The organism is Streptomyces sp. NPDC001848, from assembly GCF_042891915.1.
GTDB lineage: Bacteria > Actinomycetota > Actinomycetes > Streptomycetales > Streptomycetaceae > Streptomyces.
The window spans coordinates 1-115343 of record NZ_JBIATP010000009.1; the positions used below are offsets into that span (position 1 = coordinate 1).

Annotated in this window: 100 protein-coding genes, 1 tRNA gene, 1 pseudogene and 1 riboswitch (1 of these 103 running past the window's edge); of the genes and pseudogenes, 62 read left to right on the top strand and 40 right to left on the bottom strand. The window is 69.3% G+C overall.

Going from position 1 to position 115343, the window contains the following annotated elements; genetic code table 11:
* Positions 1–1221: 1221 nt before the first annotated feature.
* Positions 1222–1704 carry an SCO5717 family growth-regulating ATPase gene (locus tag ACFYZJ_RS19435; RefSeq protein ID WP_388569513.1) on the bottom strand — a complete coding sequence of 161 codons (483 nt, stop codon included), beginning with the start codon at positions 1702–1704 and terminating at the stop codon, positions 1222–1224.
* A 163-nt stretch (positions 1705–1867) separates the two neighbouring features.
* Between ACFYZJ_RS19435 and ACFYZJ_RS19440 the strand changes: the two genes are divergently transcribed.
* The 9 genes from ACFYZJ_RS19440 (at position 1868) to ACFYZJ_RS19480 (ending at position 9897) form a co-directional block, all read left to right on the top strand.
* Entirely contained in the window at positions 1868–2227 is a 360-nt protein-coding gene (locus ACFYZJ_RS19440) for a hypothetical protein (RefSeq protein WP_388569515.1), read from the top strand.
* A complete protein-coding gene (locus ACFYZJ_RS19445; RefSeq protein WP_388569518.1) occupies positions 2224–2505 on the top strand; it encodes a hypothetical protein in 282 nt (93 codons plus the stop codon). Before ACFYZJ_RS19440 ends, ACFYZJ_RS19445 begins: the two co-directional genes overlap by 4 nt.
* The gene (locus ACFYZJ_RS19450; RefSeq protein WP_388569521.1) at positions 2502–3905 is read left to right on the top strand and encodes an FtsK/SpoIIIE domain-containing protein; all 1404 of its coding nucleotides are present in this window, start codon (positions 2502–2504) and stop codon (positions 3903–3905) included. The genes ACFYZJ_RS19445 and ACFYZJ_RS19450 overlap by 4 nt, the downstream gene beginning before the upstream one ends.
* Before the next feature lie 51 nt (positions 3906–3956).
* Complete coding sequence (locus tag ACFYZJ_RS19455; protein WP_388569523.1) at positions 3957–4724, top strand: DUF2637 domain-containing protein; 768 nt, start codon at positions 3957–3959, stop codon at positions 4722–4724.
* Between the two features lie 149 nt (positions 4725–4873).
* Entirely contained in the window at positions 4874–6331 is a 1458-nt protein-coding gene (locus tag ACFYZJ_RS19460) for a replication initiator (protein WP_388569526.1), read from the top strand.
* The gene (locus ACFYZJ_RS19465) at positions 6328–6534 is read left to right on the top strand and encodes a helix-turn-helix domain-containing protein (protein WP_266499569.1); all 207 of its coding nucleotides are present in this window, start codon (positions 6328–6330) and stop codon (positions 6532–6534) included. Before ACFYZJ_RS19460 ends, ACFYZJ_RS19465 begins: the two co-directional genes overlap by 4 nt.
* The gene (locus tag ACFYZJ_RS19470) at positions 6528–7922 is read left to right on the top strand and encodes a tyrosine-type recombinase/integrase (RefSeq protein ID WP_388569530.1); all 1395 of its coding nucleotides are present in this window, start codon (positions 6528–6530) and stop codon (positions 7920–7922) included. The genes ACFYZJ_RS19465 and ACFYZJ_RS19470 overlap by 7 nt, the downstream gene beginning before the upstream one ends.
* Positions 7923–8362: 440 nt before the next feature.
* Complete coding sequence (locus ACFYZJ_RS19475; protein ID WP_388569533.1) at positions 8363–9130, top strand: DnaB-like helicase N-terminal domain-containing protein; 768 nt, start codon at positions 8363–8365, stop codon at positions 9128–9130.
* A gap of 476 nt (positions 9131–9606) precedes the next feature.
* On the top strand, positions 9607–9897 hold the full coding sequence (locus ACFYZJ_RS19480; protein ID WP_388569535.1) for a hypothetical protein: 291 nt from the start codon (positions 9607–9609) through the stop codon (positions 9895–9897).
* A 342-nt stretch (positions 9898–10239) separates the two neighbouring features.
* On the opposite strand, the gene ACFYZJ_RS19485 is transcribed toward ACFYZJ_RS19480, so the two are convergent.
* Positions 10240–11742, bottom strand: coding sequence for a trypsin-like peptidase domain-containing protein (locus ACFYZJ_RS19485; protein WP_388569538.1), 1503 nt, complete (start codon positions 11740–11742; stop codon positions 10240–10242).
* Positions 11743–12042: 300 nt separating this feature from the next.
* On the opposite strand from ACFYZJ_RS19485, the gene ACFYZJ_RS19490 reads away from it, so the two are divergent.
* From ACFYZJ_RS19490 to ACFYZJ_RS19500, 3 genes are all read left to right on the top strand, one after another.
* On the top strand, positions 12043–12852 hold the full coding sequence (locus tag ACFYZJ_RS19490; RefSeq protein ID WP_388569541.1) for a glycerophosphodiester phosphodiesterase: 810 nt from the start codon (positions 12043–12045) through the stop codon (positions 12850–12852).
* 216 nt (positions 12853–13068) lie between these two features.
* On the top strand, positions 13069–13611 hold the full coding sequence (locus ACFYZJ_RS19495) for an ATP-binding protein (RefSeq protein ID WP_388569544.1): 543 nt from the start codon (positions 13069–13071) through the stop codon (positions 13609–13611).
* Between the two features lie 248 nt (positions 13612–13859).
* Complete coding sequence (locus tag ACFYZJ_RS19500; RefSeq protein WP_388569546.1) at positions 13860–14840, top strand: DUF5926 family protein; 981 nt, start codon at positions 13860–13862, stop codon at positions 14838–14840.
* Between the two features lie 268 nt (positions 14841–15108).
* On the opposite strand, the gene ACFYZJ_RS19505 is transcribed toward ACFYZJ_RS19500, so the two are convergent.
* The gene (locus tag ACFYZJ_RS19505; RefSeq protein WP_388570305.1) at positions 15109–15615 is read right to left on the bottom strand and encodes a hypothetical protein; all 507 of its coding nucleotides are present in this window, start codon (positions 15613–15615) and stop codon (positions 15109–15111) included.
* Between the two features lie 137 nt (positions 15616–15752).
* A complete protein-coding gene (locus ACFYZJ_RS19510) occupies positions 15753–16418 on the bottom strand; it encodes a bifunctional DNA primase/polymerase (protein ID WP_388569549.1) in 666 nt (221 codons plus the stop codon).
* A gap of 492 nt (positions 16419–16910) precedes the next feature.
* On the opposite strand from ACFYZJ_RS19510, the gene ACFYZJ_RS19515 reads away from it, so the two are divergent.
* Both ACFYZJ_RS19515 and ACFYZJ_RS19520 read left to right on the top strand, forming a co-directional pair.
* Positions 16911–18437, top strand: a complete 1527-nt coding sequence (locus ACFYZJ_RS19515; RefSeq protein WP_388569551.1) for a SpoIIE family protein phosphatase — start codon at positions 16911–16913, stop codon at positions 18435–18437.
* A gap of 102 nt (positions 18438–18539) precedes the next feature.
* Positions 18540–20015 (top strand): aminopeptidase P family protein, encoded by a 1476-nt coding sequence (locus ACFYZJ_RS19520; RefSeq protein WP_388569554.1) that lies wholly within the window; start codon positions 18540–18542, stop codon positions 20013–20015.
* A gap of 244 nt (positions 20016–20259) precedes the next feature.
* On the opposite strand, the gene ACFYZJ_RS19525 is transcribed toward ACFYZJ_RS19520, so the two are convergent.
* Entirely contained in the window at positions 20260–20715 is a 456-nt protein-coding gene (locus tag ACFYZJ_RS19525; RefSeq protein WP_388569557.1) for an ATP-binding protein, read from the bottom strand.
* Positions 20716–20966: 251 nt separating this feature from the next.
* Here ACFYZJ_RS19525 and ACFYZJ_RS19530 point away from each other — a divergent pair, with 251 nt between their 5' ends.
* From ACFYZJ_RS19530 to ACFYZJ_RS19570, 9 genes are all read left to right on the top strand, one after another.
* Entirely contained in the window at positions 20967–21779 is an 813-nt protein-coding gene (locus ACFYZJ_RS19530) for a hypothetical protein (RefSeq protein ID WP_388569561.1), read from the top strand.
* Positions 21780–21959: 180 nt separating this feature from the next.
* Entirely contained in the window at positions 21960–22691 is a 732-nt protein-coding gene (locus ACFYZJ_RS19535; protein ID WP_388570306.1) for a YcnI family protein, read from the top strand.
* A 105-nt stretch (positions 22692–22796) separates the two neighbouring features.
* Positions 22797–23471: an SCO family protein gene (locus ACFYZJ_RS19540; protein WP_388569564.1), complete on the top strand. Its 675-nt coding sequence runs from the start codon at positions 22797–22799 to the stop codon at positions 23469–23471.
* On the top strand, positions 23468–23950 hold the full coding sequence (locus ACFYZJ_RS19545; RefSeq protein ID WP_388569567.1) for a copper chaperone PCu(A)C: 483 nt from the start codon (positions 23468–23470) through the stop codon (positions 23948–23950). Before ACFYZJ_RS19540 ends, ACFYZJ_RS19545 begins: the two co-directional genes overlap by 4 nt.
* Positions 23951–23996: 46 nt before the next feature.
* A complete protein-coding gene (locus tag ACFYZJ_RS19550) occupies positions 23997–26135 on the top strand; it encodes a copper resistance CopC/CopD family protein (RefSeq protein ID WP_388570307.1) in 2139 nt (712 codons plus the stop codon).
* An 8-nt stretch (positions 26136–26143) separates the two neighbouring features.
* Entirely contained in the window at positions 26144–27391 is a 1248-nt protein-coding gene (efeB, locus tag ACFYZJ_RS19555) for an iron uptake transporter deferrochelatase/peroxidase subunit (RefSeq protein WP_388569569.1), read from the top strand.
* Positions 27392–27463: 72 nt separating this feature from the next.
* Entirely contained in the window at positions 27464–28396 is a 933-nt protein-coding gene (gene pheA, locus ACFYZJ_RS19560; protein ID WP_388569572.1) for a prephenate dehydratase, read from the top strand.
* Positions 28397–28930: 534 nt separating this feature from the next.
* On the top strand, positions 28931–30208 hold the full coding sequence (gene serS / locus ACFYZJ_RS19565) for a serine--tRNA ligase (protein WP_388569574.1): 1278 nt from the start codon (positions 28931–28933) through the stop codon (positions 30206–30208).
* Positions 30205–31041, top strand: a complete 837-nt coding sequence (locus ACFYZJ_RS19570) for an HAD family hydrolase (RefSeq protein WP_388569577.1) — start codon at positions 30205–30207, stop codon at positions 31039–31041. Before serS ends, ACFYZJ_RS19570 begins: the two co-directional genes overlap by 4 nt.
* Positions 31042–31057: 16 nt before the next feature.
* Here the strand turns inward: ACFYZJ_RS19570 and ACFYZJ_RS19575 are convergent.
* The 6 genes from ACFYZJ_RS19575 to ACFYZJ_RS19600 all read right to left on the bottom strand — a co-directional run bounded on the left by ACFYZJ_RS19575 (position 31058) and on the right by ACFYZJ_RS19600 (position 35376).
* A tRNA-OTHER gene (locus tag ACFYZJ_RS19575) sits at positions 31058–31159 on the bottom strand.
* Between the two features lie 276 nt (positions 31160–31435).
* Positions 31436–31675 (bottom strand): hypothetical protein, encoded by a 240-nt coding sequence (locus tag ACFYZJ_RS19580; RefSeq protein WP_388569580.1) that lies wholly within the window; start codon positions 31673–31675, stop codon positions 31436–31438.
* 202 nt (positions 31676–31877) lie between these two features.
* Positions 31878–32597: an ABC transporter permease gene (locus ACFYZJ_RS19585; protein ID WP_388569582.1), complete on the bottom strand. Its 720-nt coding sequence runs from the start codon at positions 32595–32597 to the stop codon at positions 31878–31880.
* Between the two features lie 10 nt (positions 32598–32607).
* Positions 32608–33519 carry an ABC transporter ATP-binding protein gene (locus tag ACFYZJ_RS19590; protein ID WP_388569585.1) on the bottom strand — a complete coding sequence of 304 codons (912 nt, stop codon included), beginning with the start codon at positions 33517–33519 and terminating at the stop codon, positions 32608–32610.
* On the bottom strand, positions 33516–34424 hold the full coding sequence (locus ACFYZJ_RS19595) for an ABC transporter permease (RefSeq protein WP_388569588.1): 909 nt from the start codon (positions 34422–34424) through the stop codon (positions 33516–33518). Before ACFYZJ_RS19595 ends, ACFYZJ_RS19590 begins: the two co-directional genes overlap by 4 nt.
* On the bottom strand, positions 34414–35376 hold the full coding sequence (locus ACFYZJ_RS19600) for an ABC transporter ATP-binding protein (RefSeq protein WP_388570309.1): 963 nt from the start codon (positions 35374–35376) through the stop codon (positions 34414–34416). Before ACFYZJ_RS19600 ends, ACFYZJ_RS19595 begins: the two co-directional genes overlap by 11 nt.
* Before the next feature lie 299 nt (positions 35377–35675).
* On the opposite strand from ACFYZJ_RS19600, the gene ACFYZJ_RS19605 reads away from it, so the two are divergent.
* The 4 genes from ACFYZJ_RS19605 to ACFYZJ_RS19620 all read left to right on the top strand — a co-directional run bounded on the left by ACFYZJ_RS19605 (position 35676) and on the right by ACFYZJ_RS19620 (position 40147).
* A complete protein-coding gene (locus tag ACFYZJ_RS19605; RefSeq protein ID WP_388569590.1) occupies positions 35676–37430 on the top strand; it encodes an SDR family oxidoreductase in 1755 nt (584 codons plus the stop codon).
* A 214-nt stretch (positions 37431–37644) separates the two neighbouring features.
* On the top strand, positions 37645–38205 hold the full coding sequence (locus tag ACFYZJ_RS19610) for an RNA 2'-phosphotransferase (RefSeq protein ID WP_388569593.1): 561 nt from the start codon (positions 37645–37647) through the stop codon (positions 38203–38205).
* A 74-nt stretch (positions 38206–38279) separates the two neighbouring features.
* A complete protein-coding gene (locus ACFYZJ_RS19615) occupies positions 38280–39182 on the top strand; it encodes an LLM class flavin-dependent oxidoreductase (RefSeq protein WP_388569595.1) in 903 nt (300 codons plus the stop codon).
* 77 nt (positions 39183–39259) lie between these two features.
* The gene (locus ACFYZJ_RS19620; protein WP_388569598.1) at positions 39260–40147 is read left to right on the top strand and encodes an HAD hydrolase family protein; all 888 of its coding nucleotides are present in this window, start codon (positions 39260–39262) and stop codon (positions 40145–40147) included.
* Positions 40148–40193: 46 nt separating this feature from the next.
* Here the strand turns inward: ACFYZJ_RS19620 and ACFYZJ_RS19625 are convergent, their stop codons facing one another.
* The 5 genes from ACFYZJ_RS19625 to hisC all read right to left on the bottom strand — a co-directional run bounded on the left by ACFYZJ_RS19625 (position 40194) and on the right by hisC (position 48760).
* Positions 40194–41258 (bottom strand): M23 family metallopeptidase, encoded by a 1065-nt coding sequence (locus ACFYZJ_RS19625; RefSeq protein ID WP_388569601.1) that lies wholly within the window; start codon positions 41256–41258, stop codon positions 40194–40196.
* Positions 41259–41349: 91 nt separating this feature from the next.
* The gene (gene cydD, locus ACFYZJ_RS19630; RefSeq protein ID WP_388569604.1) at positions 41350–44853 is read right to left on the bottom strand and encodes a thiol reductant ABC exporter subunit CydD; all 3504 of its coding nucleotides are present in this window, start codon (positions 44851–44853) and stop codon (positions 41350–41352) included.
* A gap of 53 nt (positions 44854–44906) precedes the next feature.
* Positions 44907–45926, bottom strand: a complete 1020-nt coding sequence (gene cydB, locus ACFYZJ_RS19635) for a cytochrome d ubiquinol oxidase subunit II (protein ID WP_388569607.1) — start codon at positions 45924–45926, stop codon at positions 44907–44909.
* 20 nt (positions 45927–45946) lie between these two features.
* Positions 45947–47455, bottom strand: coding sequence for a cytochrome ubiquinol oxidase subunit I (locus tag ACFYZJ_RS19640; protein WP_388569609.1), 1509 nt, complete (start codon positions 47453–47455; stop codon positions 45947–45949).
* 225 nt (positions 47456–47680) lie between these two features.
* Positions 47681–48760, bottom strand: a complete 1080-nt coding sequence (gene hisC, locus ACFYZJ_RS19645; RefSeq protein WP_388569611.1) for a histidinol-phosphate transaminase — start codon at positions 48758–48760, stop codon at positions 47681–47683.
* Between the two features lie 409 nt (positions 48761–49169).
* Between hisC and ACFYZJ_RS19650 the strand changes: the two genes are divergently transcribed.
* The 4 genes and pseudogenes from ACFYZJ_RS19650 to ACFYZJ_RS19665 form a co-directional block, all read left to right on the top strand.
* Positions 49170–50282 (top strand): LacI family DNA-binding transcriptional regulator, encoded by a 1113-nt coding sequence (locus ACFYZJ_RS19650; RefSeq protein WP_388569613.1) that lies wholly within the window; start codon positions 49170–49172, stop codon positions 50280–50282.
* Between the two features lie 239 nt (positions 50283–50521).
* Positions 50522–51631 (top strand): metallophosphoesterase, encoded by a 1110-nt coding sequence (locus ACFYZJ_RS19655; protein WP_388569615.1) that lies wholly within the window; start codon positions 50522–50524, stop codon positions 51629–51631.
* Between the two features lie 192 nt (positions 51632–51823).
* The gene (locus ACFYZJ_RS19660; RefSeq protein ID WP_388569618.1) at positions 51824–52690 is read left to right on the top strand and encodes a hypothetical protein; all 867 of its coding nucleotides are present in this window, start codon (positions 51824–51826) and stop codon (positions 52688–52690) included.
* A gap of 104 nt (positions 52691–52794) precedes the next feature.
* Positions 52795–52915: pseudogene (locus ACFYZJ_RS19665) on the top strand (AraC family transcriptional regulator); the annotation flags it as partial.
* A gap of 118 nt (positions 52916–53033) precedes the next feature.
* Here the strand turns inward: ACFYZJ_RS19665 and thiC are convergent.
* A complete protein-coding gene (gene thiC / locus ACFYZJ_RS19670) occupies positions 53034–54830 on the bottom strand; it encodes a phosphomethylpyrimidine synthase ThiC (protein WP_388569620.1) in 1797 nt (598 codons plus the stop codon).
* A riboswitch (TPP riboswitch) is annotated at positions 54823–54979 on the bottom strand. It overlaps the preceding gene by 8 nt.
* Positions 54980–55050: 71 nt before the next feature.
* On the opposite strand from thiC, the gene ACFYZJ_RS19675 reads away from it, so the two are divergent.
* Complete coding sequence (locus ACFYZJ_RS19675) at positions 55051–56457, top strand: YibE/F family protein (protein WP_388569622.1); 1407 nt, start codon at positions 55051–55053, stop codon at positions 56455–56457.
* A gap of 99 nt (positions 56458–56556) precedes the next feature.
* On the opposite strand, the gene ACFYZJ_RS19680 is transcribed toward ACFYZJ_RS19675, so the two are convergent.
* The 4 genes from ACFYZJ_RS19680 to ACFYZJ_RS19695 all read right to left on the bottom strand — a co-directional run bounded on the left by ACFYZJ_RS19680 (position 56557) and on the right by ACFYZJ_RS19695 (position 58921).
* On the bottom strand, positions 56557–56994 hold the full coding sequence (locus ACFYZJ_RS19680) for an SsgA family sporulation/cell division regulator (protein WP_059127372.1): 438 nt from the start codon (positions 56992–56994) through the stop codon (positions 56557–56559).
* Positions 56995–57093: 99 nt separating this feature from the next.
* Positions 57094–57819, bottom strand: coding sequence for an IclR family transcriptional regulator (locus ACFYZJ_RS19685; RefSeq protein ID WP_388569625.1), 726 nt, complete (start codon positions 57817–57819; stop codon positions 57094–57096).
* A gap of 369 nt (positions 57820–58188) precedes the next feature.
* Positions 58189–58401 (bottom strand): DUF5326 family protein, encoded by a 213-nt coding sequence (locus tag ACFYZJ_RS19690; protein WP_388569628.1) that lies wholly within the window; start codon positions 58399–58401, stop codon positions 58189–58191.
* 202 nt (positions 58402–58603) lie between these two features.
* Complete coding sequence (locus tag ACFYZJ_RS19695; protein ID WP_103837260.1) at positions 58604–58921, bottom strand: cupin domain-containing protein; 318 nt, start codon at positions 58919–58921, stop codon at positions 58604–58606.
* Positions 58922–58981: 60 nt separating this feature from the next.
* Between ACFYZJ_RS19695 and ACFYZJ_RS19700 the strand changes: the two genes are divergently transcribed.
* From ACFYZJ_RS19700 to ACFYZJ_RS19725, 6 genes are all read left to right on the top strand, one after another.
* Complete coding sequence (locus tag ACFYZJ_RS19700; protein WP_388569631.1) at positions 58982–59362, top strand: phage holin family protein; 381 nt, start codon at positions 58982–58984, stop codon at positions 59360–59362.
* 5 nt (positions 59363–59367) lie between these two features.
* A complete protein-coding gene (locus tag ACFYZJ_RS19705) occupies positions 59368–59859 on the top strand; it encodes a low molecular weight protein-tyrosine-phosphatase (protein WP_388569633.1) in 492 nt (163 codons plus the stop codon).
* Positions 59856–61010, top strand: a complete 1155-nt coding sequence (locus ACFYZJ_RS19710) for a cystathionine gamma-lyase (protein WP_388569635.1) — start codon at positions 59856–59858, stop codon at positions 61008–61010. Before ACFYZJ_RS19705 ends, ACFYZJ_RS19710 begins: the two co-directional genes overlap by 4 nt.
* Positions 61011–61269: 259 nt before the next feature.
* Complete coding sequence (locus ACFYZJ_RS19715; protein ID WP_388569637.1) at positions 61270–62175, top strand: LysR family transcriptional regulator; 906 nt, start codon at positions 61270–61272, stop codon at positions 62173–62175.
* Positions 62176–62332: 157 nt separating this feature from the next.
* Complete coding sequence (locus tag ACFYZJ_RS19720; protein WP_388569640.1) at positions 62333–62815, top strand: NUDIX domain-containing protein; 483 nt, start codon at positions 62333–62335, stop codon at positions 62813–62815.
* 132 nt (positions 62816–62947) lie between these two features.
* The gene (locus ACFYZJ_RS19725) at positions 62948–63814 is read left to right on the top strand and encodes a GNAT family N-acetyltransferase (protein WP_388569642.1); all 867 of its coding nucleotides are present in this window, start codon (positions 62948–62950) and stop codon (positions 63812–63814) included.
* Between the two features lie 71 nt (positions 63815–63885).
* Here ACFYZJ_RS19725 and ACFYZJ_RS19730 read toward each other — a convergent pair whose 3' ends face one another.
* A complete protein-coding gene (locus tag ACFYZJ_RS19730) occupies positions 63886–65094 on the bottom strand; it encodes an MFS transporter (protein WP_388569646.1) in 1209 nt (402 codons plus the stop codon).
* A gap of 139 nt (positions 65095–65233) precedes the next feature.
* On the opposite strand from ACFYZJ_RS19730, the gene ACFYZJ_RS19735 reads away from it, so the two are divergent.
* Together ACFYZJ_RS19735 and ACFYZJ_RS19740 are read left to right on the top strand one after the other, a co-directional pair.
* Complete coding sequence (locus ACFYZJ_RS19735) at positions 65234–65692, top strand: MarR family winged helix-turn-helix transcriptional regulator (protein WP_388569648.1); 459 nt, start codon at positions 65234–65236, stop codon at positions 65690–65692.
* A 53-nt stretch (positions 65693–65745) separates the two neighbouring features.
* The gene (locus ACFYZJ_RS19740; protein ID WP_388569651.1) at positions 65746–66198 is read left to right on the top strand and encodes a GNAT family N-acetyltransferase; all 453 of its coding nucleotides are present in this window, start codon (positions 65746–65748) and stop codon (positions 66196–66198) included.
* A 79-nt stretch (positions 66199–66277) separates the two neighbouring features.
* Here the strand turns inward: ACFYZJ_RS19740 and ACFYZJ_RS19745 are convergent, their stop codons facing one another.
* Complete coding sequence (locus ACFYZJ_RS19745; RefSeq protein WP_388569654.1) at positions 66278–67663, bottom strand: serine hydrolase domain-containing protein; 1386 nt, start codon at positions 67661–67663, stop codon at positions 66278–66280.
* Between the two features lie 75 nt (positions 67664–67738).
* Positions 67739–69214, bottom strand: a complete 1476-nt coding sequence (gene dnaB, locus ACFYZJ_RS19750; protein ID WP_388569658.1) for a replicative DNA helicase — start codon at positions 69212–69214, stop codon at positions 67739–67741.
* Between the two features lie 459 nt (positions 69215–69673).
* On the opposite strand from dnaB, the gene ACFYZJ_RS19755 reads away from it, so the two are divergent.
* Positions 69674–71011, top strand: coding sequence for an MATE family efflux transporter (locus ACFYZJ_RS19755; RefSeq protein WP_388569661.1), 1338 nt, complete (start codon positions 69674–69676; stop codon positions 71009–71011).
* A 128-nt stretch (positions 71012–71139) separates the two neighbouring features.
* Here the strand turns inward: ACFYZJ_RS19755 and rplI are convergent, their stop codons facing one another.
* The 4 genes from rplI to rpsF form a co-directional block, all read right to left on the bottom strand.
* Entirely contained in the window at positions 71140–71586 is a 447-nt protein-coding gene (gene rplI / locus ACFYZJ_RS19760) for a 50S ribosomal protein L9 (RefSeq protein WP_388569664.1), read from the bottom strand.
* Between the two features lie 18 nt (positions 71587–71604).
* On the bottom strand, positions 71605–71841 hold the full coding sequence (gene rpsR, locus ACFYZJ_RS19765; RefSeq protein WP_003949403.1) for a 30S ribosomal protein S18: 237 nt from the start codon (positions 71839–71841) through the stop codon (positions 71605–71607).
* 43 nt (positions 71842–71884) lie between these two features.
* Positions 71885–72451 (bottom strand): single-stranded DNA-binding protein, encoded by a 567-nt coding sequence (locus ACFYZJ_RS19770; protein WP_388569667.1) that lies wholly within the window; start codon positions 72449–72451, stop codon positions 71885–71887.
* Between the two features lie 76 nt (positions 72452–72527).
* Positions 72528–72818 carry a 30S ribosomal protein S6 gene (gene rpsF, locus ACFYZJ_RS19775; protein WP_014673750.1) on the bottom strand — a complete coding sequence of 97 codons (291 nt, stop codon included), beginning with the start codon at positions 72816–72818 and terminating at the stop codon, positions 72528–72530.
* A gap of 276 nt (positions 72819–73094) precedes the next feature.
* Between rpsF and ACFYZJ_RS19780 the strand changes: the two genes are divergently transcribed.
* The 3 genes from ACFYZJ_RS19780 (at position 73095) to ACFYZJ_RS19790 (ending at position 75847) form a co-directional block, all read left to right on the top strand.
* Positions 73095–73415, top strand: coding sequence for a hypothetical protein (locus ACFYZJ_RS19780; protein ID WP_388569670.1), 321 nt, complete (start codon positions 73095–73097; stop codon positions 73413–73415).
* A gap of 159 nt (positions 73416–73574) precedes the next feature.
* The gene (gene femX, locus ACFYZJ_RS19785; protein ID WP_388569673.1) at positions 73575–74693 is read left to right on the top strand and encodes a peptidoglycan bridge formation glycyltransferase FemX; all 1119 of its coding nucleotides are present in this window, start codon (positions 73575–73577) and stop codon (positions 74691–74693) included.
* A gap of 122 nt (positions 74694–74815) precedes the next feature.
* Positions 74816–75847 carry an alanine racemase gene (locus ACFYZJ_RS19790; protein WP_388569675.1) on the top strand — a complete coding sequence of 344 codons (1032 nt, stop codon included), beginning with the start codon at positions 74816–74818 and terminating at the stop codon, positions 75845–75847.
* Positions 75848–75954: 107 nt separating this feature from the next.
* On the opposite strand, the gene ACFYZJ_RS19795 is transcribed toward ACFYZJ_RS19790, so the two are convergent.
* Entirely contained in the window at positions 75955–77463 is a 1509-nt protein-coding gene (locus ACFYZJ_RS19795; protein WP_388569678.1) for a glycosyltransferase family 87 protein, read from the bottom strand.
* A 129-nt stretch (positions 77464–77592) separates the two neighbouring features.
* Complete coding sequence (locus tag ACFYZJ_RS19800; RefSeq protein WP_388569680.1) at positions 77593–80250, bottom strand: transglycosylase domain-containing protein; 2658 nt, start codon at positions 80248–80250, stop codon at positions 77593–77595.
* A gap of 375 nt (positions 80251–80625) precedes the next feature.
* Here ACFYZJ_RS19800 and ACFYZJ_RS19805 point away from each other — a divergent pair, with 375 nt between their 5' ends.
* The 4 genes from ACFYZJ_RS19805 (at position 80626) to ACFYZJ_RS19820 (ending at position 84451) form a co-directional block, all read left to right on the top strand.
* On the top strand, positions 80626–81306 hold the full coding sequence (locus ACFYZJ_RS19805) for a helix-turn-helix transcriptional regulator (protein ID WP_388569683.1): 681 nt from the start codon (positions 80626–80628) through the stop codon (positions 81304–81306).
* Between the two features lie 43 nt (positions 81307–81349).
* The gene (locus ACFYZJ_RS19810) at positions 81350–82432 is read left to right on the top strand and encodes an inositol-3-phosphate synthase (protein ID WP_388569685.1); all 1083 of its coding nucleotides are present in this window, start codon (positions 81350–81352) and stop codon (positions 82430–82432) included.
* 74 nt (positions 82433–82506) lie between these two features.
* Positions 82507–83769, top strand: coding sequence for an MFS transporter (locus ACFYZJ_RS19815; RefSeq protein WP_388569688.1), 1263 nt, complete (start codon positions 82507–82509; stop codon positions 83767–83769).
* Between the two features lie 115 nt (positions 83770–83884).
* Positions 83885–84451: a hypothetical protein gene (locus ACFYZJ_RS19820; protein WP_388569691.1), complete on the top strand. Its 567-nt coding sequence runs from the start codon at positions 83885–83887 to the stop codon at positions 84449–84451.
* A gap of 107 nt (positions 84452–84558) precedes the next feature.
* Here ACFYZJ_RS19820 and ACFYZJ_RS19825 read toward each other — a convergent pair whose 3' ends face one another.
* Positions 84559–86031: a CCA tRNA nucleotidyltransferase gene (locus ACFYZJ_RS19825; protein ID WP_388569693.1), complete on the bottom strand. Its 1473-nt coding sequence runs from the start codon at positions 86029–86031 to the stop codon at positions 84559–84561.
* Positions 86032–86273: 242 nt separating this feature from the next.
* Here ACFYZJ_RS19825 and ACFYZJ_RS19830 point away from each other — a divergent pair, with 242 nt between their 5' ends.
* The 7 genes from ACFYZJ_RS19830 to trxA all read left to right on the top strand — a co-directional run bounded on the left by ACFYZJ_RS19830 (position 86274) and on the right by trxA (position 96287).
* Entirely contained in the window at positions 86274–88700 is a 2427-nt protein-coding gene (locus ACFYZJ_RS19830) for a DUF6049 family protein (protein WP_388569696.1), read from the top strand.
* A gap of 45 nt (positions 88701–88745) precedes the next feature.
* Positions 88746–91073, top strand: coding sequence for a murein biosynthesis integral membrane protein MurJ (gene murJ / locus ACFYZJ_RS19835; protein WP_388569699.1), 2328 nt, complete (start codon positions 88746–88748; stop codon positions 91071–91073).
* A gap of 118 nt (positions 91074–91191) precedes the next feature.
* Positions 91192–92916 (top strand): protein kinase family protein, encoded by a 1725-nt coding sequence (locus tag ACFYZJ_RS19840; protein ID WP_388569702.1) that lies wholly within the window; start codon positions 91192–91194, stop codon positions 92914–92916.
* A gap of 194 nt (positions 92917–93110) precedes the next feature.
* Positions 93111–93821, top strand: a complete 711-nt coding sequence (gene sigM / locus ACFYZJ_RS19845) for an RNA polymerase sigma factor SigM (RefSeq protein ID WP_388569705.1) — start codon at positions 93111–93113, stop codon at positions 93819–93821.
* Positions 93818–94753: an anti-sigma factor family protein gene (locus ACFYZJ_RS19850; protein ID WP_388569707.1), complete on the top strand. Its 936-nt coding sequence runs from the start codon at positions 93818–93820 to the stop codon at positions 94751–94753. Before sigM ends, ACFYZJ_RS19850 begins: the two co-directional genes overlap by 4 nt.
* 187 nt (positions 94754–94940) lie before the next feature.
* Positions 94941–95912 carry a thioredoxin-disulfide reductase gene (trxB, locus tag ACFYZJ_RS19855; protein ID WP_388569710.1) on the top strand — a complete coding sequence of 324 codons (972 nt, stop codon included), beginning with the start codon at positions 94941–94943 and terminating at the stop codon, positions 95910–95912.
* Between the two features lie 42 nt (positions 95913–95954).
* Positions 95955–96287 (top strand): thioredoxin, encoded by a 333-nt coding sequence (gene trxA / locus ACFYZJ_RS19860; RefSeq protein ID WP_388569712.1) that lies wholly within the window; start codon positions 95955–95957, stop codon positions 96285–96287.
* Between the two features lie 89 nt (positions 96288–96376).
* Here the strand turns inward: trxA and ACFYZJ_RS19865 are convergent, their stop codons facing one another.
* The 9 genes from ACFYZJ_RS19865 to rpmH form a co-directional block, all read right to left on the bottom strand.
* Complete coding sequence (locus tag ACFYZJ_RS19865) at positions 96377–96994, bottom strand: GNAT family N-acetyltransferase (RefSeq protein WP_388569715.1); 618 nt, start codon at positions 96992–96994, stop codon at positions 96377–96379.
* A gap of 324 nt (positions 96995–97318) precedes the next feature.
* Positions 97319–98422: a ParB/RepB/Spo0J family partition protein gene (locus tag ACFYZJ_RS19870; RefSeq protein WP_388569718.1), complete on the bottom strand. Its 1104-nt coding sequence runs from the start codon at positions 98420–98422 to the stop codon at positions 97319–97321.
* On the bottom strand, positions 98419–99492 hold the full coding sequence (locus ACFYZJ_RS19875; protein ID WP_388570311.1) for a ParA family protein: 1074 nt from the start codon (positions 99490–99492) through the stop codon (positions 98419–98421). The genes ACFYZJ_RS19870 and ACFYZJ_RS19875 overlap by 4 nt, the downstream gene beginning before the upstream one ends.
* Positions 99493–99806: 314 nt before the next feature.
* Entirely contained in the window at positions 99807–100523 is a 717-nt protein-coding gene (rsmG, locus tag ACFYZJ_RS19880) for a 16S rRNA (guanine(527)-N(7))-methyltransferase RsmG (RefSeq protein ID WP_388569720.1), read from the bottom strand.
* A gap of 118 nt (positions 100524–100641) precedes the next feature.
* The gene (locus ACFYZJ_RS19885; protein ID WP_388569723.1) at positions 100642–101154 is read right to left on the bottom strand and encodes a protein jag; all 513 of its coding nucleotides are present in this window, start codon (positions 101152–101154) and stop codon (positions 100642–100644) included.
* A 15-nt stretch (positions 101155–101169) separates the two neighbouring features.
* A complete protein-coding gene (yidC, locus tag ACFYZJ_RS19890; RefSeq protein ID WP_388569725.1) occupies positions 101170–102459 on the bottom strand; it encodes a membrane protein insertase YidC in 1290 nt (429 codons plus the stop codon).
* Between the two features lie 3 nt (positions 102460–102462).
* Positions 102463–102816: a membrane protein insertion efficiency factor YidD gene (yidD, locus tag ACFYZJ_RS19895; RefSeq protein WP_388569728.1), complete on the bottom strand. Its 354-nt coding sequence runs from the start codon at positions 102814–102816 to the stop codon at positions 102463–102465.
* On the bottom strand, positions 102813–103187 hold the full coding sequence (rnpA, locus tag ACFYZJ_RS19900) for a ribonuclease P protein component (protein ID WP_388569731.1): 375 nt from the start codon (positions 103185–103187) through the stop codon (positions 102813–102815). The genes yidD and rnpA overlap by 4 nt, the downstream gene beginning before the upstream one ends.
* An 18-nt stretch (positions 103188–103205) precedes the next feature.
* On the bottom strand, positions 103206–103343 hold the full coding sequence (gene rpmH / locus ACFYZJ_RS19905) for a 50S ribosomal protein L34 (RefSeq protein WP_003956500.1): 138 nt from the start codon (positions 103341–103343) through the stop codon (positions 103206–103208).
* Positions 103344–103768: 425 nt separating this feature from the next.
* On the opposite strand from rpmH, the gene dnaA reads away from it, so the two are divergent.
* The 7 genes from dnaA to gyrA form a co-directional block, all read left to right on the top strand.
* A complete protein-coding gene (gene dnaA, locus ACFYZJ_RS19910) occupies positions 103769–105703 on the top strand; it encodes a chromosomal replication initiator protein DnaA (RefSeq protein WP_388569733.1) in 1935 nt (644 codons plus the stop codon).
* 1010 nt (positions 105704–106713) lie between these two features.
* On the top strand, positions 106714–107844 hold the full coding sequence (dnaN, locus tag ACFYZJ_RS19915; RefSeq protein WP_366025289.1) for a DNA polymerase III subunit beta: 1131 nt from the start codon (positions 106714–106716) through the stop codon (positions 107842–107844).
* A 177-nt stretch (positions 107845–108021) separates the two neighbouring features.
* Entirely contained in the window at positions 108022–108897 is an 876-nt protein-coding gene (gnd, locus tag ACFYZJ_RS19920; RefSeq protein ID WP_388569735.1) for a phosphogluconate dehydrogenase (NAD(+)-dependent, decarboxylating), read from the top strand.
* 52 nt (positions 108898–108949) lie between these two features.
* Complete coding sequence (gene recF, locus ACFYZJ_RS19925) at positions 108950–110071, top strand: DNA replication/repair protein RecF (RefSeq protein ID WP_388569737.1); 1122 nt, start codon at positions 108950–108952, stop codon at positions 110069–110071.
* Between the two features lie 50 nt (positions 110072–110121).
* On the top strand, positions 110122–110655 hold the full coding sequence (locus ACFYZJ_RS19930; RefSeq protein ID WP_388570312.1) for a DUF721 domain-containing protein: 534 nt from the start codon (positions 110122–110124) through the stop codon (positions 110653–110655).
* Between the two features lie 362 nt (positions 110656–111017).
* Positions 111018–113102 (top strand): DNA topoisomerase (ATP-hydrolyzing) subunit B, encoded by a 2085-nt coding sequence (gyrB, locus tag ACFYZJ_RS19935; protein ID WP_388569740.1) that lies wholly within the window; start codon positions 111018–111020, stop codon positions 113100–113102.
* A 42-nt stretch (positions 113103–113144) separates the two neighbouring features.
* Positions 113145–115343: the 5' portion of a DNA gyrase subunit A gene (gene gyrA / locus ACFYZJ_RS19940; protein WP_388569742.1), read on the top strand. It continues 396 nt past the right edge of the window; the window shows 2199 of its 2595 coding nt (coding positions 1–2199); it begins with the start codon at positions 113145–113147; its stop codon lies beyond the right edge, outside the window.

Consider the following 115343-nt stretch of genomic DNA (forward strand, 5'->3'; position numbering starts at 1 on the left):
CGGCTCAAGCCGCGCCCACTGGTCGTTCGTCAGATCACCACGCCCCACGACAGATGATCATTCACGACCAAGATCGACTTTCGCAACACACCCTAGTCGGGTTGCTTCCTGGCCTGGCTGCCCGCCTTGGCGTTGCTGCGCGCTGAGCGGGTGGGGGCCGCCGGAGCGGTGGCGGAGACAGGGAGCGGCGGCGGCCCGTGGCCGCCAGCGCGCGCGGGCCGCCGTAGGCGGGCCGCCTTGATCCAGTAAAGAAACTCTGAACAGCTCCGCTGCGCTGGGCTCCTGGCCGGTCATGCGGCCATGCGCTGTCCCGCCTCCCCACCCGATCCAAAGCTTCGACGCCGTTACGGCACTTATGGCGACATTGATGCCGGTTTGTTCTGGCGGTCGGCGGAATCTATCCACAGGCAGGGGATTGCAGGATGCGTGTGTGCGGATGGCCGGGGCTTACGAGGCCACTGCGTGACCTTTTCGTGACCTAGGTCGGCCACTGGTGGTCGATTTCGTGGTCGGGGGTGAGTGCTGAGGTGATTTCTGCCCGGCGACTGTCACACCGACCGGATTTCCGACACCTGTAGCAGACGAGTACGGGCCCTCATCCTGACCCAAAGCCGGAGACGTAGGAGTGACATGGATCACGGAAATGGGTGTCACACCGCTGCGGATTTCGACACCTCTATTGGCGTTCCTCGCTACACGGAGCGGCGGAATATAGCACGGAAGTGCCGGTTAGCGAAACCGGCGATTCTCCGGACTATTGATGCTCCGGAGCGACGACTGGAAGGACGAGTGGCGTGCACGCACGGAGGCGCGAGTTCCCGCACAACGGGATGCGGAGGAATCCGAAGGACGGCTTCTGCCCGCCCTGCGGGAGCGCGGCACCGCTCGCCCCCTGCGTGTCCGGTCCGGCATGTAGACCTAACTCAACAGCCGCTATGACGGCTTGCCGAGTGGTACGGGCAAGCCCAGTTCCGGCGGTGGATGACCGCTGGGCAAGCCCTCGGCGATTGGCTGGACACAAGACGCAACAACGGCACGGCAGCGAACGGGGAGAGATGACCGAGCAGATACGGAAATCAGGAAGGGAGCTGGTCAGCATTCACGGCCGGGAGGCGGCAGAGGCATCCGCACTGCTTCAGGAAATTGGCGCCATGGTGGCGCGGCTCGGCCGCGAGGCAAGGGAAATGCGGAAAGAGGTCGCCCGGCTCAGGACTGCGGCGGCTAGGACGGGGGCTGCTGAGCCTTCTTCAGAGCCTCGACTTCCCGGCGCAATTCCTGATGCTCCGCGCTGAGTGCTCGGATCTCGTCGCGCAAGGTGGTGAGAAGCTCGGCGAGGGTGGGCCCGGCGGATTCGTCGCCCGGATTGCCCTCGCCGGCCTCCTCGTCCGGTTCACCCTTGCCCTTATTGGCCAGGTACCAGGCGGGCGGGTTGTAGTCGATAGTGAACTCACCCGTGTGGTCGGCGACGTCGGCGACGAAGCTGCCCCGGCCGTGGATGGTGTAGATCAGCCCTTCGTCCCGCAGCACGTTCAGGGCGCTTCTGGCCGTCATATTGGCCACGCCGAAGCGCTCTTGCAGCTCGCGAACGGAGGGCATCTGCTGGCCGGGCTTGAAGCGGCCCTGTTTGATGTCGCGCCGAAGCTCGTCGGCGGCGTGTTGATACGGCGGCCGGCGGTCCTGCTTCTTGTCTGGCGCGGGAGTCATGCCCTCAGGGTAGCGACTCCTAGCTGCCCTAGCACACCCCACTGACATAGGTCTCTACACACCTAGCTCACCCTTGTGACTTGACAGTGCTAGGTCACCGAGGTTCTATAGATCATCCCCCGCCAACCCCCGGCGGAGCAACTACCGAAAGGACGTAACACCCATGGCTCGTATCCGTGTTGGCCTGCTCCCGTCCGCGTCGTTCATGGTCGGCAACCTGCCGGTGCCGAAGTACGCGGACGCCGAGAAGACGCAGTTCGCCGTGGACCGTGAGACCGGCGCGAAGCTGTTCGTGGTCACCCTCTTCTTCATGGAGGACGACCGCGCCGAGGCCATGAAGATCACGGTTCCGGAGACCGGTCTCCCCAACGGCCTCAAGCCGGGTGTGCCGGTCATGCCGGTGGAGCTGTTCGCCACCCCGTGGGCCCGGATCTTCAACGGTCAGCTTTCGGACGGCATCGCCTACCGCGCTGAGCGCCTGGACCTGGTCGGCGGCGCCGCTCCTACCACTGACGCGGCGTGAGCACCCTCGACAGCGCCCGTTACCGCCGCGACCTTCGACTTCGGAGCGTCGCGACGGTGTGGGAACGCGCTGGATGCGCGCCCGCTTCGGCCCTCCGCCACGCGGAGATCTGCCTGAGCCTGGCCGATCACGCTAACCGGGTTCGCATCGTCGCGGAAATGTGGGAACGCCACGGGTTCCCACCCGCGGACGCGGTCCAACGCGAGGAAATCTGCCTGATCCTCGCGGCCCCCGAGCCGACCGACCCGAACCAGAATCAGAGGAGGAAAGCAAAGTGAACGACGTAGGTGAGGCGCTGGGCTACGCCCCGCTCCTGGTCGGCGTGGGCCTGTCCACCGTCGCCGTATGGGCGGTGTGGTGGGTGGTCCGCTACCTGCGGGCCGACGCCATGACCCGGCAGTCCATCCGGCAGGCCGTGCGTGTACGGCGGACCTGGAAGCGGCTCGCGCAGATGCTGAAGCTGTGCGCCACGGACAAGATGCCGACCGCGCTGGCCTCGCTGGCGAACACGGACGGCAAGCCCATCAAGCCCCGCATCCTGGTTCCCACGCTGAAGGTCACGCATGACGCGTACGGCGTGATCGCGCGGGCGGGCTGCCTGCCCGGGGTCGGCCTGGAGCAGTACCAGAAGGCGGCCCCGCATCTGGCGGACGCGTGGCGGTGCACGCGCGTGGCGGTCACCCAGGACGAGCCGGGATCAGTCGTCATCCGTGGTGTGTGGCTCGATCCGCTGAAGTTCCCCACCGAGCACCGTCCCACGGGCACCGTGCCGGAGAAGGTGGCCCAGTGGGAGCTGGGCGTGGACGAGTACGCACAGCCGGTGGCCGTCGACCTGCGGCAGGTGCCCGGCGTGACCGTGGCCGGCCTTCCCGGCAAGGGCAAGACGTCGCTGATCAACCGGCTTCTGTCGGACTGGGCACCCGCGCCGTGGGTTCAGTTTGCCTGCGCGGACGGCAAGGTGTCCGCCGCGTACGAGGGGGACTACTACGCCTGGGTACAGCGCATGTTCGCCTTCGTCGGCGATCACCTCGAAGAGGCCAACAAGCTGTTCAAGCACCTGGTGGACCTGCGGCGCAAGCGCTCCGCCCTAGTCCTCGATGTACTCGGGGTGAAGTCCATGTGGGATGTGGGTCCGTCCGAGAAGTGGCCGCTGGTCGTGCTGATCGTGGATGAGGCGCACACCTACTTCCGCGACCACAAGGGCAGCGACAAGAGGACGAAGGAACTCGCCGCTCTCGCCGCCGACAACGCCCGGCTCGTGGAAGACCTGGTCAAGAAGGGCCGCTCGGTGGGCATCCTCGTCATCCTCGCCACGCAGAAGAGCACGGGCGATGCGATCCCGACCTTCATCCGCGACGTGTGCCCCGTGGGCCTGAGCTTCGCGCAGAAGACCGCCGAAGCTGCCGTGGCGGCTCTGGGGGAGGACATCCGGGACTGGCCGGACGCCAACCCGATCAACCTTCAGGACCCGACATATGTCGGCGTCGCCTCGATGAACCACCAGTCGCAGCCCGGCTTCACCCGCATCCGCACGCCGTACGTGCCGGACGCGTGGGCTGAGGAGATCGCGCACGCCACCAACCACCTGACCGCCGACCCGGCCGACCTGCTCCCGGCCGTCGACCTCACCAAGAAGGACCCGGACGACGACGGCACCGTGTCGCCCGTGGCGGCCTGACCCCCACACGTCTGAGCACCTGCGAGCAACCGGAAAGGAGGTGAACCCCCAATGTCTGAGGACCGGATCACCCAGCGCACCGTGACCGTGGTCATGGGTATCATCGCCGCCCTGGCGTTCGTCTTCTCCTTCGGCAACGTCTGGGCCCTGGCCCTGCGCCTGGGCGTCCCCGCTCCCATCGCACCCCTGATCGCCCCCATGGTTGACCTGTCGGTGGTCGGGCTCCTGGTCGCCCTGCGCTACCTCTCCCTGCGGGGCGTCCCTCACGAGCAGATGAAGGCGGCCACCCGCCTCATGCACGTGTCCGGACTGCTGACACTGGCCCTCAACATCGCCGACCCCATCGTCGCCGAGCACTACGGCCGCGCAGCCGTGGACGCCGTGGCCCCGGTGCTGCTCCTCGGCTGGGGAGCGGTCGGCCCGCAGCTCCTGCGCTCCTTCCACGCAGTCACCACCGATGCAGCCGCCCCGGCTGTCGAGACGGAACCGGTCCAAGAGCCCGCCCCGACCCTGGTTGCCGAGACGAAGCCCGCCCCGGCCTCCGTCAAACCGGAATCCGCGCCGACGCCTGCACCACCCGTCACGCCGGAACCGGCCCCGGTCGCCACGCCCAGCGCTCCGGCGCTCGTCGTCCCTGCCCCTGCCCCTGCCCCTGCCCCTGCCCCTGCGGCCAAGGTGCCTGAGCCGCTGCTCGCCGAAGCACGCTCAATCGCCGCGTCCCACCGCGCCGAGCACGGCGAACCCATCACGGCGGCCCAGCTCAAGAGGCGACTCGGCATCGGCCTGCCCATGGCCACCGCCCTCCACGCCGCCCTGTAGAGCCGCGCTCCCCCGCCGGCCTCCCGGCATCTCCCACCCTCGCCCGTCCCTGGGCCCAGTCCGTCATGCCTGCGGGCAGCAGCCCGAGCGCACTGTTCGCTACTGCCCGCAGGTCCCACCCTCGCGCCAGAGAGGAGACCCCGCCACTCATGCGCCGCCCCCTCGACCTGCGCCACGTGATCAGCCCCGGCCTGCGGGACCTGATCGAACTGGCCAACACCCACGACTTCGACCGCGTACAAGAGCAGGTCCGCAACCTGCACGGCTGCACGAGCCCTATCAACCTCCACGGCTGGACGATCACCACCGACCAGACCACCAAGGAAGTGGTCCGCTCCTACCGCTCCGAAGACGAACCCTCCGGACGCCTGCTGACCACCTGCGGCAACCGCCGCGCCTCCCGCTGCCCCGCCTGCTCCCGCGTCTACGCCGCTGACACCTACCACCTGATCAAGGCCGGACTATCCGGCGGCAAGAACGTCGCCGAAACCGTCCGTGACCACCCCCGCGCCTTCGTTACCCTCACCGCCCCCTCCTTCGGCCCCGTCCACCGCAACACCGACAGCGCGGGCAAGTCCCGCCGCTGCCGCTGCGGCACCCAGCACGGCGACGACGACCCGGCCCTGAGCACCCCGCTGAACCCGGCCACCTACGACTACGCCGGGGCCGTGCTCTGGAACGCGCACGCCGGACAGCTCTGGGCACGCTTCACCACCTACCTGCGCCGCGCCCTGGCCAAGCACTTCGGCATCACGCAGAAGGCGCTGAACTCCGCCCTGCGCGTCTCCTTCGCCAAGGTCGCCGAGTACCAAAAGCGCGGCCTGGTCCACTTCCACGCCGTGATCCGCTTCGACGGACCCGACGGCCACACCACCGAGCCCCCTGCCTGGGCCACCTTCGATGCCCTCAAGGCTGCCGTGGGCCTGGCGGTCAAGCGTGCCCGGCTCACCGTCGAGTCCGACTCCATCGGCGAACGCGTCATCGCGTGGGGCCGCCGGTTCAAAGTCGACCCCATCACCGCCCTGGGCGACGGCGAACTCACAGACTCCAAGGTCGCCGGATACGTCGCCAAGTACGCGACCAAGAACGCTGAGGGCGCGGGCACCGTGGACCGCACCCTGATGTGCCGCCCGTGCGCCGGACGCGGCTACCTGCGCGGCCCCGATGGCTTCCACGACCGGTGCCCCGACTGCGACGGCACCGGACAGGCCGAACCCATCAAGGCCCTGCCCGTCCAGCAGCACGTACGCCAGATGATCCGTACAGCCTGGGACCTCGGCCACCTGCCGGAGTTCGCCGAACTCAAGCTCTGGAAGTGGGCTCACATGCTCGGCTTCCGCGGCCACTTCTCCAGCAAGTCCCGCGCCTACTCCACCACCCTCGGCGCACTCCGCGACGTACGCCGCGCCTGGCGCCTCGCCCGGGCCGAAGCCGCCCGGGCCCGCGCCGGCCACCCCACCACCGACGAGACCACCCTCGTCACCACCTCCTCCTGGACCTACCTCGCCAGCGGCTACCGCCCCGGCGAAGAACTGCTCGCCGCCCAGGTCCGCCACGACCTCAACCAAGCCGACCGCATCAAGACCGAAGGGGAGCCCTGGCTGTGACCACTCCGACCAAGGCCGACAGGCAGACGCTCAAACTGGGGGAAGCGCTGGCTGAGATCGGGGTGTCCCGCGCCGCCTTCTACCGCATGCGTGCTCGGGGCCAGGCTCCGAGGCACCTGAAACTCCCCAACGGGCAGATCCGCATACGCCGGGCCGACCTCGACGCCTGGTTCGACTCCTGCGAGGTGCGGGAAGCGTGCTGACCTACGACGTGCAGATCTGGGGCATCCGCAAGCGGTCCGACCGTGTGGCGGCCTATCAGCTCCGCTGGCGGGTCGGCCTCCGGCCCTTCTCCAAGAGCTACAAGATCAAGGCTCAGGCTGACGGTCGGCGCTCGGAGCTGCTGGCCGCCCTGCGCAACCGCGAGCAGTTCGATACGGAAACCGGCCTGCCCGCCTCGGAGGTGCAGGCGCTGAACTCCACCACCTGGTACGCCCACACCCGCGCCTATGCGGAGATGAAGTGGCCCGGTGCCTCGGCCAAGCATCGCGCAAGCATCGCTGACACACTTGCCACCATTACGCCGAAGCTGGTCAAGGACAACCGTGGGGCCCCGGCTCCCAAGGTGCTCCGCATCGCCCTCTACTCGTGGGTCTACCGCTTCGTCCTCGGCGACGACGGGACGCTGAAGCCCCGTGTCGACGTGGAGGAAGCACCCGCCGACATCGTGGCGGCGCTGGACTGGATCAGTCGGAAGTCCGTCGATGTCACCGCCCTCAACACGCCCTCCGTGGTGCGTACGGCGCTCGACGCTCTCAAGCTGAAGCAAGACGGCACGGCCGCTGCCGAGAACACGGTGAATCGCAAGCGGACGGTCTTCAGCAACTGCCTTCGGTACGCGGTTGAGCGGGAGCTGCTGACGACGTTGCCCCTCGACAAGGTCGACTGGACCCCACCCGAGACTGACGACGAGATCGACTTCCGGTTCGTCCCAGGCCCTAAACTGGCGAAGGCGCTGATCGACGCTGTGGGCGAGCAGGGGGCACGCGGACGGCACCTGATGGCGTTCTTCGGCTGCCTCTACTACGCGGCCAACCGTCCTGGGGAGGCGGCCAATCTCCGGGAAGATGACTTCACCTTGCCCGAAGAGGGCTGGGGAGAGGTGCTGCTGTCGATGAGCACGCCCCGCGTCGGCTCCGGGTGGACCGACACGGGCGAGTCGTTCGATACGCGCGGCCTGAAGAAGCGGGCCCGCAAGGCAACCCGGCCCGTCCCGATTCCCCCCGTCCTCGTGCGCCTGGTCCGCGAGCACATCAAGGAGTTCGGTACGGCTGAAGACGGCCGGCTGTTCCGTGCGGCCCAGGGCGGCGGCCTGCTGTCCAAGGAGTATGGGGAGGTCTGGAAAGCGGCTCGACTCGCGGTGCTGACCGAAACTGAAGCGGCTTCCCCCCTGGCTGACGTGCCCTATTCCCTGCGCCACGCGGGCGTCTCGCTTTGGCTTGAGTCCGGCGTCTCTCCGGCAGAGGTCGCACGCCGGGCAGGTCACAGCATCGCAGTCCTGTTCCGCTTCTACGCCAAGGCGATTCACCGCAACCAGCAGCGTTCGAACGAGCAGATCGAGCGGGCGCTCGACGCTGCCGACGAGGAGTAAGCCAAGTTCGAAGCACAGACAGCGCCACCTCTGCCCGCATCAGGGCGAGGTGGCGCCTTCACCTCCTGCGGTGCCCCCACCGACTTGATTGAGACTCACCCGAGTTTCGAGGACAAGCCTGCCCGGTAGGCGGACTACTTCCGTAGAAGCTCGTGTAGAAGAGTCACCACCGCGACGGCTGTCCCGAGCGCTGCCCCTATGGCCGGGTGTTCCAAGACCAAGTAGACCGTGAAGACCCCAACGAACATGAGCAGAAGAGTGCGCGTGCTGATCTGATCCATTTACCTCTCCAAGTAGATGCCTTGGACTCAGCGTCAGCAGTAGTCGGCGTCAATTGACGGCTTCTGACAGTCGTTCGTGATCTTTTACAGTGCCTGACAGTTCATGACGCTAGGTGACATCATGGGTAGGCCATGTGGGGGGAGCCAGGGGGGTAACACATGCCGCAGTGGCTTAGGCCAGAGCTTCCTGAAGGACCTCTCCGGGTCTTCAACCGCGAGCTGCATGAGCTGCACGGCAAGGCGGGATACCCCTCGGCCCGAAAGCTCTACCTAGCCGTAGGGAAGGTCGTCAGCCATACGAACATCCACCACGCCTTCGTCAAGCCCACTCTGCCATCGTGGGGCGTGGTTGAAGTGGTTGTGGAGCAGCTAGCTCACCAAGCCCGACCCCGGCTTTCATCTGAAGCCGAGGTCAACCGCTTCAAGGCTCTATGGGACCAGGCCCATGCTGCAGTCTCGGACCCGCCGGCGCCGACGAGAAGTCCGGAGCCGCAGTCAGCGAGCGAACATGGGTCCTCACCGGACACGGATCGCCCAGCCCTGACGGCCGGTGCCTTCTTCAGCAACCGAAACGCTCTGATCTTCCAGGCGATCGTTGATCTCCATCGAGCGGGTGGGCCGGTAGGCGTGCCACAAGTCGCTGCAGAGCTCAAGCGACGCGGACAACTCGAACTGTGCGGCGGTGAGGACTATCTGTTCGAGTGCGTGAAGGTCGCCATCAAGGGAGCCTACGAAGCGGGCGTGAGCATGCATGAGTTCGGCGTCCTGAACGCGCAGAAGGTCCGTGCAGCCGCAGACGCTCGCGAGCAGCTGATGGGCTCGCTGATTGAGCCGGTCCCAGACGTCGACGCCATGCAGAGGGCAGCGGACCGGGTAGGCAAGTTGCATCCGTATCGGGCGGCCAAGCAGACAGGGAAAACCACGTGATTCAGGAGCCCTGCTCCTGAATCACTCGATCAACGTGATCGTGCCCCGACGCGCTGACGACCTCGAGTCTGCGGCCTCGCCCCGCTTCAGCGGGGAGCGATGTTGTGGCGTTTCTGCAGTTCAATGCCGAATTGCCTTGATCCGAGCCATAGTTACCAGGTAGTGCGCTAGACTTGAGATGTGCCCACGGTGGAGCTGCGAACTCCTGTGAGCACCAAGCAAGATCACTCTTGCCGTTATTGGTCTGTGATCCGCACTCGATGTGCGGGGAGTTCCAGGTCAGTGGGCGGGCTGTCGAGTGGGAACTGAATCCCACTCATCCGATGTCGGCCAGCCGTAGCGGTGTGGGGTCGCGCTTGCCCACAGCTTTCATCTTGATCACCAAGTTACTGATCCACGGCAGGACTCAAGCCCTGCCGACTGAGATACCCGGCGATACGTCGGACGCAGGGCTTCTCAGTTCGACCACTCACGCAGTGGCCGAGCTGACGAGTGCCCTGCGCATGAGCCACGGCTCGGTCACGTTACCTGGAAGGGTACTGAGACCGTTGGACACGGCCGTGACAATCGCCATCACCACTGTGGCCGCGATTCTCATCGCGCTGAAGACCACTCTGGATCAGCTTTCGGGCCTGCTCGAATCGGCTGCCCAGACACGCGACGCATGGCGGCGTTTCCGCGACAAGGAGGCCGAGACGTCGCAGAGCAACGAGACCAACGAACAAGCTCCCCCGACGGACGCTGGGGAGCCACCTGCCGCCGCGTAGTCCGTTGGGACGTCTCTGCCTCTTCAGATCGTGGAACCTCGGTCCACGCCTGGTCCACACGCAGTGATCCACAATGCGACAGAGCTGAATCAAGTGAGACAGGCCTCACCTAAAAGGGGTGTCTCTCGTGTGAGACACCCCTTCTGGCCTGCACGCTTATGACCTCTGCGGAGGCGGTGGATCCGAGCCCTCGGGGACGCTTTCACGTCCCCACGTTTTTCAAGACCGTTCCCTTAGGCCGCTCGGGCAACCCACCTCGGCCCCGGTCCACCTGGAGCGGGGCGGGACCAGCCTACCGGTCCCCGGCGGTGCTCGTTCGGGCCACCTGGCTCACGGAGCGGGTCAGTTGTCGCCGACGCGGGAGCCGAGGGTCAGTTGGACCGTGTGGGTACTGCCGCCGCGCTGGTAGGTGATCGTCACCTGGTCGCCGGGCTTGTGGGTCCAGATCGCGCCGATCAGGGTCGGGCCGCTGTCGATCACCGTGTCGTCCAACTTGGTGATCACGTCGCCCGGCTTCAGACCTGCCTTGTCGGCGGGGCCGCCCGACTCGACCGCGGCACTGCCGTTGGTGCCCTGGTCGGTGATCTTCGCGCCGCCGGAGGAGTCGTCCAGCGAGACCGACGCGCCGATCTTCGCGTAGACCGGCTTGCCCGTCGCGATCAGCTGCTGGGCGACGTACTTCGCCTGGTTGATCGGGATCGCGAAGCCCAGACCGATCGAACCGGACTGGCCACTGCTGCCGAACCCGCCGTTGCTCGTGGACTGGATCGCCGAGTTGATGCCGATGACCGCGCCCTGGCCGTCCAGCAGGGGGCCGCCGGAGTTGCCCGGGTTGATCGAGGCGTCCGTCTGCAGGGCGCTCATGTACGACGCCTTGCTGCCGGAACTGCCGTCGCTGGAGGCCACCGGACGGTGCTTGGCGCTGATGATGCCCGAGGTCACCGTGTTCGACAGGCCGAAGGGCGCGCCGATGGCGATCGCCGGATCGCCGACCTCCACCTTGTCCGAGTCGCCGAGGGCGAGCGGCTTGAGGTCCGACGGGGCGTTCTTGAGCTTGATGACGGCCACGTCGTAGCCCTGCGCGTGACCGATGATCTCGGCGTCGTACTTCTTGCCGTTGGGGAACGTCGCCGTGAGCTTGCCGCCGTCGACCGCGTCGGCCACGACGTGGTTGTTGGTGATGATGTGGCCCTGCTTGTCGAAGACGAAGCCCGTGCCCGTGCCCCCCTGGCCGTTGGTGGACTCTGCCTCGATGGTGACCGTGCTCGGCAGCGCCCTGGCGGCCACGGCGGCGACCGTGCCGTTGTCGTGCTTCACGTCGCCGCCGCTGGTGGCGGCGGAGACCGTCGTGGAGCCACTGGAGTCGTCGTTCTTGGCCAGTTGGTAACCGATGCCGCCACCGACACCCCCCGCGACCAGCGCGGCGACGAGGATCGCGGCGACCAGGCCGCCGCGCCTGTTCTTCGGCTTCGGATCGGGGTTCTGGTACGGGGCGCCCCAGGGGTCGCCCGCACCGCCGCCCGCGTGGTACGGGGTGGCCGGCGGAGGCGGCGGCCAGCCGGACTCGGGGGCGGAGGAGGTCAAAGGGTGGCCCGGCGGCACCGGCGGGAGCTGTGCGGTCGGCGCGCCCTCCGGCTGCGGCGCACCCTCGGGCCTCGGCGGCTGCGGAGCGCCAGGCGCGAACGGCGCGTCCCCCGCGGGCGGAGTGCCGCCCGCGCCCGGGGTGCCTGCCGAGGGCGCCTGACCCTCGGGGGCGTCGTGCGGCGCGGAAGCGGGAGCGTCCACCGGCACGGGGGGTGCAGACGGGGCCGGGGGTACCGCAGTGCCCTCGTTCTCGGTGCTCACAGCTCTTCTCCTCGTTCCACGGCTGTCTTCTCGATCGCACTCGGCAGCACCCGGCAGCACTCGCTCACCCACGCGCGGCGCCGGGCGCTTCTCAGCTGTGCATGTCCCTTTGTACGCCGTCAAGCTTTTCCCACCGGACGTCAGGGGACCGTAAGCGGTGCCTGTGGGTCCACGGTCACCCTTTATAGCGGTTTATAAAGGACTGGTGCGAACAAAAATCTGCATTCCCGACACCTCGCCGATTCCCTCACGTCGCCCTCCCCGCCCACGCCTACCCCGTGACGGTGGGACGATGACGCGGTGAACCACGCACGACAGCACCAGGTTCAGGTCGTCGCCCACCGCGGGGCCTCCGAGGACGCCCCCGAGCACACCCTGGCCGCGTACAAGAAGGCGATCGAGGACGGTGCCGACGCCCTCGAGTGCGACGTCCGGCTCACCGCGGACGGACACCTCGTCTGCGTCCACGACCGGCGTGTCAACCGCACGTCCAACGGGCGCGGCGCCGTCTCCGCCCTGGAGCTCTCCGAGCTCGCCGCGCTGGACTTCGGCTCCTGGAAGAGGAGCGACGAGGAGCCCGACTGGGAGCACCGGCCGCAGGACCCCGAGGACACCTCGGTGCTCACCCTGGAACGGCTGCTGGAACTCGTCGCCGACGCCGGGCGGCCCATCGACCTCGCCATCGAGACCAAGCACCCGACGCGCTGGGCCGGACAGGTGGAGGAGCGGCTGCTGCTCCTGCTGAAGCGGTTCGGCCTGGACGCCCCGCAGTCCCCGAAGAAGTCGCCGGTACGGATCATGAGCTTCTCGGCGCGGTCGCTGCACCGGGTGCGGGCCGCCTCGCCCACGTTGCCGACGGTGTACCTGCTGCAGTTCCTCTCGCCCCGGCTGCGGGACGGGCGGCTGCCGGCGGGCGTCCGGATTGCTGGGCCGTCGATGCGGATCGTGCGCACCCACCCGGCGTACGTCGAGCGGCTCAAGCGGGCCGGTCACCAGGTGCACGTGTGGACGGTGAACGAGCCGGACGACGTCAACCTCTGCCTGGAGCTGGGCGTCGACGCCATCATCACCAACCGCCCGCGCGCGGTGCTGGACCGGCTCGGTCGCTGAGCGGGGCCGACCTCCGCCACGGAACGTTTCTTCGTCGATTTCTCCGCGGGATGCCCAATATGGGGCGAAACCAGCAACGGCGATGACAGGGAGTGCTCCGGCGCGTTCGCTACGTGTTCGATCGTGTCGAGTGCATCACCCCATGTGTACGGACGGTTTCCGGTCCGGTCACTCGGGGCATTCACACCGTGGCGTGGGGCAAAGGAGGTCTCGGGGGTGGCGTTGGTGGTGGCACAGGAGGTGCCCACGTCGTCGAGCATGGCCGTACCCCATGGTCCTGCGGGCGTGGGGGAGGCAAGACACCGGATGCGCGATCAATTGCGCACGGGTGGCGTGTCGGAATCGGTCATCGACGATGCTGTATTGATCCTTTCGGAACTGCTCAGCAATGCGTGTCGGCACGGCAGACCACTCCGCGACAGCCTGACGGGGGACGGGGACGTGCGCGCCGCGTGGCGTGTCGACGCCTCCGGGCGGCTCACGGTCGAGGTGACGGACGGCGGCGGCCCGACCCGTCCGGTTCCGGCGACCCCTTCGGTGACCGCGCACGGCGGCCGGGGGCTGAACATCATCAGGGCGCTCGCCAAGGACTGGGGCGTACGGGACGACGCCCACGGCGAGGTCACGGTCTGGGTCGTCGTCCAGGACGACACCGGCTCGGCCCGCCGCAGCGAGGACTTCGCCTCACGGGTCACGGCACCGGCGGTGTCGCAGATACCCGGCCTGGACTTCGGGGACGCGTTCGACGACCTGGACTGAGATGGTCGGGGACGTCGACGGACACCGCGTCCGTACCGGGTGGGGCGCGTAGGGGGACGATCCACGGGACGATCCACCCAACCCCCGCGTGCCGCCGGCACCTACAGGGACGATCCCCTGCCCACCCCCCGATCCGCGTACCGCCAGGTGGACCCTTCGGTGCGTTGTCCACAGGATCCCGTCGGGGCTCGTACGAGCGGCTAGGCTCGCGACCGTACGAAACGAGCCGTAACCGGGAGACACCCACGATGGCCAAGAAGCGACCCCAGACCCAGGCCAAGCGCCCGCAGCCCACGGACGGTGCCCGCGCCGATGGGGACGTCCCGGTCGTCGGCGGCCGGGAGCCCTGCCCCTGCGGCAGCGGCCGCCGCTACAAGGCCTGTCACGGCCGTGCCGCCGCGCACGCGGTGACCGAGCTGGTACAGCGCCCGTTCGAAGGCCTGCCCGGCGAATGCGACTGGGTGGCGTTGCGGGAGCTGGTCCCGGCGGCCACCGCCGAGCTGAAGCTCCGGGCCGGACTCCCCGAGGGCGTCCCCTCGGTCACGCTCGCCACGGTCCTGCCGATGGCATGGCCGGCGCTGCGCCGCGACGACGGCTCGATCCTGCTCGGCCTGCAGAACGACACGGCGTCGGGCGACATCAGCCGCGACCTCGCCGACACCCTCCAGCGCGCCCTCACCGCCGATCCGGGCACCCCGGTGCAGGGCCGCCGGCCGCCCGCCGACGGCCCGCGCCTGCAGGACCTGCTGGACCCCGAGAGCCCCTTCGAGCCGGTGGTGCACAGCGGCTTCGAGTTCTGGGTCCCGGACCCGGAGAACGCGACGCCGGAGGTGGCCGCCTCCCTGGAGCGGGCCAACGCCGCCGCGATCCCCACCGTGCGGCTGACCGGCGTGGACGCCGCCTACTGGTGCCAGACCCCCGAGAAGAACCACCTACGGTGGGTCATGCCGCATCCCGAGGAGCGGCTTCTGGACGCTCTCGCGCGGCTGCACGCGGCCGGCCGGTCGAGCCTCGGCGAGGGCACGCGCCTGGTCGGCTCCTTCCGCGCGCACGGGCTCACGGTGCCGGTCTGGGACCTGCCGAGCGACATCGGCGCGGAGGACGTGGAGAAGCCCGCGGCCGAGTTCGCCGAGCGTCTGGCCACCGCGCTGGCCTCCGAAGCGCCGCTCACCGCCGACGAGCGCCGAGCCCGCGGCGGGCTGACCAACCGACAGGTCACGCTCAGCTGACGCACGGCTCCGGCCCGGCCGCCCGGTCGGGCCGGGGTGGTCGCGGACCACGGCCGACCCCAGGTGACTCCTGTCACAAGTCCCCGCTGTGATCGGCCAATCCGTGTCCGAATAGCCGAGATCGAATTTGCGAACAGCCGATCTCTTGTTACCGTTCCAGTAGCCCGGTTGCTGGTGCATCCCCCGTCGCCAGCAACCGGGTCTTTCCATGTACGGGTGCGCGCGGCACAGCGGGCCACGATGTCAACTGTCGTACAGCGCCAGCGAGTTAGTGTCCGCTCGGGGCCGTCTGGTCGCTTCCCGAGCGCAGCAGCAGCGGTCCGCTCCCGTCGCTCCGGGAGAACTCCGCGACCGCCGAGTACGCCCCCATGTCGCCCGCCACACGCTGCCGTGGCGTGTCACAGACCGCCGGGTCGTCCGCGGCGTCCACCGCGCAGTGCATCTCCACGCTGCGCCCGCCCGGCGCCATGAAGCTCAGGACTCCGGTCAGCCTCTCGCCGGTGGCGTTGCGGTAGTAGGTGCGCGCCCAGGTGTCCCGCCCCTGCGTCAGCACACACGTCTGCGCCTCGATGCCGTCACCGGAGGAGAGTTGGGGGCCGCAGCGGGCGGCGGTGGCGAGCCCGAGGCCCAGCAGCCGGGGCCGGGACAGGACGGGGCGCTTGGCGTCCTCGTGCACGGGCGAGCGGTCCGCGTCGCCGACCGGTCCGGCGGATGCCACGGCGAGCGGCAGCGCGATGACGGCCGCCACCACGCCCAGGAGCGCGAGCAGCCGCATCCTGCCGGACTGGGGCCGATCATCGGCCCGCGTGCCCGTCCCCAACCCCCGTTTCCCGTGTCCCCCAGGACGAATCAGCATGAGGCCGAAGATATCGGCCGATCACGGGCGTCCGGTCCGTCGCGCGCCCGACACCCTCAGAACTCGGGCGCGCTCACACCCGTACGAGTGAGGGCGTCCACGACCGCGTCCACCACGGCCTCCACGTCGGGCACCCAGGGCGAGGCGGAGCCGGGCAGCGGCGCCCGCCCCCAGCGGATCCCGCCGTGGCCGGTCTCGGACGGGGGCAGCGCCAGGTAGCCGCCCTCGCCGTGGAAGCGCAGCGAGCCGGGGACGAAGTCCTTGGCGTACAGCAACTCGCCCAGCTGCTCCATGGAGTACGGCGCCACGAGGATCGCCCAGCGGTGCGGCGCCGCCACGACCGGGCCGAGGCGCATGCCCTTCCGGTCGAGCGCGGCCAGGGCGCGCGAGGCGGCGAGGGCGGGCAGGCTCACCGCGCAGGGCGCCCGGCCCCCGGTGGCCAGCACGATCGGCGCGGTCGGCCGGTTGGTCCACCACCAGCGCACCATGCGCTCGTCGGTGGTCGCCGCCAGCAGCCCGGGATCGAACGGGTGCGCGCCGGGCACCGTGCACTCCGGGTCGGGACACCCGCAGCGGGCACGCCCCTGCGGGTCCGGTGCCACACCCGGGAGTACGGGCCACTGCCATTCGGTCGCGAAGGTCAGGGCCGCGCTGATCAACTCAGGCCTCCCGTCGTTCCGCCTGGACAGGAGCCTGCGTCGCCTTCCGAGGATCTCGCGCATGAGCGCTCGTTCCTTTCCGTTGCACGCCGGCAACACCGAGGACCACATCACATCATGTGTCGATCATGGGTCGATCACTTCACTGTGCGTACCTGCTGGCGCATCACACCCCTGTCCTGGACAAGGGGAACCCCTATGGGCCGAGCGTTGGCTGCGTCCGCGTCCATACTGCGCCCACCACAAGCATGGGCCTGGCGTGGGGTGGCGGCGCCTGGCGCTTTACCGTCCCGCTCTTACTCGCCGCCTCCACCACGGGAGGATGGGGCTCGGCCGTCGGTGGTTATGACGCCCGGTTGCGGTGCCAGGTTCCGGGTGGCCCCCAACCACCCCTGGCCTTCACCGAGTACGTACCCATCACGACCGCTGTGACGCTCCGTTGAACAAGCCCAGTCGACCGCAATACGACGTTCCCTGAGGCTATTTTAAGCCAACTTTGCTGTGCCGTAAGGGGGAAGAACCTGCATCGCGGACACCAGGAATCCCAGCAGGACAATGCTGGACATCCCCTCCTTAGTGCGTGTACATGTGGAGCCACCGCTAGCGGCGCAGATTGACATGGGGGTTTGCGATGCTATCGAGCGATACGCTCCGGCCCGAAAGCCGGACGACATGAACGCCCCTCACCCTCCGAAAGTGGCCGGAATCGATTCAACGGTTCCCCCGCCCACCCACACTGTCGCGCCGACGCCTGCCGCCACGGAAGCCCCCTCGGCCGCCCCCTCCGCCTCCATTGGCCCTCCCGCCCCCGCAGCACTCCTCCAGGACCGGCTCGCCGGCTGGGTCTCCGATCTGACGACGCTCCACGAACTCACCGAACGCCTGGCCCGCACCGGCTCCCTCGCCGAAGCGCTCCAGGAACTGCTGCGCGCCGGAGCCGCCCTGGTGGGGGCCCGGCGCGGTCTCGTCGTACTGGAACCGCGCGACGGGCTGGGCCCGGACACCACGATCGGCCTGGGCCTGGGCCGCGCCGACCTCGGGCACATCGAGACGGTGCCGCGCAGCTCCCTGTCGTACGGCAGGATCCTCGACGGGCTGCCCGGCGGGGAGCGCGGGATCGCCCAGCCCGACCTGTTCACCGAGGACGGGCTCGACCCCCGCCACCGCGAGGTCGCCGTCCGCCTCGGCTACGCCGCGAGCTACGCACTCCCCCTGTCCACCGAGGCCGCCGGCCGCCTCGGCGCCGTCGTCTGGCTCTACGACGAACCCGCAGAACCGGTCGAACGCCAGCGCCACCTCGCCGGTCTGTACACCCGCTACGCCACCGAGCACCTGGCGCGCATGGTGGAGATCGAGCGCACGCGCGCGTGCATGGCGACGATCGCCGAGGAGCTCCTGCCCACCCGGCTGCCCCGCATCCCCGGCGTCCAGCTCGCCGCCCGCCGCCGCACGAGCCCACGCGGAGGCGGCGACTGGTACGACGCGCTGCCACTGCCCGACAGCGCGCTCGGCCTCGCCGTCGGGTCCGTCACCGGCTCGGGGCCGGGCGCGGTCGCCGCGACGGGCCGGCTGCGGGCCTCCCTGCGCGCGTACGCCGTGATGGAGGGCGAGGACCCGGTGGCGGTCCTCTCCGACCTCGAGCTGCTGCTCAGGCTCACCGAGCCCGCCCGCTCGGCCACCGCCCTGTTCGCGTACTGCGAGCCCGCGCTGCACAAACTGACGCTCGCCGGTGCCGGGCACAGCCCGCCGCTGGTGATCGGCCCCAGACGCACCGAGTTCGTGGAGACCTCGCTGTCGGCGCCGCTCGGCATGCTGGCCTGCTGGGAGGCGCCGAGTGTCGAACTGACCGCGGAGCCCGGCGAGACCGTGCTGCTCTACACCGACGGGCTGCTCCGGCGCACCGGCGACCCCATGGACCGCGCCTTCGCCCGGCTGCACGCGGCGGCCACGAGCGTACCGAGGCCCCTGCGCATCGACCCGGGAGCGGTCGCCGACCACATCCTGCGGACGGTGCTCCCGGACGGGCTCGGCGAGGCCGACAGCACGGAGGACGTGGTGCTGCTGGCGGCCCGCTTCGAGTGAGCCGCCGCCCACGCGGTGTGACGCTCTCTTCCTGCCCCGGTCCCCCTTCCGTACGACCGTACGATGGGGGGTGGCCCAGTGCCGTATCCAAGGAGGATGACCGTGGCGGACGAGCTCACCCCCGAGACCCCGGCGACCCCGGAGGCCGTGGAGGAGACCGAAGAGCCCATCAAGCAGCGCAAGAACGGCCTGTACCCGGGCGTGTCCGACGAGCTGGCCGAGAACATGAAGTCGGGCTGGGCCGACACCGAGCTGCGCGACCCGGAGCCGATCGCCCAGGCCGCCGAGACCGCCGCCCGCCGCACCGCGCTGTCCGCGCGCTTCCCGGGTGAGCGTCTGGTGATCCCCGCGGGCAACCTGAAGACCCGTTCGAACGACACGGAGTACCCCTTCCGTGCCTCCGTGGAGTACGCGTACCTCACCGGCAACCAGACCGAGGACGGCGTCCTGGTCCTGGAGCCCACCTCCGACGGTCACCGGGCGACCCTCTACCTGCTGCCCCGCTCCAACCGGGAGAACGGCGAGTTCTGGCTCTCCGGCCAGGGCGAGCTGTGGGTGGGCCGCCGCCACTCGCTCACCGAGGCGGAGAAGCTGTACGGCATCCCGGCCTCGGACGTGCGCGAACTGCCTCAGAAGCTGAAGGAGGCCACCGGCCCGGTGCGCGTGGTGCGCGGATACGACGCGGACGTCGAGAGCGCGCTGCACGACAAGGTCACCGCCGAGCGGGACGAGGAGCTGCGGGTCTTCCTCTCCGAGATGCGGCTGGTCAAGGACGCGTTCGAGATCGGCGAGCTGCAGAAGGCGGTCGACTCGACCGTGCGCGGCTTCGAGGACGTGGTGAAGGTCCTCGACAAGGCGGAGGCGACCTCGGAGCGCTACATCGAGGGCACGTTCTTCCTCCGGGCGCGCGTGGAGGGCAACGACGTCGGCTACGGCACCATCGCCGCCGCCGGACCGCACGCCTGCACGCTGCACTGGGTGCGCAACGACGGCCCGGTCCGCTCCGGCGACCTGCTCCTGCTGGACGCGGGCGTGGAGACGCACACGTACTACACCGCCGACGTCACCCGCACACTACCGATCAGTGGCACCTTCGGCGAGATCCAGAAGAAGATCTACGACGCGGTGTACGAGGCCCAGGAGGCCGGTATCGCGGCGGTGAAGCCGGGCGCCAAGTACCGCGACTTCCACGACGCCGCGCAGCGCGTGCTCGCCGAGCGGCTCGTCGAGTGGGGCCTGGTCGAGGGCCCGGTGGAGCGGGTCCTGGAGCTGGGCCTGCAGCGCCGCTGGACCCTGCACGGCACGGGCCACATGCTCGGCATGGACGTCCACGACTGCGCGGCCGCGCGGACCGAGACCTATGTGGACGGCGTCCTGGAGCCCGGCATGGTGCTCACGGTGGAGCCGGGCCTGTACTTCCAGGCCGACGATCTGACCGTCCCGGAGGAGTACCGCGGCATCGGCGTCCGCATCGAGGACGACATCCTGGTCACCGAGGACGGCAACCGGAACCTCTCGGCGGGCCTGCCGCGCCGCTCCGACGAGGTCGAGCGGTGGATGGCGTCCCTGAAGGACTGACCCGCGAACTGCCGCACGAGCGTCGGGAGCGGAGGGCCGGGTACCCAAGCTGCTTGGGTACCCGGCCCTCTGTACGGGTCCGGTGTCCCTCGGCTCGGTTCCCCGGTCACGGCGGGTGAGCCGGAGAACGGCCACAGAGGTGGCACGTCCGGCCCCTTGACGTCGAGTTGGTCGAGCACGCGCTCGTGCGACGGCGTCAGGACCTAGCCGTGAAGAACCCCCCGCAGCACGGTCCCGCAGGGCACTACACCGCCATCAGCGGGGAGTCGTTGCGCCACTTGAGGATCTTGTCGAAGCTCACCACCGCGCCGCCCCGGCCCGGCTTGTTGCCGATGTGCACGTGGTCGGCGAGTTCCTCGATGAGACCCAGGCCACGACCGTGCTCGGCATCCGCGCGCACCGGGCGGGTCACCGTACGAGGTCTGCCGGCGGGGAAACCCGGCCCCGAGTCGGCGACTTCGATGCGGCACTTCTCGCCGTCGAGGTAGGCCGTGACCCGGTACGCCTCCGACACACCGCCGTGCGCGGTGTCGCCCCCGTGCTCGACCGCGTTGGCGCAGGCCTCGCTCAGGGCGACGGAGAGGTCGTAGGAGATGTCCGGGTCGACGCCCGCGGTCTCCATCGTGCCCAGCAGGAGCCGTCGGGCGAGCGGCACGCTCGCAGCTTCGCGCCGCAGATGGAGTGACCACCAGATGCTCATGCTCCAGCCTCCTGGCCGCGGCTCGACATACCGATACGTATTGCCACGAGTGCCGGGGGACAATCGCCCGATTGTCGACTTCCCGCCCGTTCGGCGGATGCGCGGCGGCGGGCGTCGGGTGTATCGGGGAGGGCTCGGGAACGGATCACCAGAACGTGATCTTCCGGATTACTGGTCTGATTACCACATTTACGTCATCTTGCGGACCTGCCGTACGGCCCCGCCGAGGCCAGTGGGATGATGAGGCCGCCATGAGTGCCCCCCACCCGCGCACGGCGCGCACCGGATGCGATCTCCGGATTCTGCGGGCCGCGGTGTTCGCCGCGGTCTGCGTCGTGCTGGCCGCGGCCGGGCACTCGCTCGCCTCCTGCGCCACGGTTCCGCTGTGGACCCTGGGCGCCGGGCTGCTCGGCGTGTTCGCCGTCGCCGCCCTGCTCGCCGGGCGGGAGCGCTCGCTGCCGGGCATCGCGGCGCTTCTCGCGGTGGGCCAGGTGGTGCTGCACACGCTGTTCGGGCTCGGTCAGCACTCCGGCGCCATGGCGTCCAAGGCGATGTCCACGGCCGACGCGGCACTCGTGGCCCGCGCCGCGCACCTGTTGTGCGGCGCCACCGCGGCGACGATCTCCCCCGCGCACGCCCAGAAGATCCTCTCCGACGCGCGGCTCGTGCCGGTGACGGGCACGGCCGCGGCGCGCCACCCGGCCGACGCCCTGGCGTCCGACGGCTCATGGTGGTCGGTCCTGCCGTCGGTGCCCATGCTGCTCGCGCACCTCCTCGCGGCCGTCGCCGCCGGGTGGGTGCTGCGCCGGGGGGACATGGCACTGCTGCGGCTCATGCGGCTGTCGGCGCACGGGGCCGCGGAGGGGGCTCTCGTACGATCCCTGCGCTCGTCGCTCGCCCTCACGCGCGCCCTCCTTGCCGGGCTTCCCGGCGCGCCCGACGCGGGGCCGCGCGCCCCGCGCACCGCATTCCTGCTGCCACCGAAGCCGCGCACGACCACGCTGCAGCACACGGTGATCCGGCGCGGACCGCCCTCCCCCACTCCGTTCGTCCTCGCTGCCTGACGCGACCGCACCACTCCACCCGTCGGTACGGGAGAGGCTGCCGTCGCGCGGCACGCGCGCGTGCCCGCGCACAGGGACCGGCCACGGCCGCGATCCGCCTGCGCACGCGCATCTCTCCTCGTCAACGGACTCTCACCCGAAGTGGAGTGGTCTCAAGCCATGAAGGCCATCAAGGGTTCCCTGAAGGGCTCCCGCATCGCCGTCGCCGGTGCCGCCGCCGCATCCGCCGTCCTCGTCCTGTCCACGCCCGCCTTCGCGCACGTGACCGTGCAGCCGGAGGGCCAGGCCGCCAAGGGCGGTTACGCGGTCGTCGACTTCAAGGTCCCGAACGAGCGGGACAACGCCTCGACCACCGAGGTCGAAGTCACCTTCCCGACCGAACACCCGCTGGCCTCGGTGATGCCGGAGCCGGTCGACGGGTGGAAGGTGCAGGTCACCAAGTCCAAGCTCGCCAAGCCGCTCACGCTGCACGGCCGGCAGATCGACGAGGCGGTGACCAAGGTCACCTGGAGCGCCACCGGCAAGGGCATCGAGCCGGGCTACTTCCAGAAGTTCCCGCTCTCCGTGGGCCAACTGCCCGAGGACACCGACCAGCTCGTCTTCAAGGCCCTCCAGACGTACTCCAACAACGAGGTGGTGCGCTGGATCGAGCCGCAGAAGCAGGGCCAGGAGGAGCCCGAGAATCCCGCCCCGGTGCTCGCGCTGGCCTCCGCCTCATCCTCCGGCCACCACGGCTCCACGGCCGAGGACACCTCCGCCACCACGTCGCCCGCCAAGGACACCGCCGCCGACACCTCCTCCGGCGGCACCGACACCACCGCCCGCGTCCTCGGCGTCGTCGGCATCGTCGTCGGCGCGGCAGGCGTGGCGTACGCCGTCCTGGCCGGCCGCCGGCGCACCACCGACGCCTGAGCTCCGTCTCGCTCCGGGCACGCGCAGGGGTCGTACGACCACGCCGTGACGCGACACGTGCGGCCCCGGCGCACCCGTAAGCACTCACATCTGGGACATTTCTCTATGCGCACCAAGAAGACCTTCGCGGCGGCCACGCTCCTCGCCACCGCCGCGCTCACCCTCACCGCCTGCGGGTCCGGTGACAGCGGCGACAAGCCGATCGCCGTCGTCTCCGCCGAGGCCGGCTCCGACAAGGCCGGAACGGTGCTGGACCAGCCGTTCGAGAAGCCGGACCTCGTCCTCACCGACACCCACGGCAAGAAGTACGACCTCCGCGCTCAGACCAAGGACAAGCCGACGCTGATCTACTTCGGCTACACGCACTGCCCCGACGAGTGCCCGCTGACCATGAACAACCTCGCCGTCGCCAAGAAGGAGGTGGAGCGGAGCAAGCAGCTGACCCAGGCGCAGAAGGACTCGCTGCGGATCGTCTTCGTCACCACCGACCCGGAGCGCGACACCCCCGCGGCGCTCGGCACATGGCTCAAGGGCATCGACCCTTCCATCGTCGGCCTCACCGGCGACTTCTCCACCATCCAGGCCGGCGCCCGCACCCTCGGCATCAGCATCGAGCCGCCGAGGAAGGACAAGGACGGAAAGATCGTCTCCACCCACGGCACCCAGGTCGTCGCCTTCTCCCCGAAGACCAACGGCGGTTACGTGGTCTACGGCCAGGACGCCACCGTCGACGACTACATCCGCGACATACCCAAGGTCATCAAGGGGGAGAACCCGTGAGGCGCCGCCTCGGCGGCCCCGCCGCGATGCTGGCGGCGGGGATGGTGCTCGCCGGCTGCGGCGGGCTGGTCCTCGCCGGCTGCGGCGGCTCGGGCGGCTCCTCCGCCAAGCCGGAACTGAGGGTCACCGGCGCCTACATGCCCCAGCCCGTCACCGCCGACATGGCGGCCGGCTTCTTCACGGTGACCAACTCCGGCGGCGCCGACACCCTCACCTCCGTCACCAGCGGCCTCGCCGGCGACGTCACGCTGCACTCCACCAAGGGCGGCGCGATGGAGGAGGAGAAGTCGTTCGCCGTGCCCGCGCACGGTGAGCTGGACTTCACCAGCGGCGGCAACCACCTCATGTTCGAAAAGCTCACCCGCAAGCCGAAACAGGGCGACAAGGTGTCCGTACAGCTGCACTTCACGAAGTCCGGAACGGTCACCGTCGAGATGCCCGTGAAGCCGGCGACGTACAACCCCAAGACCGGCCACTGAGGGAGGCATCACCGTGACGCAGGCCATCGCTCCCGGCGGGCGCGCCGTGCCGAACACCATCCATGCGGCGCCCCGGCGCACGGTCCGCGTCCGCGCGGCCCGCCTGCTGCTGACGCTGCTGCTCGCCGTCGCGGGCGGGCTGTTCGCCGGGGCGGCACCTGCCTCGGCGCACGCCGCACTGCTCGGCAGCGACCCCGCGCAGGGAGTGGTGGTCGACAAGGCGCCCACCCAGGTCACACTCACCTTCTCCGAGCAGGTCGCGTTCTCCGACGGATCGCTGCGCGTCCTGGACCCCCGGGGGCAGCGCGTCGACACCGGAAAGCCGGCCAACCTCAGCGGCACGACCTACGGCGTGCAGATGCGACCGGGGCTGCCGAACGGCACCTACACCGTCACCTACCAGGTGGTGTCCGCCGACAGCCACCCCGTCTCCGGTGCCTTCACCTTCTCCGTCGGCGCCCCGTCCGCGACCACGGTCTCCGCCTCGAGTCCGACCGTGGGCGGCGGGGTCGTCGGCACCCTCTACGGGATCGGGCGGTACGTCTCCTACGCCGGATTCATCCTGCTGATCGGCGGAGCAGCCTTCGTACTGGCCTGCTGGCAGCGGGGCGCCGGGGTGCGGGCCGTGCAGCGGCTCGTGGTCTCCGGGTGGGTGGCGCTCACCTCGGCCACCCTCGCGCTGCTGCTCCTGCGCGGCTCGTACACCGGCTCGGGCAAGGTCGCCGACATCTTCGACCTGTCCCTGATCGGGCAGGTGCTGCAGACCAAGGCGGGGGCGGCGCTGGTGTCCCGGCTGCTGCTGCTCGCGGCCGCGGCGCTGTTCATCGCGGTGCTGTTCGGGGCCTATGTGCGGCGGGACGCGGAGGAGGCGGCCGCCGATGCCGATGGCGCCGCCGATGGCGATGGCGACGCCGGTGCCGGGCAGGGCGCGGGGGAGGTTGCCGCCGACCCGTCCGCCGAGAAGCGGGACCTCACCTTCGGACTCGCCATCGGCGGAACCGTCATCGCGGCAGGGCTCGCCGCGACCTGGGCGATGGCCGAACACGCCTCCACCGGCATCCAGACCGGCGTCGCCATGCCCGTCGACGTCCTGCACCTGCTGGCGGTCGCCGTCTGGCTGGGCGGACTCGCCACGCTGCTCGTCGCGCTCCACCGGGCGCCGTCGATCGGGACGGCGGCCGTACGGCGCTTCTCGCGCATCGCGTTCGGCAGCGTGGTGACGCTGGCCGCGACCGGTGTCTACCAGGCCTGGCGCCAGGTCGGCTCGTGGTCGACGCTGACCGGGACGACGTACGGGCAGCTGCTGCTCGTCAAGGTGGGCCTGGTCGCCGTCCTGGTCGGGACCGGATGGATCTCGCGCCGGTGGACGGCACAGCTGGCGGACGCACCGACCGACGTCGCGACGGACGCGGCCCGGAAGAAGCCGGCGACGGTCGCGGCGCAGACGTCGGGGTTGGGGTCGGCGTCGGCGTCGGGGTCGGGGTCGGGGTCGGACAAGGAGATGTCAGCCGAGCAGACGTCGGCCACAGCAAGCGGGTCGGAAGCCTCCGGCCCGGAAGGCGCCTCCCGTCCGGCCGGGTCCTCCGGCAAGGCGTCCGCGGGGGCCGGTGACCCCGAGCGCGCCGCCCAGCTCGCCCGGCAGCGGGCCGCCATGGCCGCCGCACGTGCCAAGCGGGTCCGGGACGCCGACCCCTTCCGTTCCGGGCTGCGCCGCACCGTCCTCGCGGAGGCGGCCGTCGCCGTCGTCCTGCTCGCCGTCACCACCGCACTGACCACGACCGAGCCCGGGCGCACGGAAGAGGCGGCCAAGGCGGTCACCGCCTCCTCCGCGTCCCAGCGCTCCGGATCCCTGTCGCTGAAGATCCCCTTCGACACCGGCGGCCAGGACGGCAAGGGCACCGTGCGGCTCACCCTCGACCCGGCCCGCGTCGGCGGCAACGTGATGCACGTCTATGTGACACGGCCGAACGGCAACGCCTTCGACGTCCCCGAGGTGAAGGTCGCCTTCACGCTCCAGGCCAAGAGCATCGGACCGCTGCCGATCGCCCCCGACCACATCGCCACCGGCCACTGGTCGGCCAGCGGCGTGCAGATCCCCATGGCGGGCGACTGGAAGATCGAGGTGACCGTGCGGACCTCCGACATCGACCAAGTGACCGTGAACAAGAACGCGCAGATCGGCTGAACCCCACGATGCCTGACCAGTCCACCGACACCACCTCCAGAGGGGCCATCACCCGGCGGCGGCTCCTCGGCACCGCGGGCGCCACCGGCCTCGCGCTCGGCGCCGCGGGCGGGGCTGCCGGATACGCCGCCGCGCCCGCCGCCACAACCGCGCCGCTGACCTCGCTGGGCGCGGACCGGGCGATGTTTCACGGGAAACATCAGCCCGGCATCACCGACGCCCTCCAGGCCCGCGGCCATCTCGTCGCCTTCGACCTGGCGGCGGGCGCCGGCCGCAAGGAGGCCGCCGCACTGCTGCGCCGCTGGTCCACCACCGCCGAGCGGCTGATGGCGGGCGAACCGGCCGCACACGACGACACCGACGTCGCCCGTGACGCCGGCCCCTCGTCCCTGACGATCACGTTCGGGTTCGGACACAGCTTCTTCTCCCGTACGGGACTGGAGAAGCAGCGCCCGGACGCCCTGGACCCGCTGCCCGACTTCTCCTCCGACCACCTCGACAAGTCCCGCAGCGACGGCGACCTGTGGGTGCAGATCGGGGCCAACGACGCGCTCGTCGCCTTCCACGCCCTGCGCGCGATCCAGAAGGACGCGGGCGGCGCGGCCCGGCTGCGCTGGCAGATGAACGGCTTCAACCGCTCGCCGGGCGCGACCGCGCACCCCATGACCGCCCGCAACCTGATGGGCCAGGTCGACGGCACCCACAACCCCAAGCCCACCGACGCCGACTTCGACCAGCGCATCTTCGTCCCCGCGTCCGGCGACCCGGCGTGGATGGCGCACGGCTCCTACGCCGTCGTCCGCCGCATCCGCATGCTCCTCGACGACTGGGAGAAGCTCTCCCCCAAGGCCCAGGAGGAGGTCATAGGCCGCCGCAAGTCCGACGGCGCACCCCTCAGCGGCGGCACCGAGACGACCGAGATGGACCTGGAGAAGACCGGCGCCGACGGCAAACTGGTCGTGCCGATCAACGCGCACGCACGGATCACCCGGCCCGACCAGAACGGGGGCGCGGCGATGCTCCGCCGCCCCTTCTCCTACCACGACGGTTTCGACGCGGACGGGACGCCGGACGCGGGCCTGCTGTTCATCTGCTGGCAGGCGGACCCGCTGCGCGGCTTCGTCCCCGTGCAGCGCAAGCTCGACCGGGGGGACGCGCTGTCGCAGTTCATCCGCCACGAGGCGAGCGGCCTGTTCGCGGTGCCGGGCGGCGCGGCACAGGGGGAGTACGTGGGGCAGCGGCTGCTGGAGGGGTAGGCGAGGCGCTCGATCGGGGGCCGTTTCCACAGGCGTGGGCCGAGCCTCGGCACGGCGCATTAGGGTGAGGGCATGCCAGCCAGCTATGCGTATCTCGGTCCCGAGGGCACCTTCACCGAGGTCGCCCTCCGTACGCTGCCCGAGGCCGCGACCCGTGAGCTCGTCCCGATGGTGTCCGTCCCGGCGGCACTCGACGCCGTCCGCAGCGGCGAGGCCGAGGCCGCCTTCGTGCCGATCGAGAACTCGGTGGAGGGCGGCATCACGACCACGCTCGACGAACTGGTCGCGGGCGAGCCGCTGATGATCTACCGCGAGGTGCTGCTGTCGATCACCTTCGCGCTGCTGGTCCGCCCCGGTACGAAGCTCTCCGAGATCAAGACCGTCACCGCGCACCCCGCCGCACAGCCTCAGGTGCGCAACTGGCTGAAGGCCAACCTCCCGGACGCCGTCTGGGAGTCGGCCGCCTCGAACGCGGACGGTGCCCGCCTGGTCCAGGAGGGCCGCTACGACGCGGCGTTCGCCGGCGAGTTCGCCGCCGCCCGCTACGGCCTTCAGGCGCTGGAGACCGGCATCCACGACGCGGAGAACGCGCAGACGCGGTTCGTGCTGGTCGGCCGGCCCGCCAGGCCCGCGGCACCGACAGGCGCGGACAAGACCTCCGTCGTGCTGTGGCAGCGTGACGACCACCCCGGTGGGCTGCGCGATCTGCTGGGTGAGTTCGCGGTGCGGGGCATCAACCTGATGCTGCTGCAGTCGCGCCCCACGGGAGCCGGCATCGGGAACTACTGCTTCTGCATCGACGCCGAGGGCCATATCTCGGACCGCCGGGTCGCCGAGGCGCTGATGGGACTGAAGCGGATCTGTCTGCAGGTGCGGTTCCTCGGCTCGTACCCGCGTGCGGACATCAAGCCGGAGGCGGTGCGACCCCCGCTGCCGGGGACGTCGGACGACGAGTTCGTGTCGGCCTCGGACTGGGTGGCGCGCTGCCAGGATGGCAGGTTCTAGGGGCGTCTCGTCCTACCTGCTGATTTTTCTTGTCCACAGGAGTTATCCACAGCCCACTTTCTTGATCTGGGGATAAGTCGACAGGGTAGGGCCAGCGAGTCGACAAATCGGTCTGCGGACCCCCCGTCCGTCCACCGTCACGTACGCCACAGTTGTCCACCCGTTTCTTTCGATCAACCCTTTGGGACGACCCTTTTCCACCCGAAAGTGCGGGTGATGGGGGTTTGGACCAGGAATTCTCCGCTCCCGGCAGGCCTTTCGGAATGATCACTTCCGGCGTCCACAGATCTTCCGCACAGCCTGTGGATAACCCTCCGGCGCCTGTGGACGCCTGTGGACAGGCGCACCCCAAATCCGGTTCACCACAAGGAAGTCGGGTCAACGAAACCCCTCACGGTCTGCCTCATTCCGGCGACCGGCCCTCTTTTATTGACACCTACTGACACCTACCGTAATTGCCCCATAACGGAACCATGCCCTGCGGATCGGAATACGCGGTCGTGTCCCGGAACCTGGCACCGGTAGCCTTGAGGGGTGATTGACCTTCGCCTGCTCCGTGAGGACCCCGACCGTGTTCGCGCCTCCCAGCGCGCCCGTGGTGAGGACGTCGCGCTCGTCGACGCCCTCCTCTCCGCCGACGAGCGGCGCAGGTCGTCCGGCGTCCGCTTCGACGAACTCCGCTCCGAGCAGAAGGCGCTCGGCAAGCTGATCCCCAAGGCCACCGGGGACGAGAAGGCCGAGCTGCTGAAGAAGGCGAGCCAGCTGGCCGCCGACGTCAAGGCGGCCGACGCCGAGCAGCACGAGGCGGACGAGGAGACCAAGCGGCTCCTGCTCCAGCTGGGCAACCTGGTGCACCCCGACGTCCCGGTCGGCGGCGAGGAGGACTTCGTCGTCCTGGAGACACACGGCACCATCCGCGACTTCGCCGCCGAGGGCTTCGAGCCCAAGGACCATCTGGAGCTCGGCGAGGCGCTCGGCGCGATCGACGTGGAGCGCGGCGCGAAGGTCTCCGGCTCGCGCTTCTACTACCTGACCGGTGTCGGCGCGCTGCTGGAGCTGGCGCTCGTCAACGCGGCGATCGCGCAGGCCACCGAGGCCGGGTTCACCCCCATGCTGACGCCGGCCCTGGTCCGCCCGCGCGCCATGGAGGGCACGGGCTTCCTCGGCCAGGCCGCCGAGAACGTGTACCACCTGGAGAAGGACGACTTCTACCTGGTCGGCACCTCCGAGGTCCCGCTCGCGGCGTACCACATGGACGAGATCATCGACGCGGACAAGCTGCCGCTGCGCTACGCGGGCTTCTCGCCGTGCTTCCGCCGCGAGGCCGGCACCTACGGCAAGGACACGCGGGGCATCTTCCGCGTGCACCAGTTCGACAAGGTCGAGATGTTCTCCTTCGTCGACCCGGAGGACGCCGAGAACGAGCACAAGCGGCTCCTGGAGTGGGAGAAGCAGTGGCTGACCTCGCTGGAGCTGCCGTTCCAGGTCATCGACGTGGCGACCGGTGACCTCGGCGCGTCGGCGTCACGGAAGTACGACTGCGAGGCCTGGATCCCGACCCAGGGCAAGTACCGCGAGCTGACCTCGACCTCCAACTGCGACACCTTCCAGGCGCGCCGGCTCTCGGTCCGGATGCGGGACGGCAGGAAGGTCCAGCCGCTGGCGACGCTGAACGGCACACTGTGCGCCGTGCCGCGCACCATCGTGGCGATCCTGGAGAACCACCAGCTGGCCGACGGCTCGGTGCGGGTGCCCGAGATCCTACGGCCTTACCTGGGCGGGCGGGAGCTGCTGGAGCCCGTGGCCAAGTGAGCGCGGGTGAGGATGCCGGTTTTCCGTCCACGTTTCCCCACCAGCTGATCGCGACCGACCTCGACGGGACGCTCCTGCGCTCCGACGAGACGGTCTCGGAGCGCACCCGTGAGGCGCTCGCCGCGGCCACCGCGGCGGGCGCCGTGCACATCGTGGTCACGGGACGCTCGGTCCCGTGGACCCGCTACATCCTCGACGACCTCGGCTACCGGGGCCTCGCCGTGTGCGGTCAGGGGGCGCAGGTCTACGACGCCGGCGAGCACCGCCTGCTGACGTCCGTGACCCTGGACCGGCAGACAGCGGGACTCGCCCTGGCCAAGATCGAGGCGGAGGTCGGCCCGCTGCTCTTGGCGGCGAGCCGGGACGGCCTGGACGGTGAGGTCCTGGTCGGCCCCGGCTACCGGGTTCATGACGGGCCGCTGCCGTACCAGCCGATCAAGGACGCGGCGGAGTTGTGGTCGGCGCCGTTGAACAAGGTCTACCTCCAGCATCCGACTCTGAGCGACGACGAACTCGCCGAGGCGGCGCGACAGGCCGCCGGCGGTCTCGTCGGGGTGACCATGGCGGGCGAGGGCATCGTGGAGATCCTCCCCCTCGGCCTGAGCAAGGCGACGGGCCTGTCACTGGCGGCACGCCGCCTCGGGGTGAAGGCCGCGGAGACGATCGCCTTCGGCGACATGCCCAACGACATACCGATGTTCGCGTGGGCGGCCCACGGTGTGGCCATGGCCAACGCGCACGCGGACCTCAAGGAGGTCGCGGACGAGGTGACGCTGAGCAACGACGGGGACGGCATCGCGGTGGTACTGGAGCGGTTGCTGGAGCAGGCGTAACCGCAACAGCTTTGCGCGGAGGATGCGCGGATCGAACGCGCGCGGGTTGACCCCGACCACGGCTTGCTTGTGATCGAACACAGCGCAAGCCGGTGCCTTACCACTCGGCCAATCCTCCGGGTGGGCGGCCCACGCGATGCTGATCGCGTGCTCGAAGCGGCCGCCCCGGGCAGCTCCCCGTGCGGGGCGGACTCGACGGAGCGGGTAACTACTCCGGAGCCTGCCGCGGGCTGCCCTGTCGGGAGCTCGGCGTACTGTCGTGCGTGGACATCGCCCAGCTCCTCTCCCAGAACGTGGCGCCGGGGTGATCCGGCGTCGTGGTCATCACCACTGTGCCCGGTCGCCGCATCGGGCGCCACCGAATAAAGGCCGGGAAGTCGGCGTCCTGCGACCGCTACCGGCGCCGCCACCTGCGGCGCCGCGCCTTGCTGAAGAACCAGCCGGCGGGCGGCTCGTCGGAACGCCACGGCTGGGGGGCAGGCGCCTCGTTGCGCCAGCGCGCTGCCAGCATCCGGGCACGCGCGGACGGTTCCCTGGTCGACGCGGACCGTATGAAGTCCTCGTCGAACACGACACCGTCCCATGCGTCGCCGGTCTCACCCGGCCCGTCACCCCGTGGAACCTGAGCAGTCATCCCCGGTCCTTTCCCCTGCCGTGCATCCCCTTTGCCCAGTGTGCCCAGGCAGGTGTGAAACCGCCGTCAGAAAAGCCTTCGGAAAAAGGAAGAAGAACGGCCTGTTCCCGAGGGCCCCGGGGAGAGGGGAAGGTGCGGCCCGTCGCGGACCGCACCCCACCGGAGCCCACCACGGGCTCCGGCTGGAGCCCCGCGGGGACCGTCACTCCTCGCCCGCCAGCGTCAGCGTCCGCAGCTTCTGCCCCGCGTACCAGGTGGCGGCCACGGTCACCACGATCAGCAACACCGTCGCGGTGGGCAGCCCCACGTCCGAGGTGACCAGGGAGCTGTCGGAGACCTTGTGGGCCACGGCCAGGGACCACTGCTGGACGCTGAGCGTGCGCGCCCCGGAGACCAGCGAGCCGAACAGCGCCTCCCACACCAGCGCATAGACCAGGCCGAAGACCACCGCGTGCCGGCTCACCGTGCCGAGCAGCAGGAACAGCGCGGCGTAGGCGATGGAGGAGACCAGTGCCGCCACGGTGTAGGCGACCGCTATCTGCTGGCCGTTGCCGTTGAGGATCAGGCCCGCGACGAACGTCGGCAGGGCGGAGAACGCCATGGTGACGGCGATCGCGACGATCAGCTTGGTGAAGATGATCGTGGGCCGCTTCACCGGCTTGGCCAGCAGGTACACCACCGAGCCGTCGTCGATCTCGGGTCCGATGGCGCCGGTGCCCGCGATGACGCCGATGATCGGAACCATGGTGGCCAGGGCGAACCCGCCGAGGACGTCGTGGGCGACCTGGTCGTCCGCGCCGGTCAGCGCCCGGATGACAGCGGAGATCACGATCAGCAGGACGGGCAGCGCGCCGAGGATGAGGGCCCGGCGGCGGCCGAGCAGGCCCCGGTAGGTGAGCCGGGCGACTGTGGGGTCGTACATCTTCGGCCTCCTACGCCGCGACCAGGTACGAGAAGACGGACTCGAGGGACTCGTCGGACGGCGAGACGGTGAGCAGCCGGATGCCGTGCTCGCGCGCGACCTTCGGCAGCAGCGTCGTGAACCGGCCGAAGTCGATCGCCTGGATGCGCAGGGCGCCTTCGGTGAGGTCGACTTCGATACCGGACGTCGACGGGTCGGCGATCAGCGCGGCGGCGAGTGCCCGGTCGTCGCTGGAACGCACCAGATAGCGGTGCGGGCGGTCGGTCATCAGGCGGCGGATCCTGCGGAAGTCCCCGCTCGCCGCGTGCCGTCCGGCGACGATCACCTCGATGTGCGAGGCCAACTGCTCGACCTCTTCGAGAATGTGGGACGAGAACAGCACCGTGCGGCCCTCGGCACCCATGCGCCGCAGCAGCTCCATGAGGTGCATGCGCTGGCGCGGGTCCATCCCGTTGAACGGTTCGTCGAGCAGCAGCAGCGAAGGGTCGTGCACGAGGGCGGAGGCCATCTTCACGCGCTGCCGCATGCCCTTGGAGTACGTGGAGATCTTCCGGTCCTGCGCGTACTCCATCTCGACGGTGGCCAGCGCCCGCTGGGCGGCCTTGGCGCCCAAGCCGTGCAACTCGGCGTTGGCGACGACGAATTCGCGGCCCGTGAGGAAGTCGTACATCGCCTCCCGCTCGGGGACGATGCCGATGTGCCGGTAGATCTCCTCGTTGCGCCACACCGGCTGCCCGTCGAGGGTGACCGAGCCGGTGGAGGGGGCGAGGAAGCCGCCCATCATGTTGATGAGCGTGGACTTCCCGGCGCCGTTGGGACCCAGCAGGCCGGTGACTCCGGGGCCGATGGTCATCGTGACGTCGTTGACGGCGACCACGTTGCCGAACCAGCGGGAGACGTGATCAATGGTGAGGGAGCTCACAGTCCCACCTTTCGGTAGCGGCGTGTCAGCAGTCCGTAGCTGCCGGCGATGAGTCCGAGGGTGACGAGGAGGAAGACGACTCCCTGCGCGGCCGAGGGTCCCTGCCCGCCGGGGAAGGAGGAGGTCGCGCCGAGGAAGGCGGTCTGCACCCCGTCGATGAGGGTGATGGGCGAGAACAGGCCCATCCACACCAGTGCCGTGGAGTTGCCCGAGTGGACCTCCGCTATCGCCTGGATGGTGGAGACGGCTCCGTAGGAGATGGTCAGCACGGCGATGACGGCCGCGATGCCGAAACCGCGCCGGGGCGTGGCCGCCGCGATGACGAGGCTGATCCCGGAGAACAGCAGGGAGAGCAGGGCCACGGAGACCAGTCCCTCGGCGAATCCCTTGGTCTGGTGGGCGAAGTCCAGCTTGGCGAGCAGCGCGCCCACGTAGAGGACGAGCAGGGGTGCAGCCGTCAGGATGAACATCGCCGAGGCCAGCGCCGCGTACTTGGCGCGGACGTAGTCGGCGGTCTCGATGGGGCGGGAGAAGTACAGCGGAACGGTCTTGAAGCGCAGGTCGCGCGAGACCGCCTGGGGCGCCTGCGAGGCGACGTACAGGCCGATGAGGGCCTGCATGATGATCGCGTAACGCGTGTACTCGACGGGCAGGTCCTTCGCCTTGGTGGCGACCGCGACCGCCACCATGATCAGCGCCGGGGCGCACATCACGACGAACAGCAGCATCGGCAGCACCTTCGACTTCACCGAGCGGCCGAGGCCGTAGGCACCGCGCAGGGACTGCGAGTACAGCGAGCGGCGGGCGTAGGCGCGGCCCAGCCGCGGGCCGTCGTACGAGCGGTAGCCGATGTTGTGGATCCGGGTCTGCTCGGCCTGATGGGCCAGGGGCTGCTCAACCGCCATGACCGACCGCCTCCTTCCGCTGTGCGTCGCTGTCCGTGAAGACCTCCGCGATGTGGTGCCTGCGCTGCTCCATACGGACCAGGCCGAGGCCCAGGTCGGCGACGACGTCCCGGACGAGGTCGTACGTCTGCTCGCCCTCCGCGGACAGCAGCAGGATGTGGCCGGAGCCCGGCAGGCTGCTGCCGTCCTGCGTGGTCACCCCGCGCGCCAGGAGCGCGTCGCGCACCGCGCGGGTGCCGTCCGGGTACTCGTCGGAGTCGGTCACCTCGATCGCGAGGGTCGTGGTGGTCTGGGTGAAGTCCCGGGTGGAGCTGGAGCGCAGCAGCTTGCCGCCGTCGATGACGACGACGTGGTCGCAGGTGCGTTCGAGCTCGCCCAGCAGGTGCGAGGTGACCAGGACCGAGATGCCGAAGTCGGTGTACACGCGGCGGATCAGGCCGAGCATCTCGTCGCGGCCGACCGGGTCCAGGCCGTTGGTCGGCTCGTCCAGGAACACCAGCTGCGGGTCGTGGACCAGGGCCTGGGCGAGCTTCACACGCTGCTTCATGCCGGTGGAGTAACCGCCGATGGGACGGTAGCGCTCCTCGTACAGGCCGACGTGGCGCAGGGTGTCCGCGGTGCGCTCACGGGCGGCGGCCGGGGGCAGGCCGGACATACGGGCCATGTGCACGACGAACTCGGTGGCCGACACGTCGGGCGGCAGACAGTCGTGCTCGGGCATGTACCCGACGCGCTCGCGGATGGCGCCGCCCTTGGTGGCGACGTCGAGGCCGAGCACCTCGGCGCGGCCCTCGGTGGCGGGGGACAGACCCAGCAGGATCTTGATCAGGGTGGACTTGCCGGCTCCGTTCGCTCCGACGAGTCCGGTCACGCCGGGTCCCACGTCAACGGAGAGCCGGTCGAGCGCGGTCACCCGGGGGAACCGCTTGCTCAGGCTTTCGGTCGCGATCACAGTCACGTCATCGACAGTAGTGACGCGGACCACTGCCGTCGTCAGACCGCAGAGTTGTCTGTGGGTCAGCCTCGAGTATTACGGGCCCGTAAGGGTCACCCTCAGGTCGAACGGTCGACCGGTCGAACGGGCGGATGGCGGGGGGCGGGCGCAGGGTGGCGGGGGGCGGGTGGCTCAGGGTGCACATCGCGGCGGTTTTCCACAGGCCGCAGGGCCACTGTTGACGCCACCTCTAACAACTGCGACATTCGCCGGTGTGAGGTGACGGAACCGGTACGAGTGACGGAAGAGGGGGACGGGTGGCTCTCACGGGGGCGCGCGAGCGCCGGGTGCGGACGGGTGGGATCGAGCTGTGCGTGGCCGAGCTGGGCGACCCGGCGCGGCCCACGGTGGTGCTCGTCCACGGCTACCCGGACAGCAAGGAGGTCTGGTCCCAGGTGGCGGCCCGCCTCGCCGCCCGCTTCCACGTCGTGCTCTACGACGTCCGCGGCCACGGCCGGTCGACGGCGCCGGAGCCGCTGCGCGGCGGTTTCACGCTGGAGAAGCTGACGGACGACTTCCTGGCGGTCGCCGACGCGGTCAGCCCCGGCCGGCCCGTCCACCTGGTGGGGCACGACTGGGGCTCGGTCCAAGGCTGGGAGTTCGTCACCGCCGGGCGCACCGAGGGCCGGGTCGCGTCGTTCACCTCGATGTCAGGACCGTCCCTCGACCATCTCGGACAGTGGATCAAGCGGCAGGTCCGCCGGCCGACCCCGCGTCGCGTCGCCCGGCTGCTGGGCCAGGGTGCCCGATCCTGGTACGTCTACCTGCTGCACACCCCCGTCCTGCCGGAGCTGGCCTGGCGCGGACCGCTCGGCAGAAGCTGGCCCGCCATCCTGCGCCGAGCCGAGCGACTGCCCGTCGGCGACCACCCCGCCCCGTCGCTTCCCAGGGACGCGGCCAACGGCGCCTGGCTGTACCGGGACAACATACGGCCCAGGCTGCGCCACCCGCGCTCCGACGCGTACGCGCACGCGCCCGTGCAGCTCATCACGCCGCTGGGGGACGCGTTTCTCTCGGAGCACCTCTACGACGAACTCGAGCGGTGGGCACCGCGGTTGATCCGCCGAATACTTCCGGACCAGCACTGGATCCCGCGCACCCGTCCCGACCAAGTGGCCGCCTGGATCGCGGGGTTCGTGACCGCCGTGGAGAGCGGACGTTCGGCGCCCGTGGGGAGCGGGCGGTACGCGGAGCGGTTCGGTGGACAGCTCGTGCTGGTGACCGGCGCGGGCAGCGGCATCGGGCGGGCCACGGCGGTCGCGTTCGCCAGGGCCGGAGCGCGGGTGGTGGTGGTCGACCGGAACGGCGAAGCTGCCGCCCGGACAGTCGAGTTGGCCCGGCGCGGCGGTGCTCCGGAGGCCTGGGCAGAGACGGTCGACGTCTCCGACGAGCAGGCCATGGAGAAGCTCGCCGAGAAGGTCGCCGCCGTGTACGGGGTGGTCGATGTGCTGGTGAACAACGCCGGGATCGGTCTGTCGGGGTCCTTCTTCGACACCACCGCGGAGGACTGGCGGTCGGTCCTCGACGTCAACTTGTGGGGCTTGGTCCATGGTTGCCGGTTGTTCGGCAGGCAGATGGCCGAGCGTGGGCAGGGCGGCCACATCGTCAACGTCGCGTCGGCGGCTGCCTACCAGCCCTCGAAGGTGCTGCCGGCCTACAGCACGTCCAAGGCAGCCGTCCTGATGCTCAGCGAGTGCCTGCGCGCGGAGTTGGCCGGGCGCGGCATCGGAGTGTCGGCCATCTGTCCCGGCTTCGTGCACACGGACATCACGTCGACGGCGCGGTTCGTGGGCGTGGACCCGGAGGAGGAGAGGCGACGGCGGAAGAGGACCAACCGGCTCTACGGACTGCGTGGTTACCGGCCGGAAAAGGTCGCCGACGCGATTCTTCGGGCGGTGGTACGCAACCAGGCGGTCGTACCGGTCACTCCGGAGGCGCGGGGTGCGCGGCTGTTGTCCCGTGTCGCGCCAAGGCTGTTGCGCGCGATCGCACGGATCGATCCGCCACTGTGACCGGCGGACCAGGGGAGTTGGCGAACCTACATATTCCGCCGTCCGGTTCGGCAAGTCCGCCGCATATGCAACTTACTTGACGAATACGGCGAAGACGGCGACCAGTTGTCCACAGAACCGCCAATTCCCCTGTGGATAAGCAGGGTTGGCTGTGGACCAAACCTCGGGAACAAAAACAGGTGCGTGATCCGTGTCTCTCCCGCACGCTGGAAAGATGACAGAAGGGAATGACGACAGACGTACCGTGAAGGTGTCGAAGTACCTCTCGAAGCACCTGCGGCACCAGCCGGAGCACATCGGGATCAGGCTGGAGGACGGCGGCTGGGTGGAGATCGACACGCTGCTCGCCGCGGCGACCGCCCACGGCTTCCCGATCACCCGCGAAGAACTGGACCGGGTGGTCGCCACCAACGACAAGAAACGCTTCGCGATCGAGGGCACCCGCATCCGCGCCAGCCAGGGCCACAGCGTCGACGTCGACCTGGGGCTGCCCCCGGCGTCCCCGCCCGCGTACCTCTACCACGGAACAGCGGCCCGCAACCTGGACGCGATCCGTGCCGAGGGCCTGAAGCCCATGGGCCGGCACGATGTGCACCTCTCCCCGGACCGCGAGACCGCCACCCGCGTCGGCGCCCGCCGCGGCCGCCCGGTGGTGCTGGCCGTGGACGCCGCCGCCATGCACCGCGACGGCCATGTCTTCCACCTCAGCGAGAACGGGGTGTGGCTCACCAAGGCCGTACCGCCGCACTACCTGCGTTTCCCAGAGAAACGCTGACTCGCGGCTGCGATTCCGGGCCTTTCTGATCAATCTCGGCCACGAGCACTTCCCGGCTCCCTTACGCTCGACGCATGAGTCTGCGTCTGAGCACAGTGATCCTTCCGTACGTCCGCTGGCACGAGGGCGGGCGTTCCGCCTGGCAGCGTGCGGAGCAGCTCGGGTTCCACACCGCCTTCACCTACGACCACCTGTCGTGGCGGTCCTTCCGTGACGGCCCCTGGTTCGGCGCCGTACCGACGCTGACGGCCGCCGCCGCCGTCACCGGCCGGCTGCGCCTCGGCACCCTGGTGACCTCGCCGAACTTCCGGCACCCGGTCACCCTCGCCAAAGAGCTGATCTCCCTGGACGACGTCTCCGGCGGCCGGATCACGCTGGGCATCGGCGCGGGCGGCACCGGCTTCGACGCGACCGCGCTCGGCCAGGAGCCATGGACCCCGCGCGAGCGCGCCGACCGGTTCGGCGAGTTCGTCCCGCTGCTCGACCGGCTGCTCACCGAGGACTCCGTCACCCACCAGGGGACGTACTACTCCGCGCACGAGGCGCGGAACATCCCGGGCTGCGTGCAGCGCCCGCGGCTGCCCTTCGCGATTGCCGCGACCGGCCCGCGCGGCCTGAGGCTCGCCGCCCACCACGGTCAGGCATGGGTGACGACCGGCGACCCGAAGCTGTACGAGACCGGCACCCCTCAGCAGTCGCTGGGGGCCCTGCGCGCGCAGAGCGAGAAGCTGGCCGAGGCCTGCGCCGCGGTCGGCCGTGACGTGGCGGAGCTCGACAAGGTCCTGCTCACCGGCTTCACCCCGGACCGCAACCGCCCGCTTCAGTCCCTGGACGCGTTCGTCGACTTCGCCGGTCGGCACGCGGAGCTGGGCTTCACCGACATCGTGATCCACTGGCCCATCCCCGACTCCGACTTCGCGGCGGACGAGAAGGTCTTCGAGCAGATCGCCACGGAGGCCCCGGCGAAGCTGGGCTGAACATGACGGGAGGTGACGGCGCTGGTGAGCAGTGTCACCACTCAGGTGTGCGGGGTGCCGCACGGCCGTGCGGGCATATGCGCCAGAATGGGCCGGTGACCTCAGCGACCCGACAGCCCGAGACCCCGGCCTTCACCGTCCCGCCCCGGCTGATCGCGACCGACCTCGACGGCACCCTGCTGCGCGACGACAAGTCGGTCTCCGAGCGCACCGTCGCCGCGCTGGCCGCCGCGGAGGAGGCCGGCATCGAGGTGTTCTTCGTCACCGGCCGCCCGGCCCGCTGGATGGACGTCGTCAGCGACCACGTCCACGGTCACGGACTGGCGATCTGCGGCAACGGCGCGGCCGTGGTCGACCTGCACGGCGGCCCCGGCACCCACCGCTTCGTCAAGATCCGCGAACTGGCCCGGGAGAACGCGCTCGACGCCGTACGGCTGCTGCGGGACGCCGCACCCGGCACGGTGTACGCCGTCGAGCAGACCTACGGCTTCTACCAGGAGCCGGCGTACCCGAAGCTGCACATGGAGATCCCGGACCTGCTCGCACCCGCCGAGCAGCTGCTGGCACCGGACGCCCCCGGCGCCCAGGAGCCGGTGCTCAAGATCCTCGCCTACCACCCGGAGCTGGACCCGGACGCCTTCCTCTCCCTGGCCCGGCTCGCCGTCGGCGACCGCGCCACCATCACCCGGTCCAGCCCCAGCGCCCTGCTGGAGATCAGCGGCCCGGGCGTCTCCAAGGCGAGCACCCTCGCGCTGTGCTGCGCCGAGCGCGGCATCTCCCACGAGGAGGTCGTCGCCTTCGGTGACATGCCCAACGACGTGGAGATGCTCACCTGGGCGGGACAGTCCTACGCGATGGGCAACGCCCACCCGGACGTGATCGCCGCCGCGTCGGGGCGTACGGTCGCCAACAACGACGACGGGGTGGCCGTGGTGATCGAGAGGATCCTCGCGCAGCGGTCGTAAGCCGCCGGGACCGGGCCCCGGACGGCGGTTCACTCGGGTACCGCCCTCACAGTCGTACGCCCCGTGCCGTCAGCCACGGCACCGGATCGATGCCCGACCCCCATTCCGGAGTGACCCGGACCTCGAAGTGCAGGTGCGGACCGGTCGAGTTGCCCGTCGTGCCGGACTGAGCGATCCACTGGCCGGTGGCCACCAATTCCCCCTGGCCGACGGTGACAGCGGCCAGATGGGCGTACTGGGTGAAGTAGCCGCCCGGGTGCTGGAGCACGACCTCCATCCCGAAGGCGCCGCCGCACGCCACCCGCACCACCTTCCCGGCGCCGACGGCCCGCACCGGGGTCCCGATGGGCACCGCGAAGTCCTGGCCGGTGTGCCGATGCGCCCAGTGATCGCCTCCGCTGCCGAAGGGAGCGGACAGTCTGTACGACTCCACGGGCGCGTTCCAGGCGCGCGCCGTCCTCTGCGGCGGTCCGCCCAGGTGGACGGCGCCCCGGCACGATCCCGTGGCGGCGGCCGCATCGGCCTGTCTCTGCAGGATCTGTCGTGCCTCCTCCAGCTTCGCCTGCACGGTCCGATTCCTGTCCGCCAACTCGGCGTTCCGCTTCTGCAGCCGCCGCGACTGTGCCGACGCCTCGGCGAGGTCCGCGGCGAGGCGGTCCTCCACCAGGTGGATACCGGCGACCGCGTTCGCGCCCGCACGATCCGCTCCGGCGAGCGAGTGCTGACCTCGCATCAACTTCAAGGTGGCGTCGGGGAGGAGTGTCCGCGCCACATACGGGGGAGCGCCGCTCTGGTGGTACTGGGCGGGCGCGATCAAACCCGGATCCCCGCGCCTCCGGTGGAGGGCCGCGTTCCTCCGGCGCTCCCGTATGAGGAGTCTCTCGTCACGGCGCGCTCGGGCACGCTGCTTCTCGGCCTCCCTGCGCCCGGTCCCGTACTGCCGCGCCACCTCGGCGGCTTCCTGGTACAGCCGTGCCACCCGTAGGGCGGCGGACGAATCGGCACCGTCGCTCCCCGTCCCGCCCCCGGCCACGGCGGACCGCCCCAGGATCGTGGCGACCGCGGACAGCACAACCGAAACGAGCAAGGCCCGCCTGCGCGATGACTGCATGTCAACGATCGTGACCCGTGTCGCGGGCCGGGTCCTGTTGACGTCCTGCGCCTGGAGGAACGGGCGGCCTCGGATGGCCCAACGGGGTCCCTCACCCGGCTCCCAGCAGGTCCCCCTGGGCCTCCCGCTCCAGCATCTCCCGCAACGGCCCTTCCGCCGCCGCGAGCTCGGCATAGCCGCCCCGCTGGACCACCCGGCCGTCCGCGAGGACGATCACCTCGTCGACCTCCTCAAGACCGGCCATCCGGTGGGTGATCAGCAGGGTGGTACGGCCCTCGGTGGCGGCGAGCAGGTCCGCGATGAGCGCGTCCGCCGTCGGCAGGTCGAGGTGTTCCGCGGGCTCGTCGAGGACCAGGACGGGGAAGTCGGCGAGCAGGGCGCGGGCCAGGGCCAGCCGCTGCCGCTGACCGCCGGACAGCCGGGCGCCGTGCTCCCCGATCAGGGTGTCCAGCCCGTCGGGCAGCCCCTGCACCCAGTCCAGGAGCCGGGCCCGCGCGAGCGCGCCGCGCAGTTCCGCCTCCCCGGCGTCCTTCCGTGCGAGCAGCAGGTTCTCCCGCACGGAGCTGTCGAAGAGATGGGCGTCCTGCGCGCACAGCCCGACCAGGCGCCGTACGTCGTCGCCGTCGAGCGTGTGGGCGTCCGTGCCGGCCAGCGTGTAGGAGCCGGCGTCCGCGTCCAGGAACCGCAGCAGAACCTGCGCGAGGGTCGTCTTGCCCGCGCCCGAGGCACCGACCACGGCGACCCGGCGGCCCTGTTCGAGGGTGAGGTCGAAGCAGCTGAGCGCGTCCCGCTGTTGCCCGTCGTACCGGGCGGTGAGCCCCGCAAGGACCAGGGGGAAGGGCGACGAGGGAGCCGACTGCGGCCGCTCGGGTTCGCGCACGGGCTCGGGGGCGTCCAGCACCTCGTGGACGCGCTCGGCGCTCCGCCGCACCCGCTGGCGGTGCTGCACGGCGAGCGGCAGCCCCAGGACCGCCTCGAACGCGGCCAAGGGCGTGAGCACCAGAACCGCCATGACCACCCCGCCGAGCCGCCCCTCGGCGACGGCCTGTGCGCCCACGAGGGCGGAGGCGGCGACGGTCAGCCCGGTGACCAGCGCGGTGAGCCCGTCGCCGAGCGCCGTCGCGGTGGCGGCGCGGGAGGCGATGCGGGTCAGCACGGCGTCGGCCTGCCGTGTCCGAGCGGTCCGCTCCGGCAGCGCACCGGCGACCGTCAACTCGGCCGTTCCGGTCAGCAGCTCGGCCACTCGGGTCGCCAGCACACCCCGGGCGGGCGCCAGCCTCCGTTCCGCCCGGCGCGCCACGGCCCCCGTCACCAGGGGGGTCCCCACGCCGGCCGCGAGCAGCCCAGCAGCGAGGACGGCACCGGCCTCGGGCAGCAGCCAGGCGGTGAAGCACACGGAGCCGGCCGACACGATGAAGGCGGCCCCCGCGGGCAGCAGCCAGCGCAGCCAGTAGTCCTGAAGCGCGTCCACATCGGCGACCAGCCGTGACAGCAGATCGCCCCGCCGGGTTGTGCGCAGTCCCGCCGGGGCCAGCCGCTCCAGGCGCCGGTAGACGGCGACGCGGGTGTCGGCCAGCATGCGCAGGACGGCATCGTGGGACACCAGGCGTTCCGCGTACCGGAACACGGCCCGTCCGATCCCGAACGCCCGCGTGGCCGTGACGGCGACCATCAGGTACAGCACCGGCGGCTGCTGGGAGGCCCGCGAGATCAGCCAACCGGAGGTGGCCATCAGCCCCACCGCGCTGCCGAGCGCGAGGCTGCCGAGCACCAGGGCGAGGGCGAGCCGCCCACGACGGGGTCCGGCCATGGCACGCACGCGGGCGAGCACGCCACCGCCCCGCACCGGGGTCGGGGCGGGGGCCGACTCGCCTTGGGCAGGCGGCGGACTCACCGTCTCCCGGCGCTGCCGCGGGTTCGGGCCGCCCGGCGCGAGGTGGCCCGACGTGGTGTACTGCTCCCCCTCCAGCCGCACCACCCGGTCCGCCAGCCCCAGCAGTGCCGGCCGGTGCACCACCAGGAGGACCGTCCGGCCGATGGCGAGCCGGCGCACCGCTTCCACGATCTCCGCCTCGGTCGCCCCGTCCAGGGACGCCGTCGGCTCGTCCAGCAGCAGCACCGGCCGGTCGGCGAGGAACGCCCGGGCCAGCGCGAGCCGTTGCCGCTGCCCGGCGGACACTCCGGCCCCGTCCTCGCCGAGCACCGTGCGGATCCCCTCGGGCAGCGCGTCCACGAACTCAAGCGCCCCAGCGTCGTCCAGCGCCCTCCGCACCGCGGTGTCGTCCGCGTCCGGCCGCGCCAGCCGAACGTTGTCGGCGATCGTGCCCGCGTACAGGTGAGGCCGCTGCGGCACCCAGGCGATCCGTGAACGCCACTCCTCCAGATCGGCCGAGGCGAGATCGACTCCCCCGACCCGTACGCGCCCTTCGGTGGGCGGCACGAACCCGAGCAGGACGTTCAGCAGGGTGGACTTGCCTGCCCCGCTCGGTCCGACGAGAGCCACGGTCTCACCGGGTGCCACCGTCAGCGACACCTCGGACACCGCGGCGGACGACCGCCCGGGATAGCGGACGGTCACGCCCTCGAAGACGATCGGCCCGTCCGCAACGCGCCGCTCCCCGGGGGCCGGTACCGGAGTCTCCAGGACCGCGAAGATTTCCTCGGCTGCGGAAAGCCCTTCCGCAGCCGCGTGGTATTGGGTCCCCACCTGCCGCAACGGCAGATACGCCTCCGGGGCCAGCACCAGGATGACCAGCCCGATGTACAGATCCATGTCGCCGTGGACGAGCCGCATACCGATCTCCACCGCGACGAGCGCGACCGAGATGGTGGCCAGGAGTTCCAGTGCGAAGGACGACAGGAAGGCGATGCGCAGCGTCCGCATGGTCGCCTGCCGGTACTCCCCGGTGATCCGCTTGATCGACTCGGCCTGGGCCTTGGCCCTGCCGAACACCTTGAGCGTCGGCAGTCCGGCGACCACGTCGAGGAAGTGCCCGGACAGCCGGGACAGCAGCCGCCACTGGCGGTCCATCTGGGACTGTGTCGCCCAGCCGATCAGCATCATGAAGAGGGGGATCAGGGGCAGTGTGCCGGCGACGATCGCCGCCGAGACCCAGTCCTCGGTGACGATCCGCGCCAGCACCGCCACCGGCACCACCACCGCGAGCCCCAACTGCGGCAGGTAGCGCGAGAAGTAGTCGTCGAGGGCGTCGACTCCCCGCGTGGCCAGAGCGACCAGCGAACCGGTGCGCTGTCCGTCGAGCCACCCGGGACCGAGGGCCCCGGCCCGCTCGAGCAGCCTTGCCCGTAGCTCCGACTTCACCGCCGCGCTCGCGCGGTGGGCGGAGAGCTCGGTGAGCCAGGACACCAGGGCGCGTCCGACCGCCACGGCCACCAGAAGCAGCAGAGGTGTGCGCAGCTCCACGACCGCCTGGTGGTGCTGGAAGGCACCGACCACCACCTCGGCGATCAGCATCGCCTGGGCGATGACCAGGGCCGCTCCGAGGGCGCCCAGGCTGATGACCGCCCCGAGGAAGAAGCGCGTGGCCCGAGCGTAGCGAAGCAGTCGCGGGTCGATGGGTTTCACGTGAAACATGCCCTTCGGTCCTGGGCGGGGTGTTTCACGTGAAACACCCCGCCCCACCGGATTCAGTGCACGGCGCCGGCGGAACCGTCGACGGCGATGTGCTGTGTGCCGATGCGCTTGCGGAAGACCCAGTAGGTCCACCCCTGGTAGAGCAGGACGATCGGCGTGGCGATCCCGGCGCACCAGGTCATGATCTTCAGGGTGTAGGGGCTCGACGAGGCGTTGCTCACCGTCAGGCTCCAGTCCGCGTCGAGCGTGGACGGCATGACGTTCGGGAAGAGCGTCAGGAACAGCATGGCGACTGCGGCCACGATGGTGATCCCGGAGAACGCGAACGACCATCCCTCACGGCCCGCCTGGTTGGCTGCGAGCGCCGCCACGAGCGCGGCCACCGCCAGAACCATGGCGACCAGGCTCTTGCCGTTCCCCTGATCGATCTGGGCCCAGGCAAGGAAGAGAAGCGCCAACCCAGCTGTCACCAGCCCGACGCCCAGGGCCAGTTTCCGCGCCCGCTGCCGGATATCCCCGACGGTCTTCAGTGCCGTGAACACCGCCCCGTGGAAGGTGAACAGGGCCAGCGTGACCAGGCCGCCGAGGAGCGCGAACGGGTTGAGCAGGTCCCAGACATTGCCCACGTACTCCATGTGCTGGTCGATCTTCACGCCCCGCACGATGTTGGCGAAGGCCACGCCCCACAGGAACGCCGGGATCAGGGAGGTCCAGAAGATCGCGTTCTCCCAGTTGCGCTGCCAGTGCTCCTCAGGCCGCTTCGCCCGGTACTCGAAGGCGACACCGCGCACGATCAGACAGACCAGGATGACCAGCAGCGGCAGGTAGAAGCCGGAGAAGAGCGTGGCGTACCACTCGGGGAAGGCGGCGAACGTGGCGCCGCCCGCGCTGAGCAGCCATACCTCGTTTCCGTCCCAGACCGGGCCGATGGTGTTGATCAGCACCCGACGCTCGGGGCGGTTGCGGGCCAGCAGCTTGGTGAGGATGCCGACTCCGAAGTCGAAGCCCTCCAGGAAGAAGTAGCCGATCCAGAGGACCGCGATGAGGACGAACCAGACGTCGTGAAGTTGCATGGTGTGAGCGCTCCCTCGGCCTAGTACGAGAAGGCCATCGGCTTGTCGGCGTCCCGGGAGTCGCCGCCGAGCCTGGTGGGCGGGTTGAGATCGGACTCGGTGAGCTCGGGCGGTCCGGCCTTGACGTACTTCGTCAGCAGCTTCACCTCAACGACGGCGAGGATCGCGTAGAGCACGGTGAACACGGTCATCGACGTGATGACCTCGCCCTGGGAGACACCGGGGGAGACGGCGTCACGGGTGCGCAGCACGCCGTAGACCACCCAGGGCTGACGGCCCATCTCGGTGAAGATCCAGCCCCAGGAGTTGGCGATGAGCGGGAAGACGAGGGTCCAGATCGCGACACGCCAGTACCAGGTGGTGAGCGTCGGGCCGAGCGCCTTGTTCCGGAAGAGGACCAGATGGGGCACCTCGTCCTCACCGACCCGCAGATGCTGCGGCAGCAGGAACTTCTTGCGGGTCAGCCAGAGTCCGGCCAGGCCGATGGCGAACGACGCCATGCCGAAGCCGATCATCCAGCGGAAGCCCCAGAAGGTGACGGGAATGATGGGGCGGTAGTCGCCGGGGCCGTACTTCTGCTGCTCGGCCTTGTTGGTGTCGTTGATACCCGGGACGTAGGAGGTGAAGTCGTCGTCGGCCAGGAACGACAGCAGGCCGGGGACGGACAGTTCGACGGAGTTGTGTCCCTTGCTGACGTCGCCGTAGGCGAAGATCGAGAACGGCGCCGAGTTCTGGCCGTCCCACAGGGCCTCTGCGGCGGCCATCTTCATCGGCTGCTGCTTGAACATGACCTTGCCGAGGACGTCACCGCTCACCGCGGTGAGCAGGCCGGCGATGACGACGGTGACCAGTCCGAGCCGCAGCGAGCTCTTCATCACGGGGACGTGCTTCTTGCGGAGAAGGTGGTAGGCGGCGATGCCGACCATGAAGGCGCCGCCGGTGAGGAAGGACGCGGACAGGGTGTGGAAGACCTGGGCGAGCGCCGTGTTCTGGGTCAGGACGTGCCAGAAGTCGGTGAGTTCGGCGCGGCCCTTCGCCTTGTTGATCCGGTAGCCGACGGGGTGCTGCATCCAGGAGTTGGCCGCCAGGATGAAGTACGCCGACAGGATCGTGCCGATGGAGACCATCCAGATGCAGGCCAGGTGGAGCTTCTTCGGCAGCTTGTCCCAGCCGAAGATCCACAGCCCGATGAAGGTGGACTCGAAGAAGAAGGCGATGAGGGCCTCGAACGCGAGTGGGGCACCGAAGACGTCCCCGACGAAGCGGGAGTAGGCGGACCAGTTCATGCCGAACTGGAACTCCTGGACGATGCCGGTGACGACACCCATCGCGATGTTGATCAGGAAGAGCTTGCCCCAGAACTTCGTCGCCCTGAGGTACCCCTCCTTCTCCGTCCGTACCCACGCGGTCTGCAGGCCGGCCGTCAGCGCGGCGAGCGAGATGGTGAGCGGGACGAACAGGAAGTGGTAGACGGTCGTGATGCCGAACTGCCATCGCGCCAAGGTCTCCGGCGCCAAAGCTATGTCCACGTCGTCCTTCTCCTTACGTCGCCGTGGTCACGCGGCAGTTTGCCCGGCTTGCCCCACTCAACATGGGAACAATCAGGCTCGCTTGTGAACGCGTTCACATTCACAAGCAATTATGACGCATGGCGGTGAGGAGCCGGAGAGGTGGGGGGTCCCCAAACGGGACTGGGCGGCATCTGGCACAATCCCGGGCCCCGCTCGTGCGGGACCCAGGAGGAGCCGGCGGGACTACAGCTCCTTGTGGAAGCCCTCCGCCACCTTCACGAAGATGTCGTTCGCCTCGGCCTCGCCGATCGTCACGCGCACCCCCTCGCCCGGGAAGGGCCGCACGACCACGCCGGCCTGCTCGCAGGCGGCCGCGAAGTCCACCGTGCGCTCCCCCAGCCGCAGCCAGACGAAGTTCGCCTGCGTCTCCGGCACCGTCCAGCCCTGGGCGCGCAGCGCGTCGACCACGCGCGTGCGCTCGCACACCAGCGACCCGACCCGGCCGAGCAGCTCGTCCTCCGCGCGCAGCGAGGCGATCGCCGCCTCCTGCGCCAGCTGGCTGACACCGAACGGCACCGCCGTCTTGCGCAGCGCCGCGGCCACCGGCTCATGCGCGACCGCGAAGCCGACGCGCAGCCCGGCGAGGCCGTACGCCTTGGAGAAGGTGCGCAGCACGCACACGTTCGGCCGCTTGCGGTACAGCTCGATGCCGTCCGGCACCTGAACGTCGCGGATGAACTCGCGGTACGCCTCGTCCAGCACCACCAGCACGTCGCCCGGCACGCGGTCCAGGAAGCGCTCCAGCTCCGCCCGGCGCACGACGGTACCCGTCGGGTTGTTGGGGTTGCAGACGAAGATCAGCCTGGTGCGGTCGGTGATCGCGTCGGCCATCGCGTCCAGGTCGTGCACATCGCCCTCGGTCAGCGGCACCTGCACCGCTGTGGCACCGCTGATCCGGGTGATGATCGGGTACGCCTCGAAGGACCGCCAGGCGTAGATCACCTCGTCGCCCGGGCCGCTCGTGGCCTGCAGCAGCTGCTGGGCCACACCGACCGAGCCCGTCCCGGTCGCGAGGTGCGACTGGGGCACCCCGAAGCGCTCCGACAGCTCGCTCATCAGGCCCGTGCACGCCATGTCCGGGTAGCGGTTGAAGGACGCGGCGACCGCGGTCACCGTCTCCATCACGCCCGGCAGCGGCGGGTAGGGATTCTCGTTCGAGGACAGCTTGTAGGCCACCGGGCCGCCGGCCGCGGCGGGCTTGCCGGGCTTGTAGGTGGGGATATCCTCCAGCTCGGCACGCAGCCTCGGGCTCGTCTCGCTCACCGCAGTCCTCCTCGCGCACACCACCGGCTCGTGACCGCCACCGGCATCCAATGCTTCTCACCTTATGAGGATTCGGCGCCGCTGCGAATGGGCTGTGGACAACCGCTCCGTCCCCTGTGGATCACGGGATGAAGGCGCGTGGGCCCAGGGGGCGCGTCGCCCCCTGTCGCACGCGCCGGTGGCTCACGCCGTGGCGCGCATCCCCCGTGCAGGTGAGTTGAGACCTCTTCGCAATAAGGCCACCGGGACAGGCCCATACGGGCCGTCGCGCCATCTATTGACCTTAGATCGTTCAAGTCCCTTGCATTCCCAGGCACTTGACCATTTTCGATCATGCAGAAACGTCACTGTCAACGGGTGCATATGCGTCCGCACTACCCCACCACATGAGCCCTACTATCGGCTCGCCATGACAGCAGCAGGGAAGCACCAGGTGAGCCGGGCAGAGACCTCCCGCCGAGGCAGCCGGCCGGGCCGGGCGGGCATCAGAGACGTGGCCGCCGCCGCCGGGGTCTCCATCACGACCGTCTCCGACGCCCTCAACGGCAAGGGCCGGCTGCCGGACGCCACCCGACGCCACGTCCGCGAGGTCGCCGACCGACTGGGCTACCGGCCCTCGGCCGCGGCCCGCACCCTCCGTACCGGAAAGTCGGGCCTCATCGGCCTGACCGTGACGACGTACGGGGATGAACCTTTCACCTTCACCGAGTTCGCGTACTTCGCGGAGATGGCCAGAGCCGCCACCTCCGCCGCGCTCGCCCGGGGATACGCCCTGGTCATCCTGCCCGCGACCTCTCGCCACGACGTGTGGTCGAACGTCGCCCTGGACGGCACGGTCGTCATCGACCCCTCCGACCACGACCCGGTGGTCACCGAGCTGGTCCGGCAGGGGTTACCGGTTGTCTCCGACGGCCGCCCGGCCGGCTCGCTCCCGGTCACCGCCTGGGTCGACAACGACCACGAGGCCGCCGTCCTCGGCATCCTCGACCATCTGGCCGAGGCGGGCGCCCGTCGCATCGGGCTGCTGACCGGCACCACGACGGACACGTACACGCACCTGTCCACGACCGCCTACCTGAACTGGTGCGAGCGCGTCGGACAGGACCCGGTCTACGAGGCCTACCCGGCCCACGACCCGTGCGCGGGCGCAGTCGCCGCCGACCGGCTGCTGGCCCGCCCGGACCGCCCCGACGCGGTCTACGGGCTCTTCGACCCGAACGGCACCGACCTGCTCGCCGCCGCACGCCGGTACGGCCTGCGCGTCCCCGACGACCTGCTGCTGGTGTGCTGCAGCGAGTCCGCCGTGTACGCCAACACCGAGCCTCCCGTCACCACGCTCTCCCTCAAACCGCGCCGGATCGGCACCGCGGTGGTCCAGCTCCTCATCGACGCCATCGAGGGCGTCCAGCCGGAGCAGCCGGTCGAGCAGGTGATACCGACGGAACTGATCGTGCGTACGTCGTCCGAGCGACGCCCGCCGCGTACCACGGTCAGCCCGCCCCGGTCGCCCGAACAGAGGTAGCCCGCCCAGGGCCCGCAGGGGCCCGCGGGTGACGTACCAGTCGTCCGCGGGCGGCCGGCGGCCGGGACACCGGCGGGGAAACCCCCGCCCATTTAGGGCGAAAGCCGCAGTGAACTGGAGGGCTTCCCCGATTCACCACCCCTGGGTCATCACATGGCGCGATCCGCATTCCTATGATGGGCCCACGACACCGCGGGCCGCTGCGACCAGGCAGTCCGATGCGGTGCAGATGCGGCGCGATGGTGGAGGGGTCGATGACTCAGGGGGCCGGTCAGGGACCCGAAGTGGAGCGGACGGCGACATTGCGCGACTTCCGGGTACCCGCGTACGTGCACGAAGCCGGTCCGTACGCGCAGAGCACGCCGCCCGACCAGGTCGCCGGAGCCGTCGCCGCCCCGGAGGCCCACCCCCACCCTTACTCCGACGCGTACACGCCCACCGAACGGGACCTCCCTGTCATCAACCGCGGTGACACGCTCCACGTGAACGTCGCCCCCACGTCCGCGCCCGCTCCGCAGTCCGGGGACGGCCCCGGTCCGCTGTTCGTCGTCGGGGACGTGCACGGCTACCTCGACCAGCTCGTGGCGGCGCTCCAGGAGAAGGGCCTCATCGACGCCGAGGGGCGCTGGTGCGCCGGCACGGCGCGGCTGTGGTTCCTCGGCGACTTCACCGACCGCGGGCCCGACGGCATCGGCGTCATCGACCTGGTGATGCGGCTGTCCGCGGAGGCGGCTGCGGCCGGCGGCTACTGCAAGGCGCTCATGGGCAACCACGAGCTGCTGCTGCTCGGCGCCAAGCGGTTCGGCGACACGCCGGTCAACTCCGGCGCGGGCACCGCCACCTTCCAGGCGGCCTGGCTGCTCAACGGCGGACAGAAGACCGACATGGACCGACTGCAGGACCACCACCTGCAGTGGATGGCCCGCCTCGACGCGGTCGAGGAGGTCGACGGACACCTGCTGGTCCACTCGGACACCACCGCCTACCTCGACTACGGCGACTCCATCGAGGCGGTCAACGACACCATCCGCGAGACGCTCACCCGCAACGACGCGGACGAGGTGTGGGACCTCTTCCGCAAGTTCACCAAGCGCTTCTCCTTCCGCGACGAGGGCGGCGCGGACGCCGTACGGTCTCTGCTGGACACCTACGGCGGCAGGCGCATCGTCCATGGCCACAGCCCCATTCCCTACCTCCTCGGCGAGGTCGGCTCGGAGGACGGCGAGGACAGCGCGGGTCCGGTGGTCGAGGGGCCGCACATCTATGCGGACGGGCTGGCGATCGCGATGGACGGCGGCGTGACCATGGCCGGGAAGCTGCTGGTCCAGCAACTTCCGCTGGATATCTGAGTCCTCGCCGGACAGGCGTCCCCCGACGCAGGACCGCGCAGAAGAGCGCAGGCCGGGGCCATTTTCCGGAAACCCCCTGTCACCGCGCGCCGTCGCCGCTCTACCATCGGCTTATCCGTAGCAGGCTCCCCTCCGTTTCTGCCCGACGGCTCGTCAGCATGCCGAGCCCCAAGCCCTACGGAGCATCGGGGGATGCACATGAACAGCGTTCCGCAGCACCTGCTGAGCGAGGACCGCCAGGACTACGAGCGGATCCTCGATGAGGCGCTGCGCTCCGCACCACACCGCCCGGATCTGGCCGCTGTGGGTCAGCGGCTGAACCCCGAACAGTTGCGCACCATGGCGCTGAACGCCACCGCCCTCATCACCGCGGCGGCGGCCACCGAGTACCAGCACTACGTCACGGTCCGCGAGGAACTGCGCCGACCGGCGCCGTCCACCCCGATCGTCCAGGACAGCACGTCCGGCTCCCCGGAACCGGACCTGGACGCCCTGGGGCTCGCAGCTGCCGTGGGAGAGGCCGCCGCGGGCGCCGGGACCGGGGCCGTCATCGCCGTCCTCGCCCCCTTCCTCGCGGGTGCCGCCGCGGCGATCTTCCTGCTCGTGGGGTACATCCTCAAGATGGTCAAGCCCGATCAGGCGTTCGCCCGGACACTCCTGACCACCGGCTGGGTCTTCGGCGCGGTGACCGCGGCGTCGATCCTGGTCGCCGCGATCGGCCTGCTGCTCACCGCCCTGCGCAACAGCTCCTCGAGGCAGGACGCGGACGCGTCGGGCACGTTGACGACGGAGGTGGCCCGGGCCAGGGAGGCCTGGCACGATGCGCTGCTGGAGCGCGGCATCCTGCCGTTCCTCCGTGAGGCGCTCAGCGACCCGGGCACGGCCGCGATGACCCGGAAGGCACCGGAGACGACCGCCGGCCGCATCCCGCACCTCGGCTACGACCGCCCGGGGTTCAGCAGCCCCGACAGCGGCCCGGCCACCGGTACGCGCCCCAGCTTCACCAGCCCGGACTTCACGAGCCCGGACTTCGGGGGGCCGGAGCACAAGCCTGAGTGACGGGGCCGGCCGACGACCGGCCCCATCGGACAAGTCCCCAGCCGGAACGCCCACCACCGGACCGTGACTCCCACAGCGGCGGGCCTGGACGGCTGCACCATGCCACGGAATGGTTCCCCATCCAACCCGTATGCGAGCCGGCCGGGGCCCGAGATCCTGCGCACCCGGCCGTCGCAGGACGGCCCGGAATCGGACACGCGGCTGTGGGCCCCGGTGGAACGGGCCGCTGTCCGACGGCTGTGCGCCCGGCGGTCCGTGTCGACCCCAAGGGGCTCGACACGAACCGCCGGGAGACACCGAACGCCTGCGGCGTCCCGAGTCGGCGCCCCGATCGGCCCCGGCGTCAGTCGGCGATCGGGAGGTACACCCGGTTCCCCGCCTCCGCGAACTCCTTCGACTTCTGGAGCATTCCCTCGGCGATCTCGTCGGCCGTCGCGCCCTCGGCGACATCACCGCCGAACCGCTCCGTGATGCTCTGACTGATCTTCATCGAGCAGAACTTCGGCCCGCACATCGAGCAGAAGTGGGCGGTCTTGGCCGGTTCCGCCGGGAGGGTCTCGTCGTGGAAGTCGCGGGCCGTGTCCGGGTCGAGGGCCAGGTTGAACTGGTCCTCCCAGCGGAACTCGAAGCGCGCGTCGGACAGCGCGTCGTCCCACGCCTGCGCACCCGGGTGGCCCTTGGCGAGGTCGGCCGCATGCGCGGCGATCTTGTAGGTGATCACGCCGGTCTTGACGTCGTCGCGGTTGGGCAGGCCCAGGTGCTCCTTGGGCGTGACGTAGCAGAGCATGGCCGTACCCCACCAGGCGATCATCGCGGCGCCGATACCGGAGGTGATGTGGTCGTATGCCGGCGCGATGTCGGTCGTCAGCGGTCCGAGCGTGTAGAACGGTGCTTCATCGCAGATCTCCTGCTGAAGGTCGATGTTCTCCTTGATCTTGTGCATCGGGACATGCCCCGGGCCCTCGATCATGGTCTGTACGTTGAAACGCCGGGCGATCCGGCCGAGTTCCCCGAGCGTGCGCAGTTCCGCGAACTGTGCCTCGTCGTTGGCGTCCGCGATCGAGCCGGGCCTGAGGCCGTCGCCCAGCGAGTACGTGACGTCGTAGGCCGCGAGGATCTCGCACAGTTCCTCGAAGTTCTCGTACAGGAACGACTCCTTGTGGTGGGCGAGGCACCACGCCGCCATGATCGAGCCGCCACGCGAGACGATGCCGGTCTTGCGGTTCGCGGTCAGCGGTACATACGGCAGGCGCACGCCCGCGTGCACCGTCATGTAGTCCACGCCCTGCTCGGCCTGTTCGATGACCGTGTCCTTGTAGATCTCCCAGGTCAGCTCCTCGGCCTTCCCGTCGACCTTCTCGAGGGCCTGGTAGAGCGGAACCGTGCCGATCGGCACGGGGGAGTTGCGCAGTACCCACTCACGCGTGGTGTGGATGTTGCGGCCGGTGGACAGATCCATGACCGTGTCAGCGCCCCAGCGGGTCGCCCAGGTCATCTTCTCGACCTCCTCCTCGATGGAGGAGGTCACCGCGGAGTTGCCGATGTTGGCGTTGACCTTCACCAGGAACCGCTTGCCGATGATCATCGGTTCGATCTCGGGGTGGTTGACGTTGGCCGGGAGAACCGCGCGGCCTGCCGCGATCTCCTCGCGCACCACCTCCGGGGACACGTTCTCCCGGATGGCGACGAACTCCATCTCGGGCGTGATCTCGCCGCGGCGTGCGTACGCCAGTTGTGTCACCGCCTTGCCGTCGCGGCTGCGGCGCGGCTGACGTGGCCGCCCCGGGAACACCGCGTCGAGGTTGCGCAGTCCACCCCGCGGCGAGGTGTGCTTGATCCCGTCGTCCTCGGGGCGAACCGGACGGCCCGCGTACTCCTCGGTGTCACCGCGGGCGGTGATCCAGTTCTCCCGCAGCGGGACCAGGCCCCTGCGGACATCTGTCTCGACGAGCGGATCGGTGTACGGGCCGGAAGTGTCGTACAGCGTGACGGACTTCCCGTTGGTGAGGTGCACTCGACGGACCGGCACGCGCAGGTCGGGGCGTGAGCCCTCGATGTACGCCTTGTGCCAGCCGATGGACTGTCCGGCCTCCTGGTCGCCCTCAACGGAGGCAGGCGTGCGTACGTCCTTGTTGGTCATGTGACCTACTCCCTACGCCGGCATTACCCGGTAACAGGTTCAGCGGTCGACGCAGCGGTTTCCGCCCGTCGATGTTCCACGTGAAACATCGCGTCTGCGGAGGTCAGCGCCCTCTCAGCCCGGTGCTCCGAGCTCCCGCGTGTGCAAAGGTCCTCCCACGCTAGCGTCTCTTTGCGCGGGCTGAACAGTGGGCCTCATGCCTTCTTGCGATGATGCCTCGGTGACCACGACACAGCATCCGCCCCCCTACCCACCGCCCGACCCGCCCCATGGCCACCGCCAGGGCGACGGACACGGCCCCGGACAGAGTGCCGGCCATGGGCATGCACCGAGCGGTGGGCACGGCCACTCCCACAGTCATGGTCCGGCGGCCCCCGTGTCGCGGCACCTGCGCAGGGTCATCGCCGCGATCCTCATCCCCTTCACGGCAGCCGTGGTGGTCGGTCTCGTCGTGCTGTGGCCCGGCGGCGTGCCGTCGCACAAGCGCACCGGCGTCGGATTCGACCGGCAGACACAGCAGGCCACGGTCACCAGGGTGGTGCAGGTGGACTGCAAGTCCGTGAACGCCTCGGGCGACACCCCGACCGGCGACACCTCCACCGCCGAGGGCTCCTCGGCCCAGCAGCAGTCGACCGGCACCTGTAAGAAGGCGACGGTCCGCGTCGACACGGGCAAGGACCAGGGCCGGACGTTCACGGAGATCGTCCAGCCGGACCAGTCACGGCAGTTGCATCAGGGCGAGAAGGTCGTGGTCGCGTACGAGCCGTCCGCCCCCAGGGACCTGCAGTACTCGGTGGCCGATGTGAACCGCAAGGTCCCCATGGCGCTGCTGGCCGGCATTTTCGCCGTGGCCGTGGTGGTCGTGGGGCGGATGCGCGGTGTGATGGCGCTCATCGCCCTGGCCGTCAGCTTTCTGGTGCTGAGCCTGTTCATCCTGCCGGCGATCCTTCAGGGCTCGAACCCGCTGCTCGTGGCCGTGGTCGGCGCCAGCGCCATCATGCTGATCGCCCTCTACATGTGCCATGGGCTCTCGGCGCGCACCTCGGTGGCGGTGCTCGGCACGCTGATCTCCCTGTCCCTGATCGGTGTGCTCGGATCCCTGTTCATCGGCTGGGCGGCGCTGACCGGCAACACCGACGACAACACGGGCCTGATCCACGGCCTGTATCCGGGGATCGACATGAGCGGCCTGCTGCTGGCCGGCGTCATCATCGGCTCGCTCGGTGTCCTCGACGATGTGACGGTGACGCAGACGTCGGCGGTGTGGGAGCTCCACGAGGCGAACCCCTCGATGGGCTGGCGTGGTCTGTACCGTGCGGGCATTCGCATCGGCCGCGACCACATCGCATCGGTCGTCAACACGCTCGTCCTGGCGTACGCGGGTGCCGCTCTACCTCTGTTGCTGTTGTTCTCGATCGCGCAGAGCAGCGTGGTCACCGTCGCCGACAGCGAGTTGGTCGCGGAGGAGATCGTGCGCACGCTCGTCGGTTCGATCGGCCTGGTCGCCTCGGTGCCCGTGACCACGGCGCTGGCCGCCCTCGTGGTCGCCGCCGACCGCTCGGACCGGTCCGCCGCTCCGGCCGCCGTACCGGCCCGCAGTGGACGGGGGAGGCGCCGCAGGCACTGAGGGCGCCCGAGCGCTGGAGGCCGCACCGCAGAAGCGTTACGGCACCCACCGCGCCCCACGCGCCGCCGCGAGGAACCGTTACAGCACGGAAGCACGGCCTCAGCCCGCGCTCTGCTCCTCGGCCAGGATCCGGTCCAGCGCCTCGTCCAGATGGGCGTCGAAGTCGGCGAGGGAACCCTCCTGGCCGAGCGGCACCAGCTTGTCCGTACGGTCCAGGAACGCGACCAGCGGCACCGCCCCGGACCGGAACAGCGCCCGGTCGGCACCCACCTGCAGCCGGATCAGCACATCGCCGAAGGTGTCCGGCTCGGCGGGCGCGATGTGCACATCGCCGTCGCCGCACGGCCGGCCCACCCCGTCGACCAGCAGCTCGCGCCCGAACGCCCAGGTCACGGGCGCGTCCCCGGGCAAGTGGAAGGTCAGCCGCACGGCATAGGGATCACAGGTCTCGTAACACAGCTCCACCGGAATGCGGAACGAGAGCTCCTCCGAGACGAGAAAACTCATCATCACCTCTGCCTGTACCGACTCGCGCATCGTCTACCCCGTCAGTAGCCGTGGACTGGCCAGGAAGCGTCCCCTGACACCTGCTGGAAGTTTGCTGAACGTACATGGCAGATCACAAGGAGTGAGTTTTCAGATGCTGATAGAGAGGGCGAGTGTCCCGAGCATGCGTCCGATCTCCTCGCGCAGTCGGTGTGCGAGCGGCAGCAGCCGGTCGGCCTGACAGGACGGCAGGGAGATCGCAACCGTTGCGGTCGTCGGCCCCGCGGTCAGGGGAATCGCGGCACAGACCGTCCCGAGCGCGTACTCCTGGCGCTCGATCGTGGGTTCGGTGTGCTGCAGGCGCTCCAGCCGGTGGAGGAACGCGCGCTCGTCATGGACGGTGTACGGCGTGATCGCCCGAACGGGGTAGCGGTCGAGGTGGTCTCGGCGGGCCTCCTCATCGAGTTGGGACAGCAGGCACTGGCCGATCGCATGGGCGTGCCCGGTTTCCCGGAAGTCGGCCCACTCCTCGACCGCCGGGTGCCCGGATGTGTCGGCGACGCCCAGGATCTCGATCTCGCCCTCGCGATAGACCGCGTAGTACACGGGGACACCGATGGAATCACGCCATTGTGCGAGCACGTCGTCCACCATGCTGCGACGTTTCTGCTGGGCTGCGCGGGCACTCAGCCGCTCGGCCGCCTCGCCGAGGAAGAACAAGCCCTTCTCGCGGCGCAGATAGCCCTCGTGAGTCAGGGTGCGCAACAGGTGGTAGGCCGTGGGCAGTGCCAGGCCCACCTCGCGGGCCAGTTGTTTGGCGGTGGCTCCGTACGGGCGTCCGGCGACGGCTTCGAGCAGGCGCATCGCGCGCTGCACGGATCCGATGAGGGTGGTGGAGGGCGGTTGCGCGGGCGGAAGAGGGGGGTGTGCCTCCCCCGGTGAGGTCCGTCGCTGTGCGGGCGGGGCGGTTGAGTCTGCGGATGCGGTACCAACCGTGGCCAAAGATCACTCCCGGAGCGCGAGGGCGGCCTCCCGTGCACGGACACGGGAGGGAAGGCGCCGCGCACGGTGCTCTGCCGCGCGCGAGTTCCGGACTTTAACGGTCCGTCACCGCGGTCCGACGGCGTCACCGGGAAAACTTCCCTCCCCCGAGGGAACGTCCCGCTCCCTGTTACCACTCGCCCCCTGGCCCCTCGGAGCGTCGCGCCGTGACGCTCCCCTCCGTCCTGGCACGCTGCCGACGGCTCACCAGTCCCCGCGCGACGTGGAGTTCGACATGAACTTCCGTACGACGTAGATGAGTCCGCCGACCAGCGCGACGAAGAGCAGCACCTTGAAGAGCAGCCCGATCACGAAGCCGATGACGGACGCGATCATGCCGCCGAATACGACCAAGGCGATGACCGGCACCGCGATCCACTTCACCCACCACGGCAAACCCGCGAAGATCTCTCGCATCGCCCTTGTCCTTGTCTCTCAGGGTCTGGTCTCTCAGCGTCTGTGTGCGTCTCCGGCCCCTGGTCCCGCGTCCCGTCCGGGGCGGAGCCTGCGGGTCCTTCGATGTCCTGCCCTCGATGCTAGGGCCGCCGAGGGAAGCGGCGGGCGTCTCGCATCCCTTGTCCTCCCCTGATCCTTCCCTGAGAGAACCCCGAGGCGCGGTTCAGCTCTCAGGCGGAGAGAACACCACCAGCACCCTCAGGTCCTCGGTGATGTGGTGGAACTTGTGGGGGACTCCGGCGGGCACGTAGACGACGCTGCCGCGCCCGACCTGGGTCGTCTCCATGCCGACGGTGATCGAGGCGCGTCCGCTGACGACGAAGTACACCTCGTCCTGCCGGTGCGGCTTCTGCGGGTCCAGGTCGCCCGCGTCGAGCGCGTACAGGCCGACCGACATGTTCCGCTCCCGCAGGAACTGCAGGTACGCACCCTCGTTGGCGGCGCGCTCCGCCTCCAGTTCGTCCAGCCGGAATGCCTTCATCGCCCTTGTCCGCCCCTTGCTCGGTGCTCACCTGTGATCCGGTCTGCCACGATCAGACACATGAAGAATTTCGTAGTCAAGACGATCGCCAACGCCGGGGCCCTCGCCGTCGCCGTCTGGCTGCTCGACAAGATCACCCTCACGGGTTCCGGCACCGGCAGGAAGATAGCCACGCTGCTCGTCGTGGCACTGCTGTTCGGCCTGGTGAACTTCCTGGTCAAGCCGATCGTGAAGGTGCTGACCTTCCCGCTGTTCATCCTGACGCTCGGCCTGATCACCCTGGTCGTCAACGCGCTGATGCTGCTGCTCACCTCCTGGCTGGCGGGCAAGCTGGACCTGAGCTTCCATGTCGAGGGCTTCTGGACCGCCGTCCTCGGCGGTCTGATCGTCTCGATCGTCTCCTGGGCACTGCACGTCGTGCTGCCCGACGACAAGGACTGAGCCGTATGACCTACCGCGTCTGTTTCGTCTGCACCGGCAACATCTGCCGTTCCCCGATGGCCGAGTCCGTCTTCCGCGCCCGCATCGAGCAGGCCGGTCTCGACGACCGGGTCGAGGTCGACAGCGCCGGCACGGGCGGCTGGCACGAGGGGGACGGCGCCGATCCGCGCACGGTGGCCGTCCTGGAGGAGAACGGCTATGACAGCGATCACATCGCACGGCAGTTCCAGCCCTCCTGGTTCTCGCGACTGGATCTGGTGATCGCCCTGGACTCCGGGCACCTGAAGGCCCTGCGGCGCCTGGCTCCCACCCCCGAGGACGCGGCGAAGGTGCGGCTCCTGCGCTCCTACGACCCGGCCGCCGACGGCGATCTCGACGTGCCGGACCCGTACTACGGGGGGATGGACGGCTTCGAGGAGTGCCTTGAGATGGTGGAGGCGGCGAGCCTCGGCCTGCTCGCCGCGGTACGCGAGAAGGTGGAGGGACGGGCAGCATGAGTTCAGGGGATGCCGGCACGACCGGCGCGGGGTACGGCGACGGCACGCGCGCGGTCCGCGCGGGGCTGCCCGAGCCGGTCAAGCACGAGCCGACCCTGCCGGGTCCCGTCTTCGCCGCACACTTCCACCTGCCCGGCGAGCCGACCGGTCCGTACGCGTACGGCCGGGACGAGAACCCCACCTGGAGTCTTCTGGAGCGTGCCATCGGCGAGCTGGAGGCGCCCGCCGCGGACGGCGTGGAGACGCTCGCCTTCGCCTCCGGCATGGCGGCCATCTCGGCGGTCCTGTTCTCCCAGCTGCGCGCGGGCGACACGGTGGTGCTGCCCGAGGACGGCTACCAGGTGCTGCCACTGGTGCGCGAGCAGCTGACGGCGTACGGCATCGAGGTGCGTACCGCGCCGACCGCCGGCGACGCCCAGCTCGGTGTCCTCGACGGCGCGCGGCTGCTGTGGATCGAGACGCCCTCCAATCCGGGACTCGACGTCTGCGACGTGCGACGGCTCGTCGAGGTGGCCCACGCGCAGGGCACCCTCGTCGCGGTGGACAACACCCTGGCCACCCCGCTCGGCCAGCGGCCTCTGGAGCTGGGCGCCGACTTCTCCGTGGCCAGCGGCACCAAGATGCTCACCGGGCACGGAGACCTGCTGCTCGGATACGTGGCATCCCGGAACGCAGGACTGATGACCTCCGTACGGCGCTGGCGCAAGATCGTCGGCGCGATCCCGGGTCCCATGGAAGCCTGGCTGGCGCACCGGTCGCTCGCCACCCTCCCTCTGCGCGCCGAGCGGCAGACGGCCAACGCGCTCGCCGTCGCCGAGGCGCTGCGCATCCGCCCCGAGGTGACCGGGCTGCGGTATCCCGGCCTGCCCGACGACCCGTCCCACAAGATCGCCGCGCAGCAGATGCGACGCTTCGGTTGTGTGGTGTCGTTCGTGTTGCCCACACGCGCGCGTGCCGAACGTTTCCTGGACGCACTGCGCCTCGTCGACGACGCGACGAGCTTCGGTGGGGTGCGGTCCACCGCCGAGCGGCGTGGACGCTGGGGCGGTGACGCGGTACCGGAGGGCTTCATCCGGCTGTCGGTCGGCGCCGAGGATCCCGAGGACCTGGTGGCCGATGTGCTCCGTGCGCTGAACGAGTCGGCGCACTGAACGCGTGCCGACCACCGGTCACCGCCCGAGCCACGCACCTCGGGCGAACCGGTCCGCCGGCCAAGGGTGCCCTGCTACGTACGACGGACGGTCCGAGCCTCCCCCCTCATGGCTCGGACCGTCCCGGTTCCGCGCGCAAAGAACCGCGCGAACAAGGCTAGTTGACTCTGTGTCAGTGTCCAATCACAGTAGCGACAGAGACCTATCGACTTATTTATAGTTGGGCGCGTCCGGGGGTGCGGGGAGGGGAGGGAGCACCATGGATCTGGCCCTGCTGCGTACCTTCGTGACCGTGCACCGGGCCGGCTCCTTCACCCGTGCCGCGGCGCTGCTCGGCCTCTCCCAGCCGGCGGTCACCTCCCAGATCCGCACACTGGAACGGCAGCTGGGCCGCCCCCTCTTCCTACGGCAGGCACGCGGGGTGACGCCCACCACCATCGGCGATGAACTCGCGCACAAGGCCGCGCCCCATCTCGACGCCCTGGTGGAGATCGCCGAGACCGGGCTCGACGAGCAGGTGTCGTTACGCACCCTGCATCTCGCCGGGCCGGCGGAGTTCACCGCCGAACGGGCCCTGCCCGCACTCGCGGAACTGACCCACGACGACGGCCAGGGGCTCGCCCTACGCGTCTCCTTCGGGACCGTGGACGAGACACTGGAAGGGCTCGCCGCCGGTCACCACGACCTGGCCATCACCACCGCCAGACCGCGCGGCCCGCTGCTCACGGCGACTCCGCTGTGCGACGAGGAGCATGTCCTGGTCGCCGCCCCGCACTGGGCGTCCCGCATCGGCCCCGGTACGCTGCGCCGCAAGGGCGCCTATGTGCTGGAGAACCTCCCGGTGGTCGAGGTGCACGAGTCGCTGCCGTTCGTTTCCCGCTACTGGGCCTCCGTCTTCGACTCCCGCCCGGCCGCCTCCGGGACCGTCATCGTCCCCGATCTGCGCGCCGTCCTCGGGTGCGCCGTCACCGGTGCCGGACTCGCCGTGCTGCCGCGCTATCTGTGCGCCTCCGCACTGCAGCGAGGGGAGGTGGTGGCCCTCCACGAACCCGCGATTCCCCCGCTGCGGACCTACTTCCTCGTGGTCCGGACCGGGACGCTTGCCATGCCGCACATCGCGCGGGCCCATGAGTGCCTGCTACGGGCGGCGCCCGACTGGGGCTGAGCGACTGCCGCTGTGACGAAGGTGAGCGCGGTGGTGACGGGGTCCGGTGACGGCTGCGGACGTCCGCCGCACACCTCGCCCAGGGTTCACCCGGGGCAGGATGCGATGGGGGGGCGGGTGATGTTTCACGTGGAACACGCTGGGCCACATTTCTCCCATGACCGTTCGCCCCGTGGTCAAGCGCACCGCCCGCGCCATCCTGCTCGATGGTGACGATCTGATCCTGATCAAGCGGACCAAGCCCGGCATGGACCCCTACTGGGTCACTCCGGGTGGCGGGGTGGAGCCGTCCGACACGACCGTCGTCGACGCGCTGCACAGGGAGGTCGATGAGGAGCTCGGCGCCAAGATCACCGACGTCGTGCCCTGCTTCGTGGACACGGTGGAGCACATCGGCGAGGGCGGCAGCCCGACCGGTGTGAAGGTTCAGCACTTCTTCGTCTGCCGTCTGGAGTCCATGGACGAGCGACTTCGGCACGGCCCCGAGGTCGAGGAGCCGGCCGGGGAGTACGAGATCGTGCGGGTGCCCTTCACCCGCGTGGGCATCGCCTCCGTCCATCTCGTCCCCCTGTCGCTGCGGCATTACCTCGACGGGAACATCGAGGGCGTACGGGCCATGCACGCGCCAGACCTGGGCTGAGGGCCGGGGTGGACGTTTCACGTGAAACGTCTGTCCCTGGGCTGTTCCTTCGGGCGAGACATGGCCAAAAGCATGTGTGTTACACCTCAAACCGGTGGACGCCGATGGCCCATGTCGGACAGCCTGACCTGCGTGTCGACACCTGCCCTCCCTGCTCTGCCCATCCGCCGTCTGACCCCCCGCGACCTCCAGGCCTGCGCGGACCTGTCCGAGGACCGGGGCTGGCCCCGCGAGGAGCACAAGTGGGGCCTGCTCCTGGCCGCCGGCAAGGGATACGGGATCGACGATCCTGAGGGCGGCCTCGTCACCGCGTGCGTGGTCACCGAGTACGGGTCCAGCTACCGTCCCGATCTGTGCGCCATCGGCATGGTGCTCGTCGCCGAGCGGCACGCCCGTCAGGGCGTCGGCCGCCGACTGATGCGGCATGTGGTCGCGGAGGCGGGCACCACCCCGCTGACGCTGTACGCGACCCCTTACGGCCGTCCCCTGCACGAGGAGCTGGGCTTCAAGGTCATCGGCGGCTCCGAGATGGTGCGTGGCCACTTCACGGTCGATGAACCGTCCCACGCCATCGCGACACGTCCGGCCACCGGGGAGGACCTCGTCACCCTCCTCCGCCTCGACGAGGAGGTCTTCGGCGTCGACCGTATGCACATGATCACCCGGTTGCCCGCCTTCGCCGACCAGGTGCGGGTAGCCGAGGAGAACGGACGGATCATCGGGTACGCGGCTGCCTGGCCCAACATGGACACCCACGTCGTGGGTCCCCTCATCGCCCGCGACACGGAAACGGCGAAAGCCCTCGTGGCCTCCCTGGCCGCACACACCGACCGCCCACTGCGCACGGATGTCGACGTACGGCACGAGTCCCTCCTGACCTGGTTGAAGGAGCGGGGTCTCGCCTCTGCGGGCGTCAACGCGGTCATGGCACATGGCATCCCGGACCTTCCCGGCGACTGGACCCGGCGTTTCGCCCCGCTGACGGTGGCGGCGGGCTGAACCGACCTACACGACGACGCGCGTGCCCTCGAGTGTCGAGGGCACGCGCGTCGCGTTTCGGCAGAGCCAACTCAGTGGTGCACGGCGGTGCGCCGTTCACTGGGCGCGGCGCCCGCCACGGCCGTGCTCGAGGCCGCCTCCCGGCGCTCCAGCACGGCCGAGAGGAACGCCAGCAGCAGGGCGGACACGGCGAGGACGGCGCCGACCCAGTTGGGGGCGGTGTAGCCGAGTCCCGCGGCAATCACCAGGCCGCCGAGCCAGGCCGACAGGGCGTTGCCGAGGTTGAAGGCACCGATGTTCGCGGCCGAGGCGAGGGTTGGGGCACCGTGCGCGTGGTCCAGCACCCGCTTCTGCAGGGGCGGCACGGTGGCGAACCCGAGGGCGCCGATCAGCACGATGGTCACCGCGGCGAGGATCTTGGTGTGCGCGGTCACGGTGAACAGCGTGAGGACGAGGGCAAGACCGCCCAGTGACACGTAGAGCATCGGCATCAGGGCACGGTCCGCGTACCTGCCGCCGATGAGGTTCCCCCCGACCATGCCGATGCCGAAGAGAACGAGCAGCCAGGTGACCGAGCCGTCGGCGAAGCCGGCGACATGGGTCATCATCGGCGCGATATAGGTGATGGCCGCGAACACACCGCCGAAGCCGAGGACGGTCATCGCCATCGCGAGCAGCACCTGCGCGTTCTTGAAGGCGGCCAGCTCATGGCGCAGGTGCACGCCCTCCGGCTTCGGGATCTCGGGCACGAGCTTCGCGACCCCCAGCAGCCCGACCACGCCGAGTGCCGCGACCAGTGCGAAGGTGACCCGCCAGCCGGCGGACTGTCCGACGAGGGTGCCGAGCGGGACACCGACGACGTTGGCGATCGTCAGACCGCTGAACATCATGGAGATGGCGCCGGCCTTCTTCTCCGGTGCGACCAGATCGGCGGCGACCACCGAGCCGATACCGAAGAACGCGCCGTGAGCCAAGGAGGCCACCACCCGACCCATCAGCATCAGCCCGAAGACGGGGGCGATTGCGGACAGCAGGTTTCCCAGGACGAACAAGCCCATCAGAAGCATCAGCATCCGCTTTCGGGAAACCTTGGTGCCGAGCGCCGTCATGATCGGGGCGCCGAACATCACTCCCAGGGCATAGCCGGTCACAAGCAGACCAGCGGTGGGGATGGAGACCCCGAAGTCGCTCGCAACCTGGGGCAGCACACCCATGATCACGAACTCTGTGGTTCCGATTCCGAAGGCCCCGATCGCGAGGGCCAGAAGCGCGAGAGGCATGGGGTACACCTTTCCCAACGTTTGCGTGAGCATCTGCGCGCTTCGACAATAATTGCGGACGCGCGATATGTGCAAGCGCGGTCTATTGCGAGGGTGCTCTACCCTGGGAGTGAGCTGCTCAGGGATGGAGGACAACGCCATGTCAGCAACGGACCCCGCGCTCACCGCCCTCGCCCAGGGCTGGTGCGCCCTCTCGCTGCTTCACGGGAGGATCGAGGCTCACCTCGAACGCGTGCTCCAGGCCAACCACGGGCTGAGCGTGCGGGAGTACTCCCTGCTGGATGTACTCAGCCGTCAACACGACGGTGAGGGCGGACATCTACAGATGAAGCAGGTCGCCGACGCGGTGGTCCTCAGCCAGAGCGCCACGACCCGGCTGGTGACCAGACTCGAGGACCGCGGACTGCTCTCGCGTTACCTCTGCCCCACCGACCGCCGCGGCATCTACACCAACGTCACCGAGGCCGGCCTCAAGCTCCTGGAAGAGGCACGTCCCACCAACGACGCCGCCCTCCGCGAAGCCCTCGCCGAAGCGGCGAAGAAGCCGGAACTGGCACCACTGGTCCGCGTCGTCGAATCCTTGGACGTGCCCGCCTAGCGCCATCCACTCCCGCCCATCAGTGCGTCCGAAGCGCCCCTAAGGTTCTGTCCATGGGAGAACTCGACATACGGCCCGCCGCCGACGACGACGTCCCCGCGATCGTCGCGATGCTCGCCGACGACCCGCTCGGCGCCCAGCGCGAATCACCGGACGACCTGACGCCCTATCTGAACGCCCTGGAGCGGCTGAGCAGCGACCCGAACCAGCACCTCGTGGTCGCCGTACGCGACAGCCGGGTCGTCGGCACCCTCCAGCTCACCATCATTCCCGGGCTGTCCCGCAAGGGTGCCACCCGCTCGCTCATCGAGGCCGTCCGCATCCACACCGACGAACGTGGCAGCGGTCTGGGAACGCAACTCATCGAGTGGGCGATCGACGAATCCCGGCGTCACAACTGTCAGTTGGTCCAACTGACCTCCGACGCCACCCGCACCGACGCCCACCGCTTCTACCAGCGCCTGGGATTCGAGGCGTCACACGTGGGCTTCAAGCTGCAACTCTGAGCGGCACGGCACCGAGGCACTTGACTGCACACAGCGAAGCGTTCTGTTTCACGTGAAACAGAACGCTTCGCTGTGACAGCTAGCCGATCCCTCGCCATCCCTCCGGGTCCACCCCACCCGGCACAGGAGCATCCTCGTCATACGGCTGACGCGTGAACACGAACGATCCGACGTCCAGATGACTCACGGATCCGTTCGGGCGCCTGACGACCCGCAGAAGCTCTCCGGCGTAGTAGCCCTCCAACCCCGTCCACGTGCCGTCACCGTTCGCACTGAACCGCGAGCGACGGCCGGTGCCGGACAACGGCTCCAGCGAAGCGAGCCCGTCCGCCGTGAAGCGCAGGGCGAAGCCGTGTGTCCCCCAGTACCACTGCCCGGCCAGCTCCAGTACCGATGCATCGACCTCCCGCAGCGGGCGCCACGGCACCGGAATCCGGGGCTCGGCCTCGGCGACGATACGGACGAGATCGGCCCCCACGGCGGACACCAGCGGACCAGACGTGCAGTTGGCCAGCACGACGGCCGCGACGTCGTCCTCAACGCTGATCGTGAGACAGGCGAGAAAGCCCGGCAGGGACCCCGTGTGCCCGACCAGGAGCCGTCCGCCCGAGCGCCGGACCTCCAGCCCCAGACAGTATGCGTACCCCGCCGCGACGTCCACCGTTTCTGGCGGAGCCGTCGGCGTACGCATCTCCAGTAGCGATCCGGTGCTCAGCACCCGGTCGTCGCCCTGGCTCAGGAAGGCGGCGAACCGCGCCAAGTCCCCTGTGGTGGACCAGAGTTGACCGGCCGGAGCCATCCTCCCGAGGTCTTCGGCCGGCTCAGGCAGCATGGCATCGGCCCAGGGATGCACCGCCCAGCCACCGGCGTGCGGCGCCTGCGGGCGCGTACTCGTTCGGTGCATCCCCAGAGGTTCCAGGACTTCCCGTCGAAGGACCTCCTCCCAGCGGGCACCGCGCAGTTCCTCCACAAGCGCCCCCAGCACGGTGTAGCCGGGGTTGGAGTAGTGGAACCTGCGTCCGACCGGGTGCCGCAAGGGACGCTCGCCCAGCACGTCCGCCAGCTCGGGCCGCAGCGTACCCGGCGTCCGTTCCCACCACGGACCGGGCGACTCCGCCGCCAGACCACCGGTATGGGCGAGCAGATCGGCGATGGTCGCCTCCCCCACCCCGGTGCCGGGCAGATGCTTCTCCAGCGGATCGCCGAGATCCAGAACCCCCTCGTCGCGCAGCCGCATGACGAGAATCGCGGTGAACGTCTTGGTGATGGACCCGATCCGGTACTGCACGTTGTCGTCCGGAGCATTGCCGTCCACACACGACCGCGCACCGTGCCACACCGTCCGTCCACCCCGGACGACGGCCGCCACCAGCGACGGCGCCCGCCCCTCGACCTGGGCCACGGCGACACGGTGCAGCAGGGCCCGGCGCGTTGTGGGAAGCAGCTCTTCTTCAGATGTCGTCATGGTCCCAGTCCACCCGGCACCGCATCCCGCGTCGAGCGCGTTTTCCTGATGCGCCCTCACCAACAGGACGTCGGATCAGGTCTGCGCCATGTCCACGAACCGGGAGTAGTGGCCCTGGAAGGCGACCGTGATCGTCGCCGTAGGGCCGTTACGGTGCTTGCCGACGATGATGTCCGCCTCGCCCGCGCGCGGTGACTCCTTCTCGTAGGCGTCCTCACGGTGCAACAGGATCACCATGTCGGCGTCCTGCTCGATCGAACCCGACTCGCGCAGATCGGACACCATGGGCTTCTTGTCCGTCCGCTGCTCGGGACCACGGTTCAGCTGCGACAACGCGATCACCGGCAGCTCCAGCTCCTTGGCCAGCAGCTTCAGGTTTCGCGACATCTCGGAGACCTCCTGCTGCCGGCTCTCGGCCCGCTTGGAACCGGACTGCATCAGCTGCAGATAGTCGATGACGACCAGTTTCAGATCATTGCGCTGCTTCAGACGACGGCACTTGGCCCGGATCTCCATCATCGACAGGTTCGGCGAGTCGTCGATGTACAGGGGCGCGGCCGAGACGTCCGGCATACGGCGCGCCAGCCTGGTCCAGTCCTCGTCCGTCATCGTGCCCGACCGCATGTGATGCAGTGCCACCCGAGCCTCGGCGGACAGCAGACGCATCGCGATCTCGTTGCGACCCATCTCGAGCGAGAAGATCACGCTCGGCAGGTTGTGCTTGATCGCAGCCGCTCGGGCGAAGTCCAGAGCCAACGTCGACTTACCCATCGCGGGACGCGCGGCGATGATGATCATCTGGCCCGGGTGCAGACCGTTGGTGAGCTGGTCCAGATCGGTGAAGCCGGTCGGCACACCGGTCATCTCTCCCGACCGCGAGCCGATCGCCTCGATCTCGTCGAGCGCACCTTCCATGATCTCGCTGAGCGGCAGATAGTCCTCCGCCGTGCGCTGCTCGGTCACCGCGAAGATCTCGGCCTGGGCGCTGTTGACGATCTCGTCGATGTCGCCGTCCGCCGCGTACCCCATCTGCGTGATGCGGGTACCGGCCTCCACCAGGCGCCGCAGCACCGCGCGCTCGTGCACGATCTGCGCGTAGTACTCGGCGTTCGCGGCGGTCGGGACCGTCTGCACCAGGCTGTGCAGATACGGGGCCCCGCCGACCTTGGTGATCTCACCGCGCTTGGTCAGCTCCGCCGCGACCGTGATGGGGTCGGCCGGCTCGCCCTTCGCATACAGGTCGAGGATCGCCTGGTAGATCGTTTCGTGTGCCGGCCGGTAGAAGTCATGGCCCTTGAGGATCTCCACGACGTCCGCGATCGCGTCCTTGGACAGCAGCATGCCTCCGAGGACGGACTGCTCGGCGTCCAGGTCCTGCGGCGGCACCCGCTCGAAGGCGGAGCCACCACCGTCCCAAGCGCCACTGTCCGGACCCCTGTCGTGTTGCTCGTCACGGCCCCGGCCCCCCTCGCGGCGCCGGCGGGAGGCGGGGACACGATCACCGGGGCCGCTGTCGGCCCACTGATCGTCCAAGGGCTCGGAAATGCTCACCGGGCCGCCTCCTCCCGTCCGCCGCGCGGACCTCGCCGTGCACCCCATTTCTAGGGCACGACACTGACAAAACGAGAAGCCCAGCTCCGGTTCAGACGCGTCAATCGAGAGCGTTGTCCTGGGACGGAGAGGGAGCGGGCGCCGAACCACGTTAGGCCCCTGGGCACCGTCAGCCAATCTGGTTATCCACAGGCCATGTGGACGGGACGCCCAACACTGTGGACAACTCCGCGAAACCTGTGCACGACACGGTGGACAGCTCTGTGAACAAGCCCGCACCCCATCCGCAAGAACGCACCTGACCTGCGAATTTCCCGTCCACCGCTTGTGCAGAAGAAAAAGTTGCCCAGTCGGATCAAGTTCTCCACCGACCGTGGACAGCGCGGCGCGAGACAGCGTCTAGAGTAAGGGACGCAACCGCATTGCACCTCTTACCTGTGGACGATTAGATTGGTGGCCATGACACAGGCTCCCGCGACACCCCGCGCCCTTGGACGTCGGCACGACCGGGAGATCGTCGCACTGGCCGTTCCGGCCTTCGGCGCACTCATCGCGGAGCCCCTCTTCGTGATGGCCGACAGCGTGATCGTCGGCCACCTCGGCACCGCGCAGCTGGCCGGCCTCGGCGTCGCCTCCGCACTCCTCACCACCGCCGTGAGCGTCTTCGTCTTTCTCGCCTACGCCACCACGGCGGCGGTCGCGCGCCGCGTCGGCGCGGGCGATCTACGATCCGCCATCCGTCAGGGCATGGACGGCATCTGGCTGGCGCTGCTGCTGGGAGTCGCCGTCATCGCCGTTGTCCTGCCCACGGCGACCGGCATCGTGACGCTCTTCGGCGCCTCACCGACCGCGGCCCCGTACGCGACGACATATCTGCGGATCTCGGCACTCGGCATCCCCGCGATGCTGGTGGTGCTGGCCGCCACCGGTGTTCTGCGCGGGCTGCAGGACACAAGGACACCGCTGTACGTGGCGGTCGCGGGGTTCATGGCGAACGCCGCCCTCAACGCGGGGCTCGTCTACGGCGCCGACCTGGGCATCGCCGGTTCCGCCTGGGGCACGGTCGTCGCCCAGTGCGGGATGGCGACCGCGTACCTGTACGTCGTCGTCCGCGGCGCCCGCCGGCACGGCGCCTCGCTGCGGCCGGATGGGGCTGGGATACGTGCCTGCGCACAGGCGGGGGCGCCGCTGTTGATCCGTACGCTCTCGCTGCGGGCGATCCTGATGATCTCCACGGGCGTCGCCGCGCGGCTCGGGGATGCGGACATCGCCGCGCACCAGATCATCCTGTCGCTGTGGAGCCTGCTCGCGTTCGCACTGGACGCGATCGCGATCGCGGGGCAAGCCATCATCGGGCGGTATCTCGGCGCGGACGACGCATGGGGCGCCCGCGCAGCGTGCCGCCGCATGGTGCAGTGGGGCATCATCGCCGGGCTCCTGCTCGGACTGCTGGTGCTCGTCGCCCGGCCACTGTTCCTCCCGCTGTTCACCAGCGATCCGGCCGTTCACCGGGCTGCTCTGCCCGCTCTCGTGCTGGTGGCCCTCTCACAACCCGTCTGCGGTGTCGTCTTCGTGCTGGACGGCGTACTGATGGGAGCGGGCGACGGGCGGTACCTGGCCTGGGCGATGCTGTTGACGCTGGCGGTCTTCGCTCCCGCCGCGCTGATCGTTCCGGTTGTCGGGGGCGGTCTCACCGCTTTGTGGGCGGCGATGACGCTCATGATGACTGTGCGGATGCTCACCCTCTGGCTGCGTTCCCGCTCGGGCCGCTGGGTCGTGACGGGTGCGACACGCTGATGGCCTCGACCACCTCGGCTCTGCGGTGTTTCACGTGAAACGGGGGATCGGACGAGCGTTGAGCGACGAAGAAGGGCCGTACCGCGGGTACGGCCCTTCTCTCAGCTGTTCGTCAACCGAGCGCGGCGTCAGGCCGCGACGACCTCGATGCTGACCTTGGCGGCCACCTCGGGGTGCAGACGCACGGACGTCTCGTGGGCGCCCAGCGTCTTGATCGGTGCGCCGAGCTCGATGCGGCGCTTGTCGACCTCGGGGCCACCGGAGGCCTTGATCGCCGAGGCGATGTCGGCCGGGGTGACGGAACCGAAGAGACGGCCGGAGTCGCCGGAGCGGACGGCCAGGCGGACCTTCACGCCCTCGAGCTGGGCCTTGACCTGGTTGGCCTGCTCGATGGTCTGGATCTCGTGGATCTTGCGAGCGCGACGGATCTGCTCGACGTCCTTCTCGCCACCCCTGGTCCAGCGAATCGCGAACTTCCGCGGGATCAGGTAGTTGCGAGCGTAACCGTCCTTGACCTCGACGACGTCGCCCGCGGCACCGAGGCCGGAGACCTCGTGGGTGAGGATGATCTTCATGAGTCGGTCACCCTTCCCTTAGCGCGCGGTGGACGTGTAGGGCAGCAGCGCCATCTCACGGCTGTTCTTGACGGCCGTGGCGACGTCACGCTGGTGCTGCGTGCAGTTGCCGGTCACGCGACGGGCACGGATCTTGCCGCGGTCGGAAATGAACTTCCGCAGCATGTTCGTGTCCTTGTAGTCCACGTACGTGACCTTGTCCTTGCAGAATGCGCAGACCTTCTTCTTCGGCTTGCGCACAGGCGGCTTCGCCATGGTGTTTCTCCTGTGTGATCAAGAAGTGTGGGGTACGGCCCGCCTAGAAGGGGGGCTCGTCCGAGTAGCCGCCACCGCCGCCGGAGCCACCGCCCCAGCCGCCTCCGCCCTGACCGCCGGCGGGAGCGCCGGTCGCCCACGGGTCGTCGGCCGGAGCGCCGCCCTGACCGCCACCGGGGCCACCGCCCCAGCCGCCGCCCTGGCCGCCACCGCCGCCGTAACCGCCCTGGCCACCGCGAGCGCCACCGGCGGTCTTGGTGACCTTGGCCGTGGCGTTGCGCAGGCTGGCGCCGACCTCGTCGACGTCGAGCTCGTAGACCGTGCGCTTGACGCCCTCACGGTCCTCGTAGGACCGCTGCTTCAGCCGGCCCTGCACGATGACGCGCATGCCTCGCTGGAGCGACTCGGCGACGTTCTCCGCCGCCTGGCGCCAGACCGAGCAGGTCAGGAAGAGGCTTTCGCCGTCCTTCCACTCGTTGGTCTGACGGTCGAAGGTGCGGGGAGTGGACGCGACGCGGAACTTCGCGACCGCCGCACCGGACGGGGTGAAGCGCAGCTCGGGGTCATCGACAAGGTTGCCGACGACCGTGATGACGGTCTCGCCTGCCATGGGGGAACCTCTCGGCGGGTTTGCTGCTGGCTGCTGGTGCTGCTACTCGAATCCCGGGATCAGCCGAGCGCGAGGCTCAGTGGGTCTCGGGACGGAGGACCTTGGTCCGGAGGACCGACTCGTTCAGGTTCATCTGGCGGTCGAGCTCCTTGACGACCGCAGGCTCGGCCTGCAGGTCGATGACCGAGTAGATGCCCTCGGGCTTCTTCTTGATCTCGTAGGCGAGACGACGACGACCCCAGGTGTCGACCTTCTCGACCTTTCCGCCACCGTCACGGACGACGGACAGGAAGTTCTCGATCAGCGGGGAGACAGCGCGCTCCTCGAGATCGGGGTCGAGGATGACCATCACCTCGTAGTGACGCATGTGGAACCCACCTCCTTCGGACTCAGCGGCCACGGTCGTTCCGTGGCAGGAGGGTTGTGATGCGTGACGCAACAGTGCCTTAGTAAATCAGCCGCCACTGACAATCGGAGGCCAGTCGACGGTTGACCCGGCTGTGCCTGGGCAGACACCGGTGCAGACGGTACAGAGTACCCGCACACGTGCTTCCGGTTGAAATCCGGCCCTGGTGGCCGTCAATCTGTACACATCGGGTGTGTATGGCGCTACGATGCGCCGCCTTCCGCAGGAGGTGCCCTCATGGCACAGGTATTGCGACCCAACACCACCGGTTCCCTCTTCGCCACGGACGGCAAGGCCCACCCCGTCCAGGACACCCTGCTCGCGGTGACCCTGGCGCTCGGTCTCACGGCCTTCGTGACGGCGCTGGTGTCCAAGGACCTGCATCTGATCAGCTCCTGGACCGGCCTGGTGGGGATCTTCACCGGCGCCTACGGGCAGTACATCTCCGTGACGACCCGAGAGCGCTTCGGCCTGATCCTGGGGCTCGGTGCCTCGGCCGTCGGCTTCTTCCTGGGCATGGCCCACGGTGGTCTCTTCGGCGGGGTCGTCGGCCACTGACCGTCGGGCCACGGTGCCGTCGGCGGGGCCGTGAGGCCACCCGCCGGACACACAGGTTGCACAGGGCCAGTCGGGGCGCTCGCGGGGCGCAGTAGGCTTCGGCGCGAGAGCCGGAGCCCCTGTACCCATGGGGACACACCAGCCCGAGGAGCGCCCCGAATGAGCCTGACCCTGAGGACGATCAGTCGCGAGCAGCATCTGGCGTACATCCAGAGCCTGCCGGCGGCGAGCCACATGCAGGTCCCGGCCTGGGCAGACGTCAAGGCGGAGTGGCGGTCCGAGAACCTCGGCTGGTTCGACAAGAGCGGCGAACTGGTGGGCGTCGGCCTGGTGTTGTACCGCCAGCTGCCCAAGATCAAGCGCTATCTGGCGTATCTGCCCGAGGGCCCGGTCATCAACTGGTTCTCGCCGAACCTGGAGGACTGGATCCGGCCGATGCTCGCGCACCTGAAGCAACAGGGCGCCTTCTCCGTGAAGATGGGCCCGCCGGTGATCATCCGGCGGTGGAACGCGGAGACCATCAAGAGCGGCATCCAGGACCCGGACGTCAAGCGGCTGCGTGACCTGGAGGCCGACTTCATCGAGCCGCGCGCGTTCGAAGTCTCCGACAAGCTGCGCCGGATGGGCTGGCAGCAGGGCGAGGACGGCGGCGCCGGCTTCGGGGACGTGCAGCCGCGGTACGTCTTCCAGGTGCCGCTCGCCAACCGGTCCCTGGAAGAGGTCCACAAGAACTTCAACCAGCTGTGGCGCCGCAACATCAAGAAGGCCGAGAAGGCGGGTGTCGAGGTGGTCCAGGGCGGCTACCACGACCTCGAGGAGTGGCAGCGCCTGTACGAGATCACCGCGGTGCGCGACCACTTCCGGCCCCGCCCGCTGTCGTATTTCCAGCGCATGTGGACGGCCCTCAACAGCGAGGACCCCAACCGTATGCGGCTGTACTTCGCGCGGCACAACGGTGTGAACCTGTCGGCGGCGACCATGCTGATCGTCGGCGGGCACGTGTGGTACTCCTACGGCGCCTCCGACAACATCGGCCGCGAAGTGCGGCCTTCGAACGCGATGCAGTGGCGGATGCTGCGCGACGCCTACGCGCTCGGTGCCACCGTCTACGACCTGCGTGGCATCTCGGACTCGCTGGACGAGACCGACCACCTCTTCGGTCTGATCCAGTTCAAGGTGGGTACGGGCGGGCAGGCCGCCGAGTACCTCGGCGAGTGGGACTTCCCGCTCAACAAGCTGCTGCACAAGGCGCTCGACATCTACATGTCGCGCCGCTGACGCCGGAGCCCACGCCGGGCCGCCCAGCGGCCCGGCCCAGCCCGTCGGTCCGGCGGATCCGTCACAATTCCCTCTCAGACCTCTGACACACGGCAGCCACGAGAAAGGTTCCGGGACCGGCCATGGCGCTCACGCTCTACGTCGACACCGCGCGCTGGCGGGCACACCACAAGCACGTGCAGGAGCAGTTCCCGGGGCTCGTCCCCGTCTGCAAGGGCAACGGCTACGGGTTCGGCCACGAGCGGCTGGCGGAGGAGGCCACCCGCCTGGGCGCCGACATGCTCGCGGTGGGCACGACGTACGAGGCGGCCCGGATCAAGGACTGGTTCGGCGGCGACCTGCTGGTGCTGACGCCGTTCCGGCGGGGCGAGGAGCCCGTGCCGCTGCCGGACCGCGTCATCCGCTCGGTGTCGTCCGTGGACGGCGTGTACGGGCTCGTGGGCGCCCGGGTGGTCATCGAGGTGATGTCCTCGATGAAGCGCCACGGTGTCAGCGAGCAGGAGCTGCCGCAGCTGCACGCGGCCATAGAGAACGTGCGCCTGGAAGGCTTCGCCATCCACCTGCCGCTGGACCGTACCGACGGCTCCGACGCCGTCGAGGAGGTCATCGGCTGGATGGACCGACTGCGCGCGGCCCGGCTGCCGCTGCACACGATGTTCGTCAGCCACCTCAAGGCCGACGAGCTGGCCCGGCTGCAGCAGCAGTTCCCGCAGACCCGCTTCCGCGCCCGCATCGGCACCCGGCTGTGGCTCGGGGACCACGAGGCCACCGAGTACCGGGGAGCGGTCCTGGACGTGACGCGCGTGGCCAAGGGCGACCGCTTCGGCTACCGGCAGCAGAAGGCGGCCTCCGACGGCTTTCTGGTCGTCGTGGCGGGCGGGACGTCGCACGGGGTGGGCCTGGAGGCCCCCAAGGCCATGCACGGCGTGATGCCGCGCGCCAAGGGCGTGGCCCGGGCAGGCCTGGCGACGGTGAACCGGAACCTGTCGCCGTTCGTCTGGGCGGGCAAGCAGCGATGGTTCGCCGAGCCCCCGCACATGCAGGTTTCGATCCTTTTCATCCCGGCGGACGCCACGGAGCCCAAGGTGGGCGATGAACTGGTGGCCCATCTGCGGCACACCACCACGCAGTTCGACCGGCTCGTCGACCGCTGATCGACCGATGATCGACCGCTGATCACGGAGCCGGAGACACGACGAAGGCCGTACACGCAGCCCGTGTACGGCCTTGTCCGTCTGTATCGGCCTGATGCGCTGTTCGCTCAGCGCGAACTGCCGTCAGCCGGTTCTCCGCCGCGGCTGCCCCAGTTCACCTGCGGCCCCTCGACATGCGCGGCGTGTCGCGGCGGATGAGCGGCGGCTCCCAGTGCGAAGACGTCCGGCGCACCGTCCAGTACGCCGCCGGACGGGTCGTCGTCGCCGGCCCGGCGCACCATGTCCCGTTCCGGCAGGAAGATGTCGCGAACGACGACGGCGCACAGGTAGAGCGTCCCCAGCAGGTGGACGGCGATGGCGAGCTGGTACCCGTCCGTCGGAAGGCCCTTGTGGGCGTCTCCGCTGGTCGTGTACGCGAGGTACATCCAGATCCCCAGGAAGTACGCGACCTCGCACGCCTGCCAGATCAGGAAGTCCCGCCAGCGCGGCCTGGCGAGCGCGGCCAGGGGAACCAGCCACAGCACGTACTGCGGCGAGTAGACCTTGTTGGTCAGGATGAACGCGGCGACGATCAGGAAGGCGAGCTGGGCGAAGCGCGGGCGGCGCGGAGCGGTCAGCGTCATCGCGGTGATCCCGGCGCAGGCGAGCACCATCATGATCGTCGCGTAGGTGTTGGCCGTGTCCGCCGTGATGTCGATGTTGAGCCAGCGCGAGACGAACAGGAAGACGGACCCGAAGTCCACCCCGCGCTCCTGGCTGAAGCGGTAGAACTTGGACCAGCCCTCGGGGGCGAGCCACATCACCGGCAGGTTGACCACGAGCCACGCGCCGACGGCGCCCAGGACGGCAGCCCCGTACTCCCGCCACCTGCCCGCTCGCCAGCACAGCACGAGGAGCGGTCCTAGCACCAGGAACGGGTAGAACTTGGCGGCCGTGGCGAGCCCCACCAGGACGCCGAAGGCGAGGACCCGGCCGCGTGACCACATCAGCATCGCGGCGGCCAGGAGGGCCACGGCGAGCAGGTCCCAGTTGATGGTCGCGGTCAGCACGAAGGCAGGCGCGAGGGCGACGAGAAGGCCGTCCCAGGGACGCCTGCGGTGGATACGGGCGGTGCACACGGCGATGACCGCGGCGCACACCATGAGCATCCCGGCGTTGACCATCCAGTAGGTCTGCTCGCGGGCCTGGATGCCGCCACTGCCCGGAGTCAGCCAGGAGGCGACCTCCATGAACACACCGGTGAGCACCGGGTACTCGAGGTAGTCCATGTCGCCCGGGAGCTTGTCGAAGTAGGGCACGAGCCCGTCGGCGAAGCCGCGCCCCTGGTAGAGGTGCGGGATGTCCGAGTAGCAGGCGTGCGTGTACTGCGAGCTGGCGCCGAAGAACCAGCCGCTGTCGTAGCAGGGCAGTTTCTGGGCCATGCCGAGAGCGAACATACCGATCGCGACAAGCGCCACGATCCGCACGGGCGTCCACCAGGACGTCCCGAGCAGGGCGCGGCGTCCGACGGGTCCGCCGATCAGCTCGCTGCCGGCCGCGGCGACCTGGTCTTCCCTGGTCGGCCGCACCACATCCGGCTCGTACACGCTCGCGCGCGTCGTCTCTGCACTGGGCATGAGGCTCATCCTGCCGTATCAAGCCAGGAAAACGCCGAGGGCCGCCCCACCTGGTCGGTGTGACGGCCCCTCTTCGGGCGGTGTTTCACGTGAAACGGATTGTTTCACGTGAAACACGTTCGGTGACGACTACCCGTTCGACCCCGCGAAGATCCCTCCGTTGCCGTTGCCCCGGGTGTTTCCGTTACCGGTCGACTCCGTGGGCGATGTGGTCACTCCGCCCGTACCCCCTGCGTCGGTGCCGCCGGGGCCGGTGCCGCCGTTTCCGTTGCCCCCTCCATTGCTGTTGCAGCTGCTGTTGCCCCAGAAGCCGCAGGTGTTGCTGGGCGAGGGCGAGGGCGAGGTCAGCGACGGGCTCGGCGTCACGCTCGGCGTCGGGCTCTGGGTGACGCTCTGCGTGGGCGAGGGGGTCACGCTCGGGCTCGGGGTGTCGTTGACGACCGTCCCGATGGGCTCCGGCGTCGGGAACGACTCGGCGGGCTGGTCCTTGAGCGCCTGTTCCATGTAGTCGTGCCAGATTTCGGCCGGGAACGAGGCACCGTGGATCTTCTTCTGGCCACCTGTCCCGTACATCTTCAGGAACGTGCGGTTCTTGTTGGCCTCGTTGTCGTCTATCCGGAACATGCTGATCGCGGTGGACAGCTGCGGGGTGTAACCGACGAACCAGGCTGACTTGTTGTAGTCGGTCGTACCGGTCTTGCCTGCCACATCACGGCCCGGCAGCTTCGCCGCGGTACCGGTGCCCTTGTCGACCACGGTCTTCAGGACGTCCGTGACGTTGTCGGCGACCTTTGGAAGGAACGCCTCCTTGGTCTGCTTGGTGTGCTGGAAGACCACCCCGTCCTTGCTGCTGACCTTGTCGACCGAGTACGGATCGTTCTGCTTCCCGCTGGCCGCGAAGGTGGCGTAGGCACCGGCCATGCGGATCGCGCTCGGGGACGAAGTACCGATGGAGAACGAGGGGTAGTTCGCGCTGGCCAGGCTGCTCTCCAGGATGCCCGCGTCCATGGCGCTCTGCTTCACCTTGTCCAGGCCGACGTCCATGCCCAGCTGCACATAGGCGGTGTTCACCGAGAACTGCATCGCCTCACGCAGGTCGATCTTGTAGTCCGGCGGGTCGCCCACCGACTCGTCGCCGTCGTTCGTCTGCAGCCACTCCTGGCCCTTCTCGTTCTTCCAGACGTCCCCGTTGTACTCCTTGATCTTCAGCTTGTTCTTGCCGCTGTAGAAACTCTTCGGCGAGACGACGGTGCGCTCGTCCTGGGCCTGCTCCGGTCCGAGGTGGGGGTTGCGGATACCCCACTTCATCGCCGCCGCGAGCACGAACGGCTTGAACGTCGAACCCACCTGGGCACCGGTCGCGTCGGCGTTGTTGGTGAAGTGCTTGGTCGCGTCCTCACCGCCGTAGATCGCCTTGATCGCACCGGTACCCGGGTCCACGGAAGCCCCACCGAACTGGACGAATTTGTCCGTGTTCGGACGCAGGTTGGGTTTGATGTTGGCCTTCTGGACGTTCTTGACGGCGGTCTCGAGCTGCTCGACCTTCTTCTTCTCGAAGGTCGTGTAGATCTGGTAGCCGCCCTGCTGCAGCTTGTCCTGGGTGATGTGGGTCGTGCTGCTGTGGGTCACCAGGTAGCTGTTGGCCAGGTCGACGAGATAACCGATCTGGCCGCTCAGCCGGGTGTTCGACCGCGGGTTCTGGACCTGCGGAAGGGTCGTGTACTTGGCGCGCTCCGTGGCACTCAGATGCCCGTACTGGACCATCTTGTTGAGGGTGTCCTGCATCTGCAGGGTCGCGCGCTTCCGGTTGGCCTCGGGAGTGGCGTTCTTCGGGTCGATGGACGTGGCGCCCGCCGGGTCGTAGTACGTGGCGCCCTTGAGCATCGCCGCCAGGAAGGCGCACTCACCGGGGTCCAGCTTGAAGGCGGGCTTGTTGAAGTACGCGTGTGCGGCGGCCTCGATCCCGTAGGCGTTCCGCCCGTAGTACGCGGAGTTCAGGTAGCCGGCCAGGATGTCGTTCTTCTTGACGGTGGCCCCCACCTTGATGGCGATGAAGATCTCCTTGAACTTCCTGGAGATCGTCTGTGACTGGTCGTCCAGCCTCGCGTTCTTCACATACTGCTGGGTGATGGTGGAGCCGCCCTGGGTCTGACCGCCCGTGGCCATGTTGAAGACGGCTCGGGCGATGCCCTTCGGGTCGATGCCGCTGTCGGTGTAGAAAGTCTTGTTCTCCTGGGAGATGACGGCCCACCGCATCGCCGGAGGGATCTGCGAGAGGTTGATGATCTGACGGTTGGTCTCGCCACCCGTGGCGACCATCTGACTGCCGTCGGCCCAGTAGTAGACGTTGTTCTGGGACTGTGCGGTCTTGGCGACGTCCGGCACGCTCACCATCGCGTACCCGACACCCGCCACTGCCACCAGGCTCCCTATGAAACCGATGAACAGACCCGCCACCAGTTTCCAGGAGGGCAGCCAGCGTGCGACGCCGTACTTGCCCGCACGCGGGTAGTCGATGAACCGTTTCCTGACGGGAGCCGCGCCCCTGCCACGGCCGGCGCCGTCGGGCGCTCTGCGCCGACCACTCGCGTTTCTCTGGGCCGCCCGCCGGGCCTCGGCTCGGCCACCGTACGGGCGCTCCTCACCTCCCGCTCCGTACGGCGCGGACGGAGACCCAGTGGCGCCTCGCGGTGCCGCGCGGCGGCCGGGGGGCGCCGACTGGCCGCGTCGGGCCGCGGCACGTCCGCCTCCCTGCGGCTGCGGCGGTTTGCGACGGTGCTCGCTCATCGAACGATTACTCCTCGGGCAGGCGCACCCTTGCGCGCCTGGAAACGGCGGCTGGTTTCCGGTCCCCCCGAAGTACGGATGCGGTCGTTTCGGCATTCACCCGTACTGCACCGAGGACGAGGACGTCCCCCATGGGTCACTCGGTTCCCGGTGGTGTGCATGGCGCACAGACTACGCACCGCCAAAACCGACCGAGCCCTGAACTTCACCCCAAACCACGCAACTTGCCTCCTGCGAATCGGTGATGTGACCCCGTTCACCGTGTCCCCTCTTGTCGCAACAGGAGCGGCGTTCTATCGTCTAGATGTATCGAGTCGATACATCAGAGCGACATAAAGACCGTGCGGACGAGACAGGAACAGGAGGGAGGCGCACATGAGCCGGCGTTCCGGGATCCTCGAGTTCGCCGTCCTCGGCCTGCTCCGCGAGTCCCCGATGCACGGCTACGAGTTGCGCAAACGACTCAATACGTCACTGGGTGTATTCCGCGCGTTCAGCTACGGGACGCTCTACCCGTGCCTCAAGACGCTGGTCTCCAACGGCTGGTTGACCGAGGAGCCGGGCAGCGCCTCCGACGATGCGGGCGCCGCTCCGCTCGCCGGACGGCGCGCCAAGATCGTCTACCGGCTGACCCCCGAAGGCAAGGAACACTTCGAGGAGCTGCTCTCCCAGACGGGCCCCGACGCGTACGAGGACGAGCACTTCGCCGCTCGTTTCGCCTTCTTCGGACAGACCTCCCGTGACGTGCGCATGCGCGTGCTGGAGGGCCGCCGCAGCCGACTGGAGGAGCGCCTGGAGAAGATGCGCGCCTCCCTGGCGCGCACCCGGGAGCGCCTGGACGACTACACCCTCGAGCTCCAGCGCCACGGGATGGAGTCCGTGGAGCGCGAAGTGCGCTGGCTGAACGAGCTCATCGAGAGTGAGCGGGCCGGACGGGACCTCAGGGGTTCCACTGCCGACGGCTCCGCTCCTGGCAGCACATCTGGAGCGACGGGCGGCCTGCCCCGGCACCGGGACAGCACCCGGCCGGATCCGTCCGACGACACCACCACGTGAGGCCCGGTCGGGGCCTCACACGTACACACAGGGAGCAACCGGAATGGGTTCGGTTCGCGTAGCCATCGTCGGCGTGGGCAACTGCGCCGCATCGCTGGTGCAGGGAGTCGAGTACTACAAGGACGCCGACGCGGCGTCCAAGGTCCCGGGTCTGATGCACGTCCAGTTCGGCGACTACCACGTGCGTGACATCGAGTTCGTCGCCGCGTTCGACGTGGACGCCAAGAAGGTCGGCCTCGACCTGGCGGACGCCATCGGCGCCTCGGAGAACAACACGATCAAGATCTGCGACGTCCCGTCCACCGGCGTGACGGTCCAGCGCGGCCACACCCTCGACGGCCTCGGCAAGTACTACCGCGCCACCATCGAGGAGTCCGCCGAGGAGCCGGTCGACATCGTCCAGGTCCTCAAGGACAAGCAGGTCGACGTCCTCGTCTGCTACCTGCCCGTCGGCTCCGAGGACGCGGCGAAGTACTACGCCCAGTGCGCGATCGACGCCAAGGTCGCCTTCGTCAACGCCCTTCCGGTCTTCATCGCCGGCACCAAGGAGTGGGCCGACAAGTTCACCGAGGCCGGCGTCCCGATCGTCGGTGACGACATCAAGTCGCAGGTAGGCGCGACCATCACGCACCGCGTGATGGCGAAGCTGTTCGAGGACCGGGGCGTGATCCTGGACCGCACGATGCAGCTGAACGTCGGCGGCAACATGGACTTCAAGAACATGCTCGAGCGCGAGCGCCTGGAGTCCAAGAAGATCTCCAAGACGCAGGCCGTCACCTCCCAGATCCCCGACCGGGACCTCGGCGAGAAGAACGTCCACATCGGCCCGTCCGACTACGTGGCCTGGCTCGACGACCGCAAGTGGGCCTACGTCCGCCTCGAGGGCCGCGCCTTCGGTGACGTGCCGCTGAACCTGGAGTACAAGCTCGAGGTCTGGGACTCCCCGAACTCCGCGGGTGTCATCATCGACGCCCTGCGCGCCGCCAAGATCGCCAAGGACCGCGGCATCGGCGGCCCGATCCTGTCCGCGTCCTCGTACTTCATGAAGTCCCCGCCGGTCCAGTACTTCGACGACGAGGCCCGCGAGAACGTCGAGAAGTTCATCAGGGGCGAGGTCGAGCGCTGACGTCGCTCCCGTGCCCGTGCGGGGTCCCCGGGTCGTCTGCCCGGGGACCCCGTACGTATGTGAGGCTGTGCCCCATGTCCGTCGTGCGCGATCTGCGGGTCCTCCTGCGCTTCAGCGGTTTCCGGCGCCTGCTCGCCGTACGCCTGCTGTCCCAGGGGGCCGACGGCGTCTACCAGATCGCGCTCGCCACGTACGTGGTCTTCTCCCCTGAGAGACAGACCTCGGCCACCGCCATCGCCTCCGCCATGGCCGTGCTGCTCCTGCCCTACTCCCTCGTCGGCCCCTTCGCGGGCGTTCTGCTGGACCGTTGGCGGCGCCGTCAGGTCTTCCTCCACGGCAACCTGCTGCGCGCCCTGCTGGCCTGTGCCACCGCCGTCCTGATGGTGAGCCATGTCCCGGACTGGCTCTTCTACGTTTCCGCGCTGTGCGTCACCGCGGTCAACCGTTTCGTGCTCGCCGGCCTGTCCGCGGCACTGCCCAGGGTGGTCGACGCCGAACGCCTGGTGATGGCCAACTCGCTCTCCCCGACGGCCGGCACGCTCGCCGCGACGGCGGGCGGCGGACTCGCCTTCGCCGTACGGCTGGTGATCGCCGACTCCGATGCCGCGGTGGTGCTCCTGGGTGCGCTCCTGTATCTGGGATCGGCCCTCGCATCGCTGAGTCTGGCTCCGCAAGCGCTGGGCCCGGACAGGGATGCCCTGCCGCCGCGCCTCGGCGCCGTGCTGGTCGGCACCACACGTGATCTGGTGGCCGGTATACGGCATCTCGCCGCACCTCAGCGCCGGGAGGCGGCCTGGGCGCTCACCGCGATGACCCTGATGCGGTTCTGCTACGGTGCGCTGCTCGTCCTGCTGCTCATGCTGTGCCGCTACGCTCTGTCCGCCACCCCGCGCCAGGGGCTCGCCCTGCTGGGGCTGGCGTTGGGGATCTCCGGAGCCGGGTTCTTCGCCGCGGCCGTGGTGACGCCGTGGGCGGCGGGACGGCTCGGTCCCGGCCGCTGGATCGCGGTGTGCGCGGGGTCCGCCGCCGTACTGGAGCCCTCACTCGGGCTCCCGTTCGCCGCGGGGCCCATGCTGGTGGCCGCGTTCGTCCTGGGGCTGACCACACAGGGCGCGAAGATCTCCACCGACACGATCGTTCAGTCCTCGGTCGACGACGGCTTCCGCGGCCGGATCTTCTCGGTCTACGACGTGCTGTTCAACGTGGCCTTCGTCGGCGCGGCCGCAGTCGCCGCCGTGATGCTGCCTCCTGACGGCCGTTCAGTCGCTTTGGTGGTCCTGGTCGCCGTTGTGTACACGGCAGTTGCTCTGCCTATGTCCCGCTTTGAGCACCAGTAAGCGTCACATCAGGGCCACGAAGCCCCACGGGGCTTCAGAGTTGTCAGTACCTACCTGTAGCTTACGGGCGTCTTATTTCGCGCCATGCGCACCCACGTTCGAGGGGACCCCGAAAGTGACCACTCCGCCGCCCCAGGGCACGAATCCGTACGCCCAGCAGCCCACCGTGCCCGTGGGGCAGCAGCCCGGCCAGCCAGGGGTCGCCCAGCAGCCGTACGCGCCACAGCAGCCCTACCCGGCGCAGCAGCCCTACCCGGCGCAGCAGGGATACCAACAGCAGCCGTATCCCCCCTTCCCCCAGCAGCAGGGTGCTCCTGCGCCGCTGCCGCCACAGGCGGGCCCGGGCAAGCGCGCCGGCAAGAAGGCGATACGGATCGTCGGCATCATCGTCGTCGCCGTTATCGTCGGCCTCGTCAAGTTCGGTGCCGGGTGGTTCCTGACCCGCGACGACGCGGAGACCACGTCGGTGGGCTCCTGCATGCACAACGACGGCACGGACTCCAAGCCTGACCTCAAGGATGTCGACTGCTCCTCGAGCAGCGCCCAGTACAAGGTCGTCCAGAAGTTTGACGGCAGCAGCGATGAGAACAAGTGCCAGACCGTCAAGGACGCGACTCTCTCCTACATCCAGTACGGCGGCGGCCACGACGTCGTACTCTGCCTGAACGAGCTCAAGAAGTAGATCGACCCACAGCCGCGAAGGGCGATGTTTCACGTGAAACATCGCCCTTCGCGCGTCTCCTGGCGGTCTTTCCGGGGTCATGTTTCACGTGAAACAGACCCCCTTTCTCAGCCCTCGCTCTGCTTGGCCCACCACTCCTTGAGCGCTGCCACCGCGGCGTCGTACCCCATCGGACCGTTCTCCAGGCGCAGCTCCAGGAGGAACTTGTAGGCCTGGCCGACGACCGGGCCGGGGCGGACCCCCAGGATCTCCATGATCTGGTTGCCGTCCAGGTCGGGGCGGATCGCATCCAGCTCCTCCTGCTCCTGGAGCTGGGTGATGCGCTCCTCCAGGCCGTCGTACGCCCGGGAGAGCGCGACCGCCTTGCGTTTGTTGCGGGTCGTGCAGTCCGAGCGGGTCAGCTTGTGGAGGCGGTCGAGGAGCGGGCCCGCGTCACGGACGTAGCGGCGCACCGCGGAGTCCGTCCACTCTCCCGTCCCATAGCCGTGGAACCGCAGGTGGAGTTCGACCAGCCGTGAGACGTCCTTCACCAGGTCATTGGGGTACTTCAGCGCCGTCATCCGCTTCTTGGTCATCTTGGCACCGACCACCTCGTGGTGGTGGAAGGAGACCCGGCCGTCCTTCTCGAAGCGGCGCGTCTTCGGCTTTCCGATGTCATGCAGCAGCGCGGCGAGCCGCAGTGTCAGATCGGGGCCGCCCTGCTCAAGCGCCATCGCCTGCTCCAGGACGATCAGCGTGTGGTCGTAGACGTCCTTGTGCCGGTGGTGCTCGTCACGCTCCAGCCGCAGAGCGGGCAGCTCCGGCAGGACGTGATCGGCGAGCCCGGTGTCCACCAGCAGCGTGAGCCCCTTGCGCGGGTGGGCGGACAGGATCAGCTTGTTCAGCTCGTCCCGTACGCGTTCGGCGGAGACGATCTCGATGCGCCCCGCCATGTCCTTCATCGCCGTGACGACCTCGGGAGCCACCTCGAAGTCCAGCTGGGCCGCGAAGCGAGCGGCCCGCATCATCCGCAGCGGATCGTCCGAGAACGACTCCTCCGGGGTCCCCGGGGTGCGCAGCACCCGGGCGGCGAGATCGTCGAGTCCCCGGTGCGGGTCGACGAACTCCTTCTCCGGCAGCGCGACGGCCATCGCATTGACCGTGAAGTCACGCCGGACCAGATCCTCCTCGATGGAGTCGCCGTACGACACCTCGGGCTTGCGCGAGCTGCGGTCGTAGGCCTCCGACCGGTACGTCGTCACCTCGATCTGGAAACGCTGAACAGCGTCTCCGACGCGGGCGTCCTTCTGGGCACCCACGGTGCCGAAGGCGATCCCCACGTCCCATGTGGCGTCCGCCCACGGCCGCACGATCTTCAGGACGTCCTCGGGGCGGGCGTCCGTCGTGAAGTCCAGGTCGTTGCCGAGCCGGCCGAGGAGGGCGTCCCGCACCGAGCCACCGACCAGAGCGAGCGAGAAGCCCGCCTCCTGGAAACGGCGGGCGAGGTCGTCGGCGACAGGGGAGACCCGCAGCAGTTCGCTCACAGCGCGCTGCTGTACCTGGCTCAGGGCACGGGGAGTGTCTTCGTTGGCGTTCGGCACAACAGAAAAGGGTACGTGCCCCCGGCGATGCCGGGGCCCGCATCAAACCTGCACAAGCGTTCCGTGAACGACCGGAAACCGGGAGTGGCGACCTGCCTGCCGATCCCCGCCATGACGGTACGGCCCGCCTCCCTTTCCGATCTTGTGGTGCGGACCGCGGCACTTCCCTTCCACGCGCATCGTTACCATGCGGGGACGCACATTCCGACGACCACTGACGACGACGAGGGACGGGCGAGCGCGTGGCCGAGGCGGCAGACTTCCAGGGGATGAGTTCCTCACCTGCCCGCCGGTGGCTCCGGCGTACCGGAGCCCTGCTCGCGGGCGCACCCCTGCTGGCCGGCCTGCTGCAGCTGCCTTCCGGCCCGGCCGCCCATGCCGCCGGGAGGAGCGCCGCGGTGGAGGCCGGCAGCTCGCCCGCGGTCAGTGTCTCCCTCGACTCGCTCAGCCCCAGCGTGCCGACCGACAACGACACCCTCACCGTCTCCGGCACGGTCACCAACAACGGCAAGCAGGCTGTCACCGACGCCCACGTGGGTCTACGCGTCGGTCAGGAGCTGACCAACCGCGCGTCCATCGACAGCGTCTCCCGGCGCACCGGCTACCTGCCCGGCGTCGACGGCAGCGAGGTGGGCGGCAAGTACGTCGAGAAGTTCGCCCAGCTCGCGCCGGGCTCGACCCAGGAATTCAGCATCTCCGTGCCCGTCAAGGAGCTGGACCTCGGCTCCGACGGCGTCTACCCGCTCGGCGTCTCACTCTCCGGCCAGACCGCCGCCCAGCCCTACGAGCAGGTACTCGGCATCCAGCGGACGTTCCTGCCCTGGCAGCCCGACGGCTCCGCCACCAAGACGCAGACGACGTTCCTGTGGCCGCTGGTCTCCGATGTCCACATGACCGCGGAGACCCTCCCCAACCAGCAGCAGACCCCCGTCTTCCAGAACGACGACCTGGCCAAGGAGATCTCCCCGGGCGGCCGCCTCTCGCAGCTCCTGTCACAGGGCAAGAACCTCGACGTCACCTGGGTGATCGACCCCGACCTGCTCGCCTCCGTGGACGCGATGACGGGCAGCTACAGCGTCAAGACCGACGGCGACAACGTCACGGCGGGCAAGAGCCAGGCGGTCGCCAAGCAGTGGCTCGCCGACCTCGAGAAGGCTGTCCAGAACAAGGAGGTCGTCGCCCTGCCCTTCGGCGACCCCGACCTGGCCTCGCTCGCCCACAACGGCAAGAACGTCACCGGCTCCCTCAGCCACCTCAAGGACGCAACAGACGTCGCCGCGAGCACCGTGGAGACCATCCTCCACGTGAAGCCCGACACGGACTTCGCCTGGCCCGTGGACGGCGCGATCGACCCCTCCATCATCAAGGTCGCCACCTCCGCCGGCGCCGACAAGGTGATCGCCCGCAGCGACAGCCTCCCCGAGACCGGCGGCCTGAACTACACACCCACCGCCGCTCGCCCCATCGGTGGCGGCACCACCGCGGTGGTCGCGGACGACGGTCTGTCGACCGCGTTCGACGGCGACATGACCTCGGCCGCACGCTCCACCCTCGCCGTACAGGACTTCCTGGCGCAGAGCCTGATGATCAACCTCCAGGAGCCGGACAAGCAGCGCAGCATCGTGGTCGCTCCCCAGCGGATGCCGACCGCGAGCCAGGCCCAGTCGATGGCCGAGGCGCTGACAGCCCAGCAGGGCAGCCACTGGTCGCAGTCGGCCGATCTGTCCGCTGCCGCCAAGGCCAAGCCGGACCCGGACGCCACGACGAAGGTGCCGACCGCGTCCCGCTACCCCTCCTCGCTGCGCAAGGAGGAGCTTCCGCAGTCCGCGTTCGAGCAGATCGAGAACACACAGGACAAACTCGACAGCTTCAAGGTGATCCTCTCCGAGCCCGCACGAGTCGTCACGCCCTTCGGCCGGGCCATAGACCGCGCCATGGCCACCTCCTGGCGCGGGCACTCCGCCCAGGCGTCGGACTTCCGCCAGGGCGTGGAGTCGTACCTCGACGGGCTCACCGCCCAGGTCCGGCTGATCGAGAAGTCCGAGACGAAGCTCTCCGGCCGCAGCGCGACGATCCCCGTGACGGTGCAGAACAACCTCATGCAGGGGGTCGACCACCTGGTCCTGCGGCTCACCTCCCAGCAGCCGACACGCCTGAAGATCGGCAACGGGCCCTACTCCGAGCAGCCCATCTCCGTCTCGGGCGGGCACAGCCAGTCGGTGAAGTTCACCACCACGGCCAACGCCAACGGCCGGGCCGCGGTCGTCGCCCAGCTCTTCACCGAGGACGGGCAGCCGTACGGCTCTCCGATCACCTTCGACGTGAACGTCACCGAGATCACTCCCACGGTGATGCTCGTCATCGCCGGTGGCGTCCTGTTGCTGGTGCTCGCCGGTTTCCGCATGTACACCCAACGCAAGCGCCTGGCCGCACGGCAGGCCGAGGAGGAACGGCAGGACAACCCGCAGGACGCTGACGACGGGGGTCTGAACACGGCCGCCGACGGCACCGTAGACACTGGGGACACCTCAGGATCCGCGGCGGCACCCGCACAGGAGTCGGACGCGGAGAGCGGGGCAGACGACCCGGAGCACCCGAGTGACCCGGGGCCGGACACCGCACCGGAAAGCGCCGACCCGTCCGGGACGGGTGAGAGAGTGGACCATTGAGCGATGTCGTGGCCAAGGGCCCGGGGACAACAAGGTGGGGTAACCATGAACGCGCCGTACGACGGTGACCGCGAGCAGGGCGCCGTGGGCAGCTCGGGCTACCCCGACGGCCCGCCACCGCACCAGCCCGGTCAGGTACCGCCGCAGCCCCCGGCCGACATGTACCTCCAGGACGCCTACCACCAGGACCCCTACCAGGCGCACGACCTCTCCGCCCAGGACCCGGTGACCGAGGCGCTCTACGACCGCGCCGCGCACCCCCCGCCGCCCCCCGGCTCGTACCAGCCGCAGCAGCCCCTCTACGGCCGGCCGCCGACGCCGCAGTACGCCCCCGACCCCCACGTGTGGGCCCAGCCGCCGGCGCCGGAGCCGGAAGGACCGTCGCAGTTCCTGCCGCACGGCGACGACCCCCGCACCACCCAGTTCGTGGGCGTCGACGACCTCGTCACCCGGTCCGGCGAGGAGCGCCACGAGCCGGACGCCTTCGCGCACCTGTTCAGGGACCAGCAGCAGGGCGGCGGACAGCCGTACGTACAACAGCCGTCCGTACCCGGCCCCGCACCGGTCCAGGGCCAGGGTCCGGCCGGACCCCCGGCACCGGCCTACGCTCAGGCGTCCCCGCAGGAGCGGGCGTACGCTGCCCCGCCGTCGGCCACCGATGCCGCACCGACGCCCGTGCCCGAGGCGACCGCCGGCTCCATCGCGGCGCCCGCGCCAGCGCCCGCGCCCACGGGGAAGAAGGGCGGGCGGGCCTCCAACCTGCTGAAGTCCAGCGCCGTGATGGCGGCGGGCACGATGGTCTCCCGGCTCACCGGGTTCATCCGCTCGGCGCTGATCGTCTCGGCGCTCGGCGTCGGCCTCCTCGGCGACACCTTCCAGGTCGCCTACCAGCTGCCGACGATGATCTACATCCTCACCGTGGGCGGCGGCCTCAACTCCGTCTTCGTGCCGCAGCTCGTGCGCGCGATGAAGGAGGACGAGGACGGCGGGGAAGCGTACGCCAACCGACTGCTCACCCTGGTCATGGTGGCGCTCGGTGGACTCACCGTGGTCGCGATCCTGGGAGCACCCTTCCTGATCCGCCTGCTGTCGGACTCGGTCGCCAACGACCCGGCCGCCAACGAGGTCGGCGTCACCTTCGTCCGTTACTTCCTGCCCTCGATCTTCTTCATGGGCATCCACGTGGTGATGGGGCAGGTCCTCAACGCGCGGGGGAAGTTCGGCGCGATGATGTGGACCCCGGTGCTCAACAACATCGTCATCATCGTGACGCTGGGCTTGTTCATCTGGGTGTACGGCAGCGCGGCCAACTCTGGGATGAAGGTGACGAACATCCCGCCGGAGGGTCAGCGCCTGCTCGGAGTGGGCGTCCTGCTCGGCATGGTCGTCCAGGCCCTGGCGATGATCCCGTACCTGCGCGAGACCGGTTTCCGGCTGCGGCCGCGCTTCGACTGGAAGGGCCACGGCCTCGGCAAGGCCGCGACGCTCGCCAAGTGGACCGTCCTGTTCGTCCTCGCCAACCAGGCCGGCGCGCTCGTCGTCTCACAGTTGTCCACCTCGGCGGGCAAGCACTCCCCGGTCGTCGGCACCGGCTTCGCCGCCTACGCCAACGCCCAACTGATCTGGGGCCTCCCGCAAGCGATCATCACCGTCTCACTGATGGCCGCGCTGCTGCCGCGCATCTCGCGCTCGGCCGCCGAGGGCGACGGTGGAGCCGTCCGCGACGACATCTCCCAGGGCCTGCGCACGACAGCCGTCGCGATCGTGCCGATCGCGTTCGGGTTCGTCGCGCTCGGTATCCCGATGTGCACCCTGATCTTCGGCTCGTCCGGCACCGGCGCCGCCACCAACATGGGCTACATGCTGATGGCCTTCGGCCTCGGCCTCATCCCGTACTCCGTGCAGTACGTCGTGCTCCGCGCCTTCTACGCCTACGAGGACACCCGCACTCCCTTCTACAACACGGTCATCGTGGCCGCCGTGAACGCGGGCGCCTCCGCGGTCTGCTACTTCGTGCTCCCGGCCCGCTGGGCCGTGGTCGGCATGGCGGCCTCCTACGGGCTCGCGTACGCGATCGGCGTCGGTGTCGCCTGGGCCCGGCTGCGCAAGCGGCTGGGCGGCGACCTGGACGGCGCCCGGGTGCTGCGGACGTACGCGCGGCTCGGCATCGCCTCCGCGCCGGCCGCTCTGCTGAGCGCGGCGGCCTGCTACGAGATCGGCCACACGCTGGGGCAGGGGGTGGCCGGCTCGCTGGCCGCCCTGGTCTGCGGTGGCGCCCTGCTTCTCGGTGTCTTCTACGTCGCCGCACGCAAGATGCGCATCGAGGAACTCAACTCAATGGTCGGCATGGTCCGCGGGCGCCTGGGGCGCTGAGGCGGGGGTACGCGCACAACCATCGTCCGCCGCCGTGTGTCGTGCATAGCGGCGGACTGTGGGCACAATTGGTTTCTGCGTCGGACAGCGCGCAACGGATGGGGAGGCAGGTACGACGGTGGCGGAACGGAGCACGGCTGCCGTCGACGTGGCAGACAACAGCGGTGACGAGCCGCTGACCGCCAAGGCGGACCAGTCCACGTCCGACGGGGTGGCCCAGGACCGGGAGCGGGACACGGACAGCGACGAGCCGCAGCAGAGCGGCGGGACCGAGCGTCCCGGGAAGGCCTCACCACCCGAACTGCACAGCGGCCACAAGCTCGCCAGACGCTACCGTCTCGAGGAATGCGTCACCCGTCTGGACGGATTCAGCAGCTGGCGTGCGGTGGACGAGAAACTCCGCCGGGCCGTCGGCATCCATGTCCTCCCCTCGGACCACGCACGGGCACGTTCGGTGCTGGCCGCGGCCCGCTCCTCCGCGCTGCTCGGCGACCCGCGATTCGTGCAGGTCCTGGACGCGGTCGAGGAGAACGACCTCGTCTATGTCGTACACGAATGGCTGCCCGACGCCGTCGAACTGACCACGCTGCTCGCCACCGGGCCGCTGGAAGCCCATGACGCCTACCAGATGGTCACCCAGGTGGCCCAGGCCATGGCCGCCGCCCACCGCGAGGGCCTCTCCCATCTCCGCCTGAACCCCAGCACCGTTCTGCGCACCTCCTCCGGCCAGTGGCGCATCCGCGGCCTGGCGGTGAACGCCGCGCTGCGCGGCATCGGCTCCGACACCCCGCAGCGCACCGACACGGAGGCCATCGGCGCGCTCCTGTACGCCGCTCTCACCCAGCGCTGGCCCTACGAGGACGACGCCTACGGTCTGTCCGGGCTGCCGAAGGGCGTCGGACTGATCGCTCCCGACCAGGTGCGCGCCGGCGTGCACCGCGGTCTGTCCGAACTCGCCATGCGGGCGCTGGCGAACGACGGTGCCACCGCCTCCCGTCACGAGGCCCCGTGCACCACGCCCGAGGAACTGGTCAAGGCGATCGGTGAGATGCCTCGCATCCGGCCGCCGGAGCCCTCGTTCACGGCGCCGCCCGACTACCAGCGCACGACGTACCAGCAGGGCACGTACGGCCGCCCGACGCCCCTCCCGGGCGTCACCCAACCCGTACCGGCTCCGCCGCCCCCGCTGCAGAGCCGCACCGGCAAGGCGCTGAAGTGGGCGGTCTCCGCGCTGCTGATCGCCGCGCTGGGCCTGGGCAGCTGGCAGCTCGCCGAGGCCCTGATGGACCAGGGCAAGAAGTCGGACAACACCAACCAGACGCACACGACGGACGGGAACGACAAGAACGGCGGCATCACACCCAAGCCGCCCACGCAGATCAAGATCCAGGGCGCGCAGGAGTTCGTCGCCAAGGGCAGTGCCCAGCACCCCGAAGACGTCGGCAAGACCTACGACGGCGACACTTCGACGTACTGGAAGACCAGCACCTTCATAGAAGGTCCGCCTATCGCGCCGTACAAGCCGGGCGTGGGCATCGTCTACGACCTCGGCTCGGCCCAGAAGGTGACCGCAGCGTCCGTAGGACTCCGCTATGCCGGCAACCACACGACGGTCGAGTTGTATGCGGCCGACTCGCTGACGCCGCCCTCGTTGGGCTCGATGCAGAAGATCGGCTCCATCACGACGAGCGGAACCACTGCCACGGTGAAACTCACCAAGTCGGTGAAGACGCAGTACGTCCTCGTCTGGCTCACCGCAGTGCCTTACTCGGAGGCAGACCCGAGCGCCTACAGCGACGCCGGCTACAAGCAGGCCATCACCGAGGTCAAGTTCACAGGTTGACGTGCCGCCCATAGGCCGGTTTACCGGTGCGTTGCCATGGGGCCTGCCGACGTCACGGGCGGCAGGCCCCATGGCGTGTCCGGATGGTTCGAACAGGGTCCCTGACCACCCGCATGGCAACGCTTCATCACAGCGCTCACCCATCGCGTCGGGGGAGAGCAGTCCCGTAAGGTTTTCCCCGAGGGGAGGGACCCATGGCAGAGGGTGCCGGGTACGGCGAAGCAAGCGATCAGGATCTCCTCTCCCGTCATATAGCCGGCGACCCCGACGCCTTCGGGGAGATCGTGCGTCGGCACCGCGACCGGCTTTGGGCCGTGGCCCTGCGCACGCTCGGGGATCGTGAAGAGGCCGCCGACGCCGTCCAGGACGCCCTGGTCTCCGCCTACCGGGCCGCCCACACCTTTCGGGGCCAGTCCGCCGTCACTACCTGGCTGCACCGGATCACGGTGAACGCGTGTCTGGACCGCGCCCGTAAGGCGGCCTCCAGGAAGACCTCGCCCGTGGACGACACGGAACGGCTGGAACAGCTCCTGGAGCCGCATGAGTCGGCCTCGGCGCCCGCCGAGCGGAACGATCTGCACCGCCAACTGTTGGAGGCCCTGGGCACCCTGCCCCCGGACCAGCGTGCCGCCCTCGTCCTCGTGGACATGCAGGGCTACCCGGTCGCGGAGGCAGCCCACATCCTCGATGTGCCGACCGGCACCGTAAAGAGCCGTTGTGCCCGTGGCAGAGCCAGACTTCTGCCGCTGCTCACCCATCTGCGTGCGGAGGGTGGCGGGAACGTCAAGAAGCCGGGCGACGGACGGAACCGGGCGCAGGGGGCATCCGTCCCACCCGCAGCGGGACCACATGATGCGGGGTCGAGCGATTCGGCTGCTGTGAAGGGCGGAGGTGGGCGAGCGTGACATCCACGACCGATATGGCCGGGCACCCGGACGTCGAGGAGCTCTCCGACCTCAGCGAAGGGCTTCTGTCGCCGTCCCGCACCGCGGACGTGCGGCGGCATCTGGAGGACTGCCCCCTGTGCGCGGACGTGTACCACTCCCTGGAGGAGATCCGCGGACTCCTCGGCACGCTTCCAGGCCCACCGCGCATGCCCGACGACGTGGCGAACCGTATCGACGCCGCCCTCGCCGCGGAGGCACTGCTGAGCTCCACGGCACCAGCGGCGGCGCCCGGCACCGCGGATGCCGATTCTCGCGAAGTCACCGCCGCGCATGTTTCACGTGAAACAGGGACCTCTTCCGCCGCGGACCGTCCTTCGGGCCGGGCCCGCGCGGCCACAGGACCGGGCCGTGCCCGACGCGCCCGCCTCGGCCGCCGCAGGACCGTCGCTCTGGCCGCCGTCTTCGCGGCTGCTGCCGTGGGTGTGAGCGCCCTGCTGGTGCAGGCGCTCGGTGGCGATACGGGGAAGTCGCCGATCGCCGCGCCGCAGCACACGGACGCCGCGCACACCTACTCCCAGGGCACACTGCAGAGCCAGGTCGCGCGCCTGCTCGCCGGAAAGACGGACGGGGGCCGTTCCGGCACTGACAAGCCCTGGGGCGCCCAGTCCGAGCCCAGCACCACCGGGTCCTCCGGCATGCGGCCGAACAAGACGTTCCAGGACACCACCGTCAACGTGCCGAGTTGCATACAGCAGGCCATCACGACCAACGAGAGCATCCTCGCCGCCGACAAGGGCGTGTACCAGGGGAGCCTCGTCTATCTCCTCGTCACGCCCGACGCCTCTGACACCACGAAGGTCACGGCCTACATCGTCGACGCGGCCTGCGTGAAGCAGCGCCCACCGTCACCCGGCAAGGTTCTGCTGACGCACTCGTACGCCCGCTCCTGACCGACATCTCGCCCCGGGCGGTTCCTGCCCGCGTGTCATGGGGAACTGTGTGCGGTGGCGTGTCCCCGTGTGCCCGGACACAACGGGAATGCGGGCCCCTTAGGATCCGTTGGGTGGGGTGAGAGCGCCGAGCGAGGCTCCCACCGGCAGTAGGCAGCAGCAGTCTCCAGAGACGAGGAATCAAGCCGTGAGCGACGTCCGTAACGTGATCATCATCGGCTCCGGGCCCGCCGGTTACACGGCGGCGCTCTACACCGCGCGCGCGTCGCTGAAGCCCCTGGTGTTCGAGGGCGCCGTCACCGCGGGTGGTGCGCTCATGAACACCACCGAGGTCGAGAACTTCCCTGGTTTCCAGGACGGCATCATGGGCCCCGAGCTCATGGACAACATGCGCGCCCAGGCCGAGCGCTTCGGTGCCGAGCTGGTTCCGGACGACATCGTCTCCGTCGACCTCACCGGTGAGATCAAGACCGTCACGGACACCGCGGGCACGGTGCACAAGGCGAAGGCCGTCATCGTCGCCACCGGCTCCCAGCACCGCAAGCTGGGCCTGCCGAACGAGGACGCTCTCTCCGGCCGCGGGGTCTCCTGGTGCGCCACCTGTGACGGCTTCTTCTTCAAGGACCAGGACATCGCCGTGATCGGCGGCGGTGACACCGCGATGGAGGAGGCCACCTTCCTCTCGCGCTTCGCCAAGTCCGTCACCGTCGTCCACCGCCGTGACACCCTGCGGGCCTCGAAGGCGATGCAGGACCGCGCCTTCGCCGACCCGAAGATCAAGTTTGTGTGGGACAGCGAGGTCGCCGAGATCAAGGGCAACCCCAAGCTCGAGAGCCTGAAGCTGAGGAACCTGAAGACCGGGGAGCTCACCGAGCTGCCGGTGACCGGGCTATTCATCGCGATCGGTCACGACCCGCGCACCGAACTGTTCAAGGGCCAGCTCGACCTCGACGAGGAGGGCTACCTCAAGGTGGACGCCCCCTCGACCCGCACGAACCTGGCCGGTGTCTTCGGCGCGGGCGACGTCGTCGACCACACCTACCGCCAGGCGATCACCGCCGCGGGTACAGGCTGCTCCGCCGCCCTGGACGCCGAGCGCTACCTCGCCGCCCTCGCGGACAGCGAGCAGCAGGCCGAGCCCGAGAAGACCACCGTCTGACCCCCGATTCGCCCACCGCATCACCGAGGTAAGGAGCCCGCCGTGGCAGGCACCCTGAAGAACGTGACCGACGCCTCCTTCGAGGAGGACGTCCTCAAGAGCGACAAGCCCGTCCTGGTGGACTTCTGGGCTGCCTGGTGCGGCCCCTGCCGCCAGATCGCCCCGTCGCTCGAGGCGATCGCCGCCGAGTACGGCGACAAGATCGAGGTCGTCAAGCTCAACATCGACGAGAACCCGGCGACGGCCGCCAAGTACGGCGTCATGTCGATCCCGACCCTGAACGTCTACCAGGGCGGCGAGGTCGCCAAGACCATCGTCGGTGCCAAGCCGAAGGCCGCGATCGTCCGCGACCTGGAGGACTTCATCGCCGAGTGAGCGGTGAGGCCGCCGAACGAGGCGGCGATGTTTCACGTGAAACGTAGGGGCCGGCCCTCCGGGGTCGGCCCCTACGCATGCGCCCCCGGCTACAGCGGCCGCAGCGCCGGCTCCTTCTGCACGGCTCCCAGCAGACGGTCCAACGCCAGCTCGACGTCTTCTTTCCAGGAGAGCGTCGAGCGCAGTTCCAGCCTGAGCCGCGGGTACGTCGGGTGCGGCCGTACCGTCTTGAATCCCACCGCCAGCAGATGGTCGGCGGGCAACAGGCACGCCGGCTCCTTCCAGCGTGCGTCGCCGAAGGCCTCGATCGCCTTGAAGCCCCGGCGCAGCAGATCCTTGGCGACCGTCTGGACCATCACTCGGCCAAGCCCCTGACCCTGGTAGCCGGGCATGATGAAGGCCGTCATCAGTTGGACCGCGTCCGGTGACACGGGGCTCGTGGGGAAGGCCGTGGAACGCGGGACATAGGCGGGCGGCGCGTACAGCACGAAGCCCACCGGTACATCGTCCACATAGACCACCCGGCCGCAGGAGCCCCAGTCCAGCAGGACGGCTGAGATCCACGCCTCCTTCTCAAGCGTGGACGTGCCGGCCTTTACCGCGGCCTCTCCGCTGACGGGGTCCAGTTCCCAGAAGACACACGCGCGACAGCGCTTGGGAAGGTCCGGAAGGTTGTCCAGCGTGAGCGGTACGAGCCGACGCCCCATGAAGGCAGTTCCTCGCTTCCTTCGCCCGCAGCACTGCGGGCGGCTGTCAGAGCGCTCCGCTCCCTGAGCAGGCTGCCGACGAACCCGCCGACCGCCCCCACGCCCAGGCCCGCGGTCACCAGTCCGGTCCGGCTCATGGTTCGCATGGCCCCGCCTCCCCGATCAAGGTGCCGCCAGGTGGATGCGCCATACCCGAACGCATCGTATCCACGATGGTGATTCGATCGATACTGCCTGAAAGCAAAGAGCGGGCCGTGTTCGGTACACACCGGACACGGCCCGCCCGGAGCGTTGCCGATCGCCACCCGGTTCCACCCGGAAGGCTCAGTCCTCCGACTCCTCCGAGTCGCCCTCCTGAAGGCCCTTGTGCAGGACCGGCCCCTCGCCCGGAGCAAGCGTGCTGAGGATCCGCTCCAGATCCTCCATCGACGCGAACTCGACGGTGATCTTGCCCTTCTTCTGTCCGAGGTCGACCTTCACCCGGGTCTCGAAGCGGTCCGAGAGCCGAGTCGCCAGGTCGCTGAGCGCCGGGGAAACCCGAGCGCCGGCGCGTGGCCCCTTGGCACGCGGGGCACTGTGCGGCCGGGACCCCATAAGGGTGACGATCTCCTCGACGGCGCGCACGGACAGCCCCTCGGCCACGATGCGGTGCGCCAGCCGGTCCTGCTCCTCCGAGTCCTCGACGGACAGCAACGCCCGGGCGTGTCCCGCGGACAGCACCCCCGCGGCCACCCGGCGCTGGACCGCCGGCGACAACTTCAGCAGCCGCAGGGTGTTGGACACCTGGGGACGCGACCGGCCGATGCGATCGGCCAGCTGGTCGTGAGTGCAGTTGAAGTCCTTGAGGAGCTGGTCATAGGCGGCGGCCTCTTCCAGCGGGTTCAGCTGGGCCCGGTGCAGGTTCTCCAAAAGGGCGTCGAGCAGCAGCTTCTCGTCGTCCGTGGCTCGCACGATCGCGGGGATGGCCTCCAGGCCCGCCTCGCGGCAGGCCCGCCAGCGTCGCTCACCCATGATGAGCTCATAGCGTGCCGGGCCCACCTGACGCACCACGATGGGTTGGAGAAGGCCGACCTCCTTGATGGAGGTGACAAGCTCGGCGAGCGCGTCCTCGTCGAACACCTCACGGGGCTGCCTTGGATTCGGGGTGATGGCGTCGAGGGGCAGCTCGGCGAAGTGGGCGCCGATCGGCGGTGCGGGCGTCTCCACCGCGCCCTGCGCGGACGTCTCCTCGGTTTCACGTGAAACAGGCGGCAGCGTGGCCACCTTCGCGGCCGCCACTCCACGGTCCGCCGCCAGGACGGGTACCGTCGACGGCGAAGCGGCTGCACCGCCGCCCACCGCGGCCTGGGCCGTGCCCTTGTCCCCTGTCGGAGCAGCAGGGATCAGTGCGCCGAGACCACGACCCAACCCCCTCCGTCGCTCGCTCACTGGATCCCCTCCACCATGCTCTGTTCCGTCCGTGCGCCGACATGGGCGTGCTGTGCGTCGTAGTGGACGCCGACACCCTTCAGCGCGATTTCACGTGCCGCCTCAAGATACGAGAGGGCACCGCTCGATCCTGGATCGTAGGTCAGCACCGTCTGCCCATAGCTCGGCGCCTCCGAGATACGGACCGAGCGGGGAATGCTCGTCCGCAGCACCTCGTCACCGAAATGGTTGCGCACCTCTTCTGCGACCTGGGACGCCAGGCGCGTTCGGCCGTCATACATGGTGAGCAGGATGGTCGACACATGCAGGGCGGGGTTGAGATGTCCCCGTACGAGGTCGACATTGCGCAGCAGCTGGCCCAGACCCTCCAGTGCGTAGTACTCGCACTGGATCGGGATGAGCACTTCCTGTCCGGCGACCAGGGCGTTGACCGTCAACAGGCCGAGGGACGGCGGGCAGTCGATGAGGATGTAGTCCAACGGCTGCTCATAGGCTTGGATCGCCCGCTGCAGTCGGCTTTCCCGGGCCACCAAGGACACCAGCTCGATCTCCGCACCGGCGAGATCGATCGTGGCAGGAGCGCAGAAGAGACCCTCCACGTCAGAAACCGGCTGCACGACCTCCGCGAGCGGCTTGCTCTCGACCAACACGTCATAGATGGAAGGGACTTCCGCGTGGTGGTCGATCCCCAGCGCGGTGGACGCATTGCCCTGCGGGTCCAGGTCGATCACCAGGACACGGGCGCCATGCAGAGCGAGGGAAGCGGCGAGATTGACGGTCGTCGTCGTCTTGCCCACGCCACCCTTCTGGTTGGCGACCACGATGACCCGGGTCTGCTCGGGCCGTGGCAGGCCCTCACCGGCACGACCCAGTGCCTCCACCGCGAGTTGGGCAGCACGACCGATGGGAGTGTCGTCCATCGGGGGCGGTGTTTCACGTGAAACATCGTCCCCCATCGACTCGGTACGGGGACCGGGGACCGGATCGGTCATCGGTCCCGCGATGTTGGCGTCGGACCGCAAGGATTCACTCTCCTCGACATCAGGCTCGCAATGAACAGAGCCTCCCATGCCTTCGGGGTTGTGAACCAGTGAGGCCTGGTCTTCTGTGGAGAAATCCACCTCTGTGGACAACTCCGTGCCCTCCACGGGGGATACCGCGCTCCGAGTGGACGGTTCTCGACGAGATCCGAGGGGCTTGCGGTCGCGGGGTTCGGCGGCGGCCCGGCCGCGACTGATGATGCCGTGCAGCAGTGAGCGACGTTTCACGTGAAACACGATGCACAGCAGCTATGGTCAGGCCTCCGCGACACTCCGAGATGCGTAGGTTTGCCAGCTTGTGTGGCGTACGGCCCACAGTCAGACCAGATCAGACAACCGCTGGATCAACGACGCCGACGTGCCCGACCCGTCCGGGCCGCCTTCGCTCGCTTGGCCGCGAACCGCACCCCTCCGGGGCTCTCCCCGACCTCCACCCGCACCACGGTCGACAGCGGATCCACGATGCCCTCCCCGACATGGAGGATGGACGTCTCGACCGCCCCGAGCTTGGTCAGAGCGGTCGCCGCGCTCTTCAGTTCCTCCTCCGCGGTGTCGCCCTTGAGGGCCAGCATCTCCCCGTAGGGACGCAGCAGCGGGATGCCCCAAGTGGCCAGACGGTCCAGCGGAGCCACGGCCCGCGCGGTCACGACATGGACCGGCGGAATCTTGCCCATGACCTCCTCGGCCCGACCGCGAACCACGGTCACATGGTCGAGGCCGAGCAGCTCGACGACCTCGGTGAGGAAGTTGGTGCGCCGCAGCAGTGGCTCAAGCAGCGTGATCTTCAGGTCTTCCCGGACGAGGGCGAGAGGAATGCCGGGCAGGCCGGCACCCGAGCCGACGTCGCACACCGTCACCCCTTCGGGGACGACCTCGGAGAGCACCGCGCAGTTCAGCAGGTGCCTCTCCCACAGGCGCGGCACCTCACGCGGGCCGATCAGCCCTCGCTGCACGCCCGCCTCGGCCAGCAGCTCGGCGTACCGGACCGCATCCGCGAAGCGATCACCGAATACGTCACGTGCCTGTTCGGGCGCAGGGGGGAGCTCCGCTGCCTCCGTCACGGGGACCGTCCTTCCGTACCGCATCAGCGCCACCGGCGCCGACCACCAGAACTACCAGGCTGACAAAGTCCGGCCCCGTCTGCGCTACAGACGGGGCCGGAGAGACGTACGGACCGATTCAGGCGGGCAGCACGACGACGAAGCGTTGCGGCTCCTCGCCCTCGGACTCGCTGCGCAGGCCCGCGGACTTGACCGCGTCGTGCACCACCTTGCGCTCGAACGGCGTCATCGGCTTGAGCTTCACGGGCTCCCCGGTGCTCTTGACCTCGGCCGCCGCCTTGGCACCGAGCTCGGAGAGCTCCGCGCGCTTCTTGGCGCGAAAGCCCGCGATGTCGAGCATCAGCCGACTACGGTCGCCGGTCTCCCGGTGCACGGCCAGCCGCGTGAGCTCCTGGAGCGCCTCCAGCACCTCACCGTCACGGCCGACCAGCTTCTGCAGGTCACGGCTGCCCGTGTCGCTGATGATCGAGACGGACGCGCGGTCGCCCTCGACGTCCATGTCGATGTCGCCGTCGAGATCGGCGATGTCCAGCAGACCCTCGAGGTAGTCCGCCGCGATCTCACCCTCCTGCTCCAGGCGGGTCAGGGTGTCTGCACCCTCGGCAGCGGCGGAGGTGGTGCCTTCCGTCACGGGATGGACTCCTTCTTACTTCTTGGACGGGGACTTGGGCCGCTGCGGACCCTTGCGCTGACCGGACTGGGCCCGGCTACGGGTACCTCCGCCGGGCTGCGGTGTCGCCTTCTTGGCGGCACCAGCCGGCTTGGCGTCCTGCGGTGCGTCGGCCTTCTCCAGCGACGGCGAGGAGGCCGTCGACTCGGAGTCCCCGGCCGGCTTGGCCCCACCGGACTGGCGCTGCGCCTTGCTCTGCCGCTTGGGCTGCTGACGCCTCGGGGTGGCGGCACCGGCGACCGTCGTACCTTCCTCGGCGGTGGCGACGGCCGTGACGTCGCTCTTCACCACGCTGCCATCGGCCTGGGCCGCGAGGCCCGCCTTGGTCAGACCGTTGATGAACTTCCGCTCGAACTCGTTGCGGTCGCGGCCCTTGGCGACGATCGCCTTGACGATGGCCTTCTCACTCCGTCGGCGGATCTTGCCGTGGTGCGTGACGTGCTTGTACAGACGCTCCAGGTAGGCGGCCTGGGCCTTGGAACCCGGGGTCGGGTTGTTGTGGATGACGTACATCTGCTGGCCCATGGTCCACACGTTGGTGGTCAGCCAGTAGACGAGGACACCGACCGGGAAGTTGATACCGAAGACGGCGAACATCACCGGGAAGACGTACATCAGCATCTTCTGCTGCTGCATGAACGGCGTCTTCACCGTCGTGTCGACGTTCTTCGTCATCAGCTGGCGCTGCGTGTAGAACTGCGACGCCGACATCAGGACGATCATGACCGCGGTGACGACGCGGACGTCGGTCAGCGAGGCACCGAGCTGGGCGACCTTGCCGGAGCCGTCCGTGAACTTCGCGGCCAGCGGGGCGCCGACGATGTGCGCCTTACGGGCGCTGGCAAGCAGCGTGTCATTGATGACGCCGATCGTCTTGCCCGTCGCGATGCCGTTGAGCACGTGGTACAGGGCGAAGAAGAACGGGGACTGCGCCAGGATGGGAAGGCACGAGGAGAGCGGGTTGGTGCCCGACTCCTTGTACAGCTTCATCATCTCTTCGGACTGACGCTGCTTGTCGTTCTTGTAGCGCTCCTGGATCTTCTTCATCTCGGGCTGGAGCGTCTGCATGGCCCGAGTGGCCTTGATCTGCTTCACGAAGAGCGGGATCAGGCAGATACGGATGAGGATCACCAGGGACACGATGGACAGGCCCCAGGCCCAGCCCGTGTCAGCGCCGAAGATCGCGCCGTACACCTTGTGGAACTGGACGATGACCCACGAAACGGGTGTGGTGATGAAGCTGAAGAGGCTGGCAATCGTGTCCACTAATCATGCTCCTTGGGCATGGGACGAGGTCTTCGCGGCCGGGCTCGAAGGGAGCATCCCCTCGGTGGCCGGTTCGGCGGCGGAGGGCCCGCCCTTGCGTGCGCGCCAGGCGTCGCGCAGCATTTCGTGCCACCGCGGACGCTTGCGCGGCGGGACATGGTCCACACCGCCGAGCGACCACGGATTGCACCGCAGGATGCGCCAGGCGGTCAGTGCCGTCCCCTTGATCGCACCGTGCCGGTCGATGGCCGTGTAGCCGTAGTGGGAACACGACGGGTAGTACTTGCACACGGGCCCGAGCAGCGGACTGATCGTCCACTGGTAGAGCTTGATCAGAGCCAGCAGCGGGTACTTCATCGCGCGCCCTCTCCTCCCAGCAGCCGCTGGAAGGCTGCATCCAGGTCTCGGGCCAGCTGTGCATGGTCGGCGTCACCCGCACCGGGCAGCGCTCGTACGACTACCAGGCTACCGGGGGGCAACAGCGCCACTCGGTCACGCATCAGATGGCGAAGCCTGCGCTTCACCTTGTTGCGAACGACCGCTCCGCCCACGGCCTTGCTCACGACGAAACCCGCACGCGTCGGGGGAGCGCTCTCCCCAGGCGCGTGCGGGTCCGTGGCACCGCTGCGAAGGTGGACGACGAGTAGCGGGCGTCCAGCCCGGCGTCCTCGGCGTACCGCGGTCGCGAAGTCCTCGCGCCGCCTCAGCCGATACTCGGTAGGCAGCACGTCATGACCTGTACGCGATCAGGCGGACAGGCGGGCGCGACCCTTGCTGCGGCGGGACGCCAGGATGGCGCGGCCGGCACGGGTGCGCATCCGCAGCCGGAAGCCGTGGGTCTTCGCGCGACGACGGTTGTTCGGCTGGAAGGTGCGCTTGCTCACTCGGGGGCTCCAGTAATGATTCGGTGGGTGGCGGGGTGTCGCCTGGCTGTCACCGTGCGCCCACGAGTAGCTCGCATTACGCCCGAGTGCACCGCTTCCCGATCACCGACATGTGCCCTGGTCGGCACACTGGTACGTGATCTGTGCCCATCGGAGGCAGGCGGCAGCAGCCATCGACAACTCGACCTGGTTACGGTACGCGGGGCTGCGCCATCCGGTCAAACCGGTGGCCGGTCGGGGACACTTGTCCACAGGCTGGGGACAACAACTTGAACCGCACCGGCCGCCCTGACTACCGTGACTGGACTCCGATTCGTTCCCTTATCCCTGGCCGAGCAGTTTTGCTCCCGACCTGACCGAACCGATTCACATCCCGACCCGTCCCGCAACCACACGTTCGTGGGACCTGTGAGAGAGCGTGCCCTGTGGCTGACGTACCCGCCGATCTTGCCGCAGTGTGGCCGCGAGTACTCGAGCAGCTCCTCGGTGAGGGCCACGGGCCGGGCGTCGAGGCGAAGGACGAGCACTGGATCAGGCGCTGCCAGCCGCTGGCGCTGGTGGCCGACACCGCCCTGCTCGCCGTACCGAACGAGTTCGCGAAGGGCGTCCTGGAAGGCCGACTGGCGCCGGTGGTCAGCGAGACGCTGAGCCGCGAGTGCGGCCGCCCGATCCGTATCGCGATCACTGTCGACGACTCCGCGGGCGAGCCCCCGGCCCCGCCCGCCCAGTCGCGCTACGAGGAACCCGAGCTGCCCTCCCCGCAGGGCCGCGACGCATACGACGGCGGCGGTTACGACGGCGGCGGATACGAGGGGTACGGCCGCCATCGCGCCGACGACCACCGCGATCCTCGCGATCACCGCGCCGGCCGCCCCGACCAGCGTGCCGGAGAGCAGCTCCCGGCCCCCCGGGTCGACCAGCTCCCGCCCGCACGTCCTGCGTACCCGGGCGAGTACCAGCGCCCCGAGCCCGGCGCCTGGCCGCGCACGGACGACTACGGCTGGCAGCAACAGCGGCTCGGCTTCCCCGAGCGCGATCCGTACGCGACACCGGACTACCGCACACAGTCGCTGGACCGGTCGCCGTACGAACAGCAGCGCCCGGACTACGACGGTGGACGCCCGGACTACGACGGTGGACGCCCGGACTACGACGGTGGACGCCCGGACTACGAGCAGCAGCGGCCCGACCGCCGTGAGCTCCCGGAGCCGCCCTCCGGCAACGGCCACGTGCACAGGGGCGGCCCGGTCGGCCCGAACCTGCCCACGACCGGCGCTCCCGGTCCGCTGGCCGCGCAGCCCGCGCCGGCGACCGGGCCGGGCGAGCCCACCGCGCGCCTGAACCCCAAGTACCTCTTCGACACGTTCGTCATCGGCGCCTCGAACCGCTTCGCGCACGCCGCCGCCGTCGCCGTCGCCGAGGCACCGGCCAAGGCCTACAACCCCCTGTTCATCTATGGGGAGTCGGGGCTCGGCAAGACGCACCTGCTGCACGCGATCGGGCACTACGCGCGCAGCCTGTACCCCGGCACGCGCGTGCGGTACGTGAGCTCCGAGGAGTTCACCAACGAGTTCATCAACTCCATCCGCGACGGCAAGGCGGACGCGTTCCGCAAGCGCTACCGCGACATGGACATCCTGCTCGTCGACGACATCCAGTTCCTGGCGCAGAAGGAGTCGACACAGGAGGAGTTCTTCCACACCTTCAACACCCTCCACAACGCCAACAAGCAGATCGTGCTGTCCTCGGACCGGCCGCCCAAGCAGCTGGTCACCCTGGAGGACCGGCTGCGCAACCGCTTCGAGTGGGGACTGATCACCGACGTCCAGCCGCCCGAGCTGGAGACGCGCATCGCGATCCTGCGCAAGAAGGCGGTGCAGGAGCAGCTGAACGCTCCGCCGGAGGTGCTGGAGTTCATCGCCTCCCGGATCTCGCGCAACATCCGCGAGCTGGAGGGCGCGCTGATCCGGGTGACGGCCTTCGCCTCGCTCAACCGGCAGCCCGTGGACCTGGGGCTGACGGAGATCGTGCTCAAGGACCTGATCCCGGGCGGCGAGGACACGGCCCCCGAGATCACGGCCACCGCGATCATGGCGGCCACCGCGGACTACTTCGGGCTGACGGTGGAGGACCTGTGCGGCACCTCACGCGGCCGCGCCCTGGTGACCGCGCGGCAGATCGCCATGTACCTGTGCCGTGAGCTGACCGATCTGTCGCTGCCCAAGATCGGCGCGCAGTTCGGAGGCCGCGACCACACGACGGTCATGCACGCCGACCGCAAGATCCGCGCGCTGATGGCCGAGCGGCGCTCCATCTACAACCAGGTGACGGAACTGACGAACCGCATCAAGAACGGCTGACGCGGTCCGCAGGGGCCGGCGCACACGGTCCTGCGCCACCGCGGGCGCCCCGGGGCAAGGCCCCGGGGCGCCTTTTGCGTTCCGGGGGTCACCGGGGGCGCGCTCCCGCCGTCTTCCGGCACCCGCCCGGCTGAGGCGGAGGAGGTCCCTGACGGAGCGGTTGGCGTCGGTCGCGGTCCCCCTCGTCGCCACCACCGCCCCCAGGCCACCGGACATCCCCCGACACCTGCTGTTCGATTACCTGCCGGGTTACGGCCACTCTCCACAGATCCGGTGACTTTCTTCCATCCACACCCTGGGGACTGCGGAGTTGTCCAGATCGCATCCACAGGTGGTGCTGGGGAAGAACCATCCAACCAGCTCAGCGGGTTGTGGATTCGTGGATGGGAGATCTCCACAGACTGTGGACGACGCGAAGATCCACAGGCTGTGCACCGAGTTGTCCACCGGCAGCCCACAGGCCAGGGCGGGTTGTCCCCAGCGATCCCCGGCTTGTCCACATCCCTGTCCACTGTTCGGCAACGCGGCGCGCCTCCTCACCGACGGGAGTGAAAGGCGTCACACCAAGGTGCTGGGTTGCCCTGTGGGAAAGACGGGTAAAACTGGGGACGGCACTGGGGAGAAGTGCCCCGAGGCTGTGCACGGGGTGTGCAGAACTTTCTGTTCTCCACAGAGACCCCTGGTTGTCCACCGGCTGCGCCCACAGCCCCGGTGGACAAAATTCTGCCTCCGACCTGGGACGACGCGGTTATCCACGGTTTCCACAGGCCCTACTACTACTCCCAACCAGAGAGACCGGGGAATTCGCTTGGAAGCGGGGTCTGTGCACAACTCGCCCGTCGACTCCCGACCGTCCCTCGTCACGACTTGACCCCGAGAGGCACCTACTGTCAGTGGGGTGCGTCAGACTGGTCCCCGGTGTCCTTCCCCTCGCCGGGATCCACGACACCGAGTCAGACGACGAAGGCCAGCAGGGCGAGAGCGCCGGCAACAGCAGGAGGCGGCTTACGGTGAAGATCCGGGTGGAACGCGACGTACTCGCGGAGGCAGTGGCCTGGGCGGCACGCAGCCTCCCGGCCCGTCCGCCGGCGCCTGTCCTCGCCGGCCTGCTGCTGCGGGCCGAGGACGGCCAGCTCAGCCTGTCCAGCTTCGACTACGAGGTCTCCGCGCGTGTGTCCGTGGAGGCGGAGGTCGAGGAGGAAGGCACGGTCCTCGTCTCCGGCCGCCTCCTCGCCGACATCTCCCGCGCCCTCCCCAACCGTCCGGTGGAGATTTCCACAGACGGTGTACGGGCCACGGTGGTCTGCGGCTCCTCCCGGTTCACCCTGCACACACTGCCTGTGGAGGAGTACCCGGCGCTGCCGCAGATGCCGAACGCGACGGGCACGGTCCCCGGCGAGGTCTTCGCCTCCGCCGTGCAGCAGGTCGCCATCGCGGCCGGCCGGGACGACACGCTGCCGGTGCTGACCGGTGTGCGCATCGAGATCGAGGGCGACACGGTCACGCTGGCCTCCACCGACCGCTACCGCTTCGCGGTCCGCGAGTTCCTGTGGAAGCCGGAGAACCCGGAGGCGTCCGCGGTCGCCCTGGTGCCCGCCAAGACGCTCCTGGACACCGCCAAGGCGCTGACCAGCGGCGACAGCGTGACCCTGGCGCTGTCCGGCTCGGGCGCGGGCGAGGGCCTGATCGGTTTCGAGGGCGCCGGGCGGCGGACGACGACCCGCCTCCTGGAGGGCGACCTGCCGAAGTACCGCACGCTGTTCCCGACGGAGTTCAACTCGGTCGCCACCCTGGAGACCGCTCCCTTCGTGGAGGCCGTCAAGCGCGTGGCGCTGGTGGCCGAGCGCAACACCCCGGTGCGGCTGAGCTTCGAGCAGGGCGTGCTGATCCTGGAGGCCGGTTCCAGCGACGACGCACAGGCTGTGGAAAGGGTCGACGCCCAGCTGGAGGGCGACGACATCTCGATCGCCTTCAACCCGACCTTCCTGCTGGACGGCCTGAGCGCGATCGACTCCCCGGTGGCCCAGCTGTCGTTCACGACGTCCACGAAGCCCGCGCTGCTGGGCGGCAAGCCGGCCATGGACGCCGAGGCGGACGAGGCCTACAAGTACCTGATCATGCCGGTGCGCCTCAGCGGCTGACGGTCGCCAACAGTCCCCCCTGGGGACGGCCGGTGGATGACGGCCCCCAGGGGGAAGCCGCAGGTGGGACCACGTGTGAGCGCGTATGCCCACAGCTGTGCGTGACCGTCCGGGTTTAGGCTCGGACACGGGTACGAACGTGCCCCACACGCCACACAGCGACCTAAGGAACAACTGATGGAGCTCGGTCTCGTCGGCCTCGGCAAGATGGGCGGCAACATGCGCGAGCGGATACGCCGCGCGGGCCACACCGTCATCGGATACGACCGCAACCCGGACCTCGCCGATGTCCACAGCCTCGAAGAGCTTGTGGGCAAGCTGAAGGGCCCGCGCGTGGTCTGGGTGATGGTCCCGGCCGGTGCCCCGACCCAGTCGACGATCGACGAGCTGGCCGAGCTGCTGGAGCCCGGTGACGTCGTGGTGGACGGCGGCAACTCCCGCTGGACGGACGACGAGAAGCACGCCGCCGAACTCGGCGTCAAGGGCATCGGCTTCGTCGACTGCGGCGTCTCCGGCGGAGTGTGGGGCCTGCAGAACGGCTATGCGCTGATGTACGGCGGCGACCCCGAGCACATCGCCAAGGTGCAGCCGATCTTCGACGCGCTCAAGCCGGAGGGGCCGTACGGCTCGGTCCACGCGGGCCGGGTCGGTGCCGGGCACTTCTCCAAGATGGTCCACAACGGCATCGAGTACGCCATGATGCAGGCCTATGCCGAGGGCTGGGAGCTGCTGGAGAAGATCAAGTCCGTGGAGAACGTCCGCGAGGTCTTCCGTTCCTGGCAGGAGGGCACCGTCATCCGCTCCTGGCTGCTCGACCTCGCGGTCAACGCCCTGGACGAGGACGAGCACCTGGACAAGCTGCGCGGCTACGCCGAGGACTCCGGCGAAGGACGCTGGACCGTCGAGGCCGCCATCGACAACGCCGTCCCGCTCCCGGCGATCACGGCGTCCCTCTTCGCCCGGTTCGCCTCGCGGCAGGACGACTCGCCGCAGATGAAGATGATCGCCGCGCTGCGCAACCAGTTCGGCGGCCACGCCGTGGAGAAGAAGTAGTCCACAGGACCGCAGGGCGGTCCCCAACCCTGGGGGAGGTCGGCGAACGACCATGCACGTCACGCATCTGTCGCTGGCCGACTTCCGCTCGTACGCCCGGGTCGAAGTGCCCCTCGACCCGGGCGTCACGGCTTTCGTCGGCCCGAACGGGCAGGGCAAGACGAACCTCGTCGAGGCGGTCGGCTATCTCGCCACCCTCGGCAGCCACCGCGTCTCCTCCGACGCCCCGCTCGTCCGCATGGGCGCCGAGCGTGCGATCATCCGGGCCGCGGTGCGCCAGGGCGAGAGGCAGCAGCTGGTCGAGCTGGAGCTGAACCCCGGCAAGGCCAACCGTGCCCGCATCAACCGGTCCTCGCAGGTCAGGCCCCGGGACGTGCTCGGCATCGTACGGACGGTGCTGTTCGCGCCCGAGGACCTCGCCCTGGTCAAGGGCGACCCCGGTGAGCGGCGCCGTTTCCTGGACGAGCTGATCACGGCACGCTCCCCGCGGATGGCCGGCGTCCGCTCCGACTACGAGCGGGTCCTCAAGCAGCGCAACACCCTGCTGAAGTCGGCGGCGCTGGCCCGCCGTCACGGCGGCCGCTCCATGGACCTGTCCACTCTCGACGTCTGGGACCAGCACCTCGCGCGCGCGGGCGCCGAGCTGCTTGCCCAGCGCCTCGATCTGATCGCGGCGATCCAGCCGCTCGCCGACAAGGCGTACGAGCAGCTGGCGCCCGGCGGCGGCCCGGTCGCCCTGGAGTACAAGCCGTCCGCGCCCGGTGAGGCCCACACGCGTGAGGCCCTGTACGAGCAGCTGATGGCGGCGCTCGCCGACGCCCGCAAGCAGGAGATCGAGCGCGGCGTGACCCTGGTCGGACCGCACCGGGACGAGCTGCTGCTCAAGCTCGGTCAGCTGCCCGCGAAGGGGTACGCGTCCCACGGCGAGTCCTGGTCGTACGCGCTGGCGCTGCGCCTGGCGTCGTACGACCTGTTGCGTGCGGAGGGGAACGAGCCGGTGCTGGTGCTCGACGATGTCTTCGCCGAGCTGGACACCCGCCGACGGGAGCGGCTGGCGGAGCTGGTGGCGCCCGGGGAGCAGGTCCTGGTGACCGCCGCGGTCGACGACGACGTACCGGACGTGCTGACGGGGACGCGGTACTCCGTGTCCGACGGCACCGTGGAGCGGGCATGAGCAGCGACGAGCCCACCTCGAACATGAGTATTGAGCGGCCCGAACCGACCATGAGCACCAACGAACCCCCGCCGAAGAAGACCCCGGAGCTGTCCGGCGTGGACCTCGCGCGCGTGGCACTGAGGGCCGCGAAGGAACAGGCACGCGCGCGAGGGGAGGCGGCGCAGCAGAAGAGGCAGGCGCGCAGCGGGGGCTTGCGCTCGGGCGCGCGCGGCGACCGGCGCGACCCCATGCCGCTCGGTGCGGCGATCAACCGGCTGATCGCCGAGCGCGGCTGGGAGACCCCGGCCGCGGTGGGCGGTGTGATGGGCCGCTGGCCGCAGATCGTCGGTGAGGACCTCGCCCGGCACTGCGTTCCGCAGTCGTACGACGAGGACGAGCGGGTCCTCGTCGTACGGTGCGACTCGACGGCATGGGCGACGCAGCTGCGGTTGCTGGCGCCGCAACTGGTGGCGCGGCTCAACGAGGACCTGGGGCACGGCACGGTCCGGCTGATCAAGGTCCAGGGCCCCGGCGGTCCCGCCCGCCGCTACGGCCCCTTGCGCGCCCCGGGGAGCACCGGGCCGGGGGACACCTACGGGTGACAGACATCACAGAAGGCCGTCGGAAGTAGGGGCCGACGGCCCTTTCGCCGTGCCCGGACGCGGTCGCGAGCACCGGTCCGGCTCCCACGTAGCCAAGGGTTGACAGCCGGAAGCGCTGAGTGCCTCCCAGAGCCTCTTGGAGCCCCGCTCCGAATATGGGGAGTCGGCCGAGACCGGTTGAGGGCGGCACATGCGGACTCAGGTACCCGCAAACCCCCATCACTGTCGGCGCTACCGGTAGACTGGAGGACAATCCCGCCCCGACCGTGGGGACCGCCCGGGAAAAGCTGAGCAACGCTGATCAAGGCTGACCAACGCAACATGCCGCAGCCGCTCCGGCAACCTGCCGACGAGCCCGGCTCGTGCTGTGCCAGAAAGGGCGCTTCGTGGCCGATTCCGGCAACCCCAACGAGAACATCCCGTCCACCGACGCCGTCGTGAACCCCGCGGAGGCCGCCTCCAACGGCGAGGTCACCGCGTCGTACGACGCCAGCGCCATCACCGTCCTCGAGGGTCTGGACGCGGTCCGCAAGCGACCCGGCATGTACATCGGATCGACCGGTGAGCGAGGACTGCACCACCTCGTGTACGAGGTCGTCGACAACTCGGTCGACGAGGCGCTGGCCGGATACGCGGACACCATCGACGTCACGATCCTCGCCGACGGCGGCGTCCGGGTCGTCGACAACGGCCGTGGCATCCCGGTGGGCATCGTGCCCTCCGAGGGCAAGCCGGCCGTCGAGGTCGTGCTGACCGTGCTGCACGCGGGCGGCAAGTTCGGAGGCGGCGGTTACGCCGTCTCCGGCGGTCTGCACGGTGTGGGTGTGTCCGTCGTGAACGCGCTGTCCACGAAGGTCGCCGTCGAGGTGAAGACCGACGGCCACCGGTGGACGCAGGACTACAAGATGGGCGTCCCGACGGCCCCGCTGGCCAAGCACGAGGCGACCGAGGAGACCGGCACGTCGGTCACCTTCTGGGCCGACCCGGAGATCTTCGAGACCACGGAGTACTCCTTCGAGACGCTGTCGCGGCGCTTCCAGGAGATGGCGTTCCTCAACAAGGGCCTGACGATCCGGCTCACCGACGAGCGCGAGTCGGCGAAGGCCACCAGTGGCGCGGACGAGGCGGGTGCCGACGAGAAGGCCGAGGTCAAGTCCGTCACGTACCACTACGAGGGCGGCATCGTCGACTTCGTGAAGTACCTCAACTCCCGCAAGGGAGAGGTCGTGCACCCCACCGTCATCGACCTGGAGGCGGAGGACAAGGACAAGAGCCTGTCCCTCGAGGTCGCGATGCAGTGGAACAGCGGCTACAGCGAGGGCGTGTACTCCTTCGCGAACATCATCCACACCCACGAGGGCGGTACGCACGAAGAGGGTTTCCGCGCCGCGCTGACCTCCCTGATCAACAAGTACGCGCGCGACAAGAAGCTGCTGCGCGAAAAGGACGACAACCTCACCGGTGACGACATCCGCGAGGGTCTGACCGCGATCATCTCGGTCAAGCTGAGCGAGCCGCAGTTCGAGGGCCAGACGAAGACCAAGCTGGGCAACACGGAGGCGAAGACCTTCGTGCAGCGCGCGGTCTACGAGCACCTCAACGACTGGCTGGACCGCAACCCGGTGGAGGCCGCGGACATCATCCGCAAGGCCATCCAGGCGGCCACCGCGCGCGTGGCGGCCCGCAAGGCGCGCGACCTGACCCGGCGCAAGGGCCTGCTGGAGACGGCGTCGCTGCCGGGCAAGCTCGCCGACTGCCAGTCGAACGACCCGACCAAGTGCGAGATCTTCATCGTCGAGGGTGACTCCGCCGGCGGCTCGGCCAAGTCCGGCCGCAACCCGCAGTACCAGGCGATCCTCCCGATCCGCGGCAAGATCCTCAACGTGGAGAAGGCCAGGATCGACAAGATCCTGCAGAACCAGGAGATCCAGGCGCTGATCTCCGCCTTCGGCACGGGCGTGCACGAGGACTTCGACATCGAGAAGCTCCGCTACCACAAGATCATCCTGATGGCGGACGCCGACGTCGACGGCCAGCACATCAGCACCCTGCTGCTGACCTTCCTGTTCCGCTTCATGCGGCCCCTGGTCGAGGCCGGGCACGTGTACCTGTCCCGCCCCCCGCTGTACAAGATCAAGTGGGGTCGCGACGACGTGGAGTACGCCTACTCGGACCGCGAGCGCGACGCGCTGATCGAGATGGGCCGCCAGCGCGGCAAGCGCGTCCGCGAGGACTCGATCCAGCGCTTCAAGGGCCTCGGCGAGATGAACGCCGAGGAGCTGCGCGTGACCACGATGGACCAGGAGCACCGGGTCCTCGGTCAGGTCACCCTCGACGACGCCGCCCAGGCCGACGACCTGTTCTCGGTCCTCATGGGCGAGGACGTCGAGGCACGCCGCGCGTTCATCCAGCGCAACGCCAAGGACGTCCGCTTCCTCGACATCTGAGTCGGTCTCAGCTGACCGCACCAGGAAGGATCTTCACCAGCAATGGCCGACGAGAACACTCCCGTCACCCCGCAAGAGGGCGGCGAACTCGCGATGCGCGTCGAGCCCGTCGGGCTCGAGACGGAGATGCAGCGTTCGTACCTGGACTACGCGATGTCCGTCATCGTGTCCCGCGCGCTGCCCGACGTACGGGACGGTCTCAAGCCCGTCCACCGCCGTGTGCTCTACGCGATGTACGACGGCGGCTACCGCCCCGAGCGCGGCTTCTACAAGTGCGCCCGTGTCGTCGGCGACGTCATGGGCAACTACCACCCGCACGGCGACTCCTCCATCTACGACGCGCTGGTGCGCCTTGCCCAGCCGTGGTCGATGCGGATGCCGCTGGTCGACTCCAACGGCAACTTCGGCTCCCCGGGCAATGACCCGGCGGCGGCGATGCGCTACACCGAGTGCAAGATGGCGCCGCTGTCGATGGAGATGGTCCGGGACATCGACGAGGAGACCGTCGACTTCACGGACAACTACGACGGCCGCTCGCAGGAGCCGACCGTCCTGCCCGCCCGCTTCCCGAACCTCCTGATCAACGGTTCGGCCGGTATCGCGGTCGGTATGGCGACCAACATCCCGCCGCACAACCTGCGCGAGGTGGCGGCCGGCGCCCAGTGGTACCTGGAGAACCCGGACGTCTCGCACGAGGAGCTGCTGGACGCGCTCATGGAGCGCATCAAGGGCCCCGACTTCCCGACCGGGGCGCTCGTCGTCGGCCGCAAGGGCATCGAGGAGGCGTACCGCACCGGGCGCGGCTCCATCACGATGCGCGCGGTGGTCGAGGTGGAGGAGATCCAGGGCCGCCAGTGCCTGGTGGTCACCGAGCTGCCGTACCAGGTCAACCCGGACAACCTGGCGCAGAAGATCGCCGACCTGGTGAAGGACGGCAAGATCGGCGGCATCGCGGACGTCCGCGACGAGACCTCCTCCCGCACCGGGCAGCGCCTGGTCATCGTGCTGAAGCGGGACGCGGTCGCCAAGGTCGTCCTGAACAACCTCTACAAGCACACCGACCTGCAGACGAACTTCGGCGCCAACATGCTGGCGCTCGTCGACGGCGTGCCGCGCACCCTCTCCCTGGACGCGTTCATCCGCCACTGGGTGACGCACCAGATCGAGGTCATCGTCCGCCGTACGCGCTTCCGGCTGCGCAAGGCCGAGGAGCGCGCGCACATCCTGCGCGGTCTGCTGAAGGCGCTGGACGCCATCGACGAGGTCATCGCCCTGATCCGGGGCAGCGAGACCGTCGAGATCGCGCGCACCGGCCTGATGGGCCTGCTGGAGATCGACGAGATCCAGGCCAACGCCATCCTCGAGATGCAGCTGCGCCGCCTGGCCGCCCTGGAGCGCCAGAAGATCGTCCAGGAGCACGACGAACTCCAGGCGAAGATCAACGAGTACAACGAGATCCTCGCCTCCCCCGTCCGCCAGCGCGGCATCGTCAGCGAGGAGCTGGCCGCGATCGTCGAGAAGTACGGCGACGACCGGCAGACCAAGCTGATCCCCTACGAGGGCGACATGTCCATCGAGGACCTGATCGCCGAGGAGGACATCGTCGTCACGGTCACCCGCGGCGGCTACGTCAAGCGGACCAAGACCGACGACTACCGCGCCCAGAAGCGCGGCGGCAAGGGCGTACGCGGCACGAAGCTGAAGGAGGACGACATCGTCGACCACTTCTTCGTGTCGACGACGCACCACTGGTTGCTGTTCTTCACCAACAAGGGCCGCGTCTACCGTGCCAAGGCCTACGAGCTGCCGGAGGCCGGCCGGGACGCACGCGGCCAGCACGTGGCGAACCTGCTGGCCTTCCAGCCGGACGAGGCGATCGCCGAGATCCTCGCGATCCGCGACTACGAGGCCGCGCCGTACCTGGTGCTGGCCACCAAGTCCGGCCTGGTCAAGAAGACGCCCCTGAAGGATTACGATTCGCCCCGCTCCGGCGGTGTCATCGCGATCAATCTCCGCGAGACGGCGGACGGTTCCGATGATGAACTGATCGGGGCCGAACTGGTCTCGCCCGAGGACGATCTGCTTCTGATCAGCAAGAAGGCACAGTCGATCCGCTTCACGGCGACCGACGAGTCCCTGCGCCCGATGGGCCGCGCCACCTCCGGTGTCAAGGGCATGAGTTTCCGTGAGGGCGACGAACTGCTCTCGATGAATGTTGTTCGACCCGGTACGTTCGTGTTC

What these genes read in the sequence shown, in the direction of transcription:
- ACFYZJ_RS19610 (WP_388569593.1), top strand. Translation starts at nt 37,645, where the DNA reads ATGACAGAAGGGAATGACGACAGACGTACCGTGAAGGTGTCGAAGTAC.
- ACFYZJ_RS19780 (WP_388569670.1), top strand. Translation starts at nt 73,095, where the DNA reads ATGGCACAGGTATTGCGACCCAACACCACCGGTTCCCTCTTCGCCACG.
- pheA (WP_388569572.1), top strand. Translation starts at nt 27,464, where the DNA reads ATGCCAGCCAGCTATGCGTATCTCGGTCCCGAGGGCACCTTCACCGAG.
- ACFYZJ_RS19815 (WP_388569688.1), top strand. Translation starts at nt 82,507, where the DNA reads ATGTCCGTCGTGCGCGATCTGCGGGTCCTCCTGCGCTTCAGCGGTTTC.
- ACFYZJ_RS19515 (WP_388569551.1), top strand. Translation starts at nt 16,911, where the DNA reads ATGCTGGACATCCCCTCCTTAGTGCGTGTACATGTGGAGCCACCGCTA.
- ACFYZJ_RS19795 (WP_388569678.1), bottom strand. Translation starts at nt 77,463, where the DNA reads ATGCCCAGTGCAGAGACGACGCGCGCGAGCGTGTACGAGCCGGATGTG.
- sigM (WP_388569705.1), top strand. Translation starts at nt 93,111, where the DNA reads ATGGCAGAGGGTGCCGGGTACGGCGAAGCAAGCGATCAGGATCTCCTC.
- ACFYZJ_RS19580 (WP_388569580.1), bottom strand. Translation starts at nt 31,675, where the DNA reads ATGACTGCTCAGGTTCCACGGGGTGACGGGCCGGGTGAGACCGGCGAC.
- ACFYZJ_RS19740 (WP_388569651.1), top strand. Translation starts at nt 65,746, where the DNA reads ATGGGAGAACTCGACATACGGCCCGCCGCCGACGACGACGTCCCCGCG.
- ACFYZJ_RS19875 (WP_388570311.1), bottom strand. Translation starts at nt 99,492, where the DNA reads ATGGGAGGCTCTGTTCATTGCGAGCCTGATGTCGAGGAGAGTGAATCC.
- efeB (WP_388569569.1), top strand. Translation starts at nt 26,144, where the DNA reads ATGCCTGACCAGTCCACCGACACCACCTCCAGAGGGGCCATCACCCGG.
- ACFYZJ_RS19540 (WP_388569564.1), top strand. Translation starts at nt 22,797, where the DNA reads ATGCGCACCAAGAAGACCTTCGCGGCGGCCACGCTCCTCGCCACCGCC.
- ACFYZJ_RS19710 (WP_388569635.1), top strand. Translation starts at nt 59,856, where the DNA reads ATGAGTTCAGGGGATGCCGGCACGACCGGCGCGGGGTACGGCGACGGC.
- yidD (WP_388569728.1), bottom strand. Translation starts at nt 102,816, where the DNA reads ATGAAGTACCCGCTGCTGGCTCTGATCAAGCTCTACCAGTGGACGATC.
- ACFYZJ_RS19620 (WP_388569598.1), top strand. Translation starts at nt 39,260, where the DNA reads ATGCGCCAGAATGGGCCGGTGACCTCAGCGACCCGACAGCCCGAGACC.
- femX (WP_388569673.1), top strand. Translation starts at nt 73,575, where the DNA reads ATGAGCCTGACCCTGAGGACGATCAGTCGCGAGCAGCATCTGGCGTAC.
- ACFYZJ_RS19865 (WP_388569715.1), bottom strand. Translation starts at nt 96,994, where the DNA reads ATGGGGCGTCGGCTCGTACCGCTCACGCTGGACAACCTTCCGGACCTT.
- ACFYZJ_RS19930 (WP_388570312.1), top strand. Translation starts at nt 110,122, where the DNA reads ATGAGCACCAACGAACCCCCGCCGAAGAAGACCCCGGAGCTGTCCGGC.
- rplI (WP_388569664.1), bottom strand. Translation starts at nt 71,586, where the DNA reads ATGAAGATCATCCTCACCCACGAGGTCTCCGGCCTCGGTGCCGCGGGC.
- cydB (WP_388569607.1), bottom strand. Translation starts at nt 45,926, where the DNA reads ATGCAACTTCACGACGTCTGGTTCGTCCTCATCGCGGTCCTCTGGATC.
- ACFYZJ_RS19805 (WP_388569683.1), top strand. Translation starts at nt 80,626, where the DNA reads ATGAGCCGGCGTTCCGGGATCCTCGAGTTCGCCGTCCTCGGCCTGCTC.
- ACFYZJ_RS19435 (WP_388569513.1), bottom strand. Translation starts at nt 1,704, where the DNA reads ATGACTCCCGCGCCAGACAAGAAGCAGGACCGCCGGCCGCCGTATCAA.
- ACFYZJ_RS19800 (WP_388569680.1), bottom strand. Translation starts at nt 80,250, where the DNA reads ATGAGCGAGCACCGTCGCAAACCGCCGCAGCCGCAGGGAGGCGGACGT.
- ACFYZJ_RS19595 (WP_388569588.1), bottom strand. Translation starts at nt 34,424, where the DNA reads ATGGCGGTTGAGCAGCCCCTGGCCCATCAGGCCGAGCAGACCCGGATC.
- rpsR (WP_003949403.1), bottom strand. Translation starts at nt 71,841, where the DNA reads ATGGCGAAGCCGCCTGTGCGCAAGCCGAAGAAGAAGGTCTGCGCATTC.
- ACFYZJ_RS19695 (WP_103837260.1), bottom strand. Translation starts at nt 58,921, where the DNA reads ATGAAGGCATTCCGGCTGGACGAACTGGAGGCGGAGCGCGCCGCCAAC.
- cydD (WP_388569604.1), bottom strand. Translation starts at nt 44,853, where the DNA reads ATGTTTCACGTGAAACCCATCGACCCGCGACTGCTTCGCTACGCTCGG.
- ACFYZJ_RS19530 (WP_388569561.1), top strand. Translation starts at nt 20,967, where the DNA reads ATGAGTGCCCCCCACCCGCGCACGGCGCGCACCGGATGCGATCTCCGG.
- ACFYZJ_RS19440 (WP_388569515.1), top strand. Translation starts at nt 1,868, where the DNA reads ATGGCTCGTATCCGTGTTGGCCTGCTCCCGTCCGCGTCGTTCATGGTC.
- ACFYZJ_RS19585 (WP_388569582.1), bottom strand. Translation starts at nt 32,597, where the DNA reads ATGTACGACCCCACAGTCGCCCGGCTCACCTACCGGGGCCTGCTCGGC.
- ACFYZJ_RS19455 (WP_388569523.1), top strand. Translation starts at nt 3,957, where the DNA reads ATGTCTGAGGACCGGATCACCCAGCGCACCGTGACCGTGGTCATGGGT.
- ACFYZJ_RS19660 (WP_388569618.1), top strand. Translation starts at nt 51,824, where the DNA reads ATGCACATGAACAGCGTTCCGCAGCACCTGCTGAGCGAGGACCGCCAG.
- ACFYZJ_RS19475 (WP_388569533.1), top strand. Translation starts at nt 8,363, where the DNA reads ATGCCGCAGTGGCTTAGGCCAGAGCTTCCTGAAGGACCTCTCCGGGTC.
- ACFYZJ_RS19500 (WP_388569546.1), top strand. Translation starts at nt 13,860, where the DNA reads ATGGCCAAGAAGCGACCCCAGACCCAGGCCAAGCGCCCGCAGCCCACG.
- recF (WP_388569737.1), top strand. Translation starts at nt 108,950, where the DNA reads ATGCACGTCACGCATCTGTCGCTGGCCGACTTCCGCTCGTACGCCCGG.
- ACFYZJ_RS19655 (WP_388569615.1), top strand. Translation starts at nt 50,522, where the DNA reads ATGGTGGAGGGGTCGATGACTCAGGGGGCCGGTCAGGGACCCGAAGTG.
- ACFYZJ_RS19705 (WP_388569633.1), top strand. Translation starts at nt 59,368, where the DNA reads ATGACCTACCGCGTCTGTTTCGTCTGCACCGGCAACATCTGCCGTTCC.
- ACFYZJ_RS19745 (WP_388569654.1), bottom strand. Translation starts at nt 67,663, where the DNA reads ATGACGACATCTGAAGAAGAGCTGCTTCCCACAACGCGCCGGGCCCTG.
- ACFYZJ_RS19460 (WP_388569526.1), top strand. Translation starts at nt 4,874, where the DNA reads ATGCGCCGCCCCCTCGACCTGCGCCACGTGATCAGCCCCGGCCTGCGG.
- ACFYZJ_RS19680 (WP_059127372.1), bottom strand. Translation starts at nt 56,994, where the DNA reads ATGCGCGAGTCGGTACAGGCAGAGGTGATGATGAGTTTTCTCGTCTCG.
- ACFYZJ_RS19525 (WP_388569557.1), bottom strand. Translation starts at nt 20,715, where the DNA reads ATGAGCATCTGGTGGTCACTCCATCTGCGGCGCGAAGCTGCGAGCGTG.
- ACFYZJ_RS19700 (WP_388569631.1), top strand. Translation starts at nt 58,982, where the DNA reads ATGAAGAATTTCGTAGTCAAGACGATCGCCAACGCCGGGGCCCTCGCC.
- ACFYZJ_RS19755 (WP_388569661.1), top strand. Translation starts at nt 69,674, where the DNA reads ATGACACAGGCTCCCGCGACACCCCGCGCCCTTGGACGTCGGCACGAC.
- ACFYZJ_RS19625 (WP_388569601.1), bottom strand. Translation starts at nt 41,258, where the DNA reads ATGCAGTCATCGCGCAGGCGGGCCTTGCTCGTTTCGGTTGTGCTGTCC.
- ACFYZJ_RS19770 (WP_388569667.1), bottom strand. Translation starts at nt 72,451, where the DNA reads ATGGCAGGCGAGACCGTCATCACGGTCGTCGGCAACCTTGTCGATGAC.
- ACFYZJ_RS19690 (WP_388569628.1), bottom strand. Translation starts at nt 58,401, where the DNA reads ATGCGAGAGATCTTCGCGGGTTTGCCGTGGTGGGTGAAGTGGATCGCG.
- ACFYZJ_RS19505 (WP_388570305.1), bottom strand. Translation starts at nt 15,615, where the DNA reads ATGCGGCTGCTCGCGCTCCTGGGCGTGGTGGCGGCCGTCATCGCGCTG.
- rpsF (WP_014673750.1), bottom strand. Translation starts at nt 72,818, where the DNA reads ATGCGTCACTACGAGGTGATGGTCATCCTCGACCCCGATCTCGAGGAG.
- ACFYZJ_RS19650 (WP_388569613.1), top strand. Translation starts at nt 49,170, where the DNA reads ATGACAGCAGCAGGGAAGCACCAGGTGAGCCGGGCAGAGACCTCCCGC.
- ACFYZJ_RS19720 (WP_388569640.1), top strand. Translation starts at nt 62,333, where the DNA reads ATGACCGTTCGCCCCGTGGTCAAGCGCACCGCCCGCGCCATCCTGCTC.
- ACFYZJ_RS19715 (WP_388569637.1), top strand. Translation starts at nt 61,270, where the DNA reads ATGGATCTGGCCCTGCTGCGTACCTTCGTGACCGTGCACCGGGCCGGC.
- ACFYZJ_RS19790 (WP_388569675.1), top strand. Translation starts at nt 74,816, where the DNA reads ATGGCGCTCACGCTCTACGTCGACACCGCGCGCTGGCGGGCACACCAC.
- murJ (WP_388569699.1), top strand. Translation starts at nt 88,746, where the DNA reads ATGAACGCGCCGTACGACGGTGACCGCGAGCAGGGCGCCGTGGGCAGC.
- ACFYZJ_RS19810 (WP_388569685.1), top strand. Translation starts at nt 81,350, where the DNA reads ATGGGTTCGGTTCGCGTAGCCATCGTCGGCGTGGGCAACTGCGCCGCA.
- ACFYZJ_RS19735 (WP_388569648.1), top strand. Translation starts at nt 65,234, where the DNA reads ATGTCAGCAACGGACCCCGCGCTCACCGCCCTCGCCCAGGGCTGGTGC.
- ACFYZJ_RS19730 (WP_388569646.1), bottom strand. Translation starts at nt 65,094, where the DNA reads ATGCCTCTCGCGCTTCTGGCCCTCGCGATCGGGGCCTTCGGAATCGGA.
- ACFYZJ_RS19510 (WP_388569549.1), bottom strand. Translation starts at nt 16,418, where the DNA reads ATGCGCGAGATCCTCGGAAGGCGACGCAGGCTCCTGTCCAGGCGGAAC.
- gnd (WP_388569735.1), top strand. Translation starts at nt 108,022, where the DNA reads ATGGAGCTCGGTCTCGTCGGCCTCGGCAAGATGGGCGGCAACATGCGC.
- thiC (WP_388569620.1), bottom strand. Translation starts at nt 54,830, where the DNA reads ATGACCAACAAGGACGTACGCACGCCTGCCTCCGTTGAGGGCGACCAG.
- ACFYZJ_RS19615 (WP_388569595.1), top strand. Translation starts at nt 38,280, where the DNA reads ATGAGTCTGCGTCTGAGCACAGTGATCCTTCCGTACGTCCGCTGGCAC.